Source organism: Bradyrhizobium sp. AZCC 2262, from assembly GCF_036924535.1.
Lineage (GTDB): Bacteria > Pseudomonadota > Alphaproteobacteria > Rhizobiales > Xanthobacteraceae > Bradyrhizobium.
In genome coordinates this window covers 857,584-972,450 of sequence record NZ_JAZHRT010000001.1, presented here as the reverse complement: position 1 = coordinate 972,450, position 114,867 = coordinate 857,584, and the positions used below count along the sequence as shown (strand labels likewise).

The following is a 114,867-nucleotide window of genomic DNA, read 5'->3' as shown; positions in this document are numbered from 1 at the left end:
TCCGCGACACGCTGGCGGTCGACCTGAGCGGCGTCTATGCGACGATCCTTGCCGCCTATCCGCTCCTGAAGAACGCGGGCAGCGGCTCGATCATCAACGTCACCAGCATCAATTCGGTGCGCGGCTTTCCAGGAAATCCCGGCTATGTGGCGGCCAAGGCCGGTCTTGCCGGCCTCACCCGCGCGCTTGCCACGGACTATGCGCGCGATGGTATTCGCGTCAACGCGCTCGCGCCCGGCTATGTCGCGACCGAGATGACCGCCACAAGTTTCGCCGACCCTGTCATGCATAACGATCGCCGCCGCCACACCATGCTCGGCCGCTGGGGCAACCCGGACGATCTGGCGGGCGCCGCCGTCTTTCTGGCGTCATCCGCCTCGGCCTATGTGACCGGCCAGGAATTATTCGTCGATGGTGGCTGGACCACGAAGGGCCTCGCAATCAGCGAGGGTGACAAGCCGTGACGACACCCGAGCGCATCGGCTTCATGCAGGGACGGCTGTCGGCGATGGTCGACGGCAAGATCCAGGCGTTCCCGTGGAACGAATGGCGCGAGGAATTTCCCCGCGCCAGCGCGCTCGGCCTGACCCGGATCGAATGGACGATCGACCAGGACCGGCTGCGCGAAAACCCGCTCAACACCGCAGCCGGACAGAAGGAAATCCTCGACCTCTCGCGCCGCAACGTCCTCAAGACGGCGAGCCTGACCGGCGACTGCTTCATGCAGGCGCCGTTCTGGAAAACGGACGGCGAGACACAAAAATCGCTGGTGGCCGATCTCGATCTGGTGCTCGCCTCCTGCAGCACCCTCGGCATCGAATTCGTCGTCATTCCGCTGGTCGACAACGGCAGGATCGAGAGCGCCGCGCAGACCGAGACCTTGCTGCGCGTTCTGCTCGATCGCACCGCCTCATTGGCGAAGCAGGGCGTCAAGATCGTTTTCGAATCCGATCTGCCACCCGCCCCGCTGGCGCAGTTCATCGACAAATTCCCGCGCGAGGTGTTCGGGATCAATTACGACAGCGGCAACAGCGCCGCCCTCGGCTATGATTCCGCGGAGGAGATTTCGGCCTATGCGCCGCGCATCCTCAATGTGCATGTGAAGGACCGGCTGCTTGGCGGCACCACCGTGCCGCTCGGGACGGGCGCGGCGAATCTCGCCAAAACCATCCGGCTGATCGAGCAGTCCGGCTATCGCGGACAATATATTCTGCAAACGGCGCGCGCCACCGATCGCGACCACGCCCGCGCGCTGGCACGATATCGCGACATGACCGTACGCTGGATCGAGGACGCAAGGCGATGAAACTCGAAATCGAGGACCGGGTCGCATTGGTGGTCGGCGCCAGCCGCGGCATCGGTTTTGCGATTGCCGAAACGCTTGCCACCGAAGGCGCCAAAGTGGCCATGGCGGCCCGCGGCCTCGACGGGATCAAAGCGGCTGCGGACAAGATCGGCCGCGGCGCCTCATGCCATGGCGCCGACGTCACCAATCCCGCCGCCGCGCTTTCGCTGGTGGACGAGGTCGAAAAGCGGTGGGGCACAGTCGACATTCTCGTCTGTAACGTCGGCAGCGGCGCTTCCGTGCCGCCCGGCAAGGAAACTGCGGCCGAGTGGTCGCGGGTGATGGACATCAACCTGTTCGCCACCACCAATACGATCGAAGCCGCGCGGCCGCTGATGAGCCGCGGCACTGGCGACCGTGCGATCGTGTGCGTGTCGTCGATCTGTGGGCTCGCAGCGCTCGGCGCACCGGTGACCTATTCGGCGGCGAAGGCGGCCTTGAACGCAACCGTGCGCGGCCTTGCCCGCCCGCTGGCGCTCGAAGGCATCCGCATCAACGCCGTTGCGCCCGGCAATATTCTCAGCGCCGACGGCACCTGGGCGCGCAGGATCGCCGAAAACAAACCCGCCGTGGACGAGATGCTCGTTCGCGAGGTGCCGCTGCGCCGGCTCGGCAAGCCCGAAGAGGTCGCAGATATCGTCGCCTTTCTCGCCTCCCCCCGCGCGGCATTCATCACGGGCACCGTGATCGTGGCCGACGGCGGACAATTGCGTGCTTGAACAGGAGCACATCATGACCGCCCCCTCCGCTCGATACGACCTCACGGGACGCACCGCGCTTGTCACCGGCGCCGGAGGCTTGCTGGGACGGCAGCATGTCGCCGCCCTGGTCGACGCCGGCGCGCGCGTGGTGGTCAGCGACATCGGACTGGCGCAGGCTGATGCGACCATCGCTGCGGTAAAGGAAATCGCACCCAAAGCCGATCTTGTCTCCGCTATCATCGACGTCACGTCACAGGCATCGGTTGGCGCTGCCGGCGAGGATCTCGCAGGCCGCAGCATCGCCGTCGACATCCTCGTCAACAACGCCGCGATCGATCCCAAGGTCACCTCTATTCCCGGTGTCATGCATTCGTCGCGCTTCGAAGCCTTTCCGGTTCCGCAGTGGCAGACCGAAATCGCGGTGGGATTGACCGGCGCGATGCTGTGCTCGCAGGTTTTTGGCGGCGCGATGGCCAGGCGCGGCCGCGGCGTCATCCTCAACATCGCATCCGATCTCGGCGTGATCGCGCCGGATCAGCGGCTCTACCGGCAACCCAACATCGTCAGCGATGAAGAGCAGCCGGTGAAACCCGTGACCTACTCCGTCATCAAGCACGGACTGATCGGTTTGACGAAATACCTCGCGACCTACTGGGCGGACCGGGGCGTTCGCGTCAACGCGATTTCGCCGGGCGGCGTTTTCAACAACCAGGATCCCGCGTTCGTCGAACGATTGACGCGGCTGATCCCGATGGGACGGATGGCCCGGGTCGACGAATATTGCGCGGCCGTTCAGTTCCTCTGCTCGGACGCATCGAGTTACATGACCGGCCAGAACATGGTCATGGACGGCGGCAGGAGCGTATGGTGATGTGGGTCGGCACACACCGTTGGACTGCATAACGTTTCCTTATTCGTGTTCCGCTTGCATTCGAGAATAGGAGGAAATAAGGGTTTTTGATCCTTCCAGCCTCGCGAGGATTCGTGGAACATCAGCTTCCCAGCACGGCGCCGGATGCGGGTAGGGTCTTGAAGTTCATTGCATCGGTGATCTGGAAGTCGAAGTGGCTGATCGCGGCAGCAACTGCTCTTGCCGCCGCCATGGCCTTCGCGCTGATCACGCCCGGCAAGGTCGAGATTTGGAGCGGCCGCGCCATCCTGACGACCGGATCGGCTGCTGCCAGCGAATTTCTTCTTGCCCAGCAAAGCGGACCTGCAGTCTCGCCAATCGAAACGCCGCGTCGAACAATCGTGCGGCTCTCCAATCCAACCTTTAGAGATCAAATTATAAAGCAAGCGGCGTTCGAGCCCGCGACGGCGTCCATTTCACGCTCAATGGTTGCGTCGAGCCTGCGCGGAATCGCGCTGGACGAGCGCCGCGTCGCAATCGAGCTGTCCGCCGGTTCGACCGCCGATGTTCAGTCGGCGTTTCGTGCGATCGCAGCGGAAATTGGCGTGGCGCACGGTGCGATTCTCGATCGGCAGATCCAGATACTGCAGAACAGAATCGAGGCGGACAAGAGGAGAATCGCTTTCATTGAGAAAAGAATCGACGAGCTGAACGATCGCGTTTCAAAAACAATGCCGCCGCCCCAAGAGAACGAGCACCGAAGCTCGTCCGTCCCCCCAATGCTCACCATATGGAATGAACTGCAGGCGTTATTGCGCGATGATATGATGGTGAAGCAGCTAAGCGAACCAAGCGTCCTGCATATCGAAACGGACAAGCTTGTCATGACGCATCGTTCGATTGAACGGCTGCGCGCCTCGCTGCTGGCCGGAGCGGGCATGCTGGTCGCGATGATCGTTCTGACCATATTCGTCAATCCGCCGAAGCGGGCCAACGGCGGGTTGGGCAGGATCGATTTGGCCGAACGCTGACAGCGGCAGAAAGCTCAGGCGATGGCCACGCTTCCAGAACAAATCGCCGTTGCGGCTTCCGGCGCCGCGTTCCTTCTGTGCATCCTGTATATCGCCGCCTGTCGACCCGTCATTCTCATCGCTTTCTTCTTTATCCTGTTTACGCTGGTCTGGCGGACCGCTGCGACCATGTTCATCGACCTCGCGGGACCGGTCTTGTCCTCGCAGACCGATCGCTTCGTTGGACCGGGGCTGGCAACGCTGCCGCACGTGCTGGCCTATTTCGTGACGCTGGCTCCGTTCTTCTTCCTGCTGAGACCGGCGGCCGTGCAGCACTGGCTGAGCGGCGCCGACCGGGAGCGCGCCGCGCCCGGAATGATAACGCTTTCCGGCATTACCGTTTTCGTCTCGCTGCTCTTCCTCGGTTATCTGTACTTCGATCTCATACGCATTGGATCAATTCCGCTGTTCGCCCGCCTCGAACGGTTTGTCTACACCGCGCAATACGCCGGCGCCGCGCACCGATGGCTGATCCTGTACGGAAATTTCGTGACGTTCTGGTGGGGCGTCATGTTCGCCGCCGAACGCCTGCGCAATCGCCGGATCGACGTTCGCTATCTGGGAATGCTCGGCATCCTGATGGCTTACATGTTCCTCACCGGAAATCGCTTCTCGGCATTCTACAGCTTCGGCAGCTTCTTCGTGATTCCGCTCGCGGCGGCCGTCGCGGCGGATATCGGTGACGATCGATCCGAGGTTCCATTCTCCTGGATTGAAAAAACATTCAAACGCAGAGACCTGATTGCATTGAGCGCGGTCCTCGCCCTCGCGGCAACCGTTTCGGCCGTGGGCATCTACAACAATCTCGTCAACGTCCGGCAGTTCCAGGAAGACGAAATCCTCTCGCAGTTCTGGGAACGTCTTCTGGTACAGCCGAGCGAGCTTGGCTGGATCTCCTACGAGCGGGTCTTCAATTTCGGCCAGTGGCAACCGGACCGTGTTTACGATTTCCTGTTTCAGGCACCGCTGGATGCCAGCAGGAACACGACCCCGCAATTTCTGATGCTCGAGACCATCGGCGAGCCGCGAACATACGAGCACATCTCGGGCGGCTTTCAGTTTGCCGGCGGATTTCCTGAAATCTTCTTCGAACTGTTCGGCCCCCTCTATGCATGGCCTTTCATTTTCGGGGCTGGCTACATCGCAGCCGGTTTGAGCGCGTTGGTCGTCAAGGGCGTCATCCAGGGCCGCTACGCGTCCGCGTTTCTGTCGCTGTATGTCCTGTTCGGATTTTATGTGATGTATATCGGCGGAATGCTCAACTTCATCATGACTCCGGTCTACTGGATCAAGATCGCGGCCCTCGCCATGGCGTTGCTCATGGAGGCAAGCCTCGCAAGGGCGGGCCTGCCGCTGGTTCCGTGGGCTCTGTTTCGATTTCCGGCCTTCGGCAAGGTGCGAGCGGCCTAGACGAGGCTCGGTAGAAGCGTCAGTAATAACCGGCGAATTTCATCGGGGGAGCGACGCGGACCGGCGGCGCGAACCGGGCCTCTATTGTTGCGGTTCGTCCGAAATGCCGTTAAGAGACCAGCCGGATGCAGATCAGTATCAGGCACCGGTGCGAGCCGCTCCCCGCATCAGGGAACCACCGGATGACGGCGCCAGCTGGAGCTACCTCACTTCCCGCGCGTATCCGTGCCGAGATCGACGAGATCGCCGCCGGTTTCGCCAGGCTCTCTGCCCATTCCGCAGCCATCGAGCAGGCCGCCGGCGCGATGATCGCCTCGCTGGCCGCGGGCAACAAAATCCTGTTCTGTGGCAACGGCGGTTCAGCCGCTGACAGCCAACACCTCGCCGCCGAACTGATGGGGCGATACCTCAGGGACCGCGCGCCGCTGGCCGCGCTGGCGCTGACGGTCGACACCTCCGCGCTGACCGCCATCGGCAACGACTATGGATATGACGAAGTGTTCGCCCGGCAATTGCGCGGCGTCGGACGGCGCGGCGACGTGCTGGTGGGCCTTTCGACCAGCGGCAACAGCGCCAATGTCATCGTCGCCATCGAGGCTGCACGCGCGATGGGCATCGTCACCATCGGAATGACCGGCACCAATGGCGGGCGCATGGACGATCTGTGCGATATCCTGATCAAGGTGCCGGCAACGCGTACCAACCGCATTCAGGAAATGCATATCGCCGTCGGCCACATGCTGTGCGGCTTCGTCGAGGATGCGCTGTGCTGAGGCAGGCTGTCATTCTGGTCGGCGGCCTCGGCACCCGGCTTGGCGAGCAGACGAAGACGACACCGAAACCGATGCTGCCGGTCGGCGGCCGGCCGTTCCTCGACACGCTGATCGATGAAATCGCACGCTACGATGCGTTCGATGAAATCCTGCTGCTGGCGGGCCACAAGGCGGAAAGCATTTTAGCGCGCTACGACGGCACGGTGTGGGGACGCGCCCGCCTCGCCGTATCGCTGGAGCAGGCGCCGCTCGGAACGGCCGGCGCGCTGGTTCACGCCGCCGGACGGCTGCAGGAGCGCTTTCTGCTACTCAACGGCGACTCGTTCTTCGACTTCAACATCCTCGATCTGGCCACGCGCGCCAAATCGAGCCTCGTTCACATGGCCCTGCGCGCCGATGTCGTGGGTGACCGGTTTGGCCGGGTCGTGCTCGACGGCGATCGGGTTCGTTCGTTCATTGCGCCGGGTCAGGGGGCGACCGGTCCGGTCAACGCCGGCGTCTACGTCGTCGATCGCGGTATCCTTGCCCGCGTCGGCGGCCTTCCCGCCTCCCTCGAGCAGGATGTATTTCCCGCGCTGGCCGCCAATGGCGCCATGACCGGAACATCCTATCGCGGCTACTTCATCGACATCGGCATACCCGAGGATTTCGCGCGCGCCGACGTCGAACTGATCGAGCAACTGCGGCGTCCGGCGGTCTTCTTCGATCGCGACGGCGTCCTCAATCATGATTCGGGCTACACCTTCGAGGCCGGCAAGCTGCAATGGATCGAAGGCGCCCAGGAAGCCGTGAAGGCGGTCAACGATGCCGGCTATTTCGCCTTCGTCGTCACCAATCAGTCCGGCGTCGCGAGGGGTTTCTACGAGGAAAGCCATGTGCATGCGCTGCACCGCTGGATGGCGGACGAAATGGCCGCCATAGGCGCCCATATCGATGCCTTCGAATATTGCCCCGATCACCCCGACGGAACCGTCGAGCGCTATCGCCGCGTGAACGACCGGCGCAAGCCGGGAGCTGGAATGATCACGGATCTGCTCGCCCGCTTTCCCGTCAACGCGGACAAGAGCCTCCTGGTCGGCGACAAACCGAGCGACCTTGAAGCGGCCCGTGCGGCCGGCCTGCAGGGGCACCTGTTTTCGGGCGGCAACCTCGAGGCCTTCGTAAGAATGCATCTGCCGCACCGGCCCGCTTCCGCGCCATAGCCAGCCGCCGGAGCCTCCCCAAAACGCCAATCCGATTGCTCCGAATGCCCCGTTTTCCAGTGTTAATTGTAGCGTTCGTTTGCGGTGAGCGGCTATTGTGCTATAGCGCCATCGTATTGCGAAGACTGGAATAATCGCCTTTCTTGGGGTCCGGCATGGAAGATCTGAAGGACGCCCGCGTACTCGTCACGGGTAGCGATGGATTCATCGGCTCGCACGTCGTCGAGGAACTGGTTCGCGCGGGCGCGAACGTCAAGGCGGTTGTCCTCTACAATTCCTTCAACTCCTGGGGCTGGCTCGATACCGTTTCCGCCGACGTCATGAAATCGGTGGAAGTGATCGCCGGCGACGTCAGGGATCCGCACTTCATGATCTCCGCCGCCGCGGGATGCACCGACGTCATGCACCTGGCGGCGCTGATCGCGATTCCGTTTTCCTATCTCGCGCCCGACTCCTATGTCGAAACCAATGTCCGCGGCACGGTGAACGTGCTGCAGGCCGCCCGTCATGCCGGCGTGCGCCGCTTCGTCCAGACGTCGACCAGCGAAGTCTATGGCAGCGCGCAATTCGTGCCGATCAAGGAAAGCCATCCGCTGGTCGGACAATCCCCCTACTCGGCATCGAAGATCGCATCCGACCAGATGGCGTTGTCGTTTCATGCCTCGTTCGAGATGCCGGTGGTCGTCGTCAGGCCGTTCAACACCTATGGACCGCGACAATCGGCGCGCGCGGTGATCCCGACCATCATCAGCCAGATCGCTTCGGGCAAGCGCAAGATCCGCCTCGGCGCGGTCAGCCCAACGCGCGACTTTTCGTTCGTGACGGATACTGCGCGTGGTCTCATTGCGGGCCTGACGGCACCGGCGGAACAGACCGTCGGGCAGACGATCAATCTGGGCAGCGGCTTCGAGATATCCGTCGGCGCGACCGCAACCATGATCGCGGAAGTGATGCAGGCCGACCTCGAAATCGAAACCGACGAGGCGCGGTTTCGACCCGCCCACAGCGAGGTGGAGCGGCTTTGGGCCGACAACTCCAAGGCCCGCCAGCAACTCGGATGGTCACCTGAATTCGGCGGACTCGACGGCATGCGCCGCGGGCTTGAAAAGACGGCGCAATGGTTCATGGACCCGGCCAACCTCGCGCGCTACAAGGCTGATGTCTACAATGTATGAGGCGGATGTGGGCATTGCGGTAACGAAATCCGATCGCTTCGATGTGCAGAGGATCGTTGCTGCCGTTCAGCGCGCCGTGGGAACACCCAATGGCACGCTGGCGCTGCACGAGCCGGTCTTCGCCGGCAACGAAATCGCCTATCTTGAGGAATGCATCAAGAGCACCTTCGTGTCCTCGGTCGGCAAGTTCGTCGACCGCTTCGAGAACATGCTGGAAGAAGTCACCGGTGCCCGGCGCGCCGTCGCCGTCGTCAACGGCACCGCGGCCCTGCATACCTGCTTCACGCTGGCCGGCGTCGAAGCCGGCGACGAGGTGATGTCACCGGCACTGACGTTCATCGCCACCACGAATGCGATCGCCTATTGCGGGGCGAGCCCGCATTTCATCGACTCTTCGTTCCGGACGCTCGGGATGGATGCCCAGGCGCTTGGCGTCCGCCTCGGCGCGATCGCACAACGCGGCGCAGGCGGAACGGTCAACCGCGAGACCGGCCGCAAAATCGCGGCGATCGCGCCGATGCACACCTTCGGTCATCCCGTTGACATGGATGAGATCGTCGCCATCGCGCGTCATTGGGACATTCCCGTGGTCGAGGACGCCGCTGAATCGCTCGGCTCCACCTACAAGGGTCACGCGGTCGGCTCGCAAGCCCGTCTCGCGGCGCTGAGCTTCAACGGCAACAAGATCGTGACCACGGGGGGCGGCGGCGCGATCCTCACCAATGACGAGGAACTCGGCCGCCGCGCCAAGCACATCACGACCACCGCCAAGCTGCCGCACAAATGGGCCTTCGTGCACGACGAAGTCGGCTTCAACTACCGTCTGCCCAACCTCAATGCGGCCTTGGGATGCGCCCAGCTCGAACAGCTCGACGGCTTCCTCGCCAGCAAGCGCCGGCTGGCCGCGGCCTATCAGCGCGCTTTCGCAGGCGTTCCCGGCGTCCAGTTCTCGCGCGAGCCGGAGGGCACGACCAGCAACTACTGGCTCAATGCCGTCCTGCTGGACGAAGCTCATGCAGACCTGCGTGACGAGGTACTGACCGCACTCAACGCTTCCGGTTTCGGCGCCCGTCCGACCTGGACGCTGATGCACCGGCTTCCCATGTTCGCCGCTTGCCCGCGTGGCGATCTCCGCGTCGCCGAATCGATCGAGCGGCGGCTGATCAATCTTCCTAGCAGCGCCAGCATTCAGGCCCGCAATGACTGACGCGCCCCGCAAAATCTGCTTCGTCACCGGCAGCCGCGCCGATTTCGGCCTGCTGATCTGGCCGATGCGCGCGATACAACAAACCGCCGGGCTGAAGCTGCAGCTCGTCGCCACCGGCATGCATCTCTCACCCGAGTTCGGCTACACCATCGACAATATCCGGGCTGAAGGTTTTGCCGTCGACGACACCGTCGAGACGTTGCTCAGCAGCGACTCCGGCGCCGGTGTCGCCAAATCCGTCGGGCTCGGCGTCATCGGGTTCGCCGATGCGTTCGCCCGGCTGGCGCCCGACCTCGTCGTGGTGCTTGGCGACCGCTACGAGACCTTCGCGGCGGCGCAGGCCGCGATGTACATGCGGTTGCCGATGGCGCATCTGTTCGGCGGCGACGTCACCGAGGGCGCGATCGACGAATCGATGCGGCATGCCATCAGCAAGATGTCGCATCTGCATTTCACGAGCAATGCCGGTTCGACGCGGCGGCTCACCCAGCTCGGGGAGGACCCCTCGCGCATCTTCACGGTCGGATCGCCCGGCATCGATTCGATTCTGCGCCTGAAGCTGATGGATCGCGAGACCATCGGGCGCGAAGTCGGAATGCCGCTCGGCGAACGCAATGTTCTCGTCACCTTCCATCCGGTCACGGTGGAAGCGGACCGTTCCGTTGGCTCGCTCGATGAGTTGTTCGCAGCGCTTTCCGCGCTCGATCCCGCATTCCGCCTGTTCTTTACGCTGGGCAATGCCGACGCCGAAGGCCGCGCCCTGAACGAGCGGATCAAGGCGTTCGTCACGGGCCGGCTGAACGCCATCGCGGCCGCCTCGCTCGGGCAGCTCCGCTACATCAGCCTGATGAACCAGGTCGACGTCGTCGTCGGCAATTCCTCGAGCGGAATCTACGAGGCGCCGTCGCTCAACGCCCCCAGCGTCGACATTGGAGACCGGCAGAAAGGCCGCGAGCGCGCCGCTTCGGTGTTCCATGCGGCTGCGGAACGTCACGCGATCACGGCCGCGATTTCGGCGGCGGTCGGCCGCGGCCGGCAACTGACGGTCAGCCCGTATGGCGATGGCGAGGCCAGCCGGCGTATTGCCGACACCATTGCCAGCGTCCCGGATTTTCATACGCTGCTGCAAAAGCGCTTCCACGACGTCCACAATGCCGGAGCTGCCGGATGACGCGGCCACGCACGCTCATCATCGCTGAAGCCGGCGTCAACCATTCCGGCAGTCTCGATACGGCGCTGGCCCTGGTCGATGCCGCCGCGGATGCCGGCGCCGACATCGTGAAATTCCAGACCTTCAACGCCAAATCGACGGCCGGGCGCGCAGCTCGAAAGGCTGATTATCAGCACCGCACCACGGACGCAGCGGAAAGCCAGCTTGCCATGCTGCAGCGCCTGGAGTTGCCGCAATCGGCGCATCATCCGCTGATCGCGCGCGCGAAGCTGCGCGGAATAGAATTCCTGTCGACGCCGTTCGATCCACTGTCGCTGGCGTTCCTGTTGTCGCTCGACCTGCCGCGCATCAAGATCGGCTCCGGCGACCTGACCAACGCACCGTTGCTGCATACGCTCGCCAAAGCCGGCGCGACGCTGATCCTGTCGACCGGCATGGCAACGCTCGGCGAGGTCGAGGAAGCGCTGGGCGTGCTGGCGCATGGCTATGGCGGCAGCAAAGATGCGCCCGGAATTGCCGCGTTTCGCGCGGCATGGCGCGATCCGGCGGCCCGGCGGCATCTCGCAGAGAAGGTCAGCCTGCTTCACTGCACCACTGACTATCCCTGCCCGCCCGAGGACGTAAACCTCGCGGCCATGCAGGCGATGCGCACCGCGTTCGCCCTGCCCGTCGGCTACTCCGACCACACCGACGGTTTTGAAATATCGCTGGCCGCGGTCGCGCTCGGCGCCACCATCATCGAGAAACATCTCACGCTCGATCGCAACGCCGAGGGACCCGACCATGCGGCATCGATCGAGCCCGATGATTTCGCCCGCATGGTGTCGGCCATCCGCAACATCGAAGCCGCGATCGGCGACGGCATCAAGACACCGAAGAATTCGGAGATCAGGAACATGCCGATCGCGCGCAAGAGCCTGGTGGCGGCGCGGCCGCTTCAGGCCGGCGATGTGCTGGGACCGGACGACATCGCGAGCAAGCGTCCCGGCTCCGGCCGCCCGCCGATCGAATACTGGTCCCTGATCGGAACAACGGTGACGCGGCCCTACGATCCGGAAGATCAGATTTAGGGTTGAGTGACAATTTGCAATTTGGCCATCCGCACCGCCAAAACCGGTATTAACAGCGTTAGCCGGCCACCGCTCCCATTGGGGATTGACGCCGCCAATAACAGCCGCGATATACCGGAATTGACCATCGAGCGCCCTAATGACCGGCGAGTGCGAGGTGACATGAAATCCTGGCGCAAAGCTATCGTCACAACGCAGGCAAGCGTGGGCGAGGCCATTGCTGCGATCGAGAGCGGCGGCATTCAGGTCGCGCTGGTGTTGGATGAAGCAAACCGCCTGGTCGGTATCGTCACGGACGGCGATATAAGGCGAGGACTGCTGCGCGGCATTCAGCTCTCGAGCCTGGCCACCGAAGTCGTGAACCGCTCCGCGGTGTCGGTGCCGGCGACGCTGTCACGCGAGGAGCGGCTGCACCTGATGCGGCAGAAATCCATCAAGCAGCTTCCGCTGCTCGATGGCAACGGCCAGTTGATCGGCGTCGAGACGTTCGACGAGTTGATCGAGGCGCCGCATTATCCGAATCCCGTTCTCATCATGGCAGGCGGACTTGGCGAACGGCTCGGTGCGCTGACGCGCGAGCGCCCCAAGCCGATGCTCAATGTCGGCGGCCGGCCGCTGCTGGAGACCATCATCCGCAACGTCGTGCAGCAGGGCTTTCGCAACATCTTCATCTCGGTGAACTACATGGCCGAAATGATCGTAGAGCATTTCGGCGACGGTTCTGCGCTTGGTGCCGCGATCCAGTATGTCCATGAAACCGAACGGCTGGGCACTGCCGGCGCGCTGGGTTTGTTGCCACGGCCCTCCGAGCTGCCCATGGTCGTCACCAACGGCGATATCCTGACCACCATCAATTACGGCGCCCTGCTCGACTTCCACAACGGCACCGCGGCGGAAGCCACGATGGCCGTCCGCGAGCACAAGGTGCACGTGCCCTACGGTGTCGTCACCGCCAACGACGGCTACCTCGAGACCATCCGGGAAAAGCCGACCGAATCCTGGTATGTCAGCGCCGGCATCTATGTCGTCGGCCCCGCCGTATTCAATCACGTCGAGCGCGGCGTGCACATCGACATGCCGACGGTGCTTGAGCGCGTCGTCGGCAACAAGGGTCGCGTGGCAGTCTTTCCGATCCGGGAGTATTGGCTCGATATCGGCCGGATGGAGGATTTTGAGCAGGCGCACGCTGAATTCAAAGAGGTCTTCCCGTGAGCTCAACCAATGCCGTTGTCATCGGTCTCGGTTCGATCGGGCAACGGCATGCACGCGTGCTGAGCGAACTCGGTTGCAGCGTAACGACGGTCAGCCGCCGGGGCGACGGCGACTACACGTCCGTCGCCGACGCGATTGCGGCTGTCCGTCCGGGATATGTCGTCGTCGCCACCGAAACGTCGCAGCACGCCGAATCCCTTCGGCAACTCGCAGAGGCTGATTTTCGCGGATCGGTTCTGGTGGAGAAGCCGCTCTTCGCACATGCCGCGCCTGCCCCGGATTATCCCTTTGCCAGCCTCGTGGTCGGCTACAATCTGCGCTTCCACCCGGTCATGACCGCCTTCGCCGAGCGGCTCGGCGGCAGAGAGGCAATCACCGTCTCGGCCTATGTCGGGCAGGATCTCCGCGACTGGCGACCGGGCCGTGACCACCGCGAGACCGCGTCGGCGACGCGGCAAGCGGGAGGCGGTGTATTGCGGGATCTCAGCCACGAACTCGATTATCTGCTATGGCTGTTCGGTCCGTGGCAGCGCGTCGCGGCGCTGGGCGGCTCATCCGGTGCGCGCGAGGTCGATGTGGACGACCACCTCAACCTCCTGCTCGAAATGAAGCGGTCGCAGACGGTTCAGGTGCACATGGACTATCTGGATCAGCCCGGCATCCGGAAGATCCGGGTAAATCTGGCAGCGGAAACCATCGAGGCCGACGTGCTCCGCGGACGTCTCACGGTCAACGGCAAGGCCCATGAATACCCGAGCGAGCGGGACCAGAGCTACAAGAACATGCACCTTGCCGCAATCGACGGCCGCGGCCCGATCTGCACGTTCGCCGAAGGGCTTGCCGTCATGGATCTGATCGACGCCAGCGAACGCGCCTTGCAGTCGCGCATGTGGGTATCGGCATGAAATCGATCTGCACGATATGCGCGCGCGGCGGCTCTAAGGGTGTCGTCGGCAAGAATGCCCGCGAACTCCTGGGAAAGCCCCTGCTCGCCTGGACCATCGAGCAGGCGAAGCAGACCGGGTTGTTCGAGGTGATCGCCTTCAGCAGCGACTCCGATTCGCTGCTGCAAGCCGCCTTGAAGGCGGGTGCGGATATCGCCGTCAAGCGTCCGGATGTGATGGCAACAGATACCGCCCCCAAACTTCCCGCGATACGCCATTGCCTCGAACAGGTGATCGTTCACACCGGAAGAACCCCCGAAATCCTGGTCGATCTCGACGTCACTTCACCGCTGCGGTTGCCATCCGACATTACAGGCGCCGTCGAACTTCTGCAGAAATCCGGCGCGCGCAATGTCATTACGGGAGCGCCTGCGCGCAGATCGCCCTATTTCAATCTGGTCGAGGCTCGCTCGGACGGCACTGTTGGCCTGTCCAAAGTGGCGGAGCCGCCGATCGTGCGCCGGCAGGACGCCCCGCGCTGTTTCGACATGAACGCCTCGATCTATGCATGGCGCGTCGCCGCGTTTCTCGAAAATCCGTCAGTGTTTTACCAGGACACGCAGCTGTTCGAGATGCCGGAAGAACGATCCGTCGACATCGATTCCGATCTCGATTTCACGCTGGTGGAACTGCTGCTCCGCAAACGGCTGGCGTTCACGGAGACCACATCATGACCGCGTTCAAGGATCTGTTCGACCTCAAGGGACGCACCGCCGTCGTGACCGGCGGCTGCGGAATCCTCGGACGCCGTTTCGCAGAAGGCCTGGCTGAATTCGGCGCCAAGGTCGCCATCATCGATCTGGACACGCAAGCGGTCCAGATCGCTGCGTCCGAGCTGTCTGCGCGCTACGCCGCCGACGCAAAAGGCTATGCCTGCGACATCACGCAACCCGACGCTATCCGCCGTGCGGCCAACGCTATCGAGGCCGATCTCGGCGCGGTTTCGATCCTGCTCAACAATGCCGCCAGCAAGACCAGCGACGTCGATGCGTTCTTCGCGCCCGTCGCGACGTTTGCGCAGGAAACCTGGCGGGAAATCATGTCCGTCAATCTCGACGGCATGTTCAACGTGGCCCAGGTTTTTGGAACCCGGATGGCCGAGCGCGGCTACGGCAGTATCGTTCAAACGGCGTCGATCTATGGCTTGATGGCGCCGGACCAGCGCATCTACGAAGGTTCCGAATATCTCGGACGCGGCATCAATACGCCAGCGGTCTATACCGCTTCCAAAGCCGGCGTTATCGGGCTGACAAAGCACCTTGCCACCTATTGGGGTGCGCAGGGCGTGCGCGTCAACACGCTCACCCCGGGCGGCGTCGAGAGCGGGCAGAACGATACGTTCAAGCAGCGCTATGGCGCACGCGTTCCGCTCGGGCGGATGGCGCGTGCCGACGAGATGGTCGGCGCCATGCTGTTCCTGGTGTCCGATGCGGCATCCTATGTCACGGGTCAGAATATCGCGGTGGACGGCGGGTTGAGCGCATGGTGACGCGATTTCGATGATCAAGCGACTGATCCAGAACACCATCATCTCGACCGTCGCGTTTGGCGCCGCCGCAATCCTTGGTCTGATCGTTATCCCGGTGATCATCCGCACCTGGGGCGTGACCGAATTCGGCCTGATCGTCATCACGCGGCTGCTATTGCCGACCGGGATGATGGCGGTTCTCGACCTTGGGCTGTCCGAGGTTGCCACCCAGGTCGTGGCCCGCGCCAGGGAACACCGTGACTGGGACCTGGTCGGCCGCCAGCTCTCGTTTCTGACCGCTCTCTCGATCCCGCTGGCGCTGACCCTGTGCGCGGCGATCTGGCTGGGCGCCCCCCATCTCATGGTCCTGATGAAGGTCGATTCCGCTTATGCCGGGCGATTCATCGAGATTTTGCACTATACGGCACTGGCAAATCTCGTGCTGGTGCCGGCGCTGGTATGGGAAGGTATCGTCAAGGGATTCGAGCGCTACAATGTCCTGCGAATTTCAGAGTTCGCATCGACGTTGGCCTACGTTGCCATCACGGTCTGGGCGTCCGCGGCTTCGGCTTCTTTCGAAATTGTCGCCTACATTTATCTTGCCACCCTCATTGCGCGGGCGCTCGCGGTGCTGGTGGCGACCATCTTCGCGCTGGCAAAGAAAAACGCGAGATTTGCGCTCTGGACTTCTCGGGAATATCGCGAGTTGCTGCACCGATGCCTGCTGTTCCTCCAGGGCAAGCTGATCGGCGGCATCAGCGGGCCGATTCAGCCATTCGTTGCCGGGCTACTGTTCGGACCGACGGCCGTCGGCACCTATGATGCACTGGTCCGGCTCGCGCGCGTATCCAAGATCCTGGTTGGTCTTCTCACCTCGGCCCTGCTGCCGGTCGCGAGCCGCCTCGATGAACGCGGCAGTTCGACGACGTTCCAGCGCCTCGGCGAACTCGGCCTCATCATGCTGCCGATGTTCACGCTGCCGCCGCTGGCGGCGGCCGCTGTTCTGTCGTCCGAGATCCTGCAGATGTGGATCGGCCCTCTGCTCGCACCCTACGCGCTCTGGATGGGCCTGAGTTTCGTGATTCCCATCTGCGCGCAATATCTCGCAATCGGCAGTGTCATTTTCCTGACCCGCCCGGGAGTCCAGGCCCGGCTGAACTGGCTGATGGGCCTGCAATTGCTGATCTGGGCCGGGGTCGCCGCCGCGACGCTCGGATTCTTTGCCGAGCGGTCACTGATTCTCGGCCAGGCCGTGGGAAGCCTCGCGGTGCTGCCCTGGCAAATCACCACGCTGCGCCGGGCACTGAATCTCAAGCTCCGAAGCTTCCTCAGAGCGCTCGGAACCCAGGCCATCATCCTGATAATTGGAAGCATTCTGTTGTGGTTTCTTGCCGGTTACATTCGGGTTGACAGCCCGATAAAATTGGCTTTGGTAGCGGGAACGTTCTGCCTTGCCAGTTGGGTTGCACAGTATTTTCTCGTCCTGGATGCAAGGCACCGCGCCGTTTTTCCAGCAATCGGCCACCTGATGGGCCTGGCGCCAAAAAGCAACTGACCGAACATTGACTGGACCTGCAGGAATGAAGACGACTGGCGCGAACGACATCGTGGGATCGCTGTCTCCGGCGTCACTGCCGGACCGGGCGATCACCTATGCCGTCGATCTCGCACGCAGCGTCTCGCGCCTGATCCTGCGGCGCATCGAGCGCACCCGAGACAAGGTGAACTCCGAATATAATCTCCTGCACTGGCAAAATGTCCTCTCCTCGAAGGCGTGGATCAAGGCCGCAGACCTCGGCGCCTTTCTGGCTCCGCCGAACTCGAACGAAAGCCTGAGAAAAGTCGACAACCAGATCCTGCGCATCAGCGGCGGGAAGTACTATCGATACCGCATCGGCGCACTCGGCGAACTGATCGCGCGCCATTGCGGCGACACCAGGCGGATCGTGGAACTCGGAACCGGCTACGGCTATAATCTGTTTGCGCTTCACCTGACCCACCCGGACTGGACCTTCAAGGGTTTCGACATCTCGCCGAACGGCATCGCGGCCGGACGCGAGATCGCCGATCATTTCGCCTTGTCCGACAAGATCTCGTTCGGCCGTATCGATTTGACCGACGCGGCCGATCCCAGTCTTGCCGAGATCGAGGGCGAGACCGCCTTCACCTATTTCTGTATCGAGCAGATTCCGTACGACGTGCGGAAGGTGGTCGAAAACATCATCGCCGCCAAACCAAAGCGCGTCATCAACATCGAGCCGACGACTGAACTGCTCGACCTCACTCGTCCCCGCGACCTGGTCAGCCTGGTCTATATCCGTTCGGTCGACTACCAGACGCAACTCTTTACGACACTCGACGAACTGGAACGTCAGGGTCGAATTCGCATCATCGCGCGCGAGCGGATGCCCTTTGCTCCGAATATCAACAATGACGGGTTTCTGTATTGCTGGGAGCCGATATGACAATGAGCAATGCCGCCTCCACCGCGCCGGTTGCCAAGAAACAGAAGATCAACCAGTTCCGCCGCCTGCTCTGGCACATCAACCGGACCGATCTGGGTTGGGTAACGAAAACCGCCCTTACCGGTCTTCAACTGGGCGCGCGCGCCAAGCGGATCGAGCTGCTCAATACGCTTCCCGTCAGGCCGGAATGGAGCGAGGCCAGCCGCCAGCTCAGCGAACAAGGCCATGTCGACGTAACGTCGATCGTCGAACGCAGCCTCGCGGAGGCCGTCGCAGCCGTCGCGCAAAGCAAGGTCGACCGGCTGGACGAACTCGCCGGAAAGCAGATGCTCGGCCACAAATCGTTCTGGGTGAGCCTGCTCGACGAGGACCTGGTCGACGGCGCCTTCGCCACCGATCATCCGTTCGTGCGCTACGCGCTGCAGCCGGCGGCGCTTCGTATCATCGGCGATTTCATGCACGAGCTGCCGCAATTGTCTGATGTCCTGCTGACGCTGTCGCGGCCGACGGAGAACAAGCCGTTGAGCTATTCCCAGCTCTGGCATCTCGACCATGACGACAAGCGGGTCTGCAAGCTGTTCATCTATCTCACCGACGTTCGCGACACCGCCGACGGACCGCTGACCTTCATTCCGGCGCCGGCCTCGAAGCCGTTCCGCAACACGCTCAAAAGCCACCAGAGCGACGACACGGTCTTCTCCAGGGTGGATCGGTCCGCGGTCAAGGAAATGGTCGCGCCGCGCCTGTCCTCGTTTATCGTCAACACCGCGCGGTGCCTGCACATGGGCAGTCGCATCCTCTCCGATCGGACTCGCCTGCTTTACACGGCCACCTACATTCAGCCTCCGCGGATCTTTCCGGAACCGCCCGCCCGTTTCCGCGCAGTCTGTCCCTTGAACGAAATCGAGCGCACGGCAATGCGCCTCTGATCCGGATTCGCTGGGGGAGCTGAAGATTGTGCGTATCGGATGGGTGGTCGATCACCCCAAGCGTGACTTGGCGGGAAGCGTCCTGGCTGCGTATCAGCTCGCCTCGCGCGGGGCATCCGTTGCCCTCATACCGATGTACGAGCAGGGCGTCGACGTGCCGCGCCTCGGACTGAATGCGCTGGTCGCCAATTATGCCCGCGCCGCCAATCTCGATCTGATGCGCGCCTTCGCCAAGGCTGGCCTCGCCCTGTACGTTCTCGATACCGAAGGCGGTGTGCTCGCCGACAAAGGCGGTAACTCTCCCCCGGCATTGGCCGCGCATATCCGCGATATGGGGTATAGCAACATCCTGTCGGGTTACTTCTTGTGGGGCAGCCGGCTGCACGAAGCGTTCAAAGCTGGCGGCACACTGAAGCCAGAGCAGCTTCACCTCACTGGATGCCCCCGTTTCGATTTCGCGGCGCCGCGCTGGCGCTCGCTACTCGACGGCGAACGGCACGGCTACCTGCTCGTCAATGCCAACTTTCCGCTGGTCAATTCCCGCTTCACGAGCAGGCCTGATGACGAGCGTGAGGCCATGATCCGCTTCGGATTTACAGCGGCCTATATCGACTGCCTGCTGGCTGACTTGAAGCAGGTCTTCGCGAACTACCTCGTCGAGATCGGCCGCCTGGCCGCGGCCAGGCCGGATCGGCAAATCCTGGTCCGCCCGCATCCCTTCGAGCGCGAGGAGGTCTATCGGGCGGCATTGGGCCAGCATGCCAACGTCGTCGTCGACGGCGCCGGCAGCGTCCTCGACATGATTCAAAACGCGGCGGCCGTCATCCATCTCAACTGCGGCACGGCGATTGAGGCGGTGCTGCTCGGAAAGTTGCCGATCCAGCTCGAATATCTCAATACGCCGGCCACGGCCGGACATGCCTTGCTGCCGGCGCGGGCCAGCCGGCGCACCATGTCGTTTGAGGAATTGCTGGCCGTGGTCGACGACATCGACGCGGAAACGCGCAAGTTCGATTTTGCCGGCGTTCACGCCGCCGAGATCCACCCCTTCTTCCATCACAATGACGGACGGGCCGCCGAACGCGTGGCCGATGCCCTGGTCGGCGTCAACGACCGCCGCGCGCCGTTCGTCTCGCTGTCGAGCGTGCTCCGGGGCACGCGGCCGAATCCGAGCCTCGGGCAGATCGCCAAGGGCGCCGCCAGCCTGCTGTTTGGGTCGGCGGTGACGGAACGGTTGCGCACCCGGTTCAATCCGGCCCGGCGCGAAAAGCGAATCGAGCCTTCCGACGTCAGGCGCCTGCTTGAGCGGGTCGCCGCCCACGACAAAAGCGACCCGTCGCTCTTTAACGTGGAGCGCGCGCGATGCGCGAAGACCGGCTTGCCGCTTGCCAGTGTCACAATCCAGAAACGCTCCCACCGCGCATGACCGCTTCGTCCGAAACAATCCTGATCACGACGCTGGCCGAATATCAGACCCGGTTCTGGATTCCCGTGTCGCAGCGATTGCGCGGCGCAGGGCGAGAGATGCAACTGCTGGCGTTCGACGATCGCAGCGCAGAAATGGCGGAGGCGCAAGGTATTCCCGTCGTCAACATGTACCGGACCGGCCTTCAGGGCGGCGCGCCGGTCGATGACCCCCAGGCGCTCGCCGCGCGGGTCGCCGATTACGGCCTGGATGGAACGAACTTCCTGTTCAGCCACGAACGCGTCACGTTTGGCATTCGCGATACCGCCGCGCTGCGCCGGCGGTTCATGATCTACAGCAACGCGATGGAGGTCGTGCTCGATCGGCTGGCCGCCGCGGGGCGGCAGGCGGTTGCGGTTCAGGAGCTCGGCGGATTCCTCTCGGTCATCGCCTGCTTCTACGCCGCGAAGAAGCGCGGTGTCCGGAACTGGTTCATCGAACCGTCGTTCTTTCGCGGCAGGCTTTACTATACGCCGGACAGTCTGGCTGCCCCCGATACGATGCGGACGCCGGCGGACGCGGTCTCCACCGACGTGCGTTCTTATCTCGACGAAACCTTGCGGCAGCAATCCATTGTGATTCCGCAAAAGGACCGCCACCAATATTCGGCGGCGTTCAACAAGATCGCCAACGCGCGAAACGCGCGCCGCCTGGTCGAGAAGCTCTGGGACCAGTTCGCACTCGGCAAGCATCAGGAGTTTGGACATAACCTCCGCCATGCCCGTGCGCATGCCGCCATGGCCGTCGGCGCGACGCGGCTGCGGAAACTCTATCGTCCGATGCCGGACGGACCGTTCATCTATTATCCCCTGCACGTGCCAGCCGATATGGCGCTGACGCTTCGCTCGCCGGAATATCTCGATCAGGTCGCGACCATCGATTTCCTGCTGCGTACCATTCCCGATACGCACGTTCTCGTGGTGAAGGAGCATCCGGCCCAGATCGGCGCGATTCCGGCCGGCCGCCTGTTCGAACTCGCGCGCCGCTTCGACAATTTCATCCTGCTGCCGCCGCAGACCAACAATTACACCGTGCTTGGCCGCGCCGATGCGATTGTCTCGGTCAACAGCAAGTCAGGCGCCGAAGCGGTGCTGCTCGGCAAGCCCGTCGTGGTGATGGGCGATGCGTTCTATCGCTCCTGTCCGCTGGTGTTCGCCGTCGATCGCCTCGCGGACGTTCCGCAGCGGCTTCGCGACGCGCTGGCCGCGCCGCCCTTTGATCCTGCCGACACCGCGCCCTATTTCGAAACCGCCTGGCGGCAGTCGTTTCCCGGCGAACTCTATATCAGCGATTCCAAGCAGCTCGACACATTTGCGGCTTCGTTGCTGTCCGCAATCGCCGAACCGCGCCACGCGGATTGAAAGGCTTCTCCATGGCGCTCGTTTCGATCATCACCCCATCGTGGAACGTGGCGACGCTGATCGGTGAGACCATTGCCTCCGTTCAGGCCCAGACGATGACGGACTGGGAGCTATTGATCGCCGATGACTGCTCGACGGACCAGACAGCCGCGATCGTGGAAAGCCACGCAGCGCAGGATCCACGGGTCAAGCTGATCCGCCAGCCTCGCAACGGAGGCCCGGCGCTTGCCCGCCAGGCCGCGATCGATCAAGCGCAGGGCCGCTTCATCGCGTTTCTCGACAGCGACGATTTGTGGCTGCCCACCAAGCTCGAGCGGCAGATCGCCTTCGCGCAGGCGAGGCGTGCGGCGCTGAGCTGTACCGCGTTTCGCCGCATCAATGAGACGGGATCGGTCACCGGCCGCCTGATCGAGGTGCCGGCCTCGCTGAACTATGCGCAGTTGCTCAAGAACACCTCGATCGCCACCCTGACCGCGCTCGTCGACCGCGATGTCGCGGGCAACATCGCCATGAAGAACGAACCGTATGACGATTTCTGTCTCTGGCTGAGCATCCTCAAGCCGGGACACGTCGCCCACGGGCTCAACGAGGACCTCGCTCGCTACCGGGTGCGGGGCTCATCGGTCTCCAGCCGCCCGCTGCGGTCCGCCGGGTGGGTCTGGCACATCTACCGCAACGTGGAACAGCTTTCGCCGATCAAATCCGCCTGGTGCTTCGCGCATTGGAGCGCCCGCGCCTGGCTGAAGCGACGGGAATTCTGACAAACGGTCCCACGGCTTCGAATTCGAGGCTCTTCAGGGACTTACCCGGGGAGTACGGTATTATAACACCGCATCGCCAGACAATGCTATTGGCGAACTTTGCCGTTGCCGATACCACTCCGGCTGCCCGTCACAGCACGTGAAGCAAGCCGGCCGCTCGAAGCGGCAACCCGGGAACCATGATGTCGTTTGACCGAAATTACAAAGACAGCCGCATCCTCGTCACCGGCGGCGCAGGCTTCATCGGATCCCATCTCAGCGAACGGCTGCTCGCCGCGGGCGCGGAAGTGGTGTGCGCGGACAACTACTTCACCGGCAGCCGCAAGAACATTGCCCACCTGCTGACAAACCCGATGTTCGAGGCGATCCGGCACGACGTGACGTTCCCGCTCTACATCGAGGTCGACGCGATCTTCAACCTGGCCTGCCCGGCCTCCCCGATCCACTACCAGCGCGATCCGGTGCAGACCACCAAGACCAGCGTGCACGGCGCGATCAACATGCTCGGCCTCGCCAAGCGTCTGCGGGCGCCGATCTTTCAGGCCTCGACCAGCGAGGTCTATGGTGACCCCCTGATCCATCCGCAGACCGAGGATTACTGGGGCAACGTCAATCCGATCGGGATTCGCTCGTGTTACGACGAGGGCAAGCGCTGCGCTGAAACCCTGTTTTTCGATTATTGGCGGCAACATGCCCTGCCGATCAAGGTTGCGCGCATCTTCAATACCTATGGTCCGCGGATGCAGCCCAACGACGGCCGGGTTGTTTCATCCTTCATCGTCCAGGCGCTCAACGGCGACCCGATCACCGTATTCGGCGACGGCGGCCAAAGCCGGTCTTTCTGCTATGTCGACGACCTCGTCGAGGCCATTACCCGGCTGATGCTGACCGGCGAAGACTGTACCGGACCGATCAATCTCGGCAACAATTCGGAATTCACCATTCTGGAACTGGCCGAGAAAGTGATCAGCTATACCAATTCACGCTCGAAGCTCATTTTCAAACCGCTGCCGCAGGATGATCCACGGCAGCGCCAGCCCGATCTTTCCAAGGCTAAGGCGCTGCTGAATTGGGAGCCAAAGGTCGCGCTTGCCGATGGTCTAAAGGAGACCATCGCCTATTTCAGGCGCTCGCTCGAACTGTCGTAGGTCGGACAGAGCCAGTTTCGTTTTAGTCACCTCGCACGGCGGCGCGATGTCCATGATGCATACGTTAGAAAGCAAGCGCGCTCCAAGCATCATGGAACGCGTTCGATTGGCGCCCGGCTCGCGCTTTGGCCTGTACGTGCTGGTGTGTCTTCATATCGTCATTTGCTGTATCTCGTTGGCCCAGATTGCGCATTGGCAATCGTACATGCTGTACGACGCCGCCCGGCTCCACTACGCGATCATCGCGGTCCTGGCGTTTTCGACCGTCTCGCTGCTCTTCATGTTCACCCGCTTCAGCTTTGGTTACCTCATCGGCTTCAGCCTGTTCACGATGATCCTCGGCTTCATCTGGCTGAATAACTTCTCCAAGTTCAATTACGATCACCGGCTGGCGGGCCTTTCGGCCGCTGCGTCGGCGCTGCTGTTTCTGCTGCCCGCCCTGCTCATCAACACACCTCTCAAACAGCGATACGCACTGTCGCCTGCCGCGCTCGAACACCTGCTGAAATTCATTCTGGTGCTGGCGCTCGGCACGATCGTCGTGGCGTCATTCTACAATTTCAGACTGGTGTCGATCAGACAGATTTACGATTTTCGCAACGAACTCTATTTTCCGGCGCCGATACGTTACCTGACCGGAATTATATTAACCGTGCTGCTGCCGTTCGCCTGCGCCTGTTATCTGGCGCTCAATCGCCGCTGGTGGGCTGCCGTACCGCTTCTTCTGATGTTGCTCTTCTATCCGATCACGCTCAGCAAATTTGCGCTTTTTTCGACGGTGTGGGTCATTGTTGTGCTGCTGCTGTCGAGGATTTTCGAGCCCCGGATTGCAACCGTCTTGTCGATCCTCCTGCCGATGCTTCTCGGCGTGATCCTGGTGTCAGCGTACCTCAACGACTATACGCAGTATTATTTCGGCGTGGTGAACATCCGAATGATGGCGACTCCATCCAGCGCCATGGACATCTACAACGACTTCTTCTCAGGCCACCCGCGCACCTGGTTCTGCCAGATATCGTTCCTGAAACCATTGATGAGCTGTCCCTATCAGGAGCAGCTGTCGGTGGTGATGGAAGAGTTCTATCAACTCGGCAAGTTCAACGCATCCCTATTTGCGACAGAGGGCATCGCCTCCGTCGGTCTGTATTTCGCGCCACTGACGGCATTGGTGTGCGGGCTTGTCATAGCGATCGGCAATCGGGTATCGGCGGAACTTCCGCCGCGCTTCGTCCTGATGTCAGGCGTGCTGCTTCCCCCGGCCTTTCTCAATGTCCCCTTCACGACGGCGCTTCTAACACATGGCGCCGGGATTCTGTTCCTGCTGTGGTACATCATGCCACGCACGATGTTCCAGCCAAGTCGAACCGGCGGCTTCCCTGATCAAGCGCAAGCGGAGCACGCCGTCGAAACGCTGCATCCAACTCCGCAAGGCGATCACCAGACATGACTTTGCCGGAGAACTTCAATGCAACGCGTTCTGATCACGGGCGGCGCCGGATGATCGGGCAGAACAGATGCACCATGGCGCGCGCCAGTTGACCGACTGCCGTTCCTGCTATCGCGGAAAGACCCGAATTGCATGCCGGATTGTATTTGCAAAGTCCGTAGCAAAGGCGGCCACGCGGTCATCATGGTCGGGAACAAGACTTCGGACCAATGGGGCGACTGACTCCTGTGCCACCCGCACAAGGTGATCCGCCAGGGTTGCGGGGTCATCCGTTCCGAAATATCTCGCCGTGCCAGTGGTCTGTTCGCGATGGACGTCGAGGTCAGATAATATCATCGGCACCCCAAACGATTTGGCCTCTTCAACGGTTGTGCTCCATCCCTCGGACCGGGACGGATTTATCAGGGCGGTGCATGCCCGCAGCAACGCGTACACGTGCGATAGCGGAATCATTCCCAGATGAAGGAAACGCTTTTCGAGGCCAAGACTTCGCACGCGCCCCATGACCTCATCGAAATGGCCTCGCTCGCGCCGATCTTCGGTGCTGCCCGACGCGCACACGACGGCATCGAACCCGCGCTGCGCCAGAATGGCCAGTGCATCCACCACCACCTGATGGTTCTTGTGCGTGTAAAATTGATTTGGCAGATAGAAGTATCTTTCGGGCAATTGGTATTGCGCCACTACCTCGACCGGATTTGTGGTCAGGAACGTCGGCGATGGCTGGGTTGCGAAACGAACTATGCAGGCCTCGTCCTTCGCGCCGGGATAGAATGTCCTGAAGTCGCGATGCGAGCTTTCGCTGCTCAGCATGATGGTCCGCCCGGATGCGATCTGCATTCGGAAACCGGCTTCGCGACGCCACCGCGCCCCCGCGGGAAAAAGCTGAGGCAACCGTCGATGCTGAAAATCGGGAAACCACGCAATTGCAGGATAAGGCAGACGCCAGCCAAAGAAGCGGGCGGATTCGAAGACGGCATCGATGCGCTGCGTCCGGAATTCCGCCGCTGCCGCGCGGTCAAGCCCCAGCGCTATCGCCGCAGCCAAACCCGTACGGCCTTCGAACGCCGCCGATCGCACCACCTCCACGGCCGGGATCGCGGCGAGCGGCGCAAGATCGGCATCATCGTCACCGGTTCCGGCAAACAGCACGGGAGCCAACTCGCCCGGGCGGAACTTGCTCAGCGCCGCAAACAGATTGCTTTGATAGTTGTAGCCCCCGGTCCAGAGCCGGCGGGGGATATGCGTAAACGCAAGGCGCAGCGGCACACCCGGGTTCACCGGACCTGATCCTTGAACCACGAAACATAGTCCGCAAGGCCTTGTTCAACCGGGATCTTCCAGCCAAAGGGCAGCGTGTGCAGCATCGAGTCGTCCGACAGTAGACTTGACGGGTCGCCGGCGCGAACGATGCCTGAATATTGCATCGAAATGCTTCCGCCCCAGCATTCCGCAATTATTGCAGCAACCCGCGCCACCGTCGTGCCATGTCCGGATCCGGCGTTGATCACCTGAAAGGTCTCCATTTGCGGCCTTTCGTCGATTTCGGCGAGCAGCCGGGCGACGTCACGGACATCGGTCCAGTCCCGCACCTCCGCGCCTGTGCCTCCCAATACCAGCTTCCGCTCGCCAGCTTGCAGGCGGGAGCAGATGTCCCACGGCAATTGCTTGCGCAAATTCGGCCCGTAGACCGAGAACAGCCGCGCCACCGTGCTGCGCAAGCCAAAGGTGACGGCGTAGCTCCGGCAAAGTTGCTCCATCATCAGCTTGTGCTGCCCGTAGGGTGACATCGGAAGCGTTTCAGCATTCACCGCAATCGCCCCTTCGTGACCCGCACCATAGACCGCGGCGCTCGACGCGGCGATCAAGCGGCAATCCCTGGCCGAACCGCGAAGCCACTCCAGCAATCTGGCCGTGCTTGCGACAGTGCGCGAAAAGTCATCAAACGGCTGCACGATCGACAGCCCAACTGACGAGCCGCCGGCCAGATGGAAGATCGTCGACGGCAATCCGGAGTGCTCCGCCAGCACATTGAGATTGGCCGCATCGATCTCGCCGTTCAACCAATGCTCAAGGCCGATGCGACGCCTTTCCGCCTCGCCGATCGCGCCATGGCCGATGCCGTGAACGCGATTACCCCGATCAGCCAGCCCACGAACGAGATGCCGAGCGATAAAGCCATTGGCGCCGGTAACCCATACGTTCATGCCGGGGCCTTGCGACAGACGAATGAGTAGAGCCGGCCGGGCCGATCGTCAAAGGGCCCCGCCACCGAAAGGAGCGACGTGAAAACGCTTCTGGAAGCAAGTGCGGCGCGCCAGATGGGTCTAACCGGAATCTTGTCCGTCAGTCTCTCCACGATGGCCGCTCGCAACGTCTCGATTGTATAGGGAAACAGATTGATCGGACTCCTCAGCGGCGCAAGCACCTCGATCGCGGCAAAGCCCGCAGTCTTTAGCGCGCCGACATATCGATCGAGAAGATACGCATGCTCGCCGCCATAAAGGTGATGCAGGGGATGCTGTTCGAGAAACGCGCCGAGGTCGGATTCCTTTGAGATCACATGCTCGCGCGCGGCGATCAGCATTCCGCCAGGACGAAGCACGCGGAACATTTCCCGGCAGGCGCCGTCGAGATCGCGCATATGGTGCAGCACGGCCCGCGCGAACACCACATCGAATGTGCCGTCAGTGAACGGAAGGCGCTCGGAGAATTCTTCGACCACCTCGATCGGCAGGCGGGCCTCGGCCGCGAGACGGCGGATCGCTGCGGTCCCGACCACGGCACTGGGATCAGGCTCGAGCGCGGTGACCACAAATCCGCTCCGCGCCAGCGCATAGCTCGCAATTCCGCGCCCGGCGCCGACGTCAAGCGCCTTGCCGGTCCGGTGCTCCAGAAACCCGGAAACTGCCTGCCATTCGGCGCTGGCAAAATAGCGCTCGGCCGCACCGATCAGAGGGTCATCATAGAACGCGTCGAGCACGAGCTGGCGCTGGTCCGGCTGGTTGCGCAGCCAGACCACGGCATCTTCCCACGTCGTGAGAGGCTTTTCGTCCAACATGCAAACCCGCACTTGCTGGCCCGGCACGCCGGTCAGATCAGATCCTGAAATTTCGTCCATTGCAGTTGTTTGCTATAGCGCTCTCTCACCATGGCGCAACCCGCCTGAGCGATGGATCTGGCCAAAGTTTCATCCCTCATCAGCCTGTTGATCAACTCGGGTATGTGCTCGGGCGAGGAATATTCCAGCATAGTTTCGCCATCAACGAAACCCTCCGGATAGCGCCCTGCGTCCGTCAAAAGGACTGCTCCGCCTCCCGTCGCCTCAAAGCATCTCATATTGCCGCGATCCTCTCCCGCCATGTCCACCGCACCGTTGAATACGATGCGGCTTTTGGCGATCGCGGCATACGCATCCAGGCCATACAACGGATAAGCGCGAATCTCACGAATTTCGTCCGGATGACGGTATGAGTGAAGCCCCGGCACAGGAGGAAGAAAATTTGCCAATCGGGTAAGGCGTGAGTCTTCGAGGTGAAAGCGCGCCCGGACACCAGGCGTCGAAGCCGCAGCCCGGAGTGCCTGGCTGCGCTTGACGTGGTGGCGCGAGAATCCTCCGATGAAGATGAGGTCAAGTTCATCGCTTCGGGCTGCGGCATAGGCGTCCATCACAGGGTCATGCGCCGGAAAAAAATACGCCACCCGACAGCCCTTCTGTCGCCAGCTATCGAGGATCGAGGGAAAGTTGCATACGATCAGGTCGTACTTCGTCAGGTCTGCACTTCCAGAGGGTGCGGCTCGCCAGCCAATCGACTTCTTCACGCAACCCGGCAATTTCGCAACAAACTCGCTGCCGTAACGGATCGGGTCAAGATTATAGAATACTTCAGTGCGATGCTGCTCTATCTGCGCAAGCAGAATTTGCTCCAGGTTCTTTGTCCGCAGACCATTCTCTTTCGCCCACAGCATCTGCAGGCGTTCATCGTCTCCATTGGTGTAGAACGCGTCCGGGCTGTTGGTGAGCACGGGCAGAAGGATATGGGACGCAGTGAATCTCGTCTCCAGAAATTGCGCTCGTCCGGCTGCAAAGCTTTGATAGGGCGTGTGGCGACGATGGACACGGAATCCACGCGACAGGCCGTTGTTCTGTAAAACGCGCATGGCAGTCACACCGCCGGACGCGCATCTGGCGGGGAGCCCAATGCGCGGATTACTCTGGCGGGATTCCCGACCGCCAAGGTGTATGGCGGAATATCGCGGGTGACAACCGAACATGCCCCGATTACAGCCCCCTCTCCGATGGTGACTCCTTTCAGGATGCTCACGTTGAATCCGATCCAGGCCTTATCGCTCACCACGACCGGCGCATGCGCGATCCGCTCCCAATTTTTCCGCCCGGCACCCCATTCGCGAACATCGTTCCGGCGATCCATCCAATCGATACTGTGGGAGTCGTGGTCCACAATCGTAACTCCCCATGACATGATAACGTCGTCGCCGATGACGAGGCTTCGATAACAGATCAGATGGCTTCGTCCGATAAATGTGCGGTCGCCGATCTGAATTTTTCCTCCAGCTTCCTCGAAGCTGATATCGGCATGAACGATCGAATCTTCGCCTACCGACAAGGTATTGCCGGCTACCCGGCCGATGCGGCGCCATGCGATCGTCGATCCACGTCCGATGCTCACCGCCCCGGAAAGCCGGCTTTTCCAACCAAGGATGGCATCGACGCCTGTGAGAATGAGTCTTCGCATGTCAGTATCTTGCCAGCATCCATTTCATATTCAGATACGGCCAAATCCGGCCGACCGATTCCCAGTCCCATGTCTTCGACGAAATTAGGCGGCCGACCGTCCTGCGCAGGCCTGCTTCGTTCACCAGTTCGGCGAACGCCGGCACCTTCTGATCGAGCAGACTGGCAGTCCAGCCGGCGAGAGGCCCGTTCAACCATTCCGGCATCGGCGAATTGAATCCGACCTTCCGGCGTCCCATGCGAATGGATTCCGGCATCAGGTTGGCCATCGCCTGCCGCGCAACGGCCTTGGTATAGCCATTCGATGACTTGCTGGTCGCCGGCAACGCCATTGTATAAGTCACCAGACGCCAGTCCATGAACGGCATACGAACCTCAATGCCGTGGGCCATCGACAGTCGGTCGAAGTTTCGCAGGATCGTCGGCAGCACGGTGCTGTGGAACATGCGATAGAGGCGCTTGTTCAATACGCCCCATTCGCTTGGCAAGATGTCGTCATCGCCGACCAGCGGAAACTGGGCCGGGATATCGAGAAGACCACCGCGCAGGAAATAGTGCCCCTGGCGCCTGATCATCAACGCTCGAAGCAGGTCGACGCCTCGCCTCGTTAGCGCCGAATTCGAGCCAAGCGCGGCAGCCGCGTTCCGAAGCCAGAACGCCCCCGATTGTCCTTCCTGGAAATAGGCCCCCATCAGCTCGTCCGCGCCATGGCCATCCAGCGACACCGTCACGTTATGCTGCCTGAGTTCTCGATAGATCAACCAGGCAGCGCTTGGAAGTCCGATATAGACGTCATCGTTGTCGTCGAGAATCCGATCGAGATCGTTCAGCGCGTCGGCGCGACCGACCTCGATGAATGTCGGCGCGACATCCGCCCAGGCCGCGGCCTCCTCCGCCATCGGCCGCTCGTCATTGGAGGCGCCGGGGAACGTCGCGACGAAAGCGTGGCGCCACGAGGTGCTGTCCCGCGGGCCCATGCCGGCCTTTTCGTGCGCAGCCATGGTGCAGATCACGGCCGACGAATCGAACCCTCCCGACAGACAGGTCCCGATCGGGACGTCGCTGCGCATTCGCAGCGCAACCGCATCCTGGAAAATCTCGCGAAAGCGTTCCACCCGTTCGGCTTCGTTGGCCGGGATCGCGGGCAGATGATCTACCGTCCGCCACCAGCGTCGGATCTCCAATTTTCCCCGGCGCAGCCACATGCAATGTCCGCCCTGCAGGCGGCGCACCTCCCTGCAAAGGGTCCGCTCGCTGCCCTCGACCCCGAAGGCATCGACCATGAGCCGCCGCGCTACGTCGATATCCAGCGACACATCGATCAGGCCGCTTCGCACCAATGCGCGCTGCTCCGATGCAAAGACAAAGCGCTCCGATGTCAACGCATACAACAGCGGCTTGATGCCGAAACGGTCGCGCGCCAGAAACAGTTCTTCGGTTTTGGTATCGAAGATCGCCAGCGCCCACATTCCATTGAAGCGCGTCAGCATGCCTTCCCGCCACGCTTGCCATGCGGCCAGAATGACTTCGGTATCTGACTGGCTGCGAAAACTGGTCCCCTGTGCCTCGAGTTCGCGCCGCAGTTCCAGGAAATTGTAGATCTCGCCATTGAACACGATCACATGACGACCATCACTGGAAATCATCGGCTGATACCCCCCGTCGCCGGGGTCGATGATTGCCAGCCGACGATGGCCGAATGCCAGATCGCTATTCGCGCTGAACCAATAGCCCTCGCCAAACGGACCGCGATGCGCGACCAGGTTCGTCAGTCGCGAGATCTCCGCTGGTTCGACCGCGTTGCCGCGGAGGTTCATGATGCCCGCAATTCCGCACATTCGTTAGATCGCCTTGAGGGGCAGGAAGCGACCGGCGATGACACGGAGATCCCGCCAGCAAGCCGCGCCGTATGGACCGGCCAACGAAGCCGCGACCGCAACCGCAAAGATGACGCCGGCCGCCAGCACAAAGAGGCCCCCCACGTACCACCAGCCGAGCGCCTGGTCGAGTTGCGCGCTGCGGAAGCCATATCGTAACGCCAGCGCGGTTGCGATGCTGACGCCAATTGGCATCAGCACAAAGTGGATCAGGCGCGACCACATGCCCGCGAGGTTGAAATGCCGGCGTAGCAGGATCACGACGGTGACCATTTGAGCGATCATGCCGATGCAGGCGCTCCATCCCGCCGCCTGCCATCCGAGATAGGGCAAGGCGATCACGCTGGTCGCCAGTGTGAACGCGCCAGTGAGCAGCGTGATCAAGGCGTTCGAACTCGATCGCCCTTGGGCCAGAAGATAGAAAGCAAACACGTTTGAGCTCGAGCCAAGTATTCCAGCGATCGACAATACAACCAACACGCGCTGGGCTTCGGCAGCCACTTCGGCGCCGGTCCACAGATGAAGCAACGGGCCCGCGACGGGTATCAGGCCGCCAAGCGCACTCGCGGCGAGCACGTTGAGGATCCAGGAAGAGCGGAACAACAGATCGGCCTTGCGATCGTCAGTCTCTTTTTGCAGCGCGCTGAAGAACGGGAAGAGGATTTCGCCGACCTTCAGGACGCCGATATACACGGCTTCTTCCAGCCGCTGCGCAATCGTGTAAAAGCCGACGAACTGCGGCTGCAGCAAAGCTCCGAGCAAATAGCGATCTGCCTGTGCCGCAATGAGCGCACCGCCCTGGGCGGCCAGTTGCCAGCCACCCAGCTTGACCAGATGACCAAGCGCGCCGCGATCGATCGCCGGGGGCGCCATCCAATCGCCTACGACGCGCCGGGACCATCCGAAGGCCAGAAGCAGGCTCGTCGCAAAGCCCAGCGCCTGACAGCCGAGAAACGTCGAGGCCTGTGGCCAGCGCGGAATGAGCAGCAGCATCGAGCCTGTTGCAACCACGGTACTGATGATGCTGATCGAAGCAACTCTTCGATAGTCCTGGCGCGCCGTGAACAAGGCCAGGAAAACCGCGGACAAGCACTGGCACAGCCATCCGGCCCCGGCCAGCGCAAATGCAAGCCCGAGATCCTCCGCGGACCGTCCACTCAGGTGAAATCCGAGGCGCGCAAGTGGTGCCCCGGTCAAAGCGAAGAGGATCATGATCGAGCCGCCCGCCGCCAATGCCAACATCGCTGCGGTGGCGAACAGGCGTCGCGCATCGTCGCGCTCGGACGGCTCCAGTCGCACCGCGAGCTCCCGCGTCATCGATAATGCCAGCGTGTTGCTGAATGCCAGTGCGGGCGCGACGCAAGCGCTAACGAGGCCTGCAACGCCGAACGCGGCAACGCCGAGACGAAAGACCACGAACGGCAAGACAACGAGATTGAGCGCCACGGCGACGCCAAAGGCGACCGCGTTCCAGGCAGAATTACCCAGCAGATCGGTGGAGCTTTTTTTCAGTGCCATATCAGCTTCAGGCCACCACACATTGCTTGACTTGCTCGTCTGATCGACCAACGGAATGTCCCGGCGCGACATAGATCAAGGAAAAGCGCACCTGCTGGCCTCGTCGAAAAGCCGACCGAGGCGACGACTGAGTGCGTGATTTGCCCACCGTTGCCTGTCTACAGGAGCCTCTGAGGGGCTGCAATGCATCGCCCCTAAACTATTGAAATATCGCGATTTAATAAGGAGGCCGGCGCGTACCGCTGTGGATCCACATTATAGTTGTGGCCGATTGTTCAACTTTTTGGCGGCATTCCAATTTCACAGGGCTCAAGGTCATCAAGCACGTTGTGCACGTTTCCGACTGTCACGGCGGCACTTGGTCAAGCGAACTTCTTGCACGTCAAGGAATGGTACGCACAGTACGGGATCTCGAACTCACCGCGGGCGGGACGTGGCATTTGAATTCGAGAATGCCTGCGCCGGGAATCTGCAGGCCCTAAGCGGCATCTTCGATTGCCGTAGCGGCTACACGAGGTGAAAATCTATCAAATGAGACTGATGGATGTAGGGTTCGATGTCGCCTGCATGCGAGCTAGTCGCGAGCGTGGCAATTACGCGACCCGCTTCCGGGACTGAGCCATTCAAAGCGAGCTCATGACCATCGACGGCGGCTGTTGGACGTCCCGCGTCGTTGGCAAAAGCAAAAGATTTGTTGCTGCTACTTTCGAATAGAGCTTGCCCAACCGGCGGCGCCGTCACCGTAACCTGGACGACGTTATAGGTATTGTTGCCCTCGTTGCTCTCGCCGATCTGGTTGCCGTAGTCGGCGATACCACCAATGTAATAGGTGCCGGCCGCGAGATTGCCGGGAAGCGTGACCGAGACCGTCTGATGGTCGTAGTAACCGGGTTGGCTGACCGTCGCCAGCGTGCCCGACGTCGTCAAAGTCGCAAGCACCGTATCGGACGTGGTGATGGTAGCATCGGAAGAGATGTAGATCCTGTCGGTCGACAGACCGGACACGCCGTTGCCGAGGTTCATGTCGTAGGCGTCGATCGTGACATTGCCGCCAGCCGCCATGGTCGTGGCGCTCACCGCAACGTATTCGGACAGATCGGGTCGTTGCGGTGCCGTCACCGTAACCTGGACGACGTTATAGGTATTGTTGCCCTCGTTGCTCTCGCCGATCTGGTTGCCGTAGTCGGCGATCCCGCCAATGTAATAGGTGCCGGCCGCGAGATTGCCGGGAAGCGTGACCGAGACCGTCTGATGGTCGTAGTAACCGGGTTGGCTGACCGTCGCCAGCGTGCCCGACGTCGTCAAAGTCGCAAGCACCGTATCGGACGTGGTGATGGCAGCGTCGGAAGAAATGTAGACCCTGTCGGTCGACAGACCGGACACGCCGTTGCCGAGGTTCATGTCGTAGGCGTCGATCGTGACATTGCCGCCAGCCGCGATGGTCGTGGCGCTCACCGCAACGTATTCGGACAGATCGGGTTGTTGCGGCGCCGTCACCGTAACCTGGACGACGTTATAGGTATTGTTGCCTTCGTTGCTCTCGCTGATCTGGTTGCCGTAGTCGGCGATCCCGCCGATATAATAGGTGCCGGGCGCGAGATTGCCGGGAAGCGTGACCGAGACCGTCTGATGGTCGTAGTAGCCGTTCTGGCTGACCGTCGCCAGCGTGCCCGAGATCGTCAAAGTCGCAAGCACCGTGTCGGACGTGGTGATGGTAGCATCGGAAGAGATGTAGATCCTGTCAGTCGACAGACCGGACACGCCGTTGCCGAGATTCATGTTGTAGGTGTCGATCGTGACACGGCCGCCAGCCGCGATGGTCGTGGCGCTCACCGCAACGTATTCGGACAGATCGGGTTGTGGCGGCGGCACGAAAATATTAACCAAATCGCCCGCGACCAGCGTGATGTTGCCAACAAGATCAATGATGAAATCGGCGGTCCGGTCGCCATTGGTGTCGCCCGCGAGCATGGTGACCCCGAGAGAACTATTGAATACCGCGCTCAACTCACCAGCGACGCCACTGAAAGCCGCCGTACCGATGAAATGGAAAGTTTCTTGGGCGGCGGACGAATCAATCGCGTCGATCCCGCTGAGGTCGATGTGGTCCAGGCCGGAAGTGAAATCTGTAATCCGGTCGTGCTGACCGCTGGCGGCCGAACTCTCACCCAAGGCGAACACGAACGTGTCGCCGCTGCCGCCGCCGGTCAGACTGTCAATGCCGAAGCCGCCGATCAACGTGTCGTTTCCGGCGCCGCCGATCAGCGTGTCGTTGCCGCCCCCACCCGACAGCGTACAGCCCGTGTCACTTGCGATCAGCGTATCGTTGCCGCTGCCGCCAATGGCTTTCTCGATGGTCGCGTTGAGTGCGATTCCGATGTTGTTGGTAAGGCCCCCTACCGAGGAAAAGGCGCCCGGGTGCAGGTCGATGGTCTGCGCCGCAGAATAGCCGGAGCAATCGAGCGTGTCGGTGCCGCTGCTGTCGTAGATGGTCAGCGCCGGAGCCGAGGTATAATTGCCGAAACTGAAGACCGCACCGGCATTGCTGTTGAAGCCATAGACGGTGTCGCCGGTTCGCGTCGAGGTCGCCGCTCCGTAGATCGAGTCGACGGCGTAGATGTCCGCCATCTGCGGCGTAACCACGTAGCGGTACGAACTCCCGGAATAATTGGGTTCCGAGAAATACGACATGATGGAATATTGCCAGGTGTCGTTGGCGTAGATCGCGTTGGTCGAATACGACGCGCTGCCATTGTACGGCCCCTGATGGCCGAGGCCGAGCGCATGTCCGATTTCGTGGATGTAGGTCTGGTAGCCGTAACTATCGATACCGGTCTTGCCGTCGTTCGCGCCGCCGTCGGTGGTGATCCAGTTGGAGCTGATGGTGATTGTCGCCCAAGCAATTGCGCCCGAGCCGGACCAGGCGGCATTGGTGACCGCCTGCATGTTGCCGGAGTTGCTGAACGTGATGTTGGCGGAGCCCGAGGTCTGCACGAAATTGATGTTGGCGACATCGTGCCAGGCCTGCATCGCCGACAGCGCCAGAAATTGCTCTGCTGAGTTCAGCGCGCTGATATTGTAGGTGACGGTGTTGGACGCCCAGTGATGGGCGATGGCGCTGCTGTCTTGCCAGAAACCGTTGACGAGATAATCGGCAAGCGTTGCGATCGAGGCGACCGGCTTCCCGGCACTAACGCTGATCGACCCCACGACGCCTTCGGCGAGCGGGTACCGGTCGGGGTCGTCGTCGACGAAGAGCACATCCGTCGCCCCTCCATGCGCAGGCACGCCCGGCTCCCCGGCATCGAGCGACGGTAAGGCCCAGATCTGATCGGAACGCAGGTCATTCTTCTTCATCAATCAACTCGCCAGCACGTCGTTTCGGTTGCGGAGAATCGCTGAGCACCCGGAAGGCTAGAATCGCCCCATTAACGCTCGTTTACCAGCCGGGCTTGTTACTTGCTTTACGGCATTACGACGAAAAGCGGAATCCGAGAGTACCAGTCCGTAGATTTTCGGGGCCGGATTTCGGCCGTTCCGCGCAGCCAGGCTTCCGATCCAACAATGACGCCTCGCCCTGCCCCATGACCGCCCCTCGCCGGGCCCCGAACAAGGAGTTGGAATTCGGCGCCAGATTTGTTTAAGTCAGATCGGGCTGCCCCCTCCCACCGCGAAAATCCAAAAAAAGAAGGTTTCTCAATGCCTTTCCCCCGCGCCTCGCAGGCCCTTTCCCGCTTCACCGTGCTCGATCTCACCCGCGTTCGCTCCGGGCCCACCTGTGTGCGGCAATTGGCGGATTGGGGCGCCAACGTCATCAAGATCGACGCGCTGCTGGAAGACAGCGGCGGCGAGCAGCCGGGCGGCCCGCGCCAGGGCTCGGATTTCCAGAATTTGCACCGCAACAAGCGGGCCATGACGCTGAACCTGAAGGACCCCAAGGGCCTGGAAGTGTTCCAGCGACTCGCCGAGCGGGCCGACGTCGTGGTCGAGAATTTTCGCCCCGACGTGAAAGCAAAACTCGGCATCGACTATGCGAGCCTGCGCCAGATCAACCAGCGCATCGTCTATGGCAGCATCTCCGGCTTCGGCCAGGACGGCCCCTACCACAAGCGGCCGGGCTTCGATCAGATCGCGCAGGGCATGGGCGGGCTGATGTCGATCACCGGTGCGCCCGGCGAGGGCCCGATGCGGGTCGGCATCCCCGTCGCCGACCTCACCGCCGGGCTGTTCTGTGCCATGGGTATCCTCACCGCGCTGCTGGAGCGGGACGTTTCCGGCGAGGGCCAGTGGGTGCAGACCTCGCTGCTGCAGGCGCAGATCTTCATGCTGGATTTCCAGGCCTCGCGCTGGCTGATGGAAAAGGACGTGGCCAAGCAGGCCGGCAACAACCATCCGACCTCGATTCCGACCGGCGTCTTCAAGACCTCCGACGGCTACATCAATATCGCCACCACGGGCGGCAGGATTTGGGAACGCTGCGCGCAGGCGATCGGCGCACCTGAACTCGTCACCAACCCCGATTACGCCACCGCGCCGGCGCGCTCGAAGAACCGCGACGCGCTGAACGAAACGATCGGCAGGCTCACCGAGAAGAAATCGACGGAGACCTGGGTCAGGGAATTGAACGAGGCCGGCGTGCCCTGCGGCCCGATCTATTCGATCGACCAGATGTTCGACGACGCCCAGGTCAAGCACCTCGGCATCGCGCAACACGTGCCGAACGACGAGAACCGCCACATCCAGCTCGTCGGCCAGCCGGTAACGCTGTCGCGCACGCCAAGCAGCATGGCCGCGCGCCCGCCGGAGTTCGGCGAGCAGACCGAAGAGGTGCTGGCAGAATTCGGCTTCGGCAAGGACGAGATCGCGGAGCTGCGGCAGCGCAAGGTGGTGTGAGCAGACCCTCTTTTCTCCGCGCCTGCGGGGGTTGCGCCGTTTACTGCGCTTGCAGTTTGCGCAAGCCGTCAAAGCGTGTGTCGACGTAGCGCCCGGCTCCGTCGACGACGCGACAAAGATCCGTCCCGTCATAATAGAGCAGCACGACCTTGGCACCCGCGTCGAACTGCCCTGCGGGTGGCCCGCTGGGAGTGCCACGCGAGGCATAGAATGGCTGCGATCGCGTGACCTCGTGCGTGAACTGATTGGGCGCGGGAGATATCTGACAGTTCGACGGAATCAACGCCGAGTCCGGAAGCACAGTCGCCTCGGGTCGCTTCATCCCTTCCATTGCCGGCCACTCCCGCGCGCGGGCATCTAGTGTGCGAGGCTTTCCTCGGGCAACGTCATCGGAATCCGTGGGAGTACGATGCCCTTCTCCATAGCGGCGTGTTCGGCAAGTACGCCTGCTTCGGCCATGAGCAGATGATCGGGCAAGTGGTACGGCTGCGCGGCCGCCATGTTCACTTGATACCCCAGATCCTGCAAACTGGCGATCGTTACCCGGCTCATGGGATTGCCTCCGACGTTGACGAAGCCGGTCATCAATTCGGCCTTGAAAACCGCGTCGCGCCAATGCGAGTTCCTCGTGCCCGACCCGCCCGTGTTTTCCACAGGTACAGGCAACGGGGTCGCCGAGCTGCGGAGAGCGCCGTATTCGCGCATGGCATTGGTACCCTGGAACGTCGGATTGCTCGTGGTGGCGCCCTTCAACAAATGCTTTTTGGTCCAGACCGTTCCAATGCCGATCACATGCCCCATCTCATGGGTGATGACATCGTTCAGGGTGCCATCGGCTTCCATGTTGGCGAGGTCGGCACTGTCGAATTGCATTTCGCCCGTGGCCGGCAGAAACGCGGCGGCCCCGGCATTACCCGGACGCAGGAAGACCGGCCCCGCCTGACCGAGAATTTGTCCCGGCCCGTCTATCTCGCTTCCCTGCGCGGTAATGCGGAGGTTGTTGATCGTTTGACCGTCGATGGTGACATCGGGCAAATCGCCGACGATCGCCGTGGTCCACCGCTTTGCCGCGAGCTTGAAAGCCGCCATCTGATTGTTCGTCAATCCACCCATGAAAACCACATCGATCGTGTATCCGGGGGCGGCTGCGACTGCGTGGGAAATCTCAGCGCCCTTCTGGGCACGATATCGTTGCATGGCCATGACTATTCTCCAATTTCAAAATGAATTTTTCAAAGTGCGCTCAATCTACGCTTGCATGGTGACGCCAAGTCATTCGGCTTGCAAGCGAGACACAGCGTCAGCAAAGCTTACGCGTTCGTGCCGTGCGACGGCGTCCCGAGACCGGAGACCTCAGGTCCCGCAAGGTGTTGCAGATCTTTTCTTGAAACGACGTGCAAGGCGCATTGCCGAAATTGTGATCCGCCATTCGCGTCACAGGTGTCGGCAGATTACGCGGGAGCTTGCCATCGATCCCGCGCTTCGGACCCGTCGGGATGATGCGCCGGTTACTACTTCAGCGCCTTGGTTGCGAGCGCGTGTCCCACGCAATTGTTCAAATGCGCGCGCAGCGTTTCGGTCGCGGTCGCGGCGTCGCGCTTCAGCGCAGCCTCGAGCAACGCCTTGTGCTGGGCGGCGGGCTCGCTGCCTCGGTAGCTGAAGGCGACCATCTGGTAGCGGAAATATTTGTCGAACACCAAGGCATGCATCTCCATCAGCGTTCGTGAGCCGCAATTGGAAATCAGCGCCTGATGGAACTCGCCGTCATAGCGCTTCCACTGTTCGAGCTCGCCGAGGCCGTTCTCCATCAGCCGGTCGGTTGAGGCGAGCTTGTGGTGCGCGGAAACCACGCGCCCTTCCCACTCGACATCGGCATGGGCAAACGACACGCCCATTGCATGGGTCTCCAAAACCAGGCGAAGCTCCGCAAGCTCCTTCAGGTTCTCCACCGAGACCGGCGTGACCTCGAAGCCGCGGCGGCCTTCCGCCAGCACAAAACCTTCCGCGGCGAGGCGATTGAGGATTTCGCGCAAGGTGGAGACGCTGACGCCATAGTCTTCCTTGAGGCCGTCGAGCCTGAGCTTCTGCCCCGGGCGCAGCCGGCCGAACACGATATCGGTCCGGATGCGGCGATAGCCGTCATCGCCGACTGCTTCCTGCTCTTCAATCCGCTCGACCAGTGTCATTGCCAAATCCGTGCGCGTGGCCGCCCTCGCGGCCTTGCCATGCCGGCCGATTCCTCACAAGCCTCATATCATACTATATTAGACATTTCATATGATGAAATACATTTTATATTTTTACATCTATTCCACCATATGAATATCTTTGCCCGCCGCGACGCCAAATGATCGCGAACCAGGGAGAAACCGCCATGCGGATCGGATTGCTGTGCGTTGCCGTCAGCCTTTGCGCGCTTGTGGGAACACCTTCTGCCGCCGAGGTGCAGGAACGCACATCCGCTGGGGCCACCTCAACAACACCGACCATCCCGTCAGCTTCGGCGTGCAGAAATTCGCCGAGGTGCTGGCGGCCAAGAGCGGCGGCAAGCTGAAGATCCGCGAGTTTCCGGCTTCGCAGCTCGGCAACGAGATGCAGCAGCAGTCGGCGGTACGCGGCGGCACCCAGGAAATCCTCTCGGCATCGACGACTTCGCTCGCCGGCGTCGTCAAGGACCTCGGCCTGTTCGACTTCCCCTTCACCGTCGGCACGTTCGAGCAAGCCGAGGCGCTGGCCCAGGGCGCGTTCGGAAAGGCCATGCTCGATTTGCTGCCCGAGAAGGAACTGATCGGTCTGGGCTATTGGGGGCTCGGCTTCCGCAACGCCACCAACAGCAGCCGCCCGATCGCGAAGGTCGAGGACTTCGCCGGCCTCAAGCTGCGCGTGATCCCGAACCCGGTCTATCTCGAAACCTTCAAGGCCTTGAAGGCGAACCCGGTGCCTATGGCGTTCGGCGAATTGTACACCGCGCTGGAAAACAAGACCGTCGACGGCCAGGAGAATCCCTACAGCGTCATCCTGTCGAACAAGTTCTACGAGGTGCAGAAATACGTCTCGGCGACCAACCACACCTTCACCCAGAACATCATCATCGTCAGCAAGAAGTTCTGGGACGGCCTGTCTCCGGAAGAACAGAGGATGCTGCGCGACAGTTTTGCCGAGACGCGTGAGTACCAGCGCGACCAGACCAAGCTCGCGGCGGACAAGGCGCTGAGCGAACTGAAGGCAAAAGGCATGCAGTTCAACGAGATCGCGCCGGCCGAATACGCCCGCATGCAGGACGCCACCAAACCCGTCGTCGACAAGTTCTCCGCCGAATATGACCCGGCCCGCGTAAAACTCTTCACCAGCGAACTCGCGCGCATCCGTGGCGCCAGGTAAGCCGCCGGGAAAACTTCCATGGGCGCCATCGAGCGGCTGATCGACCTCTACTGCCGGCTGTTGAAGGTAGCGATCGCGGCGTGCCTCGCCGCGATGGTGGTGCTGGTCTTCACCAATGTCGTGATGCGCTATCTCTTCAACTCGGGGATTCCGACCTCGGAAGAGCTGTCGCGCTGGCTTTTGGTCTGGCTGACGTTCCTCGGCGCTATCGTCGCGCTACGCCAGCACGCCCATCTCGGCGTCGACACGCTGGTCCGCGCCCTCCCTCCCCTCGGCAAGAAGATCTGCTTCATCGCAAGCTACGTCCTGATGCTCTACGTGAACGGCCTCCTGACGCTCGGAAGCTGGAAACAGGCGGTATTGACCTTTGGCGACAGCGCGCCCGCGTCAAACATTTCGGTGGGACTGTTCTTCTATTCGTCCGGGCTCGTGTTCGGCGTCTCGGCGGCCGTGATCCTGCTCGTCGATCTCGTGCGGGTGTTGAGCGGGTCGGCGTCCGAGGAGGACCTGATCTCGGTGAAGGAAAGCGATGACCACACCTGATCGTCCTCCAACGGCGGGAGCCAAGCGTGACGCTCGCGGTCTTCACCCTCTCCCTGCTCGGCGCGATGGCGCTGGGGATGCCAATTGCGTTCGCGCTGATCGTCTGCGGCGTCGCGCTGATGCATTCGCTGGACATTTTCGACTCCCAGATCGTCGCCCAGAACATCATCAACGGCGCCGACAGTTTTCCCCTGATGGCCGTCCCGTTCTTCATGCTGGCCGGCGAGGTCATGAACCGCGGCGGACTGGCCAAGCGGATCGTCGACGTCGCGCTGGCGCTGGTCGGCCATATCCGGGGCGGCCTCGGCTACGTCACCATCCTCGCCTCCTGCGTGCTGGCTTCGTTGTCGGGTTCGGCGGCGGCGGACGCGGCGGCGCTGGCGGCGCTGCTCGTTCCCATGATGGTCGCGGCCGGCCACCGGAAGATGTATGCGGCGGGCCTCGTCGCCGCCGGCGGCATCATCGCGCCCGTCATCCCGCCCAGCATCGGCTTCGTGCTGTTCGGCGTGGCCGGCGGCGTCTCGATCTCGAAACTGTTCCTCGCCGGAATCTTCCCTGGCCTCATGCTCGGCGTCGGACTGTGTTTTTCCTGGTGGTGGGTCGCGCGCCGGGAGAACGTCGAAAGCCCGCCGCGCAAATCGCTCCGCGAAATCGTCTGGACCTTTATCGACGGATTCTGGGCCTTGATGCTGCCCGCGATCATCATCGTTGGCCTGCGTTTCGGCGTGTTCACGCCGACCGAGGCCGCCGTCGTCGTCGCCGTCTACGCGCTGTTCGTGGCGACCTGCATCTACCGCGAGCTCAAGATCGGCGACCTCTATGAAGTCTTCGTCTCGGCCGCGCTCAGCACCAGCATCGTCATGTTCCTGGTCGCGGCGGCGCTGGTGTCGTCCTGGCTGATCACGGTGTCGGAAATCGCCACGCAAGTGGTCGATCTCGTCCGTCCCTTCATGGGCAACCAGACCCTGCTGATGCTGGCGATCATGGTGCTGGTCGTCATCGTCGGCACCGCGCTCGACATGGCGCCGACCATCCTGATCCTCACCCCGATCCTGATGCCGATCGTCAAGCAGGCCGGCATCGACCCGGTCTATTTCGGCGTGCTCTTCATCATCAACAACGCGATCGGTCTCATCACCCCACCCGTCGGCGTCGTCCTCAACGTCGTCTGCGGCGTGTCGCGCATCAGCATGGAAGACATCATCAAGGGCGTCTGGCCTTTCATGATCGCCCAACTGATCGTGCTGCTCCTGATGATCCTGTTTCCGGCAATCGTCACCGTGCCGGCGAAATGGTTCAGCGGCTGACATGTTGCCGCAATCGGCTACACTGCACCGGCATCACCCCGTGAAAGGCATTTTATGCGCATCATGATCCTCAATGGCCCGAACCTGAACATGCTCGGCATCCGCGAGCCGCACATCTACGGCTCGACCACGCTCGACGCCATCAAGGCCTCCTGCGAGGAGTTTGCTGCCTTCACCGGCACGCAACTGGCGTTTCACCAGTCCAACCACGAGGGCGAGCTGGTCGACCTGATCCAGTCCGCGCGCACGTCGGCGGACGCCCTCATCATCAATCCCGCCGCCTACTCCTTCACCTCGATTGCGATCTACGACGCCATGAAGATTTTTGATGGCCCGATCTACGAGGTGCACATCTCCAACATCCACGCCCGCGACGAGCTGCACCGGCACTCGAAGCTTTCGGCCGCGGTGAAGGGCGTGATCGCGGGCCTCGGCCCCTACGGCTACATCGTTGCCATGCAGGCCGCGCTGCAGGGCGCCGGCCAGTTGCCGGCATCGCTGCCGCCGGCTGTCCGCGTCGGCCCGAAATGACGGATGGAGCCTGACATGCAGGGAGCCGGTTATCTCGCCATCTGGAGCGATCTCGCGCCGCAGGACGAAACCGACTGGGCGCACTGGATCACGCGCGAACATGCCGCCGAACGGGTCGGCGTCAACGGCTTCCTGGCATGCCGCATCTTTCGTGCGCTCGGCGCGTCGGTGAACCGCTACTTCATCCTCTACGAACTCGAGGATGAACGCGTCGTCGGCGGTGCGGACTATCTGGCGCGGCTTAACACGCCGACGCCATGGTCGCAGCGCATCATGCCCCGGCTCGGCAATTTCGCGCGCGGCGGCGGCCGCATCGCAGCTTCAGCCGGCACCGGCCAGGGCGGCATCGTCGCTCCCCTTCGCCTCGACGCCGCGCCGTCCTGGGACGCCGCCGCGCTTGTCGCAGAGCTGGCCCGCCTCGACCGCATCATCGCCGCACGGGTCCTGCTCACCGACATCACGCAGACCTCGATCAAGACCCGCGAGAAAGGCATGCGAGCCAACGACGGCTCCTTCGCCGCTCTGCTGCTGATCGAGGGCATCGACGAGACCGCGGTCCGCGACGCCATCCATCATCTGCGCAAGACACTTCCCGCCGAGGATCACGGCGCGATCGACAACCTGCCGCTCTACCGGCTCGCCTTCAGCCTGCCGAAGCGACTCCGGCCGGGCTGAAAGCGCAGACGGTGAAGGCAGCTTGCGTTGCGCCAGAAGCGGAGGCATACTGCCTCCTCTGCTCAACCGGTTGAACACCGGCCTTTCGTTCGATCCCTCGGCTGCGTCGCGAAAAGAGGAGCATGATCATGGCGATAACGACGCTCAAGGTTTTGGCGAGCCTCCTGCAACTGCACGGGCCAGGCGCGACCATACAGAGCGATCATCAAGGCATCGACGCGTTGCTGAGTGACCTGCGCGGCCAAGGTGCCGACCCAGTGGCAACCGAGGTTGCCTTCAGACGAGGAGCATTTGCCAAAGGGGCGGGTGCCGGCGCCTTTCGCAGGGCCGGGTATGCTCCGCGCGCAGGCGCGTTCCGCAGAGGGGGATTTATTCGAGGATACTAGTCGAAGGCTGGTAGTAGTTTCATCAAGTCCATCCCGGTGCCGGCATGTCGGCTGACGATTCAAATTCCGCCACCTTTCAAGATCAGCCGATCACGCAGCTACTGGTCAAAGTGGCAACGAGATGCAACATTGATTGCTCCTATTGCTATTGGTTCCGCGACGCGTCCGTCTACGATAAGCCGAAGCTGATGAGCGCCGAGGTGCTGCATCAACTGCTGCAGCGCATCGAGCAACATGTCGCCAGATACTCCCTCGTCGATTTTCCCATCATTCTGCACGGCGGCGAGCCCTTGCTGTGGGGCGTTGAGAATTTCCACCGTTTTGCCGAGGCCTGTGAGGACATTTCGTCACGAACAGGCTGCGAAATACCCATCGCGGTCACAACCAACGGCGTGCTGATCGATGGTGAATGGCTGGACTGCTTCGAGACGCGCAACATCGCGGTTGCAATCAGCCTCGATGGACCGGCGCATATTCACGACATTCACCGCCGCACGTTTCAGGGCACGGGTACCCACGCCGCGGTGGAACGCGCCGCCCGCATGCTGGTATCACGCGATATTGGCGTAAGCGCCTTGGCCGTCTGCAATCCCGCCTACCCGCCGGCGCAGTACGTCGAGTTTTTCGCTGCGTGCGGGGTTTCAAACTATGACATCATGATCCCCGATGCGACGGTGGATGAGAAGCCGCCATCCATTGCCTCGTTTTACAACGGTCTGTTCGACTTGTGGCTGGCCGCCAATCGCAGTGCACCGACAGCCAATATCCGGATCATTTCCGACATGATCACTGCCCTGCTTGGCAACAATTCGCCCACCGAGGGCGTAGGCCACAAGGCCATCGAACTTTGCACCATCATGACCGATGGTACCGTCGAGGCTCACGATGTGTTGCGGATCGCAGGCGACGGCTTCACACAGACCAAATTCAACATCTTCGATCATGCCATCGACGAAGTCAGGAACGAGCATCGCTGGAAAGCCGCACGCGATGCTTCAATCCATCTTTGCGAGAAGTGCCGACAGTGCAAATTCATGAACGCCTGCGGCGGAGGCTATCTTCCCCATCGTTTTTCCAGGAAAAACGGTTACGACAATCCATCGGTCTATTGCGACGATCTCTATTCGATGTTTGAGAACATGCAATCCGTGCTGGAGAGCCATCTTTACGTCAGCAAGCCAGGTGGGGAACGCATCAACGTGCGAGACACGTTGCCGAGCACCCAGTTGGAGCGTGAGCTCATGCCGTCGACCCCAGCTCACGGTTCATAGCCCATCGCCCTGGTTTGACGGCTCTACCTATCCTGCATTTCTGACTGAGGTCGCACTCGGCTCCAGGACACCAGCCCCACTGCGCCAGAAATCGAATTACGACCACGCGCAGCGAGATGCCGGCGGCATGGCCGCGCAGCGCCAGGCGCTCTTCCATGGTCAAGAGGATCTCGCTGATGCCGAACAGGCCGATCACGGCGACCAGGAAGTTGATGCCGCGCAGCAGTTCCGCCGAGCCGAAGGTCATGCGCAGCTGGCCGGACACGGTGTCCATGCCGATGCCCGCGAGAAGGAGGCCGAGCGACATCGAAATGACCGTCTTGTGCTTGGCCTCGCGGCCGAGCCCGACGAACGAGCAGAAGGTCAGGAGATACACCGCGAAGAATTCGGGCGGCCCGAATTTCAGCGCGAACGACGAGATCATCGGCGCCAGAAAGGTGATCAGCATCACCGCGACCAGCGAGCCGATGAACGACGAGGTAAACGCCGCGGTCAGCGCTTCCGCCGCCCTGCCCTGCTGCGCCATCGGATAGCCGTCGAAGGTGGTCGCGACCGACCAGGCTTCGCCGGGGATGTTGAACAGGATCGAGGTGATGGCGCCACCGAACAGCGCGCCCCAGTAGATGCACGACAGCATCACGATCGCCGAGGTCGGGTCCATCGTGAACGTCAGCGGCAGCAGGATCGCCACGCCGTTGGGTCCGCCGAGGCCCGGCAGCACGCCGACGAAGATGCCGAGCACAAGCCCGAGGATCATCAAGAACAGCGTCTTCCACGTCAGCAACACGGCGAAGCCGTGCATCAAGAGGCCCAAAGCTTCCATTTACGGGGCTTCCATCAGTTAATCCCAAGCAGTTCGTCATTGCGAGCGAAGCGAAGCAATCCATGGTGCAGCAAAGCAAGAATGGATTGCTTCGTCGCGGAGTTTATCATCGGGCCGGCCGAAGGCCGGACCCGTTGGCTCCTCGCAATGACGGAACGAGTCATACCAGGTCCGCTAGCGGCCGAGGGCCGCTTCGAGCGGACCCTTTGGCATGATGACGTCGAAGGCGATGTCGAAGGTCACGAACATCACGGCGGTGAACACGAAGGCGGTGAGCAACGACTTCCACCACGCGATCTTGCCGACCACTCGCATGAAACCCGCAATCAGCACGAAGCTTGCGACATAGAGCCCGAGGAACTGCATGGCGAGGCAGAACAGCAGCGTCGGCACGAATACCGCCATCACGCGGCGAAGCTGCGCCCGCGTCACGAAGACCTCGGTAGCCTTCTTGCGCGACAGGAACGCCGCGACGAGGCCATAAAGGCTGGCGCCGGCGAGGATGACCGAGAGATAGAACGGAAAATAGCCGGCCTGCGGGCCGGTCGATTCCCAGCCCGCGCCGGTACGCCAGTTGTCGTATCCGAGCGTCACCGCGAGCGCGAGCAACAGCAGGGAGACTATCACGTCGACCGCGCGAACGCTGGTTACTGCAGGCGAATCGGCCTCGGGCGCAGTCGGATCTTCAACGACGATTTCGATGTCGGTATTGGACATGGAGACGGTGAACCCCGATACGACAGACCTGAACGGGGATACGTGCCGACGTCGCCGGCGTCAATGTCCCGCGCTGCGCTCCGGGAATGCGCTCGCAAGTGCAGCACGCTCGGGACGAAGCAGGCCGCGTTCGGTGATCAATCCCGTCACCAGCCGTGCCGGCGTGACGTCGAAGGCGTAGTTGGCCACTGGCGAGCCGTCGGGGACCACGCGCACGGTCTCGACGCGCCCATCGGTGGTGCGGCCGGTCATGGTCGCCACTTCGTCGGCGCTGCGCTGCTCGATCGGAATCTGCCTGATGCCGTCATCGATACTAAAGTCGATGGTCGGCGACGGGAGTGCAACATAGAACGGCACGCCATTATCGTGTGCGGCGAGCGCCTTCAGGTAGGTGCCGATCTTGTTGCAGACGTCGCCATTGGCGGCCACCCGGTCGGTGCCGACGATCGCGAGATCGACCATGCGGTGCTGCATCAGATGGCCGCCGGTGTTGTCAGGGATCACCGTGTGCGGCACGCCGTGGTGGCCGAGTTCCCACGCCGTGAGCGAAGCGCCCTGATTGCGCGGCCGGGTCTCGTCGACCCAGACATGAACCTTCAGGCCGCGATCATGCGCGAGGTAGATCGGCGCCGTCGCGGTGCCCCAGTCTACCGTGGCAAGCCAGCCGGCGTTGCAATGGGTCAGGACGTTGACCGGCTCGCCGGGCCGCTTCCTCGCTGCGATCTGCTCGATCAGCGCCAGGCCATGCCGGCCGATCCCCTGGTTGATCGCGACGTCCTCCTCGGCGATTTCGCCCGCGCGCCGGTAAGCTGCCGCGACCCGATCCGATGCCGACAACGGCCGGAGGATGCGCGCCATCTCGTCGAGCGCCCATTTCAGGTTGATCGCCGTCGGCCGCGCCGCCAGCAGCATGGCATAGGCGCGATCGAGCGCCGCATCGGAAGCATCGGCACGCATGGCAAGCGCCACACCAAAAGCCGCGGTCGCGCCGATCAGCGGCGCGCCGCGCACCAGCATGGAGCGGATCGCTTCGGTCGCATCAGCAGCGCTTGCGATACGCGCCACCACGAATTCATGCGGCAACCGCCGCTGATCGATCGCGCCGACCGTCCGGCCGTCCTCCTCGAGCCAGATGCTGCGAAAATGCCGGCCGTCGACCTTCATGTTCTACGCCCTTCGCGTCGCGCGCCCGCTGGAAGACATCCTCACGACCGAAGTACCCTCCCCGCCACCGCATCGAGCTTGGCGAGCAACTTGAGATCGCGCGCTTCCGGCGCCGTGATCAAGGCGGTGTCGAGCGCCTTGTCCGATCCAACGGGACAAGGCTCATGCTCGCGCGGAAAATCCCTGGCGAGGCGTGCGACGAGCGCCTTGGCCTTGCCGGCATTCGAGTTCAGCACGCGAATGATGTCCTGCACGGTGACCGCGTCGTGATCGGGATGCCAGCAATCGAAATCGGTGACCATGGCCACGCTGGCGTAACAGATCTCGGCCTCGCGGGCGAGTTTGGCCTCGGGCATATTGGTCATGCCGATCACCGAATAACCCTGCGCCTTGTAGGTCAGGCTCTCGGCGAGGCTGGAGAACTGCGGACCTTCCATGCACACATAAGTGCCGCCCTGCACCGCCGCGATGCCCTCGGCCTTGGCGGCCGCCGCCAGATGCACGTGCAGGCGCGGCGATACCGGATGCGCCATCGAGACGTGGGCGACGCAGCCCTTGCCAAAGAACGAGCTTTCGCGCCGATAGGTGCGGTCGACGAACTGATCGACCAGCACGAAGGTTCCAGGCGGCAGTTCCTCCCGGAACGAACCGCAGGCCGACAGCGAAACCAGGTCGGTGACTCCGGCCCGCTTCAGCACGTCGATATTGGCGCGGTAGTTGATGTCGGAAGGCGAGAGTACATGGCCCTTGCCGTGGCGCGGCAGGAACACGATCGGCAAGCCTCCGATGACGCCGCGCGACAGGGCTGCGGACGGCTCGCCCCAAGGGCTCTCGATGGTCTCCTCGCGGACGTCCTCCAGCCCCGGCAGGTCGTAGATGCCGGATCCGCCGATGATGCCAAGCACGGCACGCGTCATGACTTCTCCCAGTCAGGATTTCACGCAAGATGTTCGACTATACTGCGGCGCAATAATCAAGCATTGTCGCGCGGTTGCAAGGGGTCTCCAAATGCGGAACACGAAGGACCGGGAAAAGCGCCAATCGATCATCGATGCCTGCCGCAGCATGAATGCGCTCGGCATCAACCAGGGGACATCTGGAAATATCAGCCTGCGCCATGGCGAGGGACTGCTGATCACGCCGACCAGCACGCCTTACGAAGCGATGCAGCCCGAGCAGATCGTGTTCATGCGCATGGACGGCTCGCACAATGCCGCCCAGCAACCGTCGAGCGAGTGGCGGTTTCACCTCGACATCCTCAAGGCCCGGCCCGAAATCAATGCGGTGGTTCATGCCCACCCGCCCTATTCGACGATCCTCGCCATCATGGGCCTCGAAATTCCGCCGATCCATTACATGATCGCGTGTGCCGGCGGCGACACCATCCGTGTCGCGCCGTACGCGACCTTCGGCACGCAGGAGCTTTCGGAGCACGCCGTGCGCGCGCTCGAAGGCCGGCTGGCGTGCCTGCTGGAACACCATGGCATGATTGCGGTCGGCGCATCGCTTTCGAAAGCGATGTGGCTTGCCGTCGAAGTCGAAACGCTGGCCCGGCAATATCACGGCTGCCTGCAGATTGGGACGCCGCGACTGCTGCCGAAGGCGGAGATCGAAAACGTTCTCGGCAGGATCGCAGGATACGGTCCTGCCGACAAATAACGTTCGGCCTATTTCGCGACGAAGCCCGCTTCGATCATCAGCGAGGCGTTGAGCTTGTCGTCCTCTTCGAGGAATTTCAGCATGTCCTTGCCGGTAAGGAAGATCGGCTTGAGCGCCTGCTTCTCCATATAGTCCTTGTACTCCGCCGTCTGCGTCACTTTCTGGAACAGGTCGACGTAGAACGCCTGTTGTTCCGGCGTCACCTTGCCGGGCAGGAACATCGCGCGCAGCATCAGATACTGCACGTCGAGACCTTCTTCCTTGCAGGTCGGGATGTCGTTCCAGGACTGCGTTTCCGTCACCTTGGTGGTGTAGGAAATTCTCTCCTTGTCGAACACGCAGAGCGCGCGCACCTGGCCGGCGCGCCAGACCTCGAGATTTTCGGATGGATTGTTGACGTTGGCCTCGGTGTGCTTGCCGACGAGCTGCGTCGCGGCCTCGCCGCCCGACTTGTACGGCAGATAGGAGAATTTCGCGCCGGTCTTCTGCTCCATGAACACGGTCAGCACGTGATCCTCACGCTTGGAGCCGGTGCCGCCCATCTTGAACGGCGAACTCGCGGCCTTGGCGGCGGCGATGAAGTCCTTCACCGTCTTGGGGCCCTCGGCGTTATCCCACAACACGAACTGGTCCATCGCGACGACAGACACCGGCGTCAGGTCACGCCAGTTGAAGGGGATCTTGGCCGACAGCGGCAGCATGTAAATCAGCGAATAGGCGATCAGGACCTTGTTGGGATCTCCGTCGCTGGACTTCATGTACATCAGCGCCTCGGCGCCCGATGCCCCGCCCTTGAGCGATACAACCATCGGCTGCTTCATCAGATTGTTCTTCTGAATGGCCGCCTGCATCATCCGCGCCATCTGGTCGGACGCACCGCCCGCGCCGGCTGCGACCACGATTTCGACCGGCTTGGTCGGCTCCCAGGCGGCAAGCGCCGGGGTGCTTGCGATCATGGCCGTCAAGGCGGCCGCGGCTTTCAGCATCTGTCCCACGAGGTTTCTTCCCTATGTATTTGCAAGGCTTTGTAAAAATCAGATTGGCTTGGTGCTGCATTTTGCGAGCGAACCGACGAGAGTTCAAGCTGCAGGGGCAATTTGCCGCCTATGACTTTCGCATGAGGCACAAATCTTTCCAGCAAGGCCCGTGGTTATGTACAGCCGGTTCAATCTCGCCGCTTTTCCGTTGCATGGCTGTGAGTGGGCTCATTTAATGAACGCTACAAGGAAAATCAGGAGGAGAAACTGAATGAGAAGGATTTTAGTGGCGGTCCTCATGGGCGCGGCGCTGATCGTCGCGGGTTGTGGACGGGATCCGGGACCGAAAGGGGAAACCGGCCCACAGGGACCAGCCGGGCCGCAAGGTGCGCAGGGCGTGCAAGGCGTGCCGGGCGCTCAAGGCCAACAGGGTCCCCAAGGGCCACAGGGACCGCAGGGTGCGCCCGGCGCGAAAGGCGATCCGGGACCTGCTGGCGTTTCCATCAGGTCGGTTCAGGCCAACGGCGAGGTCAGCTGCGATGCAAATGAAAACCTGGTGTCGGTGTTCTGTCCGTCCGGCGGTGCACCCGATGGCGCCAAGTGCGGCACCGGTCCGGCCATCGGTCTTTGTCTCAAAAAGTAGCCGTCCTATTGCACTAGCTGCGCTGCGATCCGACGAATGACGGCTGGCGAAAAAACATGAAAGCGTTCGCGATTGGTTTGCTTCTGGCTTGTCTTGCCACCGCCGCGGACGCTGGTTCCTCAATCATCGGCGCAGGCTCTCAAACCTGCACGGCGTGGACCAACCGCAAAAAGAATGCGGTCGTCAAAGGAAGCTTTGAATCCTGGCTGGTGGGATTTATCAGCGGACTGAACATCAGCGGTGAACGCGACATGGTTGGCGGCGGTGACTTCGACGCGATCATCGCGTGGATGGATCACCGCTGCCTCACGAGCCCGTCAGACAGAATAGGTATCGCGGCGCTCGATCTGGGTATGGAATTGGCAAGAAAGGCTGCCAGGCCATAGTGAGAAGCAAGACCCGATCTGACCGCTTGTGTTGCCCCGCTCGACTACTTGCCCTTCCAGTTCGGCGTGCGCTTGTTGAGGAACGCGTCCATTCCCTCGCGGAAATCCTCGCTCATATAGGCGCGCAGTATCAGGTCCCGGCCCTCCTCGCGCGACAGGGTACGACGGAGGCGGAGCACTGCTTCCTTGGCGGTTTCCATCGTGATCGGCGCATGGCCGGCAACAAGCTTGGCGGTTTCGTCGGCTCGGCGTTGCAGCGTCGGAACGTCGGGCACCACCTCGTTGAGCAGACCGAGCGACAGCGCCTCGGGCGCCTCGATCAGCCGCGCCGTAAAGATCAGATCCTTGGTCCGTGCCGGTCCGACCAGCGCAACAACCCGGCTGATATTTGACATCGACAGGCAATTGCCGAGCGTGCGCGCGATCGGAAAGCCCATCCGCGTCGCCGCCGTACCGATCCTGATATCGCAGCAGGCGGCAATTCCCGCGCCGCCGCCGGTGCAGGCACCGGCGATCGCCGCAATCGTCGGCACCCTGACCTTCTCCAAGGTCCCCAATACGCGATCGATCCGCTCTTCATATTCGAGCGCGTCTTCCGCGGTCTTGAAAGCCCGGAACTGCGAGATATCGGTGCCCGATGCGAACGCCTTGTCACCGGTGCCGGTCAGGATCATCACCTTGATCGAGCGGTCCTTGTTGACGTCCTCGCAGATCGCCGCCATCCGCTCGTACATCGCAAAAGTCAGCGCGTTGCGCGCCTGCGGCCGGTTGAACGTCAGCCGGGCTATGCCGTCCTCGACGGAATAGAGCAAGTCTTCGCTGGCAGCTACCGGTGCGTTCATCACAGTTCTTTCTGTTCTTTTCGTTGCTGGGTCGAGACCAATTCAGGCGACGGCGGCCTTTGGCATCGCGACGACGTCGCGTCCCTTGAGCACTTCCATCGCCGCCAGCACGCCGCCGCCGCGATGCGGCACCTTGGCGAGATCGAGGCCCATCTCGACGCCCGACAGCGTGCCCATCAGCATCAGGTCGTTGAAGTGCCCGATGTGACCGATCCGGAACACCTTGCCCTTGATCTTGTTCAGGCCGGTGCCGAGCGACATATCGAAGTTTTCCAGCACGACCTTGCGGAAATTATCGGCGTCATGGCCTTCCGGCATGACGACGCCGGTCAGCGCGGGCGAATGCGCGCCCTGCTCCTGGCACTGCGTTTCGAGGCCCCACACCTTGGCGGCCGCGCGCGTCGCGGCGCTGTGGCGCTTGTGACGGGCGAAGACGTTCTCCAGCCCTTCCTCCTCGAGCATCTTGACCGCTTCGCGTAAGCCGAACAGCAGGTTGGTCGCGGGCGTGTAGGGCCAGGTGCCCGCCTTGTTGATCGCGATGACTTCCTCCCAGTCCCAATAGGAACGCATGGCAGGGTTCGTTTTCGCAACCGCCAGCGCCTTTTCCGAGATGGCGTTGAAGCCGAGACCCGGCGGCAACATCAGGCCCTTCTGGGAACCTGCGACCGACACGTCGATGCCCCAGGCATCATGCTCATATTCCAGCGATCCGAGACCGGAGATGGTGTCGACCATCAGCAGCGCGGGATGGTTGACGCGGTCGAGAATTTTACGGACGTCCTGCGGATGGGTGACGCAGCCGGTCGAGGTCTCGTTGTGAACCACGCAAACGGCCTTGATCTTGTGCGCCTTGTCGGCCGATAGCCGCGCCTCGATCTGCTCGAGGTCGGCGCCATGGCGCCAGTCGCCGGGCAGGAAATCCACGTCGAGCTTGAACTTCTCGGCGATACCGCGCCACAGCACAGCAAACTGACCGGTCTCCGCCATCAGAACCTTGTCACCCGGTTGCAGCGTGTTGACGAGCGCAGCCTCCCAGGCACCGGTGCCGGACGACGGGTAGATGATCACCGGCTGCCTGGTGCGAAACACCCGCTGCATGGCGGCCAGCACGGCGTGACCGATCTCGGCGAATTCCGGACCCCGGTGGTCCATGGTCGGCATGTCCATGGCGCGCAGAACCCGGTCCGGCACGTTGGTCGGTCCCGGAATCTGCAGAAAATGCCTGCCAGTATGCACGGTCATAGGCGTCCTTCCCGGTCTTGTCTTGGCTTCGCGAGCCGCTCGAATACCACTATTCGACGGGCTTGTCCCCCTCCGGGCGGGGGCTGTCAATGCATCAGAAGCAGAGCTTCACCATGGGAAGCGCCGCTGACACGAAAGTTGGCCATGACCAGGTATCGCCGACGAAAGCCCTTCTACTCGACCGCCTTGAGTGTGGCTTGCGAACTAGGCCTGCGCCGGCCGCATGAGCTTTCCGGCGCCGCTGATCACCTTGTCAATGACCGGCCAGAACAGCAGCACGATCGCCAGCGTCGTGATCGAGCCGACCAGGCCGTTGGACCAGAACACTTTCAGGTCGCCGCCGGAGCCGATCATCGACAGGCGGAACGCGTCCTCGGCGCGGTTGCCGAGCACCAGCGCCAGCGTGAATGGCGCGAGCGGAATGCCGATCTTCTTGAAGACGTAGCCGACCACGCCAAACCCCAGCATCAGCCAGATGTCGAACATCGCGTTCTGGATCGCGTAGGCGCCGATCGCGCAGGACACGACGATCATCGGGGCGACCGCCGCGAACGGCACCCGCAGGATCGAGGCAAAGATCGGCACCGTCGTCAGCACCAGCACGAGACCGACAACATTGCCGAGATACATCGAGGCGATCAGGCCCCAGACGAAATCCTTGTGCTCGACGAACAGCAACGGCCCGGGGTTGAGACCCCACACCATCAATCCGCCGAGCAGGATTGCCGCAGTACCGGAGCCGGGGATGCCGAGCGCGAGCATCGGCAGCAGCGCCGCGGTGCCGGAAGCGTGCGCCGCGGTTTCCGGCGCGAACACGCCCTCGATGCGGCCCTTGCCAAAACTGTCCTGGTCCTTGGAGAAGCGCTTGGCGAGGTTATAGCCCATGAACGACGCGGCGATTGCCCCGCCCGGGGTAATGCCGAGCCAGCAACCGATGAAGGAGGAGCGCAGCAGCGTCACCCAATATTTCGGCAGGTCCTTCCAGACCGACAGCACCACGCGCAGCGAGATGCCGGCGGCATGGCCGCGCAGCGCCAGGCGCTCCTCCATGGTCAAGAGGATCTCGCTGATGCCGAACAGGCCGATAACGGCGACGAGGAAGTTGACGCCGCGCAGCAGTTCCGCCGAGCCGAAGGTCATGCGCAACTGGCCGGACACGGTGTCCATGCCGATGCCGGCAAGCAGCAGGCCGAGCGACATCGAAATGACCGTCTTGTGCTTGGCCTCGCGGCCGAGCCCGACGAACGAGCAGAAGGTCAGGAGATACACCGCGAAGAATTCGGGCGGCCCGAATTTCAGCGCGAACGACGAGATCATCGGCGCCAGGAAGGTGATCAGCATCACCGCGACCAGCGAGCCGATGAACGACGAGGTAAACGCCGCGGTCAGTGCTTCCGCCGCCCTGCCCTGCTGCGCCATCGGATAACCATCGAAGGTGGTCGCGACCGACCAGGCCTCACCGGGGATGTTGAACAGGATCGAGGTGATGGCGCCGCCGAACAGCGCGCCCCAGTAGATGCACGACAGCATCACGATCGCCGAGGTCGGGTCCATCGTGAACGTCAGCGGCAGCAGGATCGCCACGCCGTTGGGTCCGCCGAGGCCCGGCAGCACGCCGACGAAGATGCCGAGCACCAGACCGAGGATCATCAAGGTGATGATCTTCCAGGTCATGAGGACGGCGAAGCCGTGCAGCAGCAATCCAAATGCTTCCATGACAGGCTTCCTAGCGGCCGAGCGCCGCTTCGAGCGGACCCTTCGGCATGATGACGTCAAAGGCGATGTCGAAGGTCACGAACATCACGGCGGTGAACACCAAGGCGGTGAGCAGCGATTTCCACCACGCGATCTTGCCGACCACTCGCATGAAACCCGCAATCAGCAGGAAGCTTGCGACATAGAGCCCGAGGAACTGCATGGCGAGGCAGAACAGCAGCGTCGGCACGAATACCGCCATCACGCGGCGCAGCTGGGCCTGCGTGACAAACGTCTCTCGGGCTTCCTTGCGCGACAGGAATGCGGCGATCAGGCCGTAGAGACTCGCGCCTGCAAGGATGACGGAGAGATAGAACGGGAAATAGCCGGCCTGCGGGCCGGTCGACTCCCATCCTGCGCCGGTGCGCCAGTTATCGTATCCGAGCGTCACTGCGAGCCCGAGCAGCAGGAGGGAGACGACCACGTCGACCGCGCGAGTGCTGGTGACCACTGGCGAATCCGCCTCGGGCGCGGTCGGATCATCGACGACAATTTCAATATCAGTGTTGGACATGGTCTCTCACGGCTGATTTCGTGGTCTTTCTTCGACAGCAGAGCGGGAGCGCGAAGGCTTACGGCGCTGCAAACCCTGCTTCCGTCATCAGCGACTTGTTCAACGCGTCATCCTCTTCGAGGAATTTGAGCATCTCCTGCCCCTTGAGGAAGACCGGCTTCAGCGCCTGCTTCTCCATGTAGTTCCGGTACTCGGGCGTCTGGGAAATCTTTTGAAGCAGGTCGACGTAGAATGCCTGTTGCTCCTGGCTGACTTTTCCGGGCAGGAACATCGCGCGCAGCATCAGATACTGCACATCGAGACCTTCTTCTTTGCAGGTCGGAATATCGTTCCACGACTGCGTTTCGGTCACCTTGGTGGTGTAGGAAATTCTCTCCTTGTCGAACACGCAGAGCGCGCGCACCTGGCCGGCGCGCCAGACTTCCAGATTTTCGGAAGGATTATTGACGTTGGATTCGGTGTGGTTGCCGACCAGCTGCGTTGCGGCTTCGCCGCCGGATTTGTACGGCAGGTAGGAAAATTTGGCGCCGGTCTTCTTTTCCATGAATATCGTGAGCACATGATCCTCAGGTTTGGAACCCGTGCCGCCCATCTTGAACGGAGGCGCGGCGGCCTTCGCGGCAGCGATGAAGTCCTTGACCGACTTTGGACCTGCCGCATTGTCCCACAGGACGAACTGATCCATCGCCACGACAGCCACGGGTGTGAGGTCGCGCCAATTGAAGGGAATTTTCGCTGACAGCGGCAGCATGTAAATCAGGGAATAGGCGATCAGCACCTTGTTGGCGTCGCCATCGCTGGATTTCATGTACATGAGCGCTTCGGCGCCGGATGCCCCACCCTTCAGGGACACCACGATCGGAGCCTTCATCAAGCCATTCTTCTGGATCGCCGCCTGCATCATGCGGGCCATCTGATCCGAGGCGCCGCCGGCACCCGCCGCAACCACGATCTCGACCGGCTTCGTCGGCTCCCATGCCAGTGCCGGCATTGCGCCTGCAGCCAGTAGCAGTCCAACGGCGACGCCTGTTACCTTGCGCATATCTTCCCCATTAGCTGTCGGCGCTTGCGCCTGATGTTCTTTGGATCGCTTCGACGGATTCGCTGACAAACAGAGCGGCCAATGGAATTCGCGAAACGATAGAGGCCTCAACGGACCGACGAAGTTCGGTCTGCCGATTGCGTTACACGCCCACCACTTTGAGAGGCGTGGGATTGTTGGTTTCCGTTCGGCCTTCGAGGTAGCTCATCGCAGCCGCCACGCCGCCTGCCCGATGCGGTACGCCGGCGACCGACAACCCCATCTCGACGCCGGTCAACGCCCCGAGCAGCGTGAGCTCGTTGCATTCGCCGAGATGGCCGATGCGGAACACCTTGCCCGCGACTTTCGACAGGCCTGCGCCGAGCGACATGTTATAGTTGTCGAGCACGACCTGACGGAATTGATCGGCGTCGTGCCCCGGCGGCATCAGGACGGCGGTTAGCACGGGCGAATGCTCCTGAGGTTCCTGGCACAGCACCTCCAGCCCCCAGTGATGGACCGCCGCTCGCGTCGCTGCGGCAAGCCGCTGGTGACGCGCGAACACATTGTCGAGCCCCTCTTCCAGCAGCATCGCGATCGCCTCACGCAGCCCGTAGAGCAGGTTTGTCGCCGGCGTATACGGGAAGAAGCCCTTCGCGTTCGGCTTCAGCATCTCCTCCCAGTCGAAATAGGAGCGCGGCATCCGGTTGGTTCTGGCGGCGGCGCGGGCCTTCTCCGAGATCGCGTTGAAGCCGAGGCCGGGCGGCAGCATGAAACCCTTTTGTGAGCAACTGACGCTGACGTCGACCTTCCATTCGTCATGCCGGTAGTCGACCGACCCGAGCGAAGAGATGGTGTCGACCATCAACAATGCGGGATGTCCGGCCCGATCAATCGCGGCGCGGATGTCGGCGATACGGCTAGTGGCGCCGGTCGACGTCTCGTTATGGACCACCATCACCGCTTTGATCGCGTGTGCGGCATCCTCCGCGAGCCTGGCCTCGATCTCGGCGGGGTCGGCCCCGCGACGCCAATCCCCGGCAATGAAATCGACCTCGATCCCGAAACGGCCCGCCATCTGGCGCCACAGGGTCGCAAAGTGGCCGGTCTCCACCATCAGGACCTTGTCGCCGGGCGAAAGCGTATTGACGATTGCGGCCTCCCAGGCGCCTGTCCCTGACGACGGGAAGATCACCACCGGTCCAGCGGTCTGGAAAATCCTCTGGCTACCCTCCAGCACCGCCCGGCCGAGCTCGGCGAACTGGGCACTGCGGTGATCGATCACGGGCATGTCCATGGCGCGGAGAACGCGGTCTGGAACCGGGCTCGGGCCCGGAATCTGCAGAAAATGCCGTCCTTGTCGCATGACAACCTCCAAAAACGCGCCTTGAGGGTCATTTTGCATTCATTTTTTGTCTTTTCAACTTATTTTTGGTATTCGATTTAGATCGTCGACGCCGCAGATTCCGCAAATTACTGTTATGCAAATGAAATCCACGATTCCCGAAACCGGAGTGCCGATCGCCCAGCCGGACCGCCAGGAGGCCTCGCTGCATGGCGAAATCCTGCTGCGGCTTCGCGACTACGTCGTCGAAGGCAACATTCCAGAGGGTGCACGCGTTCCCGAACGGCAACTCTGCGAGATGCTTGGAATCTCCAGGACGCCACTGCGCGAGGCGCTCAAGGTCCTGGCTGCGGAGGGCTTCATCGAGCTCCTGCCCAACCGCGGCGCACGCGTGCGCCAGCTTAGCGAGCGGGATCTGGAGGAGCTTTTCGACGTGATGGCCGGCCTGGAAAGCCTCGCCGGACGCCTTGCCTGCGAGGCCATCACGGACGAGGAAATCGCAGCGATCGAGCTGCTGCACTATGAGATGTACGGCCATTACCTCAATAGCGACATGCACGGCTATTTTCAGGTCAACCAGCGCATCCACGAGAGCATCGTGGCTGCCGCACGCAACGAGACCCTGCGCGCGGCCTACGCCAGTTTTGCCGGCCGGATCCGCCGCGTCCGCTATTCCGCCAATTTCGCGCGCCAGCGGCAGCGCTGGGGCGAGGCCATGCGCGAGCACGAAGCGATCCTAGATGCGCTGCGCCGCCGCGCCGGAAGCGAACTGAGCGATATCCTGTTCCAGCACTTGCGCAATAAACGAACCGCCGCCATCGAACATCTGGCCGTGGCACGAGACGCCACGGAGGCCACGGCGGCGGGCAGATAGCTTGCCGATTATGAATTCATAATGTAGTTCGTCCTATAAAAAGTGCAAAATCCCGTTGAGGGGTTACAACAGCCCTCTTGGATCGCTTTGGATTTGGGATGAAAAACGCCTCGACACTCCAGCGACGCCTGCGGTCAAATCTGACCGGCGATGTGTTCTTCGATGCCTTCAACCGCGGTCGCTATGCCACCGATGCCTCGTTCTACCAGATCATGCCGGCCGGCGTGGTGGTGCCCCGCAGCATCGACGAGGCCCTCAACGCGCTCGCCATTTGCCGCGACGAGGGCCTGATCGTCACCCCGCGTGGCGGCGGGACATCGCAATGCGGCCAGACCGTCAACGAGGGAATCGTCGTCGACTTTTCCAAGCATCTGAACCGCATCCTCTCGCTCGATGTCGAAAACCGCACTTGCGCGGTCGAGCCCGGCATCGTGCTCGACGATCTCAACCGCCAGCTCAAAAAGCACGGGCTCTGGTTTCCGGTCGACGTCTCCACCGCTTCGCGCGCGACCATCGGCGGCATGGCCGGCAACAATTCCTGCGGCGGCCGTTCGCTGCGCTACGGCACCATGCGCGACAACACACTGTCGATGGATGCGGCGCTGGCCGATGGCACGCTTCTGCATTTCGGCGAGGTGCCGCGGGATCTGGCGCAGGTGAATTCGCCCCAGAGCGGGCTTGCGCTATTCCGTGACATGCTCGATCTCGGCGAGCGCGAGGCTGCCGAGATATCGGAGCGGTTTCCAAAGGTGCAGCGCCGCGTCGGCGGCTACAATCTCGATGCGCTGGTGCCGCGCAATGCGCCGAACAACATGGCGCATCTCCTGGTCGGCTCCGAAGGCACGCTGGCCTTCACCACGCAGGTCGAACTCAAACTGTGGCCAGTGATCCGCAACAAGGTGCTCGGCGTCTGCCACTTCGGCAGCTTCTATGAGGCGATGGACGCGGCCCAGCATCTGGTCAAGTTGCGGCCGATCGCGGTGGAGTTGGTCGACCGCACGATGATTGCGCTAGGGCGCGACATTGCCATGTTCAGGCCCGTGATCGAGGCGACCGTGCGGGGCGATCCCGACGCGCTGCTGATCGTCGAGTTCGCCGAAGAGGATCAGCCCGACAATCTGCAAAAGCTGAAACAGCTTTCGGAGTTGATGTCGGATCTTGGCTTCGGCTGGAACCATCCGCAGCGTAAATGGGGCGGCGTGGTTGATGTCGTCGAGCCCGCGACGCAGACGGCGATCGCGGATTTCCGCACCTCCGGCCTCAACGTCATGATGTCGATGAAGCAGGAAGGCAAGCCGGTCTCCTTTGTCGAGGATTGTGCCGTGCCGCTGCCGCACCTCGCCGATTATACCGAACGGCTCAACACCATCTTCGCCAAACACGGCACGCGCGGCACCATGTATGCGCATGCCTCCGAAGGCTGCCTGCATGTGCGCCCTGTCCTCAATTTGAAGCTCGAAAAGGACGTGAAAGCGATGCGCGCCATCGCCGAGGAAACCTTCGAGATGGTCCGCGAGTACAAGGGCTCGCACTCCGGCGAGCATGGCGACGGGCTGGTTCGTTCCGAGTTTCACGAAACGATGTTCGGCTCCCGCATCGTTGCCGATTTCCGGGAGGTCAAGGCGCGCTTCGATCCGGACAATCTGCTCAATCCCGGCAAGATCGTCGATCCGCCCAAAATGGACGATCGTTCGCTGTTTCGTTATCGGCCGGACTATCGCATAGGCGAACTGAAGACCGTGCTCGACTGGTCAGCCTATCCCGGCGCCGGCGGTGGCTTTCAGGGCGCGGTCGAGATGTGCAACAACAACGGCGCCTGCCGGAAACTCGAAGGCGGCGTGATGTGCCCGTCCTATCGCGCGACCCGCAACGAGAAGGACGTCACGCGCGGCCGTGCCAACACGCTGCGGCTCGCGATCTCTGGCCAGCTCGGGCCGGATGCTCTCGCCTCCGACGATATGATGGACACGCTCAAACTCTGCGTATCCTGCAAGGCCTGCCGCCATGAATGCCCGACCGGCGTCGACATGGCGAAGATGAAGATCGAGGTACTGGCCGCCCGCGCCGAAAAACACGGCCTATCGCTGCGCGACCGGCTGGTCGGCTATCTGCCGCGCTATGCGGACCTCGCCTCCCGCTTCGCCCCACTTGCCAATTTGCGCAACAACAGTTCGTTGCTGCGTGCGCTATTCGAGAAGTTTGCGGGCGTCAGTGCGAAGCGAGCTCTACCCGCATTCCGCCGCGACGTGTTCAAGGCCGACTCCCAGGTCTTCGGCCCCGCCGACGGCCACGAGGTCGTGCTGTTCGCCGATACGTTCAACCGCGCCTATGAGCGCGAGAATCTCGACGCCGCCTTGCGTGTTTTGGTCGAAGGCGGATATCGCGTGCATCTTCCGCGCCCCGCCGACCGCGCCCGTCCGCTGTGTTGCGGACGGACATTCCTCTCGGCAGGTCTGGTCGAACAGGCGCGCAGCGAACTGGACCGTCTGGTCACGACTTACACCCCATTCGCCGCGCGCGGCGTGCCGATCGTCGGACTGGAGCCGAGTTGCCTGCTGACGCTTCGCGACGAACTGCTCTCGCTGCGCTCGGACAATGACGCCAAGAGCGTCAGCGCGCATGCATTGTTGTTCGAGGAGTTTCTGGTTCGCGAGGCGGAAGCCGGCCGCCTCAACTTGCCGCTCGGCGCGATGCCGGGCAAAGCGCTGGTTCACGGCCACTGCCATCAAAAATCATTCGGCGCGTTCAAGCCGGTCGAAAAAATACTTCGCCTCATTCCTGACCTCAAAGTCGAAACCGTCGAGTCCAGTTGCTGCGGCATGGCCGGCGCGTTCGGCTACGGCGCCGACACCTATGAGGCCTCGATGGAAATGGCCGAGCTGTCGCTGCTGCCGGCGGTACGCCGCGCCGATACCGCCACGCTGATCGTCGCCGACGGCACTTCGTGCCGGCACCAGATCAAGGATGGCACGAACCGTGCAGCACTGCACGTCGCCCGGGTGCTCGCGATGAGCCTCGACAGCGCGCGGCCCAACCATTAATCCCGCTCAATCGCAAAGGAACTTATTATGGCTGAACTCACCCTCGACGTCGCCCGCAAGATTCTCGATGCCGCCCTTGCCAAGGGCGTTGAGAAGAAACTGAAGCCGCTGGTCATCACCATTCTGGATGCCCGCGGCTGCGTGAAGGTCACGGCGGCGCAGGATGGCACCAGCCTGATGCGGGCCGAAATCGCGCACGGCAAGGCCTATGGCGCGCTTGCGATGGGCATGGGATCGCGGGCGCTGTTCCAGCGTGCCCAAGAGCAGGCCTATTTCGTCGGTGCGGTGAATGCACTGGCGCAGGGACGTTTGGTGCCGGTGCCCGGCGGCGTGCTGGTCCAGGGCGACGGCGGCCTGCTCGGCGCCGTCGGCGTCAGCGGCGACACGTCTGACAATGATGAGATCTGCGCCGTCGCGGGGATCGAAGCCGCTGGACTGAAGGCAAACGCCGGATAATCACTTTCCCGTCCACGACGGCTTGCGTTTCTCGCCGAAGGCCTTGAGGCCTTCCTTGGCGTCCTCCGTCATCGCCAGCAACGCGATCTGGCTTTCGGTATAGGCGATGCTCTCGTCGAACGACATCGAAGCGATCGCCCGCATCGCGTATTTGCCGCGCCGGATCGCGGTCGGCGACTTGTCGACGATGCGGCTGATCAGCCAGTCGACCCTGGCGTCGAGCTCCGCCGCCGGCACCACGTAGTTCAGGAGTCCGGCCGCCTGCGCCGTGTGTGCATCGAACGGCTCGCCGGTCAGCGACCATTCGCTGACCAGCCGCTTGGGCGCGATCGACTGCAGCAGGCTCAGCACCTGCATCGGGAACACGCCGACCTTCACCTCGGGCAAACCGAAAATCACATGATCGGCGGCGACGGCCATGTCGGTCATGCACAGCAAGCCCATGCCACCGGCCATGCAGACGCCTCCCACCCGTGCGATCGCAGGCTTGGTGGCGTTTTGCGACAGCCGCAGCAGGTCGGCGTAGTCGACATTCGGCCTGGAAAAATCCATCGCGAAGGCAGCGCCGCTGTTCTGCAGGTCAGCGCCGGCGCAAAACGCCTTCTCGCCCGCCCCTGTCAGCACGATGACGCGGACATCCTTATCGTCATGCGCTTCGCGATAGCCGCGGACGATGCCGGCGACCACGTCGGCATTGATGGCGTTGCGCTTGTCCGGCCGGTTGATGGTAATCCAGAACGCCTGTCCGCGCTTTTCGCGTATCACGCTATTGGTATCAGTCATTGTCCCACTCATCCCGTTGCCAAATGCTGGCCAGCATTTGCGGCAGGATCACCGTGGACTGCAAGTGCGGTCTAGCTCTTGCGCGCAGTAGCTGACGCCATTTTTTTGATCCAGACCTTGTTGTCATGGAACGCCGCGCCGCCGACCGGCGCGACCGTTTCGGCACCGGTCAGCATGTTGATGCCGTGGCCGCCGATATGGGCCTTGTTCGGATGAATGGACTCGGCGATCAGCACACCGCGGCGTAGGCCGTCAAACAGTTTCACGGTCAGCGTGGTTTCGCCTCGCATGTTGCCGAGCGTCACGGCCTCGCCATCGGCGATCGAAAGGGCCGCGGCGTCCTCCGGGTGCATCATCAGCGTCGGCGCGCCTTCGCGAGCCTGCGATCCCGGCGTCTCATTGAAGCTGGTATTGAGATAGCTGCGCGACGGCGAGGTGGCGAGACGGAACGGATGTTTCTCATCCGCCTCCTCGATGATCGTCCAGTGATCGGGCAGCGAGGGCATCTGCGCCCACGGACCAAGGCCCGGATTGCCCCACGGAGGATTCGCCCAGTCGGCCTTGAAGTGGAATTTCTTGTCGGCATGCGCGAAGCCGTCGAGATAGTGCGAAGTGCGAAAATCCGGCTGGATGTCGCGCCATAAATCCGCTTCGAGGGTTTCAATATCGCCGTGGCCGCTCTTCTTCAACGTCGCATCGATCAGCTCGCGCGGCGTCATCTCAAACCCGGGATGCACGGCATTGAGGCGGCCGCCGAGGCCTTGCAGCACCTCATGATTGGAACGGCACTCACCGGGCGGATCGATCAGCTTTGCACCGACCGAAATATGCTGGTGACCGCCGCCGTAATAGAGGTCGTCGTGTTCCATGAACATCGTTGCCGGAAGCACAATGTCGGCCATGGCGGCCGTTTCGGTCATGAACTGCTCGTGCACCGCGACGAAGAGGTCCTCGCGGGCAAAGCCCCGGCGCACCAGCGCCTGTTCCGGCGCGACCGTCACGGGATTGGTGTTCTGGATCAGCATCGCCTTGACGGGGCCGCCACCCTTCAGCGCCTCCGCATCCCCGGTCAGGATGCGGCCGATCTTGGACTGATCGAGCCAGCGCGTCGTGCGGTCGATCGCGTCGTGGCCCTCGATGATGGATTCGTTGAACTTCCAGATCCCGGCATTGTTGAAGAAAGCGCCGCCGCCTTCATACTGCCAGGCGCCCGTCACCGCGGGAATGCACAGCGCCGCATGCATCTGCGCCGCGCCGTTGCGGCTGCGGGTAAAGCCATAGCCGAGGCGGAAAAAGGAACGTTTGGTCTGGCCGACGAGGCGAGCAAATGCCTCGATCTCCTCGACCGGCACACCCGAGATCCCCGAGGCCCATTCCGGCGTACGCGTTGCCAGATGCTTTTCCAATTTATCGGGACAATCGGTGTAGCGATCCATATAGGCACGGTCCGCGTAACCCTCGCGGAACAGCACGTGCATGACGCCACAGGCGAAGGCGCCATCGGTGCCCGGCCGCAAAATGATCTTGATATCGGCCTGCTTCATGGTGTCGTTGTTGTAGATGTCGATCGCCGCGATTTTCGCGCCGCGCTCCTTGCGGGCGCGCGAGGCATGCGTCATCACGTTGACCTGGGTGTTCACCGGATTGGTGCCCCAGATCACGACGAGATCAGAGACCCCCATCTCGCGCGGATCGACGCCCGCGATCTTGCCGGTGCCGATGGAAAAGCCGACGCGTGCAATGTTGGCGCAGATGGTCGAATAGAAGCGCGAATATTTCTTCACGTGCGACAGGCGATTGATGCCATCGCGCATCACGAGTCCCATCGTGCCGGCATAGTAATAGGGCCAGACGGATTCAGCGCCGAATTCACGCTCGGCCTGATCGAAGCGCGCGGCGATTTCGTCGAGCGCCTCATCCCAGGAAATCTGCGCGAACTGGCCCGAACCCTTTGGTCCGGTACGGCGCATCGGGTGGAGCAGCCGGTCAGGGTGATGAATGCGCTCGGCGTAGCGTGCGACCTTCGCGCACACCACGCCCGCCGTGTAGGTCTGAACCTTGGAGCCGCGGACCCGGCCGATCGAGCGACCGTCGATTACCTCGATGTCGAGCGCGCAGGCCGACGGGCAATCGTGCGGACAGGTGGAATGGCGGATATCGACCTTGGCATGCTGGTTCATGCGCTTCTAGGTAACATCAAATGCCGCCGTCGCCGAGAGGGTTTGTCCGGCCGTGCACCTGCAAAAACGGCCTTTTGCCATGCGTCAGGCGCCCAAATAGGCGCCGCCATTGGTGTGGATGGCCTGTCCATTTATGTAGCGCGCACCGGGCCCACACAGAAAACGCACGGTTGCGGCGACGTCTTCCGGCAGCCCGCGATTGCCGGTGATGGTCTGATGGGTCAAATGATGCGCCGGCTCCGGTTTGTCCTTGGACCGCGGCGTGCCGATCAGCCCGGGAACCACGCAGTTCACGGTAATGCCGTCATCGGCAAGATCGTGGGCCAGCGCCCGCGTCAGGCCGATGATGCCCGCCTTCGCGGTCACGACATGCGCGCGATTCTTCGCACCCGTATGCGCGCTGAGGCCGCCGATATTGACGATCGTTCCCGCACCTGACTTGCGCAACCCCGGCAGGCAGGCCTTCACGCAGAGGAACGCGCCGTCGAGCGTAACGTCAAGGATTTCGCGCCACGCCGCATAGCTCATCTCGGCGAACGGTTTCTCGCGCCGCAACGCCGCGTTGTTGACGAGGATATCGATACCGCCAAGTTGCTTGACGGCCACATCCGCCATGGCCTGCACCGCCACGGCGTCGGCGACGTCGCCGATATGAACCAGCGCTTTGCCGCCTGCAGCCTCGATCTCCCGTGCGACGGCCTCGGCCTCGGCACGGTTGCTGCGCGCATTGACCACGATGGACGCCCCGCCCTCCGCCAGGGTCAGCGCGATCGCACGGCCGATATTGCGGCCCGCCCCGGTGACGACAGCGACTTTGCTGGCGAGTTCTTCGGTCATGAGTCGCTACCCGCGCAATGAGGAAAGATCGATGCGGCCATTATACAGCCCCGTCATCAGTTTCATCGCCGTATCGCTTTGCACAGCGCTCCAGCCGCCGTGGTCAGCGTTGAGCAGAAACTTGTCGGTCACATCCTGCCGCGTCAGCGGCTCCCGCGCACCGCCGCGCAAGTATGGCTGCCGCTCTTCAACCACGCTACCGTCCCGGAGCGTAGCGCGGATGTGGCCGGTATAGTTGTTCGGATAGGGATTGTCCGGGTCGATCACGAATTTCACTTTGGCAGCAAGCGCAAGCACTTGCCCATCACGGATCGCGTTGTCTGTGAACGCGCCAAGCCCGACGCCACCATGCACGAAGCCTGAGGCCAACAGGTATGGTGTTGCGAACTTGGCAGCATAGCCGTTGCGCGGACGTTGCTTGTCGGCGAGCGGCTCCCACAGCCGGTGCACCGTCCCCTCCGCCACCTCGCAGGCGATCTCCGCGACGTCCTCCGGTTGGATGCCGCGCGCGGCCAGCCGGCGTGCGCAATCGATATAGGGCTGCGCCATGGTCCCGCATGGATAAGGCTTGAACGCCAGCGTGTCCGTCACCCAGCGCGTACCGAAATCGCCGGTCAGCGCGGCGTAATCACCCTCCGTGGTGTGCGCGAAGCCGTGGAACAGCCCGTGCACGCCCTCGAACACGGTGCGCGGGCCAACGAACCCTCCCCGCGCCAGGAGCGCGGCGCGGATACCCGATTGCGCCGCCCATCCGGCATGCAGCCGTTTGGTCCAGGCGCCCTCTGCGAGATATTCGATGATGCCGCCGGCCATGCTGCCGGCGACGCCGAGCGCATCGACGATCTGCCTGGCGGTGAGGCCAAGCGCGGCACCGACGCCGGCGGCCGCGCCCATCGCGCCGAAGATCGCGGTCGGATGGAAGCCGGCCTTGTGAACGGCCTTCGGCACCACGAGACTCAAGCGACAGAGCACTTCGGTGCCGACCGCGATCCCGATCAGCGCCATGCGGCCATCCGGATTATGCCGCTCGCAGGCGGCGAGCACCGCCGGCACGATCACGGCGCCTGCATGCACCGGGCCGCCCTCAAAAGTGTCGTCGAAATCCTCGCCATGCGCGGCCGTTCCGTTGACGAAGGCGGCGCCCGCAGCATTCAGTGTGCGCCGATGCCCGATCGCCGTGCATGGGCCGTCATCGTCGCAGCCCGCCAGCGCGCTTCTGATGTAGTCCTCGTTACGCGCGGTGACGCATAGCCCGACCACATCGATCAGCAGGTCCTCGCATTTGCGCGCGGTTGCAGCCGGCAAGGCGCCGGCTTGCAGTGCGACGATCTTTTCGGCCAGCGTTTCCGCAACCGAGGTCTCAGGCAGTCCGGCGGTCATATCGGTCAAACGCGAAAGATTTTTGTGTAGCGCGCCTTGATGGCCTCGCCTTCCTTCTCTACCGCCGCGGCGTCATCCTTCATGGTCTTGATGTCCTTGAGCGGCTTGCGCCCTGCCTTCTCGACTGTCTGGGAATGCACCGAGCGGAGGCCGCCGAGATCGATGATGAGCTGCTGGGCCTCCCGGCTGAGACTGAACGACTGGAACAGCCTTGCCGCGTTCGGATTTGGCGCGTCCTTGAAGACGCCGTTCGGTCCGATGATCAGCGGCGACCCTTCCGTGGCGTAAATCGGCTCGACCGGACGGCCCGCCTCCTTCATCTGGAAGATGTTGTATTCGTTGCCGTCGGCCATCACCGCGCGCTCGCCGAGATCGAGCTTCTTCGGTGGATCGGCCGATGACTGCACCTGCATGATGTTCTGCTTGGCGAGCTGTTCGAAGAAGCTCCAGCCGAGATCGCGCTGCATCTGGTAGGTCGCCGTCATGATGGTGCCGCTGTAGCCCGGATGCGCCTTGACGATCTTGCCCTTCCATTTCGGATCGAGCAAATCCGCAAAACTCTTCGGCGCGTCCTCTGCTTTCACCAGATTGGTGTTGTAGGCGATGATGCTGAGCCAGACGCGAAAACTCGCAAACTGGCCGTCCGTATCCCTGTGCTCGGCCGGATAGAATTTTGCGACCTCCTCCGGCACGTAAGGCGCCAGAATGCCGTCGCGCTTCCAGACGATGAAATGCGCGGCATCGGACGAATTCACCACGTCGACGGCATGGATGTTGCTTGAATATTCCTGCCCGATTCGCTGGAACACGCGCTCGGCACCGGTGCGTTCGACCCGCACGGCGATGCCCGGATATTTCGCCTCGAACGCCTTGGCCAGCTTCTCCGCGACCGGCAAATCGGTCGAGGTGTAATAGATGACCTTGCCTTCCTTCTTCGCCGCCTCGATCAACGCCGGCGTTACCGCTTCGGGCGGCGGCGCTGCAGCCATCACGCGCGTGGAAAATGCTGCGCCTGCGAAAGCGGCGCCGGCGCCCTTGAGGAGGTTGCGTCGCGAAAGCGAATTTCTCATGAGCGTGTCCATCGATCTGTTCTCGGATCTTGTTTGTTCTTGGATTTGGGCTTGTTCTTGCTGGGTCCGGTACCCCGCAAGCTATCTTTTATTCCTACGACGCGCTGCCAGTCTTTCGTCGACAGCTCATTCGCATTGCAGCTAAGCTTGCCGTAAGGAACAAAACAAGAGTGTGGGGGGGTGAAATGACGGGCCCAAGGATTGCGCTGGCGTTTGCCATAACGCTGCTTGCAATACCCCTCGATTCGCCCGCGCAGGCGCAGGACTATCCGTCACGCCCCGTGAAGGTGATTGTTCCCTTTGGCGCCGGCGGACCTGCCGACGTTACCGCCCGCCAGATCGGCAACATCCTGCAGGAGAGTTTTGGCCAACCCTTCGTGATCGAAAACCGTACCGGGGCCGGCGGCGTGATCGGCACGCAGGAGGCCGCCAAGTCGCCGCCCGACGGCTATACGGTGCTGATGATGTCGAACACCCAGACTGCGAATGAATCGCTGGTTCCGCAGCGCAAATACGAGCTGATGCGCGATCTCGCGCCGATCGCGCCGATCAACTATTCCGACCTCGTCATCGTGGTTCATCCCTCCGTGCAGGCGAAGACGCTGCAGGAATTCATCGCGCTTGCCAAATCGCAACCCGGGAAATTGAACTATGCGTCGTCTGGCCAGGGCACGCCGTACCACATGGCGGGCGAGCTGTTCAAAGCCATGGCCGGCATCGACGTCCTGCACGTGCCCTACCGCAACAGCGGCGAGGCGCGCAGCGGCGTGATCGGCGGCCAGGTGCAGATGATGATCGACGCGGTCCCGGCGATGGCCCCCAATGTCGCCGAAAATCAGGTGCGCGCGCTGGCGACGACCGGCAAGACGCGCTCAACGGTGCTGCCCAATGCGCCAACCGTGATCGAGGCTGGCGTTCCCGGCTATGAGGCCACCATCTGGCTCGGCCTGATGGCACCTGCGGGCACGCCAAAGCCGATCATCGACAAGCTCAATGCGGCGGTGAACGCGGTGGTGAAACGGCCCGATATCGTCAAGCTATGGACCCAGCAGGGCGCGGTTCCGATGTCGATGACCCCTGAGGAATTCGACAAATTCCTGCGCGGCGATATTGTGAAGTGGGCGGAAGTGGTCAAGAAATTCGACAAGCCGCCGCAATAAGAAGCCTGCGAGAAGGTTCGCCCTCGATGCCGAGCGTTCGATTTCGCCTTAACGGCGCCGAGACGGAAATAGACGCCGATCCCGACCGGTCATTGCTGGATATTCTGCGCGGGCAGCTGGGCATGACCGGACCGCATTTCGGCTGCGGCGCCGGCGAGTGTGGCGCCTGCAACGTGATCGTCGGCGACCGCGCGGTATCCGCCTGCGATACGCCGCTGTGGTCGGTGGCGGACAAGGATGTCACGACGGTCGAAGGGCTGGGAACGGGCGAGCGCCCGCATCCGCTGCAGCGCGCCTTCATCGCCGAGCAGGCGCTGCAATGCGGCTATTGCGTCTCCGGCATCCTGATGAGCGCGGCCGCGTTGTTGAAGCGAAATCCGTCGCCGACAAGCCGGGAGGTGAAGGAAGCGCTCGACCGCAACCTGTGCCGCTGCGGTTCGCATAATCGAATGGTGCGCGCGGTGCTGCGCGCGGCGGAAGAAATGGCGGCAGGATGAACCAGCCGGCCCCCGCTCCCTCCCCGCCCGCACTGCCGGTAAGCCTAGCGGCGAACCCGCAACTGTCGTCTTGGCTGAAATTCTCCAGCACCGGACAGGTAGCGATCTCGCCCGGCAAGGTGGAGATCGGGCAAGGCATCGTGACGGCGCTGGCGCAGATCGCCGCGGACGAGCTCGATGTCGATCTGTCTCGCGTGCAGATGATCCGCGCGTCGACGGCCGCCAGCCCCAATGAGGGCGTTACGTCGGGCAGCCTCTCCATCCAGCAGTCGGGCCGCGCGCTGCGTCATGCCTGCGCGGAAGTTCGCCGGATCTTTCTTCAGCAGGCCGCGGAACGGCTGGGGGTCGATATCGATGCGCTCGACATCGAGGATGGCACCATTTCAGGACCGGGCAATGTCAGAACCAGCTATTGGGAACTTGCCGAAGAAGTGTCGCTCGATCGTGACGCTACGCCGGGCGTAACGCCAAAGATCGCATCGCGGCGGGCGCTGGCCGGGAATTCAATTCAGCGGATCGACATTCCGGACAAGGTTTTGGGCCGGCCGCGATTCATCCACGATCAGGCGTTGGCGGGAATGCTGCATGGCCGCGTGCTGCGGCCGGACAACGCGCGCGCGAAGCTTGTGGAATTGAAGGAGGATTGCGCCCGCGCAGTGCCTGGTCTCGTCGCGATCGCAAGCAACGGCAGTTTTGCCGGTGTCGTCAGCGAGACCGAGCATGGCGCGGAGCTGGCCATTCAAGCCTTGCGCAAAGGCGCGTCCTGGTCAGAGGGCGAGCTGCTGCCCGACGAAAACGATCTGGCTTCATTCCTGAAAGCACAGCCGACGGAATCGACGGTCATCGACAAGAAAACGGCCGCGTCGCCAGGCGAAACGGCGCGGACCATCCGGCGGCAATATACCCGCCCCTACATTGCGCACGCGTCGATCGCTCCATCCTGCGCCATGGCGCAGTGGGACGGCGACCGCGTCCATGTCTGGACCCACAGCCAGGGCGTCTATCTTCTGCGCACCGATCTGGCGCTGGTTCTCAAACTGCCGGCCGAGAACATCACAGTTGAGCATATGGAAGGCGCCGGCTGCTACGGACATAACGCTGCCGACGACGTTGCGCTCGATGCCGTGCTGCTCGCCAAGGAAGCCGGCGGACGGCCGGTACGGGTGCAGTGGTCGCGACAAGGCGAGATGTCGGATGCGCCGTTTGGAGCGGCGATGGCGATCGAGATTGAAGTGGATCTCGATACGCAAGGTGAAATCATCGATTGGCGGCACTCGATCTGGAGCAACGGCCATGCGGCGCGGCCGGGACGCGCGGCACAGCCCGCATTGCTGGCGGGGTTCGAACTGGCGAATCCGTTCCCGCGCATGATCTCGACCAATCCGCCGCAAGCCAATGGCGGCGGTGGCGATCGCAACTCGATCCCACTTTATGATTTTCCATCCTGGCGTATCGAGAGCCATCGCCTGACCACCATGCCGATCCGCACTTCGGCGCTGCGGACGCTTGGTGGCCAGGGCAATGTGTTTGCGATTGAATCCATCCTCGATGAAATCGCTGCCGAGCGCGGCGAGGATCCGGTCGCGTTCCGGCTGCGCCACTTGCGGGATGAGCGGGCAAAAGACGTCATCCGCGCCGTTGCCGCTCGCGCCAGGTGGAAGCCCGGGAAGCAGCCAGGCATCGGTTATGGCGTGGGCTTTGGCCGCTACAAAAACACCGGGGCCTATTGCGCTGTTATCGCCGAGATCGAGGGCGCCGAGGAGATCAGTGTCAGGAAATTGACGCTGGCGGTCGATGTCGGCGAAGCGATCAATCCCGACGGCGTCATCAACCAGATCGAGGGCGGCGCCATTCAAGCCACGAGCTGGGTGCTGAAGGAACGCGTCCGCTTCGATCGGCAACGCATCACCAGTACGAGCTGGACGGAATATCCGATCCTGCGCTTCAGTGAGGTTCCGGAGGTCGAGGTTGAGGTGATCCAGCGACCTGAAATCGACCCGGTCGGCGCCGGCGAGGCTGCCCATGGTCCGGTTACATCAGCCATCGCCAACGCCGTGTTCGACGCGCTTGGCGTGCGGGTGCGCGATCTGCCGATCACGCGCGCCAGGATCATTGCCGCAATGGAATTGACCTCATGAGCAGCGTGAACATCCTGAGCGGCGGTGCGGCGCATGGCCTGGTCGGAAGCCTTGCAGCAGCCTTCAAGGCCCAAACCGGCTTCGAGATTGCAGGCGAGTTTGGTGCGGTCGGTGTCATGGCTGACAAATTGCGCAAGGGTACGCCGGCAGACATCATCGTCTTGACCGCGACGCTTGTCGCCAAACTGGCGGAGGAGAAGCTGGTGGTCGCCACGTCGATCGCCGATGTCGGCCTGGTCGAGACCGCCCTCGCCGTTCGCACCGGCGATCCCCAAGCCGTCGTCAGGGATGCCGCTGATTTGCGCGAGGCCTTGCTGGCGTCGGACGCGATCTTCGTACCGGACACCAAAGCGTCGACCGCCGGAATTCACGTTGCAAATGTCCTTGATCGGCTCGGTATCGCCGACGAGATTGCCAGCCGGCTCAGGATCTTCCCGAATGGCGCTACGGCGATGCGCGAACTGGCGGCGTCCGAGGCGCGGCGCCCGATCGGGTGCACGCAATCGACCGAGATCATCAGCACCAAAGGCGTGATCTTGTCCGGATCACTGCCGCCGGGCTGCGAACTTGCAACGATGTACACGGCGGGCATCACGAGCGCCGCCGCCCACTCGCGACAAGCGCAGGAACTGATCAACCTGTTGATCGGTGCCGAACAACATCAACAGCGAAAGCGCGCCGGCTTCGTCAGCGGCCAGGACCAGGCTCCAACGTAGAGCTTCAATTATTCGACGAGCCGTCCGGGCACACAGCCAAAACCACCGCGCGGCTCGATTTTCGGTTGTCAAAACCAATTCATATACTAATATATCAATTGAGAAAACAGCCATGCCCGCTCGTGCATCGAAAAAGACAGATCCTTCGGTTCGCCGAATGGCCGCCGGCACCCGCCGCAGCGGCAGACCGCGCGCGGCAACCGCAGCGTCCAGGATCTATTCCGATCTTCGGGTCGAACTGGTGTCGCTGCAGCGCCGGCCCGGCGAAGCCATCTCGGAGACGCAGATCGCGCTCTCCTACGGGGTAAGCCGCACCCCCGTGCGCGAGGCCATCCTCAAATTATCGGATGAAGGCCTGCTCGAAATCTATCCCCAGTCCGGCATCTTCGTCTCGCGCATTCCGGTCGCAGCGCTGCCGGAGGCCATCATCATCCGCAAGGCGCTGGAGGAAACCACCGCGCGGCTCGCCGCGGAACGCGCGACGTCGAGCCAGATACTGGCGCTGCAGTCGATCCTGGAACGCCAGCGCGAGGCCAGCGCCGCCGGAGACAGCGACACGTTCCATCAGGCCGACGAAATGTTTCATGCTACAGTCGCCGATGTCGCAGGCTATCCCGGAATCTGGAAATATATCCAGCAGGTGAAGGTCCACGTCGATCGCTACCGCCGGCTGACCCTGCCCCAGCGCGGCCGGATCGCAAAGGTGATCGTCGAACACGAGGCGGTGCTGACAGCGATCGAGGCGCATGACGCAGAGGGCGCAAGGCGGGCGATGGAAATCCACCTCGAAAGCCTGCTCGAGAACATCTCGGTCACTCAACATATCAATCCGGAGTACTTCGACGAGCGACCCTAGAGTTCGAAAAGTCCATAAAACGATAAACAACATCAGGAGGAACACCATGAAACGCCGCGACTTCATCAAGTTGAGCGCAGGGCTCGGGGCCACGATGGCGGCCACGACGCCGCTTTCATCCGCATTTGCTCAAACGAAAATGGTGCTGAAGGCATCGGACGTTCATCCGCTCGGCTATCCGACGGTCGAAGCCGTCGTCCGGATGGGCAAGAAACTGGAAGCGGCGACCAATGGCCGGCTGACGATCCAGATGTTCCCGTCGATGCAGCTCGGCGGCGAAAAGGAAATGATCGAGCAGGCCCAGCTCGGCGCGCTGCAAATCGCCCGTATTTCGGTCGGCGCCGTCGGCCCCGTCGTGGACGACGTTAACGTCTTCAACATGCCGTTTGTCTTCCGTAACTCCAAGCATATGGAGAAGGTGATCGACGGCGAGATCGGCGACGAATTGCTGGCGAAGATTTCCGCGAACGAAAAGACCGGCCTGATCGCGCTGTGCTGGATGAATGCCGGCTCGCGCAACGTCTACAACAACAAGCGGCCGGTCCGGACCATTGCCGACCTCAAGGGCCTCAAGGTCCGCATGATGGGCAATCCGCTCTTCGTCGACACCATGAACGCGCTGGGTGGCAACGGCGTCGCGTTGGGCTTTGATCAGGTCTTCAGCTCGATGCAAACAGGCGTGGTCGACGGCGCGGAGAACAATCCGCCATCGTTCATGGCGCAGAACCATTATCAGGTAGCCAAGTATTTCACGATGACCGAGCACCTGATCATTCCGGAGCTTTTGGTGTTCTCGCGCATCTCCTGGCAAAAGCTGTCGCCGGAAGATCAGGCGCTGATCAAGAAACTTTCAAAGGAGACGCAAGCCGAGCAGCGCGTGCTCTGGTATGAAGCGGAGAATGCTGCCATCGAGAAAATGAAGGCCGCCGGCACCGAGATCATCACCGACATCGACAAGAAGCCGTTCCAGGATGCGGTCAAGCCGGTCTGGGACAAGTACGGCGCCAAGTATGCCGCCATGGTCAAGCGCATCGAGGCGGTCAACTAGGCTGGGCTTGCGGTCTTTGAGTGGCCGGATGTGCGTTCCGGCTGCTCTCTGCCCGCAGGATCGATTCGAAGCGCCGTTACTTTCCGAGGTCAAAATGTCCGATTCTGGAGCCGGCGTTTTCCGGCGTGTGGTCGATGTGGTCTATTGGACGGGCGCCATTGTCGCGTGCGTGGCGCTCGTCCTGGTTTCCGCGGTCATTCCGTGGGCAGTTTATACCCGGTATATCCTGAACAGCGCTTCGTCATGGCCGGAACCGATGGCAGTGTTGCTGACCGTCGGCATCACCTTCATCGGCTCAGCCAACTGTTACCGACAGCGCATTCATATGAATATGACCGTTGGTACCGATTTGCTGCCACCGCTGTTGCGCCGCGCCTCGCTGTTCCTGAGCGAAATATTGATGGGTGTGATTGCGATCTTCATGGTGGTGTGGGGGCTGCGGCTCGTTCACACCACCTGGGGCAATTCGGTGGATGAATTCCCATGGCTGTCGGTCGGCATCACATATCTACCGATCGTGGTCAGCGGCGCCATGATGCTCCTTTTCGTCGTCGAACGCCTTACCATCGGGCCACCGCCGCGTGACGGTGCTGACGCCCACGTACCGGTCGAGTAATTCCCATGGATATCGCCGTTCTCCTCCTCAGCATGTGTTTCTTCTTCGCGATCGGCATGCCGATAGCCTACGCGCTGGCGTTGTCGTCGCTCGTGGGCGCGCTCTGGATCGACCTGCCGGTCGGCGCGGTCATGCAGCAATTCGCCAGCGGCGTGGGCAAGGTCTCGATGCTGACCATCCCGTTCTTCGTGCTGGCGGGCGCCATCATGGCCGAGGGCGGCATGGCCAAGCGGCTGGTCGACTTTGCGGCCGTCGTCGTCGGATTCACGCGGATGCGGGGCGGCCTCTCGCAGGTCAACATTCTCGCGACCACGATCATGAGCGGCATCTCGGGATCGTCGGTCGCCGATACTTCCGCGATCGGCTCGGTGATGATCCCCCAGATGGCGGCGAAGGGCGTATCCACGGGTATTCGCGACCAACGTAACCATCAGCGCCTCGCTGCAGGCCATCATCATTCCGCCGAGCCACAATTCAGTGATCTATTCGCTGGCCACCGGCGGCGTGGTTTCGATCACCAGCCTTTTCCTGGCCGGCGTGATTCCAGGATTGCTGCTGGGCTTCTCGCTGATGCTGCTCTGCCTGTTCTACGCCTATCGCGACAAGCATCCCAAGGGCGAGCCCGTGCCGATCCGACAGGCTATCAGGATGCTTGGTGACGCCGTATGGGGGATCGTGACGCTGGTGATCGTACTGGGCGGCATCCTCACTGGCGTCTTCACGCCGATCGAGGCCGGTGCGGTCGCCTGTGTCTGGGCGTTCTTCGTCACGATGTTCATCTATCGCGACTACAAATGGTCCGAACTGCCGCTACTGGTCTACAAGACGCTGCAGACTGTGGCGATGGTGCTGACGCTGGTGGCCACCGCGTCATGCTTCGGTTATGTCGCCGCCCTGATGCAGATGCCGGCGAAGATGACCGAGTTCTTCGTCGCTATATCGAGCAATAAATATGTGCTGCTGATGTGGTTGAACATCATGCTGCTGGTGCTGGGAACGGCGCTCGACCTCGCGCCCTTGTTGCTGATCTGCACGCCAATCCTGCTGCCCGTCGTGAAGAGTTTTGGCATCGACCCCGTGCATTTCGGCATCGTCATGCTGCTCAATCTCGGCATCGGCCTGCTGACGCCGCCGGTGGGGACGACGCTATTCGTCGGCTGCGCCATCGGCAAGGTTTCGGTCGATGAAGTGATGCGCGGCATCTGGCCATTCTATTATGTGATGTTTACGGTGCTGATGATCGTGACCTACGTGCCTTGGCTGTCGCTGGCGCTGCCGAGGGCGTTCGGGTTCTAGAACAGGCGCCGCAGTTCGCGGGCAGAGGAGATTTTTCCGTGAAGATCGTCGACCTCAGCCGCGAGCTCTATCACCGCACGCCGAGCTATCCCGGCCACCCGCCCGTCATGCACGGCGTCTGGAAGACCCACGAAGAATCCTTTGCTGAGTCCGGGAATGTGCACGGGCTGGCGTCGATGTTCATCTCCATGGTGGACCACGCCGGCACCCACATCGACGCGCCCAGGCATTTCGGCAAGAGCGGCATATCCATCGATGAGTATCCGCTGGAAAAGTGCATCGTGCCGGGCATCTGCATTGATCTCCGCCACATTGCGCCGCGCGCCGAGATTACGCCTGCCGATCTCGAGGTGGCGGTGACGAAGGCCGGCGCGCCGGTGCCGAGAGGCGGCACCGTGCTGCTCTGCACCGGTCACCACGAGCGAACATTCCCCCGCAAGGAATATTCGAGCGACAATTCCGGCGTGAACGTCGCCGCCACCGAATGGCTGGCGCAGCAGGGCATCGTGCATTTCGGCATCGATTCGATGCGGCCGGGACCCGAGGGCAAGGTGAATGCCCTCGTCCACAAGGCCTGTCTCGACCTCGACATCACCCATATCGAGAGCCTGTGCAATCTCGAAACCCTGCTTGGTCGCGGCCAGTTCACCTTCATCGGCCTGCCGATGAAGTGGCGCGGCGGGACGGCGTCGCCGATCCGCGCGGTTGCAGTGTTCGATATGTGAGCATCGTCAAAGAACGGTAACAGGCCGTCCGCCCCCACTCCCTTCTTGGCGCGTATAGACGCGCCGTCAAAGCTTGCCTAAACTCCCGTCAATGAGGGCCGACGCTGGCTAAACGGCGCGGATAATCGGGCGGGAACAACCGCCGACACCAGGGAGGAGATCATGGACCGTTCTCGGCGGATCAATTGCGCTGTCATACTCGCATCCGTCGCCGCGGCGTCGTTGACGCTGGCGGCCCCGGCATCTGCACAGGAAACTTTCAAACTCGGCATCGTGACGTTCCTCTCCGGGCCGGCGGCGGATAGTTTTGGTGTTCCCGCCCGTAACGGCGCGCAGTTCGTCATCGATCAGTTGAACAAGGGGGCGGCCCCCTCGCCTTACGAGAAGGTCGGCTTCGGCGGTATGAAGATCGAGCCTGTCATCATCGACGAAAACGGCGGCGCCACCAAGCAGGTGCAGGAGCTGCGTAACCTCTACCAGCGCGACAATGTCGACGTCGTGCTCGGCTATATCGGCTCTGGCGACTGCCTTGCCGTCGCGCCGATCGCCGAAGAGCTGAAGAAGATGCTGGTGCTGATGGATTGCGGAACGCCGCGCATTTTCGAAGACAGCAAATACAACTACGTGTTCCGCACTGCCGCCCATGCCACGATGGATAATGTCGGCCTCATCAGGTACATGAAGGCCAAGAACATCAAGATGACGACGCTTTCGGCAATCAACCAGGATTACGCCTGGGGCCAGGACAGCCGGGCCGACTTCGTCGCTGCAGCCGAACAGCTCTATCCCGGCGTCAAGGTTCAGACGGATCTGCTGCCCAAGTTCGGCGCTGGGCAATACGGCACCGAAATTTCTGCGCTGGTGGGGGCCGGCTCCGACGTGGTCTATTCCAGCCTATGGGGCGGCGATTTGCAGGCTTTCGTCCTGCAGTCGGCCCCCCGCGGGCTGCCGAAGCGTAGCCAGCTCGTGTTCAGCGCCGCCGACCATGTGCTGCCGCCGCTCGGCGACAAGATGCCCGACGGCACCATTATCGGCGCGCGCGGCGCCTACGGCCTGATGTCGCAGAAATCGCCGCTGAACGATTGGCTGTTCAAGGGATACGAGGCCGCCAACGGCGTCTATCCGGTCCAGGCCTCCTATCGCATGACGCAGGCGATTCTTGGATTGAAAGCCGCGGTCGAAAAAGCCATGAGCAAGAACGGCGGAAAGAAGCCTTCGACCGATGAAATGGTCGCGGCAATGACCGGTCTCGAGTGGCCGTCGCCCGGCGGACTCATTCAGATGAAGCTCGCCGACGGCCATCAAGCGATCCAGCCGATCGCCTTCAGCCGCACCAAATACAATCCGGATCTCAAGCGGGTCGATCTGGTCGATATCCAGTACTTCGCCGCCGAATGCGTCAACCCGCCCCCGGGCGTAAAGGCGATCGACTGGATCAAGGGCGGCATGCAGGGCGCCAAGTGCAATTAGGCCGCATTGGCATCCAATGAGTACACGAGGCGGCGCGTGATTAAGCTCCGCGCCGCCTTTTTCTGCCCACCGACAACCCGCGTGACGCCACCGCCATGAATTTCTTTCTGACGATCATTCTCGATGGCCTGATTCAGGCCTCGTGGCTGTTCATCGTCGCCCTTGGGCTAACGCTGGTATTCGGCGTATTGAAGATCCTCAACATCGCCCATGGCAGCTTCTACGCCCTCGGCGCCTATATCGCGGCAACCGCGGTGACCATGGTCGCCGCGCGCGGCCTCCCCCCAAGTGTTGGTTTCGTCGCCATGCTGCTCTCGGTGGCGCTGATCGCCTCCGCCGTCGGACTTGTGCTGGAACGCGGCCTCCTGAAAATGTTTTACGGCCGCGACGAAGTGGTACTGCTGCTGGTGACCTATGCCGTGTTTCTGATCCTTGAAGACGTCACCAAGCTGATCTGGGGCGTCAATCCGATCTATGCGACGCAGCCATATGAGCTGTTCGGCAATGTCGAATTCGCCGGGCTCTATTACGTCGGCTACGATCTGGTGCTGATCCCGATTTCGGCCGCGATCGGCTTTGCGATCTGGTTCGGCCTCAACCGCACCGTGATCGGAAAGATCGTGCTCGCCGTGATACACAATGAGGAAATGAGCGTCAGCATGGGCGTGCGGGTCAACCGCGTCTATGCGATCGCTTTCGCGTTCGGCGTCCTGCTCGCAGCCCTCGCCGGTGCCCTGACCGCGCCGAAAATATCGATGCAGCCGGGCCTCAGCTCGGACGTCATCATCCTGAGCTTCGCCATCGTCGTGATCGGAGGGCTGGGCAGCGTCGAGGGCGCGGCCGTCGGCGCGATTCTGGTTGGGCTGGCGCGCGCGGCTTCGGTGCATCTCATGCCGCAAGCCGAACTGTTCGTGATCTATTTGATCATGGCGGCAGTGCTGATGTTTCGCCCCGAGGGTCTGTTCAAGCGCGAGACGGCAAGGCGGATCTGATGAGGAAGGACCTGCATCCCCTGGTCATGATCGCCCTTGTCGCCGGCGTGACGCTGTTCGGCCGCGTGCTGCCGACCTGGACCTTGTCGCTGGCGACGATTGCCGCCTCCAACGCGCTGATCGCCCTTGGCATCGTCGTGCTGGCGCGCACCGGCAACGTCTCGTTCGGCCAAGGCCTGTTCTTTGCCGCCGGCGGTTATGGCGTGGCGCTGATCGCCAACGCCTGGGGCCTCACCGACGCGGTAGCGCAGGTGATCGTCGGCGCGGCTTGCGGCGGCCTGCTCGGCCTGGTCATCGGGCCGTTGATCGCGCGCTACAGCGGGATTTTCTTTGGCATGCTGACCTTGGCGCTATCGATGGTGTTTTACGGCGCGCTGGTGAAATCGACCGCGCTTGGCGGCTCCGACGGCTTCAATGTCGGGCGGCCGAGCCTGTTTGGCATGAGCTTCACCGATCCGCGCGAAGCCGACTTCATGCTGTATGCCGTCTCGGTCATCGTGACCGGATTTGCCGGCATCGCCACGACCATCCTGTTCCGGTCCGAATTTGGCCTTGCCAGCCTGGCGGTGCGCGAAAACAATCTGCGAGTGGAGTATCTCGGCCTCTCGGCCAACCGGATCATATCGATCAACTTCCTGATCGCCGCGATCTTCGCCGGCGCCAGCGGCGCCTTTGCCCTGATGGCGCAGCGGCATATCGATCCGCAATTCGCATACTGGACCACGTCGGGCGAATTCGTCTTCGTGGCGGTGCTTGCCGGTAACCAGAGCGTGGCCGCCGTCTTCGTCGCCTCGATGGCGCTGGAGCTGGTCCGTTCGTTTTCGAATCTCTATTTGCCCAACACCTGGCAGCTCGTGCTCGGCGTCTTCCTCCTGGGCGTCATTCTGTTTCTGCCGCGTGGCATCGGTTCGCTCTGGATCAGGGACCGGCATAAGCAGCACATCCCGGCGACGGCCCCCCTCACCGCCGAACGGGGAGCCGCACCGTGAACCCGGCTCTTTCGGTGCGCCAGCTCGAGAAGCGCTTTGGCGCGGTGGTTGCGGCCGATGCGCTTACCCTCGATATTCCGGCCGGTCAGAAGATCAGCCTGATCGGCGCCAACGGCGCAGGCAAAACCACCTTCGTCAATATGGTCACCGGCTATCTGAAACCCGACAACGGGACGATCCTGCTCGACGGAATTGACATCGGCAGATGTTCGCCACGAAGCGTCGCCCGGCTTGGCATCTCCCGCTCCTTTCAGATTCCGCAACTGTTTGTCGAGCTCACCGCCGCCGAAAATCTCACTGTGGCGATTTCCGGCATCGGCACACGAATGTCACTCCGGGCGCCTGCGGAGGCCCAAGGCCGCCGCGACAACGCGGTCGAGTTGCTGGAACGCTTTGGCCTTGCCGATCTGGCCGATCGCCCGATCTCGGAGCTTGCGGGTGGCGTGCGCAAATTGATCGACATCGCCATGGCACTGGTGCGTCGTCCGAAACTACTGCTGCTGGATGAGCCAACCTCCGGCGTATCGGCGGAAGAAAAATTCACGACCATGGACCGCGTGATCCACGCCGTCGCGCCCGACGCAGCAACCGTCGTATTCGTCGAGCACGACATGGAAATCGTCAGCCGCTATGCCGATCGCGTGGTCGCGTTCTATCAGGGTCGGATTCTGGCCGACGGGGTGCCCGCCGAGGTCCTGAATAATCAGGAAGTGCGCCGCTACGTCACCGGGGGCGCGCGATGAGCGACGTGGCGCCCTTGCTCGCAATCGACAATCTCGTCGTCGAGATCCAGTCGATGCCGGCATTGCGCGGCTTTACCATGCACGTCGCGAAAGGCGCCATGGTCAGTCTGGTGGGCCGCAACGGCGCGGGCAAGACGACGCTGATGCGTTCGATCATGGGGCACCTCACGCCGGCCAGGGGCATGGTGCGGTTCGAAGGCAAAGACCTGTCGTCCCGTCCCCGCCATGCGCGCGCGGCACTCGGAATCGGCTATATGCCGGAAGACCGCTGCCTGGTGCCTCAGTTGACGGTCGAGGAAAACATCATGTTGCCGTTGTGGGTAGCAGAACATCTCGACCGCAAGGCCCGGCTCGAATTCGTCTATGAGGTGATCGGCGAACTCACCGAGATGCGCCAGCGCAAGGCGCTATTGCTGAGCGGCGGGCAGCAAAAGCTGGTCGCGCTCGGCCGGGCGCTTGCCATTGGCACCAAATGCCTGCTGCTCGACGAGCCGTTCGAAGGCATCGCGCCAGCGCTGTCGGAACGGCTGTCGGAGGTGCTTGCATCCCTCAAGGGCAAGGACCTGACCTTGCTGATGTCGCAATCGGACCTCAATCACTCGCGTGGGCTGATTGACGTGGAATTCACAATCGAGCGTGGCGCCAATCCCGCGGGTCAATGAACCTTGGCAGTCCGGACATCACCGGCGGGCTTGGCCGGAGCGAGGTACGGCCCGACAAATTCGGCCTCAACGGCATCCGATATCCATCTGGATATCTGGGGGTGGGTGACCGCAAATCCAATCAGCGCGACCAAGACGAGGATCGGCATCGCAAATAGCTTGATGGTCCAATTCCGATAGACGCCGTGGCTGTCTCGGGGCTGCTTGTCTAACGGACCCTGCACGGACGCCTTCAGTTACGGATGTCCCATCCGGGGAATTGCTTAGTGCCATACAGATAGGGCTTGTGTGAATTGCTTCACACGCTCGCGTCATTCACCGGTTTGTGTGAACGCCGCCAGTCCGGCCCGCGGTCGCGGCAGTGAGATACTTATTCGCCGTCGTGCCCGGACCCTGCTTCTGCAGTCTCACGAAGCATCTCGGCATTCAGCACAACAATGGCACCGTGCTCGAGACGCACCCAATCGCGGCCTGCCCAGGCACGCAACTGCTTGTTGATGCTCTCCCGGGTCATGCCGACCATCTCGCTGATCTCCTGCTGCGTGATCGCGATGGTCCGGCCCTGCGCGGCAGAGTTGTGCTTTTCGGACAGGCGAAGCAGCGCACTGGCCAGCCGTCCTGGCAGATTCTGCAGGATAATCTGCTCGACCTGATCGCTGGTCGATCGCAACCGATCGCAGAGCAATTCGATGAATTTCATTGCCAATGCTGGTTGAGCCTTCACAAAGGGGATGAATTCGCGCCGGTCGATGACGAAGAGTTCGCAATTGCTGTTTGCGATGGCGTCGGTCGAGCGGTCTTGTCCGTCGAGCAGCGCGATCTCGCCAAAAATTTCCCCAGGCCCAACGATGTTCAGGATCGCGTTGCGGCCATCCGGCGAGGAAATGCTCATCTTTACCGTACCCGAAATGACCGCGTACAGGCTGTGGCCGGGGTCGCCTTTGGAAAACAGCGTGGTCCCCCGCTTCAGCGTGGAGTGTTTGGCGTAACGGCAGAGCTGCTCGAACGCCTCCGGCTCGAGGTCGGCAAAAATCGGGTGCTTGCGCAAGACCGACAGTTTGCTGCTCGAGAACCCGTGAGCTTCACCCGTCCTTTGTTGAGGCACGTTAGTCAAACTCCAGAGAAAGCTGCGGGGGATGCAGCCCTTCCGTAATCAACGCCGGTGAACTTTTCAACCGGAAAGCATCAAAACGCGTCGATTTGGCGGCCGGAAGGCGAAAACAATGCTCAGCGTTAACGCTCCAATAACCGTGGAACCTGCGACAAATAGTACACCCAATCCAGCCGAGGCGCTTGCCGCTACAGCATGCATCCGCCGGCCAATACGGTAGCAACCCTCAACAGGTTGACGGAGCCGTGGCCCGTCCCGATTCCTGATAGCCGGAAACAGTATCACAAACGGGGGCCATAAAGCCGTAAACCAAGTCCGTCACGTGGAAATATCCGGATGCCGCAAGAACAACTCCTTCGGCGTGGGTAAGAGACCTGCGATCGATCTTCCCGAAAACGTCACTCCGAGTCCGATTGCCGCAAAAATAGCCGCCGCCAGCCGTGAACGCCGATGGAGACGCCAACGCCTGACAGGCTCGAGGGCGCTAACATCGTCACGCAACCGTCGGCGGTGGCAATGCCGTCCGATCGGCGGAAATCATCTCCACAAGACTCCGACGAACGGACGTTATATCGCGCTCACAGCCTGTCCCGGTTTGCAAGAATTATCCGTCTGTCGGGATGCGTTGGATTTCGGGCTGGGAAGATTGGACGTCATTCGGTCTTTACGTCGCGGTCGCAACGCCGGCCTCCGCGCAGGAGGTTGTCTACAATCCGGGCTACTGTGCGCAGTTCTATCCGAACGCGAACTGCCAGAACAAAGCAGCTAACAGTCCCATATACCGGCGACTACCAGCAGCGTAACCAGATTCGCGGAGCTTACGCGTGGGGCGCCGGTCCCTGTGCGATGGGCGCCGAGTACTACGTTGGCCGCGGCGGCCCCCATTACGCCTGCTACTGACTGGAGACAGGCCGCAGGCGTCTGTGGCGCCATCCGGCGGTTATTCCTTGGCGATTCCGGTTTCCCTGATCACGCGCTCATACTTGGCGAGCTGATCGCGCGTCATGGTGCGCAACTCCTCCGCCGAACTGCCGCGCACCGCGAAGCCCAGCTCTTCAAGTTTGCGGCGCACTTCGGGATCGCCGACTGCCCTCAGCGCCTCGGCATTCAAACGCGCAATGATGTCCTTCGGGGTGCCGGCAGGGGCTAGAATTGCAAACCATGAGTTGAAGAAGAAGCCAGGCAGGCCGGATTCCGAGACGGTCGGCACGTCAGGAAATTGCGGCAATCTCTTCTCGGTGGTCACCCCGATCAGCTTGAGTTGGCCGCCGCGCACCAGCGCTGCAACAGTGCCCAGACCCTGGAAGCCGACGGGAATCTGGCCGGCGGCGACGTCGGTTGCGGCTTGAGTGGCTCCCTTGTAGGGCACATGCGTCAGCGATATGCCGGCCGCCGACGCGAACATCGCCATCGCCAGATGCTGCGGGCTTCCCGGCCCGCCTGAGCCATAGTCGATCTTGCCGGGCGCTGCCTTCGCGGCTGCGATCAGGTCGGCCGCGCTCTTGAAGCTGGCCTGATTGTTGGCAATCAGCCCCCATTCCACCGTCGCAACCAGCGACACCGGCTCGAAGTCCTTCAGGATGTCCCAGCGCATCTTGGACTGCAGGTTCGGCACCATGGTCATGATGCTGTCGTTGAAGCCACCAATCGTGTAGCCGTCCGGCTCGGCGCGGGCGACGGCCTCGGCCCCGATCAGCCCCGACGCGCCCGGCTGGTTCAGGATCACGAATTGCTGACCCATGTTGTCGGCCATCTTCTGGGTGACGATCCGCGCGGCGACATCGACCGCACTTGCCGCAGCCAGGGGCACGATCATCTTGATGGGCCGATCCGGATAGCTCCCCTGCGCGATCGCAGGGTGGCTTGAGAACAGCGCGAGCGCCGGGATCAGCGAATAAAGCAGGCGCATTTGAAGTTTCTCCCTGTAGGTCGCAATCTTTCCGAGAATGATTGCCCTTCCGCGTCCAACTTGGCAATGTGGTCGCCGGTAAAACGAATGAGCCGGCACGTCAATCGACCGGCCTGAGGAAGCGCGATTCGAACTATAAAGGGAGGCGACCAATGACCACCCGACGGAACTTCTTGAGAGGCGCGGCCGCGAGCGGAATAGCCTTTTGCAGTTGTGGTCTGCTGGATGCGGCCCACGCCCAACCGAAGGCCCCTCGCCTGCCGGTCAAAGTCAACGGCAAGCGCGTCGCGACGGTGGATGTTCACGCACATTGCTATTTCCGTGAAGCCATTAACCTGATGGGGGACGGGGCCGACAAGGTTCTGCCACCAGTCAAGGGCGTGCCCGAGCATTTCATTGCCATCGAACAGCGCCTGAAGGAAATGGATGCGATGGCAATCGATATGGAGGTGCTGTCGATCAATCCGTTCTGGTACGGCAAGGATCGAGACACCGCGGCTCAGATCGTCAAAGTTCAGAACGAGAAACTGGCAGAGCTTTGCGCGGCGCGGCCCGAGCGGTTTGCCGCCTTCGCTTCCCTGACACTGCAGTATCCCGATCTCGCGGCGCAGCAACTCGAAACGGCGGTCAAGAAACAGGGCCTTCGCGGGGCCGCGATCGGCGGCAGCGTGCTGGGTGAGGATTTTTCCGATCCGAAATTCCATCCCGTCTGGGCCAAGGCGGAAGAACTCGGCGCGGTGTTGTTCATCCATCCGCAGAGCACGCCGGAACTCGCCAAGCGTTTCAAGGGCAATGGCTGGCTGTCGAACACCATCGGCAATCCGCTCGACACCACGATCGCCCTGCATCACCTGATCTTCGAGGGAACGCTCGATCGCTTCCCCGGGCTCAAGATCATTGCCGCGCATGGCGGCGGCTATCTCGGCTCCTACGCCGCGCGCGGCGACCATGCATGCTTCGTGTCACCGCAAAACTGCAATCCGAACATCACGCTGAAGAAAAAGCCGTCCGAATATCTCAACCAGCTCTATTTCGACGCCATGGTGTTCACGCCGGAAGGCCTGCGCCATCTGGTGGCGCAGGTCGGCGCCAGCCAGGTGTTGCTGGGCACCGACCACCCGATCCCCTGGGAGCAGCACCCAGTCGACCATGTCTTCGCGACCACGACGCTTTCGGACAAACAGAAGATCGCGATCCTAGGCGGGAATGCGGCGAGGTTGTTCGGGATGAAGGAGGCTTAACGAGCCCTATAGCAGCTTTCCATCCGCTCCGAAGAATGGATGTGGCCCATCGAACTCGCCTATCGGCACCTGATGGGTCACGACAGTGCCGAGCCCCTCGCCTGGAAACCAGCTATGGAGGTGAAAGGCGGGCGGCTCGACCTTGAAGGAAGGTTCGCGCAGTTCGGCCAGATCGAGATCGACGGCATGATTCGGGGCCGGGCAGATCGTGGTCGGCACGCCCGCAAACATGGTCAATGCCGCGCGATGGACATGCCCCGTTGCGATCAGCTGCACGCGGGGATGACGGCGCACGATGGGCGCGAGATCGCCCGCGTTGAGGAGATTTTGGCGGTCCATGTGCCAAATGCCTGCCTTGAACGGCGGATGATGCAGAAACAAGAGCGCCGGCCTGTCGGACGACGAAGCCAGCATCCCGTCGAGCCACTGCAGTGTGGACCCGTCGAGTTCGCCATGCGGCTTTCGATGCACGCTTGAATCCAGCAACAGCAGATCGAGCCCGGCGACTTCGATCTTCTGATTGAGCGGCCCCGACACGAAGGCATAGGAAGCGGAAGGAAACGCGGCACGCATCAGCTCGCGCGAATCGTGATTGCCGGGAATACCGGCAAACCGAGGTTTGAGTGGCGCCAGCAGCCGCTTGAGATATTGATACTCCTCAGCTGTCGGCGTGTCCGCGAGATCGCCGGAGATCACCACAAAATCGGGTGCAGGATCGAATTCATTCAGTGTGGCGATACAACGCTCGAGCGCCTTGGCGGTATCGACCCTGCCATAGGCAAGCGATCCCGGCGGCTTGATATGCAGGTCGGAAACCTGGGCAATATGAACCGGCTTTGACGACATCGTCCCTCTCAGCTCTCGGGCGGCAGCAGGCGGACAGCGTCCGGCGAAATCGACAATCCGATCCGTTCGCCTGGCCTGGCTCGAAGCGTATTCGGCGCGTCGACCGTGAGCAACCTGTCGGACGCGCTACTGACGACCAGCCGTTGCCTGTCACCGATGAAGCTGACGCTGTCGACGGTGCCCGACAGCGGCGCACTTCCAGTTGACGTCACGCGGATGGTTTCGGGGCGGATCATCGCGACCGCCGCCGGCATGTCCACATCGCATTGAATCGGCTGCCGTCCACCCGGTAACACGAGATGACCGTCCTCGACCGCCGCTTCGACAATATTCGCGGCGCCAATGAATTCGGCGACAAACCGACTTTTCGGCGTGAAGTAGATCTCGCGCGGCGTGCCGATCTGTGCAATCGCTCCCTTCTGCATGACGACGACGCGATCGCCGAGCTCCATGGCCTCTGACTGATCGTGGGTCACATAAATCGTGGTGATACCCAGCGCACGCAGCAGGCGGTTCAGTTCGCCGCGCAGCCGGTCGCGCAACGCGGCGTCGAGCGCCGTCAACGGCTCGTCGAGCAACAGGATGCCCGGCCGGATCGCTACCGCGCGCGCCAGCGCGACGCGCTGGCGCTGCCCGCCGGAAAGCTGGTCGATGCGGCGGTTCTCAAGCCCGGAGATATTGGTCAGCGCCACCAGTTCCGCCACGCGTGCCGCCCGCTCCTTCGCTGGTATCCCGCGGATTTTCAGACCATAACCGATATTGTCCGATACGGTCATGTTGGGGAAAAGAGCGTAGGATTGAAACACCATGCCGACGTTGCGCCGCTCGATCGGCACCGCCGTCATGTCCTTGCCGTCGAATAGCACCTTGCCGCCAGCATCGGCCACTTCCAGCCCCGCGATGATGCGCAGCATGGTGGTTTTGCCGCAGCCGGAGGGGCCGAGCAGCACCAGCGTTTCACCACGGGCGATGTCAAGTGTTGCAGGTTCGAGCGCGCGTGTTCCGTCGGTAAACGTCTTGCCGCAGGCCTCGATATGCACTGAAGCGCCGTGTCCGGCCTGCGCACTCATCTCTTCTGTTCCTTCTCGGCAAACAATTGCATAACAACCAGCAGCGGAATGATCATCACGAAGAAGATCAGCGTATAGGCCGAGGCCACTTCCAGCCGCATCGAGGCGTAGCTATCAGCGAGCCCGATCGGCAGCGTCTTGGTCAACGGCGTGTGAAGCATCCAGGTCAGGTTGAATTCACCGAGCGACAACGTCACCACCATCAGGCTGCCCGCCAATATCCCCGGTGCAGCGTTGGGCACGATCACGTCGCGGAAGCGCCGCCACGGCGATGCACCGAGCGACGCCGCGCCCTCGTCCAACGTCCTGATGTCGACTGTCGCGAACACGGCCATAACCGATCGCACCATAAAGGGCATCGTGAAGATGACATGGCCCGTGAGAATGAATAGCCAGGAGCGGCGAAAGTCGCCGAAACCTCCGTAGGTCAAGAGCAGCGCCAGCGCGATGGCCAGGCCGGGGATCGCCAACGGCAGGGTGATGATCTCCTCGACGATCCGCGACAGCCGCCCTCCCCGCACATGCAAGGCATAGGCGGCTGGAACGCCCACGGCGAGCGTTACTGCAAGCGTCGCAAATGCAACCACGAATGACAGCAGGATGGTGCCGGCATAGAGCTCCCATACCTGCACGACCCATTGCAGGGTCACGCCCGATTGGATGCCACGGAAATAATTCACGGTCACGCCGGCAGAAATCGACAGGATCGCCGGGACGACCAGGAATGCGGCAACGAGCAGTGTGAAGATGAATTGGCCGGTGAAGATCAGCCGATCGCGCATGGTCTTATCCAGCCGCCGCAACGGCGCTTCCGCTGAAGGAGCGAGCAAGCGCAAGAATAAACCAGGTGATGATGCCAAGCCCGACCGACAGCGCGGCCGAGATCGAGAAGTTCGCGGCTAGCGTGAATTCGGTATAAATCAGCATCGGCAATACATCGATGTTCGTCGCCAGCGTAAACGCCGTGCCGAACGCACCCATCGCGGTCGCAAACGCAATGGCGCCGGAGGCAACGAAGGCCGGCGCCAGCGCCGGCAGCACGACATCGCGCTGCACCGCCCACGGGCTCGCGCCGAGCGAACGCGCGGCTTCTTCCAGGCCGATATCGAGTTTCTGCACCGCGGCCATGATGGTGAGAATGACGCGCGGGATGGAGAAATACAGATATCCAAGAAACAGGCCGTAGATCGAATAGGCGAAGACCAGCTTCTCGCCAAACAGCCGGTTGGAGAAATCGCCGATCAAGCCCTGTCGCCCGGCGAGGAGAATGATCAGGAAGCCGACCACCACACCGGGAAACGCCAGCGGAAAGGTCAGCATCGCGATCAGAACGGCACGACCCGGGAAACGATGCCGTTGCAGGAACATTCCGGCGATTGTCGCCACGATCAGGGTCACAATGGTGGTCGCGGTGGCAAGTAGCACGGTGTTGATTAGCGTCGCACGGTAACGTGGCTCGGTCAGGATCGCGAGATATCCCGCGAGTCCCTGCGGGCCTTCCGCGCCGGTCACGACAAGCCGTGCCATCGGCAGCAGAAAGAACGCCACCGTCGCCACCGCAAGCGGCAGCAGGCATAACCAGACAAAAGATCTATGTGACATCAGAAGATAGCGCCCCGGCCAGAGGCGCCATATTGCCTCAGCGGACCTCGGCGAGATAGCGGTCGACAAAGCCTTTTTGCACGTTTTCCATCTGGCCCCAGTCGACATTCTTCGCGCGCGCATAGTCGCTGTCAGGCAGGAATTTCTTCTTCACCGCCTCCGGCAGGTCGATCGGCCGCGCCGGACGGAGATAGGCGTTGGTCCAGATCGCCTGTCCCTTGTCGGACAAAAGATAATCCAGCACCTTCTTGGCCTTGTCCTTGTCAGGCGCGTTCTTGACGAGGCCGACGACGTAGGGAAACACTACCGATCCTTCGCAGGGGATCACGAATTCAAAATTGCCCTTTTCCGAATATTTCGCGCGATAGGCGTTGAAATCATAGTCGAACAGAATCGGCATCTCGCCGGAGACAACTCGGGCGTAGGAAGTCTGCTTGGGAACGATCGGATCGTTCTTCCGCAGGTCCTTGAAGAAATTGATCGCGGGATCGAAGTTTGCTTCGGAGCCGCCGAGCGCCAGATTGATCGCGACCGCACCGACATACCCAACCGCGGCCGAGGACGGATCGAGATAACCGACCATACCCTTATAGTCGGGCTTCAGCAGATCCTCCCAGCAGGCCGGCACCGGCTTGCCGCCGAGCGCGTCCTTGTTGACGAACAGGCCAAGCGTGCCGGAATGAATCGTCGTCCAGTAGCCGTCGGCATCCTTCAGGCCGGCGGGGACCTGGTCCCATTTCGCCGGCTTATAAGGCTCGAGCGCATCCTGCGCTTTGGCCTTCATGCCGAAGGTAACGCCGAAATAGCCGATATCGCCGACCGGGTTGCTCTTCTCGGCGAGTATCTGAGCCAGCGCCTGACCGGAATTCTTGTTGTCGTGCGGAATATCATAGTTGAGATCGGCCTTGATCGCCTTAAGCATCGAAGCCCAGTCCGCCCATTCCGGCGGGCAATTGTAGCAGATGACGTCGGCCGCTTTGGCGGACTGCCAGGGCGCGATCAGCGACAGCGCCAGCAAGGCAAGAACAAAACGGACGGTCTTCATGGAGCACTCCGGTTTAGGCGGCAATTGACGATCTCATCACCGACCGGTGTGCAAGTATAGGCCGCGTATGAAGGTTTTGCGACAAGGCGTTTTTTGCTATGCAGCAAACCTACACGACGCTAGCGGCCTCCCGCAATTTCGCTGGCCAGCGATTTCCGGTAGCATCCGGCGCTAGAGGAGAGACTCATGTACCAACCTCCAGGCGTGAAGACATCGCCCGCACTTCCCATTCCCGACCGGATGAAGGCCTGGGTGCTGGGCGACCCGGACCAGCTCTTGCTGCTTGAAAAACCTGTGCCCGTTCCTTCACGCGCCGAAGTTCTGATCCGGATCGATGCCGTCGCGATCTGCGCCACTGATCTCGAAATCATTCATTCGGGATCGCCGGCCAGCATTGAAGGTGGCTTGCCCTTCAACAAGAATTTCACGCCGGGCCACGAGTATATGGGCACGGTCGCCGCGCTCGGGCCCGACGTCGACGAATTCGAGATCGGTGAGCGGATCAGCGTGGAAATCCACGCCGGCTGCGGCCAGTGCAAGCGCTGCCGCCAGGGCATGTATACGTCATGTCTGAATTACGGGAAGCCGGAGAAGGGCCATCGCGCAAACGGCTTCACGACAGACGGCGGCTTTGCCGAATACGCCGTCAATCACATCAACACGCTGGCGCGGGTGCCCGACACCATGAGCGACGCCGAGGCGACGCTGGTCGTCACCGCGGGTACCTCGATGTATGGGCTGACGGAGTTGGGAGGGTTGGTGGCCGGCGAGAGCGTCGTGGTGATCGGTCCGGGGCCGATCGGACTACTCGCGGTGGCCGTGGCCAAGGCGCTCGGCGCCAGCCCGGTCATCCTGACAGGGACGCGCAACAGAAGGCTGGCGATCGGCCGGGAACTTGGCGCCGACCGTGTCATCAATGTCAACGACGAGGACGCAGTTGAGGTGGTCAGGCAACTCACCGGCGGCATCGGCGCAGACTACGTGGTCGAATGCGCCGGCACCGAAGCAACGATCGATCAGGCCATTCACATGACCAATCGCGGCGGGAAAATCTGCCTCGCCGCGTTTCCGCACGATCCAGTCACGATGGATCTCGCGCATCTCGTGAAGAACAATATCTATGCCTACGGAATTCGTGGCGAAGGCCGCAGCGCCACCCGCCGCGCCATGGCGCTGATGGCGGAAAAGCGCTTCGACGCTACGAAAATCCATACTCACACGTTTCCGCTGGCCGATTTGCCGACCGCGCTGCGATATGCCCGCGAGCGCGTCGAAGATGCGATCAAGGTGGTTGTGACCAACCGGCAGGCGGGCGCGATCGCGAGTGCAGCGGCCGAATAGCGCGAACGGCAATTAACGCCCTTCGAACTTCGGTTCTCGCTTCTCCATGAATGCTTTGACGCCTTCCTGCATGTCCCGCGTCTTGAACAGCGGCAGGAGTTGCAGATAGACGTGATGCACATGATCGGGAAACGTTTCGTTGAGCCCCATCCGCATCATGCGCTTGGCGGCCTGGACCGCCAGCGGCGCGTTGGCCGCGATCTCGCGTGCCACCTCGCGCGCCCGTCCCATCAGGGCTGCATCCGGCACGACCTCGTTGGCAAGCCCCCAGTCGAGGGCTTCCCGCGCCGAGAGCGTGCGGCCGGTGAAGATCAGCTCGGATGCCTTGGCCCAGCCGATCATGCGCGGCAGAAACCACGTACCGCCTGATTCCGGCACCACGCCGCGCTTGGCGAAGGCGGCCGCCAGCTTTGACGATTCCGCCATGATGCGAATATCGCAGCCGAGCGCCGTATCCATGCCGTATCCCGCGGCTCCGCCATTCACGGCGCAAATCGTCGGCTTGTCCATGGCCTGCAAAACGGTCGGCGGCGTGTTGCGCAGGTCCAGCGAAGTCGCTGACGAAGCCGAACTGAGGCCATCCCCGCTGCGCTCCTTACGCAAATCCAGACCGGCACAAAATGCACGCCCATTGCCGGTAAGGATGACGCAGCGAACGTCGCGATCCTCGTTTGCCTTGATGAGTAGCCGCGTCAGATTATTCAACATGGGACCTGAAATCGTATTCATGCGCTCGGGTGCGTTGAGCGTGATGATGGCGATATGATCGGCCACGTCGTAGAGGACCTCGTTGGACTCGGTCTGCACGGCGCGTTGGGCTTGGTCCATATGTCTTCTCGCTCTGTTTGATCGATCCTGTCACCGTCGTATTATATTCGACCCAAGGCAGTCAGGATAACCTGAGGCGTCAGCGGAATTTCCGTGATGATTGTCCCAAACGGCCGCAGCGCGTCGTTGACCGCATTGGTTACGGCCGCCGCGGCACCCGCCGTGCCAGCCTCGCCTGCCCCTTTCGCACCCAGTTCCGATTCCAAGGTCGGCGAAACCACATGCCCGACATCGATGTCAGGCATTTCACCGGACATCGGAACCAGATAATCGGCCATGTTGGCGTTGGTGAGCTGGCCACGTTCGTCATACACGCATTTCTCGAACAGCGCCGCGCCAAGGCCCTGTACCACGCCACCCCTGATCTGCTCGTCGACCAGTTGCGGATTAATGATGGTGCCGCAATCCTCGACCACCCAGTGCTTGAGGAGCTTCACGAAGCCGGTATCGACATCGACTTCCAGCCACGACGCCTGAACGCCGTTGGTGAAGGCGAATGGGTATTCGCGCGGGACAAAGTGCCTGGTAGCCATAAACTCGGGCTGAATGCCCGGCGGCAGCGTATCGGGACGAAAATAGACAATGCGCGCGAGCTCGCTCAAATCGATCCGCGGCGTACCATCGACGGCATTCACAACGCCATTGTTGACAATGTCGAGTTCCCCTGACGTTGATTGCAGGACGGCGGCCGCCACGTCGAGGATGTTTTTGCGCAGTACCTTGGCAGCTTGAAGCGCGGCTTCCCCACCGATACCAGCGCCGCGCGAGGCCCAGGTGCCTCCGCCATACGGCGTATTGTCAGTATCGCCGAGGATCACGCGGACGCGATCCATCGAGACGCCGAGTACGCTTCCAACGATCTGCGCGGTGAGCGATTCCGATCCTTGCCCCTGTTCGGTGATACTCGTTTGGCAGATCACTGACCCCTGCGCGTCCAGCCGCACCGCAACGCCATCCTGCGAGGATATCTTCGCACCACCGACGCCATAGAACGCCGCACTGGGATTGGTGACCTCTATAAAACTGGCGATGCCGATGCCACGATGGATGTTCTTCGCTCGCAGGTCGGTCTGCTCGGCGCGCAACGCGTCGTAGTCCATCATCTTGACGAGCTTGGCGAGCGCTGCATGGTGCGACAGTTGTTCGAAGCGCAAGCCTGACGGCGAAGCGCAGGGGTAAGCGTCATCGGCAATCAGATTGCGGCGGCGGATCTCGATCGGGTCCATGCCGATCTTCATGGCCGCCAGATCGACCAGGCCTTCCGTCACCGAGCAGGCGATCGGATGGCCAACAGCGCGGTACTGGCACATCACGTTCTTGTTCTGGAACACGACGCGGGCCCGGGCACGATAATTTCTGGTCAGGTAGGGACCACCGACGAGATTGACGACCTGATTGGCTTCGATCGCGCTGGTGCGCGGGTACATCGAATAGGGCCCGATTCCCGTGAGATCGTCGATCTCGAATGCCGTGATAGTGCCGTCGCGCTTGACGCCGATCTTTCCCTTGCAACGATGGTCGCGGGCATGAATATCGGTATTGAAGCTCTCGACCCGGTCGGCGACGAATTTGACCGGACGCCGCAGCAGCTTGGACAGCGCATAAGTCGCCATCTCGTCGGCATAAATGTGAACCTTGATACCGAAGGAGCCGCCGACGTCCTTGCAGACCACGCGAACCTGCGATTCCTTCACACCGAGATGAAGCGCCGCAATATTTTGCACCATATGCGGCGCTTGCGTCCCTTGATAGATGATCAGTCTCGCTTCCGCGGCGTTCCAGTCGGCTACCACCGCGCGCGGTTCGAGTGTCACTCCGGTGTGCCGCCCGAAAACAAACTCTGCTTCCACCACCTCGTCGGATTCGGCAAAGGCCTGATCGACGGCGCCGGAATCGTGATTGCGCTCAAAGGCCAGGTTGTCGCCGAGCGAGGCGTGGATCACCGCTGTAGCTGGATCAAGTGCGGTGCGCATGTCCGTTACAGCGTCGAGTTCCTCATAATCTACCGAGACAAGCTCCGCGGCGTCCTCCGCCTGGGCGCGACTGCTAGCCACCACGGCCGTGACCGCTTCGCCCTGCCAGCACACGCGGTCAACCGCGATGGCGCTTTGCGGGGCGGATTTGAGGCCCTTCAAATGCGACAGTACGCCGACCCACGGCGTGATGACGGTCGAGAGTTCCTTGCCTGAAACGACGGCGATCACTCCCGGCATCCGGTTGGCCACTGAGGCGTCGATGCCCTTGATCTTCGCGTGCGCGTGCGGCGAGCGCAGAAACACGACATGTGCCATGCGCGGCAGCTGGATGTCGCTGACATAGAGCCCCCGCCCCTGCATCAGCCGGTCAAGGTTCGGCCGTGGCACCGTCTTGCCGATATAGGAATTCGGACGGTCCAGAGCAGAAAGCGTTTCAGATTTTTCCTGTTCTGATGTCATGGCAAGCGTTCGGCGCGGGCCCGCGCTGTGGTCTCGATGGCGTCGACGATGGCCTGGTAGCCTGTACACCGGCAATAATTGCCGGAGAGATGTTCGCGGATCTGTTCTCGATCCGGACACGACGATTGCTTCAAAAGATCCTGCGCTGCCATCAGCATTCCGGGCGTACAGAAGCCGCATTGCAGTGCGTTGCGTTCCCTGAATGCAGACTGCAAATCGGCAATCTCACCGCTGTCGGAGATCCCCTCGATCGTCTCAACCGTCGCATTGTGCGTCTGTACTGCAAGCAACAAGCAGGAACGGACGATATCGCCATTAACACGAACGGTGCATGCGCCGCACACCCCGTGTTCGCAACCGACATGTGTGCCGGTCAGCTTGAGATGCTCGCGAAGGAAATCCGCCAAATTCAGGCGCGGCAGTACATTCGCTTCAACACGCTCACCATTGACACTCAACGAAATCGCAACCGCAGTCGTCACGCCGATGCTTCCGCATGGAGATCGGGGCGATCAAGCAGCAAGGATACGCAACGCGCCAGCAGAACCTTCGCCAGATGCCGGCGCATGGCGGGTGTCGCCTGTTGATCCTCCAGCGGGTCGAGCTCTTCATCCAATGCGGAAAACGCCTCCGACAATACTGCAGACGTAATGGTGACATTGACCAGTTTGCCGGCCGATCCGGCTAGCAACGGGCGATCGCCGACGGCAAAGAAACCAAGGCGAAGATCGGCAAACCGCCCGTCGTTGACGACGGCCTGCGCTGCGAGGCCGACGATTGCGTAGTCGCCATGTCGGCGGGCGAACTCATGAAAGAAATACGTCGAATTTTCTGGACGCACCGGCAACTCAACGGCGACCAGCAACTCCTGTGGCTTAAGCGCAGTTTCGTAGATCCCGGCGGAGAACTCGCTTGCCGCAATCCGCCGCTCCCCGTCTGGCCCGCGAACGATGATGGTAGCGCCGAGCGTGAGCATGCAGGCCGGCAGTTCGGAAGCTGGATCTGCATGCGCAAGGCTTCCTCCGATGGTGCCGCGGTTGCGGATTGCAGGATGGGCGACATGGGCGACCGCATCCGTCAGCAGGGAAGCATGGGCTGCTATTTCCGGGGATTTCAAGAGATCGACGTGACGTGTCAGCGCACCAATGGTGAGGACGCCCCCCTTCACCACAACGCCACGCAACTCGGCTAGGTCGCCGATATCGATGATGAGTTCGGGCGCGATCAGACGCAGATTCATTGCCGGCAGCAGGCTCTGGCCGCCCGACAACACCTTGGCCCTTTCGCCATGCGCAGTCAGCAATTCCAGCGCATTTGCGACGCTGGTTGCGCGGGCGTAAGCAAAAGCCGAGGCTTTCATTTTTGGCGTGACCTCCCCCGCCGACTATCAGCATTTTTGCGGAATTAGAGGGCTGGGACCAACAAAGGTCAAGTTTGTTATCGGGTAATTATTTCGACTTTGAGCTTGTTTTCGAACGACGAACGACGCACGTTCTTCCAAACAAAAAGCCTGCCTTGGGGAAGAGCAGACCATGAAGCTTGGGTTCTTCACGATGCCGATCCATCCTGTCGACAAGGATTGGCGGCTTTCGCTCAAGGAGGACCGCGAGGCTTTCCTGCTGGCCGATGAACTCGGCTTCACCGAAGCCTATGTCGGCGAGCACGTCACCGACAAGGCCGAAAACATCACTTCCTGCATAGCCTTCATCGCGTGGCTCGCGGCGGCGACCAAGCAGATCAAGCTTGGCACGGGCACCGTCAACATGCCGAACGCACATCCGGCAGCGATTGCAGCCTCGATCGCGATGCTCGATCACATGCTCGACGGACGCCTCATCTTCGGCATCAGCCCCGGCGGCCTGTTGTCGGACGCGGAAGTGTTCGGCAATCTCGAGGCGGACAGGAATGCCATGTTCCTGGAGGCGATCAATCAGGTGCTTCAGATTTGGGCCAGCGACCCGCCCTATAATTTGCAGGGCCAATTCTGGAACATATCGGTTCAGAAGGCCCTGATCGAGGACATCGGCCAGGGCTTCATCCCGCGCCCACTGCAGCGGCCGCACCCGCCGATCGTGGTCACTGCGGTGGCGCCCTTTTCCAAGGGGGTGACGGAAGCGGCCGCACGCGGCTGGGAACCAATCTCGGCAAACTTCCTGATGCCGGCCTGGGTGAAAAGCCACTGGCCGAAATACGTAGAGGGATGCGAACGGGCCGGCCGACGTGCGGATACGGCAAATTGGCGCGTTGCCAAGAGCGTGTTCGTTGCCAGGGACGCGGCAACGGCGAAGGCCTACGCCATGGATCCGAACGGACCCTATGTTTATTACTATCGCTCGCTGTTCACCAAGCTGAAGCGCGGTGGCCGTATCGAATTGTTCAAAACGCGCCGCGATCAGCCCGACGATGAGGTGACGCTGGAGTCGATCTGCGACAAGCTGATCATTCATGGCACGCCGGAAAGCGTCGCCGATCAACTGCTGGCTTTTCAGGAGGAGACCGGGCCTTTCGGCACACTGCTCTATGCGGGCAAGGATTGGAAGGATCGCGAACTCGGACGCCGGTCCATGATTCTGATGGCCGAAAAGGTCATGCCGCGCGTTAATGCCGGCGCATCCAGCGGTTCCAAGGCCGCCGAATAGTCCATCTACACCAGGAAAGCTCGCCGTGGCACTGAGCGATCGCATCCCCTACCAGGCACAAGTCGACCGACCGAAACTGACGCTTCCCGCCGGCAAGAAGCTGGCGGTATGGGTTATCCTGAATGTTGAGGAATGGCGGATTGAGAACGCCATGCCGCGCACGGTGCTGAGCCCGCCGATGGGTCAGCCGCTGTTGCCCGACGTGCCGAACTGGTCATGGCATGAATACGGGATGCGCGCCGGCTTCTGGCGACAGTTCAAGGCGCTGACCGATCGCAAAATGCCGGTGACATTGGCGCTTAATGCCAATGTCTGCACTGCCTACCCGCGCGTCGCGTCCGCCGCTCTCGACGCCGGGTTCGAATTCATGGGTCATGGTTTCGTGCAGGGGCCGATGCACAAGGTCGAGAACCAGGCGGATGCGATCAAGCGCTCGGTCGAGACAATTTCGAAATTCTCAGGGAAGCCGCCACGGTCATGGGAAAGCCCCGGCCTCACGGAAACTGAGGAGACACTCGATCTGCTTCGCCTCAATGGTATCGAGTACGTCGCTGACTGGGTGATCGACGATCTGCCACAGGACATCGCTACCCCTCACGGTATCATCACCACGATCCCTTATTCGGTCGAAACCAACGATATCGTCATCCATGCGCTGCAGTATCTGCCTTCCGAGCAATTCCTGAAGCGCTGCACCGATCAGTTCGACCGGCTGTATCTGGAAGGCGCATCGAACGCGCGGATCATGGCCATCTCGATTCACCCCTACATCACGGGCGTACCACATCGCATCAAGTATCTGGAGGCGCTGCTCGACTACGTCCTCGGTCACGACGGCGTTGCACTGATGACAGCCAGCGAAATCGGCGACTGGTATCGCGCTGAGATGGCAAAGAACTAGAATTGCGCCCTACCGCAGGACCGCCAGCGAACTCCGGCGGTCCGCTCACGAGGAAGCGTTGCCGTCTCCAGCAATGAACCGGCCGAAGCCGCCGCGCGCAAACAGCAGAGGCTCCTGCCGATTATAGGCGTAGGCCTCGACAGCGCCCAGGAAGATGATGTGGTCGCCGCCGTAATACCGATTGGCCGCGCGGCATTGGAAATTGGCGACGCTGTCGGTCAGCACCGGCGCGCTGCCAAGCCCGGGCGTCCAGCTCACGCCGGCGAACTTGTCGTCGGACGATTTTGCAAACTTCGACGCCAGTGCTTGCTGGGAAGCTCCGAGAACATTGATCGTGAAATGGCTGGCGTTCTGGAAGATCGTGAGTCCTTGAGAGAACATCCCGAGACTCCACAATACCAGCGGCGGATTGAGCGACACCGAGGCAAACGAGTTGCAGGTCACGCCATACGGCCTTCCTTCTGCGGACATCGCCGTGACGATGGTGACGCCTGTGGCAAACGTACCAAGCGCATTGCGGAAGTCCCGTGGATCGATCGCCGAGTTGTCGCTCGCAAATTCATTGGCCGGATCGGCCGGATGTTTGGGTGCGTCAGACATCCGCCAGGCCTCAGAGCGTCAGATTTTCGGACGGCAGGCCAAGCGCCACGCGTCCATAGTTGGTTCCAGCCGCATCGAAATTGAATGCGAGGTGCGAATTCACAGCATGGGCGTCGCGGAATTGCCGCTGCAGCGCGCCTGACGTGAACAGGCTGCGCGCACCGCTTGCCGCGAACAACAGCGAGACCGCGTCGGTGCAGAGCTTCACCGAGAAAGCGCCATCCCGCCGGAGCCGCGTCTTGGCCGCAAGGTCCGGAACGTGGCCACGCCTTGCATCATCCATCGCATCGATGCAGTTCGTGCGCATGACGAGGCGAGCGGCGTCGATCTTGGCGGATGCCTCTGCGATCTTGATTTGGGTCGTCTGCAGGTCGCTGAGTTTGGCACGATTGTAGGTCGAGGCCCGATGCCGCGCGAATTCGACGTAGTCATTCAGACAGGCTTGCGCATTGCCCAAGCCGACCCCCGATAACACGTAAGGAAAAAGAGAGAATACCGGCAGCGCATACAGCGCGTTTGGATTGACCATGCTTCCCGGCGTCGGTCCACCGGTCAGTTCGCTGACCGCGACGGTCATCTTCTCCGCAACAAAGGTATCCTCGACCCACACGTCGTTCGAACCGGTACCGCACAGTCCCGTCGCATTCCAGGTGTCGTTGATCCTGTACTCGCTCCTGTTAAGCAGGAATATCCGATATTCGATGCCATCAGCCTCATCGTCTGATGACACCACACCGGCAAGCATGTTCCAGTCGCAGGACTCGACGCCCGAAGAGAACGGCCAGTGACCACGGAGGACATATCCCCCATTCGCCTTTCTCGCGCGACCGGCTGGAAAGATGAAGGACGATGCGATCAACGCATCGGCATTCCTGCTCCAGACGGCGTCCTGCGCCTGCCGGTCAAACATGCCCAGCATCCAGTGATGGCTGGCAAGATTGGCGAAATTCCACGCCACGGAAGCGTCGGCCTGCCCCAGCGTGTCGGCGCAATCGACCAGAGCGACATAGTCAAGCTCGGCACCTCCAACGCGTTTGGGTTGCACGATCCGGAACAAGCCGGCGTCGTGCAAATCGCGCTCCGTCTCCGGCGGCAGGCGCCGAAGCTCTTCCGTCTTTGAAGCACGGTCGCGCAACTCCGGAATCAGGGCCTTGGCACGCGCGACCATGGCAACATAGCTGTCCGCTCCCGGCCCCGCGGACAAACCGGCATCCGCCTTTCCGCCGTCTCCAGCCATATGTTTCCTCGCCTGCTCCGTTGCTTTGCGCCGCCCGAGCTTTGCCAGTCTACTGGCTGACCGCCAATGATCAAGGGTGCACGGGAAGCATGGCTACTCTGCCGCAAGACGCTGGTCCCAAAAAAGCAAAAAGGCCCGGTGGCCACCAGGCCACCGGGCGAATAGAGCAATTTGAGGTAGGCAATAGACGAGCCGTTATTTTACGTCCTTCCGCCAATAAAGCGTATTCGGCCAGGCCCAGGGATGCTTGGGGCTGAACAGACGATAGCCCGCGCGAATGAAGTTGTTGGCTGAGTGCATGTTATCCGTAGTGTCGGAGATGATCGAACACCACCCATTCAGCCGCGCTCGCGCCTCCATGGCCCGCATCAGGCGCAACTGAAGCCGGCGTCCGCAATGCTTCCCCAGCACTCCGACGCGGCAAAAATAGCCCGCATTGAAAACATGAGTGGACGGAATGATCCCGGCGAAGGCGACTGGCTCGGTTCCGCGAAAGGCAAGCCACCAGTGCCCTTGATCAAATTTGGGAACGGGGGCGGCGTCAAGGAATGTCAAGTGATGAAGCTCCGCGAGCGTGTCCGCGACATCATCGTCACTCGCATCAACCTCACGAATTCGATACATCGGTCGCACCTGAATTCGCGCTCATCGTTAGTATCTCGGCACGTCCGAAGAGATCATTTTCCGAGTGTTGCCTTGATGCCGAGCCAGACGGCCCCAACGAAGCCGGTCACAATCACCGTGATGACTGCCTTGAAGGTGTAGCTCTGTGCCTGCTCGACGCTTCTACGCCAGCGTCGAAGGTGCTCAAAATCCGCGCGCAACTCCTTGCGATCTTCTTCGTCGATTCCGAATGACGTCAGCGTCGTCGCGACCGCTTTGAGAACCACTGCATCGATATCGTCATGACGAATCCTCTGTTGTTCGGCCAGGATCTCGACGACGATGGCCCTGACATCCGCAGCCTGCTCTCCGGTCATCGTTTGATGATCCGCGCCACGTTCTCGAAACCCCGCTTGGCAAAATAGACAATAACCCGCTCGATGCGGTGAATGAATTGGAGCGCACCGTCGCCGCTGTTCTCCAGCGGTTGCGTGGCCCTGCCCCAGCCGCGATCGAGAATGGCGTTTGCGGCTGACACGCGGGCGGCGGGCGTTGCGTCCTTGCATCGCATGATGCCGACGAGAACGCGGATTGCGGTCCGGGTGTGGCTGCGTGCGAGAGAGCGAATTTCTACAAGAGGCTTGGCCACGCTAGGTTTCCCGCCTCTCCGGTTCAGCAGGCTGACCTGCGGCAGCATCGGCGTGAGCGACGGCGGGATCCCGCACCGCAGAGCGGAAAGCGATTGTCGGGAAATCCGTTGCCGCGTCGTCGCGTCCGGGCCGCGGGATGAATTGAATGATTTCGGCACTCACGAGAATTCCTCCGATACTGCGATGACGACGAGGCCGACGAGCGCGAGCGATATCAGGTAGGCGGTCATCGGCATCTCTCCGGAAAAAAGAAACGTGCGGCATGATCGCGGTGCAGGCGCAGATCATTTGGGGCGCGAACCTTATCCCGTCAGGGGCCGCGTGCGGCGGTGACGAACCGCGCCGCAAGCCGACATGTTCGCGCATGCCGGCCAATTGTATGTGTGATGGTGAAGGCTCGGACGACGGCACGCTCGCGACGCCCGGCGGGGGCGTTGGGAGTTGCGGCGTCGATGTGCGGCCGCCGTCCGATTGGGAGATTTCAAGCAAAAAGCCCGCGACGGATTGCTCCGTGCGGGCTTTACAACTTTCGCGATGTTGGCGTTATGCCGGTGATTTGCCCGACATGTCAAACCGTTTTCGAGCGGTCAACAAATTGCGGAAAATTCGACGAAACGATTTTGACAAATTGAAACCGCTTTGGCCGATTGTTTTGTGAACGAAAAAGCCCGCCGCCGTTTTCCGGCGCGGGCTGCGATATCTGCGACGGTGTCAATATGCACCTGATTTGCCCGACGCGTCAAGTAGCCGGAGCAAACAGATCCAGATCGAGCGTAGCGACATCGAAACGAAATCGTTGGGCCGTGGATGGCGCAACCCATGATCCAACAGAGCGCAAGGAGAACGTCAATGTACTTTGTTGCTGCCGTGCTCGCTGTTCTGTCGGGCTTGTTCTATGCGGCGAGCCATCACGAGATCGGCTCGCTGGGTGTAACGATGTGCCAATATGGCAGCCCGTTTTGCGACAATCCGCTGCTCGTACTTGTAGCTGCGGGATTGGCTGCGTGCTGGGGCGCATTCGTCAGCGTGCGCTGACGCACTCGTTCGGAAGCCAATGGACTTCGGTGATGCTGCCACTATGCCGGTGATTTGCCCGACGTGTCAAACGTCGCGTTCTACGGAGGCGGATTAACCGGGTGAACAGGTTTCGGTACGGGTGGCTCAGGCTCCACCTGCAGCTTCGGTTCGGTCGGCATGACCTTTGCTCCGGCTGCCCGGGCGGACTCGCCGGTGGAGCTGTAACTCGCCATAAAGGCCGGCCGTACCTTCGGCTTGTTCCATGGCCCATGGTCGACGATCAGCAGGCCGAGCACGCCGAGAACAGCTACCGCAATCGCAACCTTTAGCGGCGCGCCACCACGTCGGCTCAAGTGATCTTCCGCCAAATTCTTCGGCATCCGAACATCCGTGTGCATTTCCTCTGACGAGATCAAATCCCAGCGACGATGAAGGTTCCTCCATCGATCAAGCAAGGCGATAACTTAAGGGGAACAAATGTCGTGGGGCGCGCATTGTCAGGACGTCAGCCGTCACCCGGCAAGCGATCGAGTGAGTTGCAGAACGTGAAAATCGAAACCCCAGAGCCCTCGCAGCCCGGCATGGCGGAACGTGCCATCGATACGGCGACCGATGTATCGCGCACGCTCACGGAAGTGTCCGACGCGCTGCAGGCTGCGGCCAACCGCCTCAGCGACGCGATCGCAGCCGCACAGCGACCGGGAATGCCGCTCGCGACCATCAGCACGATTACCCGTGAAGCGCCGCTGGCGAGCTTGTTCGTCGCCTTTCTGTGCGGTGTTGCGATCGCGCGCCGCCGCTAGCGACCTGTTCAGAACTTGCCTTTCGCCGAATCTTTTGCGGCCGACATGACCCCGCCGGTGATCTGTCGCATATGCTCGCCGGCGTTGGTAAACTGGCTGCGCAGGAATTCGGACTGGATCCGCATCGCTTCCTGAAGATCGGTCGCATGGACCAGCTTGCGGGCATGCTCGAACGCAGCCTTCATATTCTGCTCGGTGAACGACAGCGCCTGCCTGGAAATTTCCGTCCCCGCGCCGGGCATCGACGTCATCGACTTGCCGGCGGCATCGAAGAACATGCCGAACGCCTTTTCCGCCTGGTCGATGGTTTTCTCGGCCAGATCACGCAGCTCGGCCGGGACTTCGAGTTTCGGTTCAGTCATGGTCGCTTCTCCAATGTCGACCTTGGCAGGTTAGCACAATTCCCGGCGGCGTCTGCGCCGTATTGGACCCAGCTCCGCCAAGGCACAGACCCAGGACGTCGGCATCCGGCCGACCCGATCCCAACGAATGGTCTAGGGAATGATTTCCCTTTCTCGCGGACCGTAGCCGTACGGGGGTCGACGCCCGATTCCAAAGGTGGCAACAGTGTGGCATAGTGATTCGGGGTTAGGGCCCGGCTGTAGGTGGCGTTGCGTCTCTGGATTTAAGTCTCATGGGGATACGATGCTGCAAACATTTCGGCCGACACCAACCTGCACGCGGTTTCAAACCAGCATAGAAATGCCTTGCATGAAATGCGGCGCACAGATGCGGCTGGCGACGATAGAGCCGCGCGACCAGAATTACGACGTGCTGACCTACTGCTGCACGCCTTGCGACTCCGGCGAGAGCTTCCTGAAGGCGCGCTGACTACGGCCCGTTCAGCACGGCGATTCCAGCTTGCGTCAGCACGAGCCCTTCGTCGCGCGCTTCGACCAGGCCGAGGCCTGTCAATGTCGTCAGATCCTCGTCGCTCACCGGCGACATTTTCAGCCGGCGAGCCTGAATATCCCGCAACGTCCAGCGAAGACCGATGGCCTTCTCGAGGCTGAATTGGGCGAAAGGATTTTCTGCCATTCGCTTGCGACTACTTGACCATGGGAGATCAGACTCGTGTTTGGCGGCACCGCCCGCGGCGCAGCTAATAATGCGAAGATGCCCGCCAGGTTCCCTGACGGGCCATTAACTCGGGAAATGACGGAGTGTCTTCAGGCGAAAAGCCCCGGCGCGGCCGCCGTTCTCAATAGCGATAGGGTTCGATATCCAGCAGTGGAAAGGCGCTGAACACGCTCGGCGGGTTCGTCGCGGTCGCCGCGTGCAGATAAGACTTGTCGAGTTCGGCAAAGCTGGTGACGCCGAGCAGCCCGAGACAGCGGATAACCTCGTCTTCCAGCAGCTCCAGCATCCGCACGATGCCGGCTTCGCCTGCGGCTGCGAGTGCCCAGCATTGCAGGCGACCGATACCGACCAGATCGGCCCCGGAGGCGATCGCCTTCACGATGTCGGTGCCACGGCAGAATGAACCATCGACCATGATCTTGGCACGGCCGGCAACGGCTGTGACGATTTCCGGCAAGACGTGCATCGCACCGCGTCCATGGTCGAGCTGGCGGCCGCCATGATTCGACACATAGATCCAATCCACGCCATGGTCGAGCGCGATGGCTGCGTCTTCCGCAGTCGCAATCCCCTTGATCACCAGCGGAATTTTATACTTGTCCTTGATCAGCTTTACCGTGCGCCAATCCAGCCCCTTCTGGAAGTCGCCGCCGGTGGCCCGGATGCGGCTTTCCCTGACATACCGCTTGGCGATATCACGCTCGCGCCGGCTGTAATGCGCGGTATCGACGGTCAGGCAGAAGGCGGCATAGCCATTGTCGATGGTTCGGCTGACGGCGTCTTCGACAAAGGCGTCATCGCCTCGGACATAGAGCTGGTAAATGCGCAGGGCATCGGGCGCCGCCTTGGCGGTGGCCTCAAGTCCTGGTTCTGACACCGAACTCAACACGTGAGCGGCGCCGAACTGTCCCGCGCCGCGCGCGACCGCGGCTCCTGAATTGGGATCGAAAATCTCGAGTGCACCGACCGGCGCAATCATGACCGGCAGGCGCAAGCGGCGGCCGAATATTTCGGTCGACCCGTCGACCTGGGCGACGTTCCGCAGCACCCGTGGCCGGAATGCAATCTCGTCGAGCGCCATCCGGTTGCGGCGCATGGTGGTCTCCGTCTCCGCGGCGCCGACGATATAGTCCCATGCATTCTGGTTGAGCCGGGCGCGGGCTTTGCGGACGAATTCGTGGAGATTCTGGAATTCTTCGCCGCTGGCGCCGAGTTCGACGTTCCTCGACGGCCGTATGGGGGTCCCGTCGTTCATGGTGCTTCTCTCCCGTTTTGCAGGAACATTACCCGCAGACAAACGGGAAAAGCTACCGCTTTGAACGAGTTAGGCGTCATGCAAACGCAGGGATGTTATTCGTTTGCGAGATGCATCAAACCTGATCGCGCCGCTCAGGCCGTATTGCCCGGCTTCCCGAAAGCCCCCGCCTCGGCCAGCGCCGCGATACGTCGCTCATCATAGCCGAGGGTCTTTTGGAGCACTTCCCTGGTATGCTCGCCGAGCAGCGGCGCCGCCACGGGATCGACGGTCGGCGTCAAGCTCATCTGCAGCGGCGTTTCAATATTGGGGACGGCGCCTGCCGTCGGATGCGGAATCCGGCTGAGACGATGGCGGTCGCGCACCTCCGGTGCGTTGAAGCCTTCTTCTACCGTGCGCAGATAGCCGACCGGTATGTTGGCCTTCTTCATCTTTGCCATCCAGTGCTCAAGGCTGTCGCTGGCAAAGATGCCGGCGATGATGGCGCGTAACTTTTCCTTGTTGGCGGTTCGGTTTTTCCTGTGGGCGAACGCGGGATCGGTGACGAGGTCCGGCCGGCCGAGCACGTCCACCACGAGCCGACGGTACAGGCGGTCGTTGGCGCAGGCCATGTAAAGCGGCCCATCGGATGCCTGATAGAGGCCTACGGTGGGCGAACCGTTCGGCGAATTTCCGAAGCGGCCAGGATTCGCGCCGCTGACCAGATAGGCCATGCCGTAGAAACCGGTCATCGCCACGGCGGTGTCGATCAGCGCGACCTCGACCTGCTGGCCGCGGCCGAGCCGGTCGCGGGCGATCAACGCCAGCAGGATCGCGTTGCATGCCGACATGCCCGTCGCCATATCGACGATCGGCGGACCGGTCCGCACCGGCTCCCCATCCGGAAATCCGTTCAGCGACATGAAGCCGCTTTCGGCCTGCGTGATCGGATCGAAACCTGGACGTAAGGCAAACTCGCCCTTGCGGCCATAGGCCGAGATCGAGCAATAGATCAGCTTCGGATTGGTCGCCGCGACGGAGGCATAGTCGAGGCCGAACTTCTTCATTATGCCGCCGGAGAAATTCTCCACCACGACGTCCGCTTTCGCGATCAGTTCGCGCGCAACTTCGAGCGCCGCAGGATTGTTGAAATCGAGCGCAATGCCGCGCTTGTTGCGATTGAGGCTGAGGTAGGCCGCGCTCTCGCCACCGATTTCCGCATGTTCATAATGGCGGGTATCGTCACCCCCATCAGGGTTTTCGATCTTGATCACTTCGGCGCCGAAATCGGCCAGCGTTTGCGTGCAGGCCGGGCCCGCAACGACACGGGTGAAGTCGACGACCAGCAGACCGTCCAGCGCGGTCGGTTCGCCCTTTACGCGGGGCATTCGCTCCGGCAATTGCGGCTTGGCGGTCATCTCCGGCATTTCCTCTTGTTTATTTTGCCTGGCGAAATGAAGGTTTTCGCCGCGACTTCAAGGCCTTCTTACCGGAACCGGAAGGGTAACGCCAAACCCCGATTTTGCAGGGCCGGACCTGCCGCTGACATAGCTCTTGAGCCGGGACGCGGGGCCGGGCATTGGCCTCGTCTCCAAGCTGCAGGCTGGACTGGACCGCCACGGTTACCAAAAAAGAAGCCGCCCGCCCCCGGTCTGGTCGGGGAGTCGAGCGGCGTCTATCGATCAGCAAGCGCCGCGAACAACGTTCGCCGCGCCGCAGGCTCCCGTCTTTTCCTATTCGGCGATCATTTCACCCGAACCGCCAAGCTCGGCAGGAAAATCCTTCAATTTGGGAAGCCCATCCCGCATCGGTAGCACCGTCTCGGCGTAATTGACGTGCACGCCGGGCGCGAAGGGAAGTGTCGGGAGAGTTGCGGCGAAAACATCGACCAGCCCGAGCGTCGGATGATTGGTCATCAGGTGACCGCCGCACTTCGCACAGTACTTGCGCTGGCTCATCGGCGTCTTCTCGAACGTTGCGACATGTTGCGTCCCGGCCGTGATCCGTACCGCTTCCGGCTTCCACAGGGTGAACGCGTTTACCGGCCCCCCGGACCACGAACGGCACGAACGGCAATGGCAATAACCCATTCCTTCCGGCGCGCCGGTGACCTGCACTTCGACCGCACCGCAAAAACAGCTTCCGGTATGTTTCATCATTCCTCCGTCTCCTTACAGACAATTGAGAAGTGGTCAGTTCAGCTTGCGCCAAGGGAACAGCATCGAAACGTGCTCCCGATAACGGCGATACTCGTCACCGAACATACCGACGAGATCACGCTCTTCGAGCATTATGCCGACGAAGATGTAAGCCGTCGTCACCGCCGCAAACAGCAGATGCCCCGCGCTCATCGTCGGGGCCGCCCAGAAGGCGATGATGAAGCCGAGATAGATCGGATGCCGGACAAAACGATAGAAGAACGGCGTCCGGAAGACGGGCGCCGGCATCTCGCGGCCTACGAGATTGTTGGCGACCTGATGCAATCCGAACAGCTCGAAATGATTGATCAGGAAGGTGCTCGTGAACACGATCACCCAACCGATGAACGACAGTGTGGCAATCACCATGGCCATTTCGGGCTCCTGGACATTCCAGATCACGGCCGGCATTGGACGCCATTGCCAGAAGAGTAGCAGAAGCGTGAGGCTTGCGCACAGCACATAGGTGCTGCGCTCGACAGACTTCGGAATAAACTGCGTCCACCAGTGTTTGAACGATTTACGCGCCATGACGCTATGTTGGATAGCAAATAACGACATCAGGGCAAGATTGACGATAATTGCCTCGAATATCCCCGATTTCGCACCGGTATCGATCGTCTTCGGCACGATGAGCCCCGATACGAAGCCGATGGCGTACAGAATCGTGAACAGAAATGTGAGATAGGCCACACCGCCGAACAGAAATGCAGTGAATCTTAGCATCCGATTGCCCGGTATCGCCGGGCGGATGACTTGGGTTTCCGTCATGAAATTGACTCCGCTACCGGCAATGGATTGCAACTCCCGATTTTGACAGCATGCACGGCCACCGGCGACATGACTTTGCCTGACGCTTGATCTCTTCATGAGACTGACTTGATTGTTTCTTGAGAAATAATGCGATGGGGCAAGTGAAATTCAACTTCGATAACCACATCCTGGACACCGATCGTCGTGAGCTGCGCCGTGGCGGCGAACTGGTGGCGATGCAACCGCAAGTATTCGACCTGCTGATTCACCTGTTGAAACACCGCGACCGCGTCGTCAGCCGGGACGATCTCATTGCGCTGGTGTGGGGAGGACGGATCGTCTCGGACTCGACGCTGGACAGCCGGATCAACGCCGCTCGAAGCGCGATCGGCGACAACGGCAAGGAACAGCGGCTCATTCGCACTATTCCGCGCAAGGGGATTCGCTTCGTCGGCGCCGTGAATGGGCCATGCGATGCACAGGCCGCTTCGCCGGTAGAAGCAGAACAACCGCGTCCGGCGCTATCGCTGCCTGACCGGCCGGCAATAGCCGTACTGCCGTTCGACAATATGAGCGGTGATCGCGAGCAGGACTATTTCTCCGACGGAATCAGCGAAGACATCATCACCGCGCTGTCGAAATTGCGTTGGTTCTTCGTGATCGCGCGCAACTCGTCGTTCACCTACAAGGGCAAGCCGGTGCACATGAGGCAGGTCGCCGCCGAGCTCGGGGTGCGCTACGTGGTCGAAGGCAGCGTGAGAAGGAGCGGCGATCGCGTCCGCATCACTGCGCAGCTCAATGATACCGCGACCGGCAGCCATATCTGGGCGGAGCATTACGATCGTGAGCTGACCGACGTATTCGCCGTGCAGGACGAGATCACCGACGCCATCGTCACAGCGATCGAGCCGCAGATTTACGCGGCGGAGAACTTTCGCAGCCGGCGCAAGCCACCCAACAGCGTGGACGCGTGGGACCTGGTGATGCGGGCGCTGTCGCATCACTGGCGGGTGACACGGCCCGACAGCCTAGCCGCGCAGGCGCTGCTGGAACGCGCGATTGCGATCGATCCGCACTACGGCCAGGCGTTGGCCCTGTTCGCGACCAACCATATGTTCGGCGTGCATCTGGGCTGGAGGGATCTTGCAACCGCAGCACCTGTCGCTGAGCAAGCGGCATTGGCGGCGATTGCCGCCGACAGCGAGGATGCCTGGGCGCATACGGCGCTCGGCAGCGTGTATTTCTCCACCCGCCGGCTCGACCATTCGCTGGCCGAGTTCGAACTGGCGCTCCAGCTCAACCCGAACTTCTCCCTGGCGCAGGGGTACTACGCCCTGGCGCTGTGCTATGCCGGGCGGTGGATGGATGCCTATGCGGCGACGCAACGCGCCATCCGCCAGAGCCCGCGCGATCCTTCTTCGGCGATCTATTACGGCGTTGCGGCCTACGCCCAGTTCGTCGGAAGGAATTATCAGGAAGCGATTGCACTGGCGCGCGAGGCAACCCGTCAGCGCGGCGACCTCACCGGCGCCTATCGAGTGCTGACGGTCGCAGCCGGCATGACCGGCCAGATCGAACTTGCCCGGAGCGCGCTTGCGGAGTTGCGCCGAACCCAGCCCAATATTTCGCTCGCCTGGATCGCGACGCAGTTACCCTGGAAGCACGAAGCCGATCGCGAACATTATCTCGAAGGCTTTCGCCGCGCCGGGCTGGAATGAGCTTCGGCGGCCATAGCGTTTTCGAGCGAAGTGGATCCCGGTTCGCGTGAAGAGAACGCGTCAACTACAGCCCAGATTCAATCAGTACCGGGCTCTGGTCCTGGATTACTGCTGCTTTTCCCAGAATGACAGGAACCCTTGCGAGGCCGAGCCGCCGATCACACAGGGAATGCCGACCGCGACCTGCCCTAACGCAGCCGCAGAGACGCAACCGAGCGCGACCGCGCCGACACCGACCTGCCCCCAGAAGCTGAGGTCGCGGCGGCTATCGGAGCCCTTGATCTTGAGTTCATCCACGGCGGCGAGCGCATCCTTGCGCAGGGCTGCGATCTGCACCGTATCCGCCGCCTCGACCACTTCGGCGAGCGGCGCCTTGACCGCCGCCGGCTGTCTGGCAAGTTCGCTGCGGAGATACTCGCGCAAACTGGCATCGCGTATCGCGTAGCTCGCGAGCGTATAGCGCGCCATGCTTCCGACCGTCAGCTTGTCGACCGTGTCGCGGCTCTTGCTCCACGGCAGCATCTGGATGATGCGCTGGATAGGTGCATGCGAGCCGGTCGCAAAATAGTAGCCCCACAGCGTATCCAGCAAATCCTGGTTGCTCGCAAACGTGAGCGTCGTGTTCAGCTTCCGCTCGTCCTTGGCGAAGGGATTCTTGGTGAATGCCCCGCGCAGCTTGTCCATCACGCCGGGCTTCATTTCCTCCAGCGGGATGTCGGTCAAGGTCGGCAGCTTGCCGGCGAGGTAGCTGTCGATCATGACCTGCCGGCTCGGCATTCGTGGTGCGACCCGGCGCAGAACATTTCTCCAGTCGGGCAGCCCCGAATAGGCGATGGCGCGAACGATCACCCATTCGTCTTCCGGTCGGATGGGAAAGAAACCGGCAATGAGCTGCTCGGCCTTGGCAGGATTTGAGCCGATCGCACCGGCGATGAAGCCGAGATAGATTCCGGCATTCTCCGGTTCCTTGAACGTCTGCGAATGAAACAGCACGCGCACGGCCGCCGGGACGTGGGCATAGTCCGGCTTGGCCCTGTAATTATAGATCCATTGCTGGACTACGCCGAGCGAAGCGCGCGGATCGACCTCTGGCGTCTTCTCTGCATAGGCGGGCTGAACCAGCATGAGCGCGGCGGCAACGAAAGCTGCATAACGCATGTGATGCTCCTGCGAGCGTTGACGCGTGCGCGGTTCCGTGCGCGAGCGTCTTGAGCTCTCTCGATGGCGAAGCATGAAGCGTGCATTGCGACAATTCTGAGAAAGTGCAGGTTAAGAGAAGGCGTTCAAATTGTGGCGTATCGCCCGCAACTCACCTTATCCCAGACATTTTTTTGCCTCGCGCGGGCAATTCGATCTCAGCCGATCAATAGGAGGCCCGCGGAACGCGGGGATCAGAGAGATTAGACGCATCACGCAACGCAACCGAACCGCTCTTCGGCTTGCCGGCGCCCTCGGATTGATTTTCGCGACACCCGTCGCCGCAGAAATCGCTTCGCCGTCGCAAGCATCGGTCATCGTCGAAGGCAATCGCCGCGTCGACGCCGAGACCGTGCGTTCCTACTTTCATACAGGCCCCGACGGACATTTCGACGAAGCCGCGCGTGACGCGGCGTTGAAAGCGCTGATTGCAACGGGCCTGTTCGACAAGGTTGCCATCGAGCGCTCCGGCGAGCGGCTTGTGGTGCATGTGTCCGAAGCGCCTGTGCTCGACCGCGTCGCATTCGAAGGCAACAAAAAGGTCAAGGACGCCGACCTCGCCGCTGCCGTCGAAGCAAAGCCGCGCGGCTCGCTGCAACGCGCCACCGTGCAGGCCGACGTCGGCCGCATCATCGAGGCATACCGGCGTGCCGGCCGCGCCGAGGTCCGCGTCGATCCGCAGATCATCGACCGCGGCAATGGCCGGGTCGACCTTGTCTACACCATAACGGAGGGAGCAAAAACACCGGTGCGGCAGATCGACTTCACCGGCAACAAGGCCTTCGGCAAACGGCAGCTCAGCGCCGTGATCAAGACCTCCGCCACCCATATGCTGAGTTTTCTGACCGGCGGCGACGTCTACGATCCCGACCGCATCGCG

Annotated in this window: 111 protein-coding genes and 2 pseudogenes (2 of these 113 cut by a window edge); 61 read left to right on the top strand and 52 right to left on the bottom strand. The window is 61.8% G+C overall.

All coding sequences use genetic code 11. From position 1 onward, the window contains the following. The 24 genes from V1283_RS04420 to V1283_RS04305 all read left to right on the top strand — a co-directional run. Positions 1–464 carry the 3' portion of an SDR family oxidoreductase gene (locus V1283_RS04420; protein WP_334385229.1) on the top strand. The gene continues 301 nt to the left of window position 1, outside the view, so the window shows 464 of its 765 coding nt (coding positions 302–765); the start codon falls outside the window, past its left edge; its stop codon occupies positions 462–464. After that, entirely contained in the window at positions 461–1,306 is an 846-nt protein-coding gene (locus V1283_RS04415) for a sugar phosphate isomerase/epimerase family protein (RefSeq protein WP_334385228.1), read from the top strand. Before V1283_RS04420 ends, V1283_RS04415 begins: the two co-directional genes overlap by 4 nt. After that, positions 1,303–2,064 (top strand): SDR family NAD(P)-dependent oxidoreductase, encoded by a 762-nt coding sequence (locus V1283_RS04410; protein ID WP_334385227.1) that lies wholly within the window; start codon positions 1,303–1,305, stop codon positions 2,062–2,064. Before V1283_RS04415 ends, V1283_RS04410 begins: the two co-directional genes overlap by 4 nt. 13 nt (positions 2,065–2,077) lie before the next feature. After that, positions 2,078–2,917, top strand: coding sequence for an SDR family oxidoreductase (locus V1283_RS04405; RefSeq protein WP_334385226.1), 840 nt, complete (start codon positions 2,078–2,080; stop codon positions 2,915–2,917). 158 nt (positions 2,918–3,075) lie between these two features. Then, positions 3,076–3,927, top strand: a complete 852-nt coding sequence (locus V1283_RS04400; RefSeq protein ID WP_334385224.1) for a hypothetical protein — start codon at positions 3,076–3,078, stop codon at positions 3,925–3,927. 21 nt (positions 3,928–3,948) lie between these two features. Further along, positions 3,949–5,376 carry a DUF6418 domain-containing protein gene (locus V1283_RS04395; RefSeq protein WP_334385223.1) on the top strand — a complete coding sequence of 476 codons (1,428 nt, stop codon included), beginning with the start codon at positions 3,949–3,951 and terminating at the stop codon, positions 5,374–5,376. A gap of 182 nt (positions 5,377–5,558) precedes the next feature. Then, positions 5,559–6,149, top strand: a complete 591-nt coding sequence (locus V1283_RS04390) for a D-sedoheptulose-7-phosphate isomerase (RefSeq protein WP_334385222.1) — start codon at positions 5,559–5,561, stop codon at positions 6,147–6,149. Then, positions 6,143–7,351: an HAD-IIIA family hydrolase gene (locus V1283_RS04385; protein WP_334385221.1), complete on the top strand. Its 1,209-nt coding sequence runs from the start codon at positions 6,143–6,145 to the stop codon at positions 7,349–7,351. Before V1283_RS04390 ends, V1283_RS04385 begins: the two co-directional genes overlap by 7 nt. 155 nt (positions 7,352–7,506) lie before the next feature. Then, on the top strand, positions 7,507–8,526 hold the full coding sequence (locus tag V1283_RS04380; RefSeq protein WP_334385220.1) for an NAD-dependent 4,6-dehydratase LegB: 1,020 nt from the start codon (positions 7,507–7,509) through the stop codon (positions 8,524–8,526). Further along, the gene (locus V1283_RS04375; protein WP_334385219.1) at positions 8,519–9,733 is read left to right on the top strand and encodes a LegC family aminotransferase; all 1,215 of its coding nucleotides are present in this window, start codon (positions 8,519–8,521) and stop codon (positions 9,731–9,733) included. Before V1283_RS04380 ends, V1283_RS04375 begins: the two co-directional genes overlap by 8 nt. Then, a complete protein-coding gene (neuC, locus tag V1283_RS04370; protein WP_334385218.1) occupies positions 9,726–10,904 on the top strand; it encodes a UDP-N-acetylglucosamine 2-epimerase in 1,179 nt (392 codons plus the stop codon). Before V1283_RS04375 ends, neuC begins: the two co-directional genes overlap by 8 nt. After that, positions 10,901–11,974: an N-acetylneuraminate synthase gene (gene neuB, locus V1283_RS04365; protein WP_334385217.1), complete on the top strand. Its 1,074-nt coding sequence runs from the start codon at positions 10,901–10,903 to the stop codon at positions 11,972–11,974. Before neuC ends, neuB begins: the two co-directional genes overlap by 4 nt. Before the next feature lie 162 nt (positions 11,975–12,136). Next, positions 12,137–13,186 (top strand): nucleotidyltransferase family protein, encoded by a 1,050-nt coding sequence (locus tag V1283_RS04360; protein WP_334385216.1) that lies wholly within the window; start codon positions 12,137–12,139, stop codon positions 13,184–13,186. After that, on the top strand, positions 13,183–14,091 hold the full coding sequence (locus V1283_RS04355; RefSeq protein ID WP_334385215.1) for a Gfo/Idh/MocA family protein: 909 nt from the start codon (positions 13,183–13,185) through the stop codon (positions 14,089–14,091). Before V1283_RS04360 ends, V1283_RS04355 begins: the two co-directional genes overlap by 4 nt. After that, positions 14,088–14,804: an acylneuraminate cytidylyltransferase family protein gene (locus tag V1283_RS04350; protein ID WP_334385214.1), complete on the top strand. Its 717-nt coding sequence runs from the start codon at positions 14,088–14,090 to the stop codon at positions 14,802–14,804. Before V1283_RS04355 ends, V1283_RS04350 begins: the two co-directional genes overlap by 4 nt. Continuing rightward, a complete protein-coding gene (locus tag V1283_RS04345) occupies positions 14,801–15,619 on the top strand; it encodes an SDR family oxidoreductase (protein ID WP_334385213.1) in 819 nt (272 codons plus the stop codon). The genes V1283_RS04350 and V1283_RS04345 overlap by 4 nt, the downstream gene beginning before the upstream one ends. 10 nt (positions 15,620–15,629) lie before the next feature. Continuing rightward, a complete protein-coding gene (locus V1283_RS04340) occupies positions 15,630–17,153 on the top strand; it encodes an oligosaccharide flippase family protein (protein ID WP_334385212.1) in 1,524 nt (507 codons plus the stop codon). A 25-nt stretch (positions 17,154–17,178) separates the two neighbouring features. Beyond that, complete coding sequence (locus tag V1283_RS04335) at positions 17,179–18,063, top strand: class I SAM-dependent methyltransferase (RefSeq protein ID WP_334385210.1); 885 nt, start codon at positions 17,179–17,181, stop codon at positions 18,061–18,063. Then, positions 18,060–18,992, top strand: a complete 933-nt coding sequence (locus V1283_RS04330) for a hypothetical protein (RefSeq protein WP_334385209.1) — start codon at positions 18,060–18,062, stop codon at positions 18,990–18,992. Before V1283_RS04335 ends, V1283_RS04330 begins: the two co-directional genes overlap by 4 nt. Before the next feature lie 28 nt (positions 18,993–19,020). Further along, on the top strand, positions 19,021–20,418 hold the full coding sequence (locus V1283_RS04325) for a surface carbohydrate biosynthesis protein (protein WP_334385208.1): 1,398 nt from the start codon (positions 19,021–19,023) through the stop codon (positions 20,416–20,418). Then, on the top strand, positions 20,415–21,818 hold the full coding sequence (locus V1283_RS04320) for a capsular polysaccharide export protein, LipB/KpsS family (RefSeq protein ID WP_334385207.1): 1,404 nt from the start codon (positions 20,415–20,417) through the stop codon (positions 21,816–21,818). The genes V1283_RS04325 and V1283_RS04320 overlap by 4 nt, the downstream gene beginning before the upstream one ends. An 11-nt stretch (positions 21,819–21,829) precedes the next feature. Next, positions 21,830–22,579: a glycosyltransferase family 2 protein gene (locus V1283_RS04315; protein ID WP_334385206.1), complete on the top strand. Its 750-nt coding sequence runs from the start codon at positions 21,830–21,832 to the stop codon at positions 22,577–22,579. Positions 22,580–22,761: 182 nt separating this feature from the next. Further along, positions 22,762–23,727: a UDP-glucuronic acid decarboxylase family protein gene (locus V1283_RS04310; RefSeq protein WP_334385205.1), complete on the top strand. Its 966-nt coding sequence runs from the start codon at positions 22,762–22,764 to the stop codon at positions 23,725–23,727. A 55-nt stretch (positions 23,728–23,782) separates the two neighbouring features. Next, positions 23,783–25,174, top strand: coding sequence for a hypothetical protein (locus tag V1283_RS04305; protein WP_334385204.1), 1,392 nt, complete (start codon positions 23,783–23,785; stop codon positions 25,172–25,174). 108 nt (positions 25,175–25,282) lie between these two features. On the opposite strand, the gene V1283_RS04300 is transcribed toward V1283_RS04305, so the two are convergent. The 8 genes from V1283_RS04300 to V1283_RS04265 all read right to left on the bottom strand — a co-directional run bounded on the left by V1283_RS04300 (position 25,283) and on the right by V1283_RS04265 (position 36,682). Further along, a complete protein-coding gene (locus V1283_RS04300; RefSeq protein WP_334385203.1) occupies positions 25,283–26,443 on the bottom strand; it encodes a glycosyltransferase family 4 protein in 1,161 nt (386 codons plus the stop codon). An 8-nt stretch (positions 26,444–26,451) separates the two neighbouring features. Next, positions 26,452–27,381: an NAD-dependent epimerase/dehydratase family protein gene (locus tag V1283_RS04295; protein WP_334385202.1), complete on the bottom strand. Its 930-nt coding sequence runs from the start codon at positions 27,379–27,381 to the stop codon at positions 26,452–26,454. Then, entirely contained in the window at positions 27,378–28,295 is a 918-nt protein-coding gene (locus V1283_RS04290) for a class I SAM-dependent methyltransferase (protein ID WP_334385201.1), read from the bottom strand. The genes V1283_RS04295 and V1283_RS04290 overlap by 4 nt, the downstream gene beginning before the upstream one ends. Then, on the bottom strand, positions 28,268–29,335 hold the full coding sequence (locus V1283_RS04285; RefSeq protein ID WP_334385200.1) for a glycosyltransferase family protein: 1,068 nt from the start codon (positions 29,333–29,335) through the stop codon (positions 28,268–28,270). The genes V1283_RS04290 and V1283_RS04285 overlap by 28 nt, the downstream gene beginning before the upstream one ends. Positions 29,336–29,340: 5 nt before the next feature. Continuing rightward, entirely contained in the window at positions 29,341–29,931 is a 591-nt protein-coding gene (locus tag V1283_RS04280) for an acyltransferase (protein ID WP_334385199.1), read from the bottom strand. Position 29,932: 1 nt separating this feature from the next. Continuing rightward, positions 29,933–31,768 (bottom strand): asparagine synthase (glutamine-hydrolyzing), encoded by a 1,836-nt coding sequence (gene asnB, locus V1283_RS04275; RefSeq protein WP_334385198.1) that lies wholly within the window; start codon positions 31,766–31,768, stop codon positions 29,933–29,935. A 3-nt stretch (positions 31,769–31,771) separates the two neighbouring features. Then, the gene (locus V1283_RS04270) at positions 31,772–33,325 is read right to left on the bottom strand and encodes a lipopolysaccharide biosynthesis protein (RefSeq protein ID WP_334385197.1); all 1,554 of its coding nucleotides are present in this window, start codon (positions 33,323–33,325) and stop codon (positions 31,772–31,774) included. 507 nt (positions 33,326–33,832) lie between these two features. Next, positions 33,833–36,682, bottom strand: coding sequence for a M10 family metallopeptidase C-terminal domain-containing protein (locus V1283_RS04265; RefSeq protein ID WP_334385196.1), 2,850 nt, complete (start codon positions 36,680–36,682; stop codon positions 33,833–33,835). 342 nt (positions 36,683–37,024) lie between these two features. On the opposite strand from V1283_RS04265, the gene V1283_RS04260 reads away from it, so the two are divergent. Next, positions 37,025–38,218, top strand: coding sequence for a CaiB/BaiF CoA transferase family protein (locus V1283_RS04260; protein ID WP_334385195.1), 1,194 nt, complete (start codon positions 37,025–37,027; stop codon positions 38,216–38,218). A 40-nt stretch (positions 38,219–38,258) separates the two neighbouring features. Here V1283_RS04260 and V1283_RS04255 read toward each other — a convergent pair whose 3' ends face one another. The 3 genes from V1283_RS04255 to V1283_RS04245 form a co-directional block, all read right to left on the bottom strand. Continuing rightward, positions 38,259–38,549 (bottom strand): hypothetical protein, encoded by a 291-nt coding sequence (locus V1283_RS04255; RefSeq protein ID WP_334385194.1) that lies wholly within the window; start codon positions 38,547–38,549, stop codon positions 38,259–38,261. 26 nt (positions 38,550–38,575) lie between these two features. Then, positions 38,576–39,421 (bottom strand): leishmanolysin-related zinc metalloendopeptidase, encoded by an 846-nt coding sequence (locus V1283_RS04250; RefSeq protein ID WP_334385193.1) that lies wholly within the window; start codon positions 39,419–39,421, stop codon positions 38,576–38,578. 308 nt (positions 39,422–39,729) lie between these two features. Further along, on the bottom strand, positions 39,730–40,404 hold the full coding sequence (locus V1283_RS04245; protein WP_334385192.1) for a GntR family transcriptional regulator: 675 nt from the start codon (positions 40,402–40,404) through the stop codon (positions 39,730–39,732). A 223-nt stretch (positions 40,405–40,627) separates the two neighbouring features. Here V1283_RS04245 and V1283_RS04240 point away from each other — a divergent pair, with 223 nt between their 5' ends. The 6 genes from V1283_RS04240 (at position 40,628) to V1283_RS04215 (ending at position 46,312) form a co-directional block, all read left to right on the top strand. After that, on the top strand, positions 40,628–41,599 hold the full coding sequence (locus V1283_RS04240; protein ID WP_334385191.1) for a TRAP transporter substrate-binding protein: 972 nt from the start codon (positions 40,628–40,630) through the stop codon (positions 41,597–41,599). Positions 41,600–41,626: 27 nt separating this feature from the next. After that, positions 41,627–42,142 carry a TRAP transporter small permease gene (locus V1283_RS04235; protein ID WP_442895842.1) on the top strand — a complete coding sequence of 172 codons (516 nt, stop codon included), beginning with the start codon at positions 41,627–41,629 and terminating at the stop codon, positions 42,140–42,142. 26 nt (positions 42,143–42,168) lie between these two features. After that, the gene (locus V1283_RS04230; protein ID WP_334385189.1) at positions 42,169–43,449 is read left to right on the top strand and encodes a TRAP transporter large permease subunit; all 1,281 of its coding nucleotides are present in this window, start codon (positions 42,169–42,171) and stop codon (positions 43,447–43,449) included. A 54-nt stretch (positions 43,450–43,503) separates the two neighbouring features. Beyond that, the gene (locus tag V1283_RS04225) at positions 43,504–43,980 is read left to right on the top strand and encodes a type II 3-dehydroquinate dehydratase (protein WP_334385188.1); all 477 of its coding nucleotides are present in this window, start codon (positions 43,504–43,506) and stop codon (positions 43,978–43,980) included. Positions 43,981–43,995: 15 nt separating this feature from the next. After that, on the top strand, positions 43,996–44,655 hold the full coding sequence (locus tag V1283_RS04220) for a hypothetical protein (RefSeq protein ID WP_334385187.1): 660 nt from the start codon (positions 43,996–43,998) through the stop codon (positions 44,653–44,655). A gap of 430 nt (positions 44,656–45,085) precedes the next feature. Beyond that, the gene (locus V1283_RS04215) at positions 45,086–46,312 is read left to right on the top strand and encodes a radical SAM protein (protein WP_334385186.1); all 1,227 of its coding nucleotides are present in this window, start codon (positions 45,086–45,088) and stop codon (positions 46,310–46,312) included. 76 nt (positions 46,313–46,388) lie between these two features. On the opposite strand, the pseudogene V1283_RS04210 reads toward V1283_RS04215, so the two are convergent. The 4 genes and pseudogenes from V1283_RS04210 to V1283_RS04195 form a co-directional block, all read right to left on the bottom strand. Further along, positions 46,389–47,135, bottom strand: a pseudogene (locus tag V1283_RS04210) (tripartite tricarboxylate transporter permease); the annotation flags it as partial. A 174-nt stretch (positions 47,136–47,309) separates the two neighbouring features. Beyond that, entirely contained in the window at positions 47,310–47,852 is a 543-nt protein-coding gene (locus V1283_RS04205) for a tripartite tricarboxylate transporter TctB family protein (protein ID WP_334385185.1), read from the bottom strand. A 60-nt stretch (positions 47,853–47,912) separates the two neighbouring features. Beyond that, entirely contained in the window at positions 47,913–49,016 is a 1,104-nt protein-coding gene (mtnA, locus tag V1283_RS04200) for an S-methyl-5-thioribose-1-phosphate isomerase (protein ID WP_334385184.1), read from the bottom strand. Positions 49,017–49,057: 41 nt separating this feature from the next. After that, complete coding sequence (locus tag V1283_RS04195) at positions 49,058–49,933, bottom strand: S-methyl-5'-thioadenosine phosphorylase (RefSeq protein ID WP_334385183.1); 876 nt, start codon at positions 49,931–49,933, stop codon at positions 49,058–49,060. 91 nt (positions 49,934–50,024) lie between these two features. Between V1283_RS04195 and V1283_RS04190 the strand changes: the two genes are divergently transcribed. Continuing rightward, the gene (locus V1283_RS04190) at positions 50,025–50,675 is read left to right on the top strand and encodes a class II aldolase/adducin family protein (protein ID WP_334385182.1); all 651 of its coding nucleotides are present in this window, start codon (positions 50,025–50,027) and stop codon (positions 50,673–50,675) included. Positions 50,676–50,683: 8 nt separating this feature from the next. Here the strand turns inward: V1283_RS04190 and V1283_RS04185 are convergent, their stop codons facing one another. Further along, positions 50,684–51,661 carry a Bug family tripartite tricarboxylate transporter substrate binding protein gene (locus tag V1283_RS04185; protein WP_442895841.1) on the bottom strand — a complete coding sequence of 326 codons (978 nt, stop codon included), beginning with the start codon at positions 51,659–51,661 and terminating at the stop codon, positions 50,684–50,686. A 262-nt stretch (positions 51,662–51,923) separates the two neighbouring features. Between V1283_RS04185 and V1283_RS04180 the strand changes: the two genes are divergently transcribed. Both V1283_RS04180 and V1283_RS04175 read left to right on the top strand, forming a co-directional pair. Beyond that, positions 51,924–52,295: a hypothetical protein gene (locus V1283_RS04180; RefSeq protein ID WP_334385180.1), complete on the top strand. Its 372-nt coding sequence runs from the start codon at positions 51,924–51,926 to the stop codon at positions 52,293–52,295. Between the two features lie 56 nt (positions 52,296–52,351). Continuing rightward, a complete protein-coding gene (locus V1283_RS04175) occupies positions 52,352–52,681 on the top strand; it encodes a hypothetical protein (protein ID WP_334385179.1) in 330 nt (109 codons plus the stop codon). Positions 52,682–52,725: 44 nt separating this feature from the next. On the opposite strand, the gene V1283_RS04170 is transcribed toward V1283_RS04175, so the two are convergent. From V1283_RS04170 to V1283_RS04145, 6 genes are all read right to left on the bottom strand, one after another. Beyond that, positions 52,726–53,523 (bottom strand): enoyl-CoA hydratase/isomerase family protein, encoded by a 798-nt coding sequence (locus tag V1283_RS04170; RefSeq protein ID WP_334385178.1) that lies wholly within the window; start codon positions 53,521–53,523, stop codon positions 52,726–52,728. A gap of 42 nt (positions 53,524–53,565) precedes the next feature. Further along, positions 53,566–54,765 carry a pyridoxal-phosphate-dependent aminotransferase family protein gene (locus V1283_RS04165; protein WP_334385177.1) on the bottom strand — a complete coding sequence of 400 codons (1,200 nt, stop codon included), beginning with the start codon at positions 54,763–54,765 and terminating at the stop codon, positions 53,566–53,568. A 204-nt stretch (positions 54,766–54,969) separates the two neighbouring features. Further along, positions 54,970–56,481 (bottom strand): tripartite tricarboxylate transporter permease, encoded by a 1,512-nt coding sequence (locus V1283_RS04160; RefSeq protein ID WP_334385176.1) that lies wholly within the window; start codon positions 56,479–56,481, stop codon positions 54,970–54,972. A gap of 10 nt (positions 56,482–56,491) precedes the next feature. Continuing rightward, positions 56,492–57,034, bottom strand: a complete 543-nt coding sequence (locus V1283_RS04155) for a tripartite tricarboxylate transporter TctB family protein (protein WP_334385175.1) — start codon at positions 57,032–57,034, stop codon at positions 56,492–56,494. A 58-nt stretch (positions 57,035–57,092) separates the two neighbouring features. Further along, positions 57,093–58,076, bottom strand: coding sequence for a Bug family tripartite tricarboxylate transporter substrate binding protein (locus V1283_RS04150; protein ID WP_442895699.1), 984 nt, complete (start codon positions 58,074–58,076; stop codon positions 57,093–57,095). 142 nt (positions 58,077–58,218) lie between these two features. Continuing rightward, positions 58,219–59,421, bottom strand: a complete 1,203-nt coding sequence (locus tag V1283_RS04145; protein ID WP_442895698.1) for a pyridoxal-phosphate-dependent aminotransferase family protein — start codon at positions 59,419–59,421, stop codon at positions 58,219–58,221. 121 nt (positions 59,422–59,542) lie between these two features. On the opposite strand from V1283_RS04145, the gene V1283_RS04140 reads away from it, so the two are divergent. The 3 genes from V1283_RS04140 to V1283_RS04130 all read left to right on the top strand — a co-directional run bounded on the left by V1283_RS04140 (position 59,543) and on the right by V1283_RS04130 (position 63,771). Next, positions 59,543–60,274 carry a GntR family transcriptional regulator gene (locus V1283_RS04140; RefSeq protein WP_334385172.1) on the top strand — a complete coding sequence of 244 codons (732 nt, stop codon included), beginning with the start codon at positions 59,543–59,545 and terminating at the stop codon, positions 60,272–60,274. Between the two features lie 98 nt (positions 60,275–60,372). Continuing rightward, positions 60,373–63,315: an FAD-binding and (Fe-S)-binding domain-containing protein gene (locus V1283_RS04135; RefSeq protein WP_334385171.1), complete on the top strand. Its 2,943-nt coding sequence runs from the start codon at positions 60,373–60,375 to the stop codon at positions 63,313–63,315. A 27-nt stretch (positions 63,316–63,342) separates the two neighbouring features. Then, positions 63,343–63,771 (top strand): GlcG/HbpS family heme-binding protein, encoded by a 429-nt coding sequence (locus tag V1283_RS04130; protein WP_334385170.1) that lies wholly within the window; start codon positions 63,343–63,345, stop codon positions 63,769–63,771. On the opposite strand, the gene V1283_RS04125 is transcribed toward V1283_RS04130, so the two are convergent. The 5 genes from V1283_RS04125 to V1283_RS04105 form a co-directional block, all read right to left on the bottom strand. Then, positions 63,772–64,554, bottom strand: a complete 783-nt coding sequence (locus tag V1283_RS04125; RefSeq protein WP_334385169.1) for an enoyl-CoA hydratase/isomerase family protein — start codon at positions 64,552–64,554, stop codon at positions 63,772–63,774. It abuts the gene before it with no gap. A gap of 71 nt (positions 64,555–64,625) precedes the next feature. Further along, positions 64,626–66,734, bottom strand: coding sequence for a molybdopterin oxidoreductase family protein (locus tag V1283_RS04120; protein ID WP_334385168.1), 2,109 nt, complete (start codon positions 66,732–66,734; stop codon positions 64,626–64,628). A gap of 84 nt (positions 66,735–66,818) precedes the next feature. Next, entirely contained in the window at positions 66,819–67,571 is a 753-nt protein-coding gene (locus tag V1283_RS04115; protein WP_334385167.1) for a 3-oxoacyl-ACP reductase family protein, read from the bottom strand. Between the two features lie 6 nt (positions 67,572–67,577). Further along, the gene (locus tag V1283_RS04110) at positions 67,578–68,951 is read right to left on the bottom strand and encodes an MmgE/PrpD family protein (RefSeq protein ID WP_334385166.1); all 1,374 of its coding nucleotides are present in this window, start codon (positions 68,949–68,951) and stop codon (positions 67,578–67,580) included. A 5-nt stretch (positions 68,952–68,956) separates the two neighbouring features. Further along, the gene (locus tag V1283_RS04105) at positions 68,957–70,021 is read right to left on the bottom strand and encodes an ABC transporter substrate-binding protein (protein ID WP_334385165.1); all 1,065 of its coding nucleotides are present in this window, start codon (positions 70,019–70,021) and stop codon (positions 68,957–68,959) included. 185 nt (positions 70,022–70,206) lie between these two features. Here V1283_RS04105 and V1283_RS04100 point away from each other — a divergent pair, with 185 nt between their 5' ends. The 15 genes and pseudogenes from V1283_RS04100 (at position 70,207) to V1283_RS04030 (ending at position 83,929) form a co-directional block, all read left to right on the top strand. After that, a complete protein-coding gene (locus tag V1283_RS04100; protein ID WP_334385164.1) occupies positions 70,207–71,181 on the top strand; it encodes a Bug family tripartite tricarboxylate transporter substrate binding protein in 975 nt (324 codons plus the stop codon). A gap of 26 nt (positions 71,182–71,207) precedes the next feature. After that, entirely contained in the window at positions 71,208–71,678 is a 471-nt protein-coding gene (locus tag V1283_RS04095; RefSeq protein WP_334385163.1) for a (2Fe-2S)-binding protein, read from the top strand. Further along, positions 71,675–73,816 carry a xanthine dehydrogenase family protein molybdopterin-binding subunit gene (locus V1283_RS04090; protein ID WP_334385161.1) on the top strand — a complete coding sequence of 714 codons (2,142 nt, stop codon included), beginning with the start codon at positions 71,675–71,677 and terminating at the stop codon, positions 73,814–73,816. Before V1283_RS04095 ends, V1283_RS04090 begins: the two co-directional genes overlap by 4 nt. Next, a complete protein-coding gene (locus V1283_RS04085) occupies positions 73,813–74,532 on the top strand; it encodes a molybdate ABC transporter substrate-binding protein (protein ID WP_334385160.1) in 720 nt (239 codons plus the stop codon). The genes V1283_RS04090 and V1283_RS04085 overlap by 4 nt, the downstream gene beginning before the upstream one ends. A 112-nt stretch (positions 74,533–74,644) precedes the next feature. After that, the gene (locus tag V1283_RS04080) at positions 74,645–75,388 is read left to right on the top strand and encodes a GntR family transcriptional regulator (protein WP_334385159.1); all 744 of its coding nucleotides are present in this window, start codon (positions 74,645–74,647) and stop codon (positions 75,386–75,388) included. 46 nt (positions 75,389–75,434) lie between these two features. Beyond that, a complete protein-coding gene (locus tag V1283_RS04075) occupies positions 75,435–76,436 on the top strand; it encodes a TRAP transporter substrate-binding protein (protein WP_334385158.1) in 1,002 nt (333 codons plus the stop codon). A gap of 28 nt (positions 76,437–76,464) precedes the next feature. Continuing rightward, a complete protein-coding gene (locus V1283_RS04070; RefSeq protein WP_334385157.1) occupies positions 76,465–77,052 on the top strand; it encodes a TRAP transporter small permease in 588 nt (195 codons plus the stop codon). A gap of 5 nt (positions 77,053–77,057) precedes the next feature. After that, positions 77,058–77,393, top strand: a pseudogene (locus tag V1283_RS04065) (TRAP transporter large permease subunit); the annotation flags it as partial. Between the two features lie 88 nt (positions 77,394–77,481). Next, entirely contained in the window at positions 77,482–78,348 is an 867-nt protein-coding gene (locus tag V1283_RS04060; RefSeq protein ID WP_334392948.1) for a TRAP transporter large permease, read from the top strand. Between the two features lie 38 nt (positions 78,349–78,386). Continuing rightward, positions 78,387–79,073, top strand: a complete 687-nt coding sequence (locus V1283_RS04055) for a cyclase family protein (protein ID WP_334385156.1) — start codon at positions 78,387–78,389, stop codon at positions 79,071–79,073. A gap of 162 nt (positions 79,074–79,235) precedes the next feature. Then, entirely contained in the window at positions 79,236–80,543 is a 1,308-nt protein-coding gene (locus V1283_RS04050; protein WP_334385155.1) for an ABC transporter substrate-binding protein, read from the top strand. A 95-nt stretch (positions 80,544–80,638) separates the two neighbouring features. Next, entirely contained in the window at positions 80,639–81,535 is an 897-nt protein-coding gene (locus V1283_RS04045; protein WP_334385154.1) for a branched-chain amino acid ABC transporter permease, read from the top strand. Next, the gene (locus V1283_RS04040) at positions 81,535–82,524 is read left to right on the top strand and encodes a branched-chain amino acid ABC transporter permease (RefSeq protein WP_334385153.1); all 990 of its coding nucleotides are present in this window, start codon (positions 81,535–81,537) and stop codon (positions 82,522–82,524) included. The genes V1283_RS04045 and V1283_RS04040 overlap by 1 nt, the downstream gene beginning before the upstream one ends. Then, a complete protein-coding gene (locus V1283_RS04035; RefSeq protein WP_334385152.1) occupies positions 82,521–83,267 on the top strand; it encodes an ABC transporter ATP-binding protein in 747 nt (248 codons plus the stop codon). The genes V1283_RS04040 and V1283_RS04035 overlap by 4 nt, the downstream gene beginning before the upstream one ends. Next, positions 83,264–83,929: an ATP-binding cassette domain-containing protein gene (locus V1283_RS04030; RefSeq protein WP_334385151.1), complete on the top strand. Its 666-nt coding sequence runs from the start codon at positions 83,264–83,266 to the stop codon at positions 83,927–83,929. Before V1283_RS04035 ends, V1283_RS04030 begins: the two co-directional genes overlap by 4 nt. Here the strand turns inward: V1283_RS04030 and V1283_RS04025 are convergent. The 3 genes from V1283_RS04025 to V1283_RS04015 form a co-directional block, all read right to left on the bottom strand. Further along, complete coding sequence (locus V1283_RS04025; protein WP_334385150.1) at positions 83,923–84,153, bottom strand: hypothetical protein; 231 nt, start codon at positions 84,151–84,153, stop codon at positions 83,923–83,925. The genes V1283_RS04030 and V1283_RS04025 overlap by 7 nt on opposite strands. A gap of 146 nt (positions 84,154–84,299) precedes the next feature. Further along, positions 84,300–85,034 (bottom strand): Crp/Fnr family transcriptional regulator, encoded by a 735-nt coding sequence (locus V1283_RS04020; protein ID WP_334385149.1) that lies wholly within the window; start codon positions 85,032–85,034, stop codon positions 84,300–84,302. A gap of 946 nt (positions 85,035–85,980) precedes the next feature. Continuing rightward, entirely contained in the window at positions 85,981–86,949 is a 969-nt protein-coding gene (locus V1283_RS04015; RefSeq protein ID WP_334385148.1) for a Bug family tripartite tricarboxylate transporter substrate binding protein, read from the bottom strand. 152 nt (positions 86,950–87,101) lie between these two features. On the opposite strand from V1283_RS04015, the gene V1283_RS04010 reads away from it, so the two are divergent. After that, the gene (locus V1283_RS04010) at positions 87,102–88,190 is read left to right on the top strand and encodes an amidohydrolase family protein (RefSeq protein ID WP_334385147.1); all 1,089 of its coding nucleotides are present in this window, start codon (positions 87,102–87,104) and stop codon (positions 88,188–88,190) included. Between the two features lie 6 nt (positions 88,191–88,196). Here the strand turns inward: V1283_RS04010 and V1283_RS04005 are convergent, their stop codons facing one another. The 5 genes from V1283_RS04005 to V1283_RS03985 are packed head-to-tail and all read right to left on the bottom strand — an operon-like array spanning position 88,197 to position 92,753. After that, a complete protein-coding gene (locus V1283_RS04005; RefSeq protein WP_334385145.1) occupies positions 88,197–89,036 on the bottom strand; it encodes a phosphodiesterase in 840 nt (279 codons plus the stop codon). 8 nt (positions 89,037–89,044) lie between these two features. Next, positions 89,045–90,106, bottom strand: coding sequence for an ABC transporter ATP-binding protein (locus tag V1283_RS04000; RefSeq protein WP_334385144.1), 1,062 nt, complete (start codon positions 90,104–90,106; stop codon positions 89,045–89,047). Beyond that, entirely contained in the window at positions 90,103–90,888 is a 786-nt protein-coding gene (locus tag V1283_RS03995) for an ABC transporter permease (RefSeq protein ID WP_334385143.1), read from the bottom strand. Before V1283_RS03995 ends, V1283_RS04000 begins: the two co-directional genes overlap by 4 nt. 4 nt (positions 90,889–90,892) lie before the next feature. Next, on the bottom strand, positions 90,893–91,708 hold the full coding sequence (locus V1283_RS03990; RefSeq protein ID WP_334385142.1) for an ABC transporter permease: 816 nt from the start codon (positions 91,706–91,708) through the stop codon (positions 90,893–90,895). A 37-nt stretch (positions 91,709–91,745) separates the two neighbouring features. After that, complete coding sequence (locus tag V1283_RS03985) at positions 91,746–92,753, bottom strand: ABC transporter substrate-binding protein (protein WP_334385141.1); 1,008 nt, start codon at positions 92,751–92,753, stop codon at positions 91,746–91,748. Positions 92,754–92,939: 186 nt separating this feature from the next. Here V1283_RS03985 and V1283_RS03980 point away from each other — a divergent pair, with 186 nt between their 5' ends. Continuing rightward, positions 92,940–94,094 (top strand): zinc-dependent alcohol dehydrogenase, encoded by a 1,155-nt coding sequence (locus tag V1283_RS03980; protein ID WP_334385140.1) that lies wholly within the window; start codon positions 92,940–92,942, stop codon positions 94,092–94,094. 12 nt (positions 94,095–94,106) lie between these two features. Here the strand turns inward: V1283_RS03980 and V1283_RS03975 are convergent, their stop codons facing one another. From V1283_RS03975 to V1283_RS03960, 4 genes are read right to left on the bottom strand one after another with little or no spacing between them, the layout of a single operon-like run. Continuing rightward, positions 94,107–94,922 (bottom strand): enoyl-CoA hydratase/isomerase family protein, encoded by an 816-nt coding sequence (locus tag V1283_RS03975; RefSeq protein WP_334385139.1) that lies wholly within the window; start codon positions 94,920–94,922, stop codon positions 94,107–94,109. A gap of 41 nt (positions 94,923–94,963) precedes the next feature. Next, positions 94,964–97,357 carry a xanthine dehydrogenase family protein molybdopterin-binding subunit gene (locus tag V1283_RS03970; RefSeq protein ID WP_334385138.1) on the bottom strand — a complete coding sequence of 798 codons (2,394 nt, stop codon included), beginning with the start codon at positions 97,355–97,357 and terminating at the stop codon, positions 94,964–94,966. Continuing rightward, positions 97,354–97,839 carry a (2Fe-2S)-binding protein gene (locus V1283_RS03965; protein WP_334385137.1) on the bottom strand — a complete coding sequence of 162 codons (486 nt, stop codon included), beginning with the start codon at positions 97,837–97,839 and terminating at the stop codon, positions 97,354–97,356. Before V1283_RS03965 ends, V1283_RS03970 begins: the two co-directional genes overlap by 4 nt. Beyond that, positions 97,836–98,717, bottom strand: a complete 882-nt coding sequence (locus V1283_RS03960; RefSeq protein WP_334385136.1) for an FAD binding domain-containing protein — start codon at positions 98,715–98,717, stop codon at positions 97,836–97,838. The genes V1283_RS03965 and V1283_RS03960 overlap by 4 nt, the downstream gene beginning before the upstream one ends. Before the next feature lie 172 nt (positions 98,718–98,889). Here V1283_RS03960 and V1283_RS03955 point away from each other — a divergent pair, with 172 nt between their 5' ends. Together V1283_RS03955 and V1283_RS03950 are read left to right on the top strand one after the other, a co-directional pair. After that, positions 98,890–99,996, top strand: coding sequence for an LLM class flavin-dependent oxidoreductase (locus V1283_RS03955; RefSeq protein ID WP_334385135.1), 1,107 nt, complete (start codon positions 98,890–98,892; stop codon positions 99,994–99,996). Between the two features lie 25 nt (positions 99,997–100,021). Next, positions 100,022–100,897, top strand: a complete 876-nt coding sequence (locus V1283_RS03950) for a polysaccharide deacetylase family protein (protein WP_334385134.1) — start codon at positions 100,022–100,024, stop codon at positions 100,895–100,897. A gap of 45 nt (positions 100,898–100,942) precedes the next feature. On the opposite strand, the gene V1283_RS03945 is transcribed toward V1283_RS03950, so the two are convergent. From V1283_RS03945 to V1283_RS03925, 5 genes are all read right to left on the bottom strand, one after another. After that, positions 100,943–101,497, bottom strand: a complete 555-nt coding sequence (locus tag V1283_RS03945; RefSeq protein ID WP_334385133.1) for a flavin reductase family protein — start codon at positions 101,495–101,497, stop codon at positions 100,943–100,945. A gap of 10 nt (positions 101,498–101,507) precedes the next feature. Beyond that, entirely contained in the window at positions 101,508–102,734 is a 1,227-nt protein-coding gene (locus V1283_RS03940; protein WP_334385132.1) for an acyl-CoA dehydrogenase family protein, read from the bottom strand. A 195-nt stretch (positions 102,735–102,929) separates the two neighbouring features. Beyond that, on the bottom strand, positions 102,930–103,358 hold the full coding sequence (locus tag V1283_RS03935; RefSeq protein WP_334385131.1) for a GNAT family N-acetyltransferase: 429 nt from the start codon (positions 103,356–103,358) through the stop codon (positions 102,930–102,932). 53 nt (positions 103,359–103,411) lie between these two features. Further along, complete coding sequence (locus V1283_RS03930) at positions 103,412–103,714, bottom strand: hypothetical protein (RefSeq protein WP_334385130.1); 303 nt, start codon at positions 103,712–103,714, stop codon at positions 103,412–103,414. Further along, positions 103,711–104,034 (bottom strand): hypothetical protein, encoded by a 324-nt coding sequence (locus V1283_RS03925; protein ID WP_334385129.1) that lies wholly within the window; start codon positions 104,032–104,034, stop codon positions 103,711–103,713. Before V1283_RS03925 ends, V1283_RS03930 begins: the two co-directional genes overlap by 4 nt. Positions 104,035–104,249: 215 nt before the next feature. On the opposite strand from V1283_RS03925, the gene V1283_RS03920 reads away from it, so the two are divergent. Together V1283_RS03920 and V1283_RS03915 are read left to right on the top strand one after the other, a co-directional pair. Continuing rightward, a complete protein-coding gene (locus V1283_RS03920; protein ID WP_334385128.1) occupies positions 104,250–104,645 on the top strand; it encodes a hypothetical protein in 396 nt (131 codons plus the stop codon). A 191-nt stretch (positions 104,646–104,836) separates the two neighbouring features. Next, entirely contained in the window at positions 104,837–105,022 is a 186-nt protein-coding gene (locus tag V1283_RS03915; protein WP_334385127.1) for a hypothetical protein, read from the top strand. 80 nt (positions 105,023–105,102) lie between these two features. Here V1283_RS03915 and V1283_RS03910 read toward each other — a convergent pair whose 3' ends face one another. After that, positions 105,103–105,384 carry a hypothetical protein gene (locus tag V1283_RS03910; RefSeq protein WP_334385126.1) on the bottom strand — a complete coding sequence of 94 codons (282 nt, stop codon included), beginning with the start codon at positions 105,382–105,384 and terminating at the stop codon, positions 105,103–105,105. 201 nt (positions 105,385–105,585) lie between these two features. Between V1283_RS03910 and V1283_RS03905 the strand changes: the two genes are divergently transcribed. Then, a complete protein-coding gene (locus tag V1283_RS03905) occupies positions 105,586–105,807 on the top strand; it encodes a hypothetical protein (protein ID WP_442895840.1) in 222 nt (73 codons plus the stop codon). 8 nt (positions 105,808–105,815) lie between these two features. Here V1283_RS03905 and V1283_RS03900 read toward each other — a convergent pair whose 3' ends face one another. From V1283_RS03900 to mddA, 6 genes are all read right to left on the bottom strand, one after another. After that, positions 105,816–106,169, bottom strand: a complete 354-nt coding sequence (locus tag V1283_RS03900) for a phasin (RefSeq protein ID WP_057840260.1) — start codon at positions 106,167–106,169, stop codon at positions 105,816–105,818. 469 nt (positions 106,170–106,638) lie between these two features. Continuing rightward, complete coding sequence (locus V1283_RS03895; RefSeq protein ID WP_334385124.1) at positions 106,639–106,845, bottom strand: hypothetical protein; 207 nt, start codon at positions 106,843–106,845, stop codon at positions 106,639–106,641. A 163-nt stretch (positions 106,846–107,008) separates the two neighbouring features. Then, on the bottom strand, positions 107,009–108,142 hold the full coding sequence (locus tag V1283_RS03890; protein WP_334385123.1) for an alpha-hydroxy acid oxidase: 1,134 nt from the start codon (positions 108,140–108,142) through the stop codon (positions 107,009–107,011). A 134-nt stretch (positions 108,143–108,276) separates the two neighbouring features. Then, entirely contained in the window at positions 108,277–109,539 is a 1,263-nt protein-coding gene (locus V1283_RS03885) for a CaiB/BaiF CoA transferase family protein (RefSeq protein ID WP_334385122.1), read from the bottom strand. Positions 109,540–109,854: 315 nt separating this feature from the next. After that, positions 109,855–110,277, bottom strand: coding sequence for a GFA family protein (locus V1283_RS03880; protein ID WP_334392947.1), 423 nt, complete (start codon positions 110,275–110,277; stop codon positions 109,855–109,857). A 36-nt stretch (positions 110,278–110,313) separates the two neighbouring features. Next, complete coding sequence (gene mddA / locus V1283_RS03875; protein WP_442895839.1) at positions 110,314–111,045, bottom strand: methanethiol S-methyltransferase; 732 nt, start codon at positions 111,043–111,045, stop codon at positions 110,314–110,316. A 188-nt stretch (positions 111,046–111,233) separates the two neighbouring features. Between mddA and V1283_RS03870 the strand changes: the two genes are divergently transcribed. Beyond that, positions 111,234–112,790 carry a winged helix-turn-helix domain-containing tetratricopeptide repeat protein gene (locus V1283_RS03870; RefSeq protein WP_334392945.1) on the top strand — a complete coding sequence of 519 codons (1,557 nt, stop codon included), beginning with the start codon at positions 111,234–111,236 and terminating at the stop codon, positions 112,788–112,790. A gap of 105 nt (positions 112,791–112,895) precedes the next feature. Here the strand turns inward: V1283_RS03870 and V1283_RS03865 are convergent, their stop codons facing one another. Continuing rightward, positions 112,896–113,948 (bottom strand): hypothetical protein, encoded by a 1,053-nt coding sequence (locus V1283_RS03865; protein ID WP_442895697.1) that lies wholly within the window; start codon positions 113,946–113,948, stop codon positions 112,896–112,898. A 298-nt stretch (positions 113,949–114,246) separates the two neighbouring features. Here V1283_RS03865 and bamA point away from each other — a divergent pair, with 298 nt between their 5' ends. After that, a protein-coding gene (gene bamA, locus V1283_RS03860; protein ID WP_334385121.1) for an outer membrane protein assembly factor BamA crosses the window boundary here: on the top strand, positions 114,247–114,867 show its start. 1,644 nt of this gene lie beyond the right edge of the window; only the first 621 of its 2,265 coding nucleotides appear in the window; its start codon is at positions 114,247–114,249; its stop codon lies beyond the right edge, outside the window.

Bases quoted from the DNA above. Each gene is read 5' to 3' on its own strand.
- V1283_RS03990 (WP_334385142.1), bottom strand. From the start codon at position 91,708: ATGTCACATAGATCTTTTGTCTGGTTATGCCTGCTGCCGCTTGCGGTG.
- V1283_RS04360 (WP_334385216.1), top strand. From the start codon at position 12,137: ATGAAATCCTGGCGCAAAGCTATCGTCACAACGCAGGCAAGCGTGGGC.
- V1283_RS04120 (WP_334385168.1), bottom strand. From the start codon at position 66,734: ATGAACCAGCATGCCAAGGTCGATATCCGCCATTCCACCTGTCCGCAC.
- V1283_RS03915 (WP_334385127.1), top strand. From the start codon at position 104,837: ATGTACTTTGTTGCTGCCGTGCTCGCTGTTCTGTCGGGCTTGTTCTAT.
- V1283_RS04115 (WP_334385167.1), bottom strand. From the start codon at position 67,571: ATGACCGAAGAACTCGCCAGCAAAGTCGCTGTCGTCACCGGGGCGGGC.
- V1283_RS04105 (WP_334385165.1), bottom strand. From the start codon at position 70,021: ATGAGAAATTCGCTTTCGCGACGCAACCTCCTCAAGGGCGCCGGCGCC.
- V1283_RS04195 (WP_334385183.1), bottom strand. From the start codon at position 49,933: ATGACGCGTGCCGTGCTTGGCATCATCGGCGGATCCGGCATCTACGAC.
- V1283_RS04155 (WP_334385175.1), bottom strand. From the start codon at position 57,034: ATGTCCAACACTGATATTGAAATTGTCGTCGATGATCCGACCGCGCCC.
- V1283_RS04350 (WP_334385214.1), top strand. From the start codon at position 14,088: ATGAAATCGATCTGCACGATATGCGCGCGCGGCGGCTCTAAGGGTGTC.
- V1283_RS03955 (WP_334385135.1), top strand. From the start codon at position 98,890: ATGAAGCTTGGGTTCTTCACGATGCCGATCCATCCTGTCGACAAGGAT.
- V1283_RS04405 (WP_334385226.1), top strand. From the start codon at position 2,078: ATGACCGCCCCCTCCGCTCGATACGACCTCACGGGACGCACCGCGCTT.
- V1283_RS03920 (WP_334385128.1), top strand. From the start codon at position 104,250: ATGATCGCGGTGCAGGCGCAGATCATTTGGGGCGCGAACCTTATCCCG.
- V1283_RS03895 (WP_334385124.1), bottom strand. From the start codon at position 106,845: ATGGCAGAAAATCCTTTCGCCCAATTCAGCCTCGAGAAGGCCATCGGT.
- V1283_RS04335 (WP_334385210.1), top strand. From the start codon at position 17,179: ATGAAGACGACTGGCGCGAACGACATCGTGGGATCGCTGTCTCCGGCG.
- V1283_RS03930 (WP_334385130.1), bottom strand. From the start codon at position 103,714: ATGACCGGAGAGCAGGCTGCGGATGTCAGGGCCATCGTCGTCGAGATC.
- V1283_RS04085 (WP_334385160.1), top strand. From the start codon at position 73,813: ATGAGCAGCGTGAACATCCTGAGCGGCGGTGCGGCGCATGGCCTGGTC.
- V1283_RS03940 (WP_334385132.1), bottom strand. From the start codon at position 102,734: ATGGCTGGAGACGGCGGAAAGGCGGATGCCGGTTTGTCCGCGGGGCCG.
- V1283_RS03890 (WP_334385123.1), bottom strand. From the start codon at position 108,142: ATGAACGACGGGACCCCCATACGGCCGTCGAGGAACGTCGAACTCGGC.
- V1283_RS04225 (WP_334385188.1), top strand. From the start codon at position 43,504: ATGCGCATCATGATCCTCAATGGCCCGAACCTGAACATGCTCGGCATC.
- neuB (WP_334385217.1), top strand. From the start codon at position 10,901: ATGACGCGGCCACGCACGCTCATCATCGCTGAAGCCGGCGTCAACCAT.
- V1283_RS04175 (WP_334385179.1), top strand. From the start codon at position 52,352: ATGAAAGCGTTCGCGATTGGTTTGCTTCTGGCTTGTCTTGCCACCGCC.
- V1283_RS03935 (WP_334385131.1), bottom strand. From the start codon at position 103,358: ATGTATCGAATTCGTGAGGTTGATGCGAGTGACGATGATGTCGCGGAC.
- V1283_RS03885 (WP_334385122.1), bottom strand. From the start codon at position 109,539: ATGACCGCCAAGCCGCAATTGCCGGAGCGAATGCCCCGCGTAAAGGGC.
- V1283_RS04285 (WP_334385200.1), bottom strand. From the start codon at position 29,335: ATGCGCGTTTTACAGAACAACGGCCTGTCGCGTGGATTCCGTGTCCAT.
- V1283_RS04205 (WP_334385185.1), bottom strand. From the start codon at position 47,852: ATGTCCAATACCGACATCGAAATCGTCGTTGAAGATCCGACTGCGCCC.
- V1283_RS04270 (WP_334385197.1), bottom strand. From the start codon at position 33,325: ATGGCACTGAAAAAAAGCTCCACCGATCTGCTGGGTAATTCTGCCTGG.
- V1283_RS04045 (WP_334385154.1), top strand. From the start codon at position 80,639: ATGAATTTCTTTCTGACGATCATTCTCGATGGCCTGATTCAGGCCTCG.
- V1283_RS04070 (WP_334385157.1), top strand. From the start codon at position 76,465: ATGTGCGTTCCGGCTGCTCTCTGCCCGCAGGATCGATTCGAAGCGCCG.
- V1283_RS03995 (WP_334385143.1), bottom strand. From the start codon at position 90,888: ATGCGCGATCGGCTGATCTTCACCGGCCAATTCATCTTCACACTGCTC.
- V1283_RS03960 (WP_334385136.1), bottom strand. From the start codon at position 98,717: ATGAAAGCCTCGGCTTTTGCTTACGCCCGCGCAACCAGCGTCGCAAAT.
- V1283_RS04390 (WP_334385222.1), top strand. From the start codon at position 5,559: ATGACGGCGCCAGCTGGAGCTACCTCACTTCCCGCGCGTATCCGTGCC.
- V1283_RS03945 (WP_334385133.1), bottom strand. From the start codon at position 101,497: ATGTCTGACGCACCCAAACATCCGGCCGATCCGGCCAATGAATTTGCG.
- V1283_RS04320 (WP_334385207.1), top strand. From the start codon at position 20,415: ATGACCGCTTCGTCCGAAACAATCCTGATCACGACGCTGGCCGAATAT.
- mtnA (WP_334385184.1), bottom strand. From the start codon at position 49,016: ATGAAGGTCGACGGCCGGCATTTTCGCAGCATCTGGCTCGAGGAGGAC.
- V1283_RS04090 (WP_334385161.1), top strand. From the start codon at position 71,675: ATGAACCAGCCGGCCCCCGCTCCCTCCCCGCCCGCACTGCCGGTAAGC.
- V1283_RS03985 (WP_334385141.1), bottom strand. From the start codon at position 92,753: ATGAAGACCGTCCGTTTTGTTCTTGCCTTGCTGGCGCTGTCGCTGATC.
- V1283_RS04375 (WP_334385219.1), top strand. From the start codon at position 8,519: ATGTATGAGGCGGATGTGGGCATTGCGGTAACGAAATCCGATCGCTTC.
- V1283_RS04305 (WP_334385204.1), top strand. From the start codon at position 23,783: ATGCATACGTTAGAAAGCAAGCGCGCTCCAAGCATCATGGAACGCGTT.
- V1283_RS03865 (WP_442895697.1), bottom strand. From the start codon at position 113,948: ATGCGTTATGCAGCTTTCGTTGCCGCCGCGCTCATGCTGGTTCAGCCC.
- V1283_RS04140 (WP_334385172.1), top strand. From the start codon at position 59,543: ATGAAATCCACGATTCCCGAAACCGGAGTGCCGATCGCCCAGCCGGAC.
- V1283_RS04245 (WP_334385192.1), bottom strand. From the start codon at position 40,404: ATGACACTGGTCGAGCGGATTGAAGAGCAGGAAGCAGTCGGCGATGAC.
- V1283_RS03980 (WP_334385140.1), top strand. From the start codon at position 92,940: ATGTACCAACCTCCAGGCGTGAAGACATCGCCCGCACTTCCCATTCCC.
- V1283_RS03975 (WP_334385139.1), bottom strand. From the start codon at position 94,922: ATGGACCAAGCCCAACGCGCCGTGCAGACCGAGTCCAACGAGGTCCTC.
- V1283_RS04145 (WP_442895698.1), bottom strand. From the start codon at position 59,421: ATGCGACAAGGACGGCATTTTCTGCAGATTCCGGGCCCGAGCCCGGTT.
- V1283_RS04180 (WP_334385180.1), top strand. From the start codon at position 51,924: ATGAGAAGGATTTTAGTGGCGGTCCTCATGGGCGCGGCGCTGATCGTC.
- V1283_RS04150 (WP_442895699.1), bottom strand. From the start codon at position 58,076: ATGCGCAAGGTAACAGGCGTCGCCGTTGGACTGCTACTGGCTGCAGGC.
- asnB (WP_334385198.1), bottom strand. From the start codon at position 31,768: ATGTGCGGAATTGCGGGCATCATGAACCTCCGCGGCAACGCGGTCGAA.
- V1283_RS04220 (WP_334385187.1), top strand. From the start codon at position 43,996: ATGCAGGGAGCCGGTTATCTCGCCATCTGGAGCGATCTCGCGCCGCAG.
- V1283_RS04050 (WP_334385155.1), top strand. From the start codon at position 79,236: ATGGACCGTTCTCGGCGGATCAATTGCGCTGTCATACTCGCATCCGTC.
- V1283_RS04345 (WP_334385213.1), top strand. From the start codon at position 14,801: ATGACCGCGTTCAAGGATCTGTTCGACCTCAAGGGACGCACCGCCGTC.
- V1283_RS04215 (WP_334385186.1), top strand. From the start codon at position 45,086: ATGTCGGCTGACGATTCAAATTCCGCCACCTTTCAAGATCAGCCGATC.
- V1283_RS04330 (WP_334385209.1), top strand. From the start codon at position 18,060: ATGACAATGAGCAATGCCGCCTCCACCGCGCCGGTTGCCAAGAAACAG.
- V1283_RS03925 (WP_334385129.1), bottom strand. From the start codon at position 104,034: ATGCTGCCGCAGGTCAGCCTGCTGAACCGGAGAGGCGGGAAACCTAGC.
- V1283_RS04110 (WP_334385166.1), bottom strand. From the start codon at position 68,951: ATGACCGCCGGACTGCCTGAGACCTCGGTTGCGGAAACGCTGGCCGAA.
- V1283_RS04295 (WP_334385202.1), bottom strand. From the start codon at position 27,381: ATGAACGTATGGGTTACCGGCGCCAATGGCTTTATCGCTCGGCATCTC.
- V1283_RS04100 (WP_334385164.1), top strand. From the start codon at position 70,207: ATGACGGGCCCAAGGATTGCGCTGGCGTTTGCCATAACGCTGCTTGCA.
- V1283_RS04395 (WP_334385223.1), top strand. From the start codon at position 3,949: ATGGCCACGCTTCCAGAACAAATCGCCGTTGCGGCTTCCGGCGCCGCG.
- V1283_RS04005 (WP_334385145.1), bottom strand. From the start codon at position 89,036: ATGTCGTCAAAGCCGGTTCATATTGCCCAGGTTTCCGACCTGCATATC.
- V1283_RS04340 (WP_334385212.1), top strand. From the start codon at position 15,630: ATGATCAAGCGACTGATCCAGAACACCATCATCTCGACCGTCGCGTTT.
- V1283_RS04130 (WP_334385170.1), top strand. From the start codon at position 63,343: ATGGCTGAACTCACCCTCGACGTCGCCCGCAAGATTCTCGATGCCGCC.
- V1283_RS04410 (WP_334385227.1), top strand. From the start codon at position 1,303: ATGAAACTCGAAATCGAGGACCGGGTCGCATTGGTGGTCGGCGCCAGC.
- V1283_RS04125 (WP_334385169.1), bottom strand. From the start codon at position 64,554: ATGACTGATACCAATAGCGTGATACGCGAAAAGCGCGGACAGGCGTTC.
- V1283_RS04135 (WP_334385171.1), top strand. From the start codon at position 60,373: ATGAAAAACGCCTCGACACTCCAGCGACGCCTGCGGTCAAATCTGACC.
- V1283_RS04165 (WP_334385177.1), bottom strand. From the start codon at position 54,765: ATGACCGTGCATACTGGCAGGCATTTTCTGCAGATTCCGGGACCGACC.
- neuC (WP_334385218.1), top strand. From the start codon at position 9,726: ATGACTGACGCGCCCCGCAAAATCTGCTTCGTCACCGGCAGCCGCGCC.
- V1283_RS04280 (WP_334385199.1), bottom strand. From the start codon at position 29,931: ATGCGAAGACTCATTCTCACAGGCGTCGATGCCATCCTTGGTTGGAAA.
- V1283_RS04160 (WP_334385176.1), bottom strand. From the start codon at position 56,481: ATGGAAGCATTTGGATTGCTGCTGCACGGCTTCGCCGTCCTCATGACC.
- V1283_RS04095 (WP_334385163.1), top strand. From the start codon at position 71,208: ATGCCGAGCGTTCGATTTCGCCTTAACGGCGCCGAGACGGAAATAGAC.
- V1283_RS04030 (WP_334385151.1), top strand. From the start codon at position 83,264: ATGAGCGACGTGGCGCCCTTGCTCGCAATCGACAATCTCGTCGTCGAG.
- V1283_RS04290 (WP_334385201.1), bottom strand. From the start codon at position 28,295: ATGGACGAAATTTCAGGATCTGATCTGACCGGCGTGCCGGGCCAGCAA.
- V1283_RS04010 (WP_334385147.1), top strand. From the start codon at position 87,102: ATGACCACCCGACGGAACTTCTTGAGAGGCGCGGCCGCGAGCGGAATA.
- V1283_RS04190 (WP_334385182.1), top strand. From the start codon at position 50,025: ATGCGGAACACGAAGGACCGGGAAAAGCGCCAATCGATCATCGATGCC.
- V1283_RS04015 (WP_334385148.1), bottom strand. From the start codon at position 86,949: ATGCGCCTGCTTTATTCGCTGATCCCGGCGCTCGCGCTGTTCTCAAGC.
- V1283_RS03905 (WP_442895840.1), top strand. From the start codon at position 105,586: ATGGCGGAACGTGCCATCGATACGGCGACCGATGTATCGCGCACGCTC.
- V1283_RS04260 (WP_334385195.1), top strand. From the start codon at position 37,025: ATGCCTTTCCCCCGCGCCTCGCAGGCCCTTTCCCGCTTCACCGTGCTC.
- V1283_RS04250 (WP_334385193.1), bottom strand. From the start codon at position 39,421: ATGGCCATGCAACGATATCGTGCCCAGAAGGGCGCTGAGATTTCCCAC.
- V1283_RS04315 (WP_334385206.1), top strand. From the start codon at position 21,830: ATGGCGCTCGTTTCGATCATCACCCCATCGTGGAACGTGGCGACGCTG.
- V1283_RS04000 (WP_334385144.1), bottom strand. From the start codon at position 90,106: ATGAGTGCGCAGGCCGGACACGGCGCTTCAGTGCATATCGAGGCCTGC.
- V1283_RS04310 (WP_334385205.1), top strand. From the start codon at position 22,762: ATGTCGTTTGACCGAAATTACAAAGACAGCCGCATCCTCGTCACCGGC.
- mddA (WP_442895839.1), bottom strand. From the start codon at position 111,045: ATGCTAAGATTCACTGCATTTCTGTTCGGCGGTGTGGCCTATCTCACA.
- V1283_RS04040 (WP_334385153.1), top strand. From the start codon at position 81,535: ATGAGGAAGGACCTGCATCCCCTGGTCATGATCGCCCTTGTCGCCGGC.
- V1283_RS03880 (WP_334392947.1), bottom strand. From the start codon at position 110,277: ATGAAACATACCGGAAGCTGTTTTTGCGGTGCGGTCGAAGTGCAGGTC.
- V1283_RS04185 (WP_442895841.1), bottom strand. From the start codon at position 51,661: ATGCTGAAAGCCGCGGCCGCCTTGACGGCCATGATCGCAAGCACCCCG.
- V1283_RS03910 (WP_334385126.1), bottom strand. From the start codon at position 105,384: ATGCCGAAGAATTTGGCGGAAGATCACTTGAGCCGACGTGGTGGCGCG.
- V1283_RS04255 (WP_334385194.1), bottom strand. From the start codon at position 38,549: ATGGAAGGGATGAAGCGACCCGAGGCGACTGTGCTTCCGGACTCGGCG.
- V1283_RS04380 (WP_334385220.1), top strand. From the start codon at position 7,507: ATGGAAGATCTGAAGGACGCCCGCGTACTCGTCACGGGTAGCGATGGA.
- V1283_RS04170 (WP_334385178.1), bottom strand. From the start codon at position 53,523: ATGAACGCACCGGTAGCTGCCAGCGAAGACTTGCTCTATTCCGTCGAG.
- V1283_RS03900 (WP_057840260.1), bottom strand. From the start codon at position 106,169: ATGACTGAACCGAAACTCGAAGTCCCGGCCGAGCTGCGTGATCTGGCC.
- V1283_RS04075 (WP_334385158.1), top strand. From the start codon at position 75,435: ATGAAACGCCGCGACTTCATCAAGTTGAGCGCAGGGCTCGGGGCCACG.
- V1283_RS04265 (WP_334385196.1), bottom strand. From the start codon at position 36,682: ATGAAGAAGAATGACCTGCGTTCCGATCAGATCTGGGCCTTACCGTCG.
- V1283_RS04080 (WP_334385159.1), top strand. From the start codon at position 74,645: ATGCCCGCTCGTGCATCGAAAAAGACAGATCCTTCGGTTCGCCGAATG.
- V1283_RS03970 (WP_334385138.1), bottom strand. From the start codon at position 97,357: ATGACATCAGAACAGGAAAAATCTGAAACGCTTTCTGCTCTGGACCGT.